This is a genomic window from Bradyrhizobium sp. USDA3010 (genome assembly GCF_056429065.1).
In genome coordinates this window covers 56,473-171,815 of record NZ_JBWJZD010000016.1, presented here as the reverse complement: position 1 = coordinate 171,815, position 115,343 = coordinate 56,473, and the positions used below count along the sequence as shown (strand labels likewise).

Below are 115,343 nucleotides of genomic sequence, written 5' to 3'. Positions count from 1 at the left end.
ACCATTCTCGCGGTTCTCGGAAGCGATCCGCTCGATCAAGGTCAATGCCGACCTCAACGTCACCAAGCCGTCGAAGATCCTTGGCCTGACCTCGGCGCTGCCCAACGAGGGCAAGTCGACGCTCGCCTTCGTGTTCGCGCAGCTGGTCGCCCAGAGTGGGGCGCGCGTGCTCCTGATCGATTGCGACCTACGCAATCCCTCGCTCAGCCGCAAGGTCGCCGCGAACGCCGAGCGCGGCATTCTGGACGTATTGTCGAACAATGCGACATTGCAGGACACGCTGTGGCGCGATCCCGAGACCGGTCTTGCCTTCCTGCCGGGCGCTACACGGTCGCGCATCGCACATTCGCACGAGGTGCTGGCCTCCGACCAGATGAAGGATTTCATCGCCGGGGTCCGCGGCCGTTATGATTACGTGATCGTCGACTTCCCGCCGCTGACGCCGGTGGTCGATGTCCGTATCACCGCGCACTTCGTCGATTCCTTCGTCTTCATCGTGGAATGGGGCAAGACCCAGGTGCCGGTGGTCGAGCGGGCGCTGCGCAGCGCGCGTGCGGTCAACGAGAACCTGCTCGGCGTCGTGCTCAACAAGGCCGATATCGCCGCGATGAGCCGCTATAGCGGCTATGGCGGCAAGAACTACTATTACAACTCGCATTATGGGCGATATGGCTACACCGAGTGAGACCCGGGGTGGAATGCCCCGGCGTGCCGCCGCCTGGCACGAGCTTGCCCGAATGCCGCCCGCAGAGATGGCCAGACCATGACGATGGAATTCAGCATCGGACAGCATAACGCGCATTATGAGGGCGTCTATTCGGCGCAGGAGCGCGACTGGCGCCGCGTCTGCGCGGTCGACAAGGCCGGTCATATTGCCGGCTTGCTCGGTGCTTCCGCCGCCGGTGTCGGCAACGTGCTCGAGGTCGGCTGCGGCACCGGCGCCGTGCTGGCGCGGCTGTCCGCGATCGGCATCGGCCGCGACTTCACCGGCATCGACGTCATCGACCCCGCAACCAATCTGGAGACCGACGGCGCCGCTTCAGCCCCGTTCCGCTGGTCGAGCTATGACGGTGCAACGATCCCGTTCGCCGACGGATCGTTCGACCTCGTCTATGCCAGCCATGTGCTTGAGCACGTACCCGAACCGCGCGCGTTTCTGCACGAGCTTGCCCGGGTGGCGCGGAATTTCATCTATGTCGAGGTGCCGTGCGAGCTGCATGCGCGAACCAATCGCCGGGCGCTGCAATCGACGCTCGACATCGGCCACATCAATTTCTACACGCCGGACACGTTTCGCCTGGTGCTGGAGACCGCGGGGCTGCACGTTGTCGGCTTCGGTACCTATGATCACAGCCTGCCGGTGCACGCCTTTCATTCATCGCGGGTGAAGGGGCTTGCCAAGAGCCTTGTGCGGAAGGCGCTGTTGTCGGTCAGCCCCGAGCTTGCGACCCGGCTTGCGACCTATCATTGCGGGGCGCTCTGCCGACGCGACGAGCCGCCGCCGCGGGACCTATAAGCCATGGCGCCGCGCGTGGTCGTCTTCAACAACATGATCACACCCTACACCAACCGGCTCTACAACGAGCTGGTTGACCGTGGGCTCAATCTCGCGGTGCTGTCCTGTACCGCGCAGGAGGCCGATCGCTCCTGGGCGGGATCGTTCACGCCGCGCTACACGACGCGCACGGTGCCCGGTGTCTCGATCCCGCTGTCGCGGTCGCGTCACACCCATCTCAATATCGGGATCGGGCGCGCCTTGAACGCGCTCGCGCCCGACCTGCTGTTCGTCAATGGCCTTTATCCCTCGATGCTGGCCGGCGCGGCATGGGCGCGCGCCAACGGCAGGGCGCTTGCGTTGACGATCGACGGCTGGCGCGAGACGATGCCCAACACGGCCTATCATCGCCTGGCGCGGCCATGGCTGCTGCGCCAGTGCGACGCCGTCGTGTGCTGCAGCGACAAGGGCAGGGCGTATTTCCGCGGCGAGGGTGTCGGCGACGACGACCTGTTCGTGGTGCCGCTGGTGCCGGCATGGGATCCGCCGGACACCGTCCCGGGTTGCCACGACCGTCCATTTCACCTGCTCTGGTGCGCCCGCATCAACGACGACGCCAAGAACGCGATCTTCTTCGAGAACGTCGCCATCGCGCTCGGCCGGGTCTTGCCCGGCTTGAGGGTTCGCGTGGTCGGGTCCGGCGCTGCCGAGCAGCGCATGCTGGCGCGGCTCGGTAGCGCCGGCATCGATGTCAGCCACGACAGCTATGTGCCGTGGCAGGCGATATCGGAGGTCTATCTGCAATCGCGGCTGCTGCTGCTGCCCTCGTTGCTGGAACCGTGGGGTCTGGTGTGCAACGAGGCCTTGCAGTGCGGGGTTCCTTGCCTGGTGTCGCCCCATGTCGGAGCGGGCGGCGAGTTGGTCCGCGACCACGACAATGGTCATGTTTGCGCGCTCGATCAGCAGGCCTGGGTCGACGCGGCGCGCGGCCTGCTCGAACATCCCGCGCGCTGGGAGGCGATGTCGCAGCGGGCCCGGCAGAGTGTGCGAAAGGACGCGCTTGCCAGCGCCGCGGCGCGCTTTGCGGCCGCGGTCGATCATCTCTTGAGGGCACCGGCCCGGCAGGAAGCCGTTCAATGATCGGCAGATGGTGGTTTCGAACCGAGGTCTTTCTGCACGCCTATCTGGTGATGGTGCTCGGCTGCATCTACTTCCTGTTCAATTTCGTCGAGGGCATCTCGTTCGCGGAACGGGCCGGGGAGTCCACGCTGTTCCGCGGCGCGTGGCTGCTGCTTTACATCCTGCTGATGCTGCACATTGCGGTCGATCGCAAGCGCTTCGGCCTGCTGATGCTGCAATCGCATCTCTATCTGACATTCATTGCCTTCGCGCTGGTGTCGCTGGCGCTGAGCGCCGACCCCGCGGGCGCGTCGATCAAGTTCGCGATGTATCTCCTGACCACGCTGTTTTCGGCATGGGTCGTGATCAGCTGCCCCGTCGATCGGCTCGTCGACACCCTGTTCCGGATCGGGATCGTGGTGCTGATCGTTCACGTCCTGCTGTTTCCGGTGATCGGCTCGCAATGGGACTACGACCCGCTGCATCGGCCGACCGTGCTCGGGACCCAGGCCTATGCCGGCGTGTTCGGCCACAAGAATCTCGCGGGCGCCTTCTTCGGTCTCATGGTGCTGATCTGTTTCGTCCGCATGCTGGCGGGGCCGCGGCGGCAGTTCGGCTGGTCGCTGTTGCTGATGGGGTGTCATCTCTTTGCGCTCGCCGCTGCCGGCGCCGCAGGACCGCTGATCAGCATGTTGACGGCACTCGCCGTGACTTTCGGGCTGCTGTTGGTGGTGCTTGGGCACAGGGGAGCTGCCTCGATCTACTGGCTCGGCCTCGCCTTTGTTGCGCTTGTCACGTTCGCCGTGCCGAGCGACGAATTGTACGGGCTGGTCGGCCGCAGCGGAAACCTGACCGGCCGCTCGTTCCTCTGGGCGGTCTGGCCGCATTTCTTCTGGCAACACCCCTGGCTGGGCTACGGCTTCTCCGGGTTCTTCAACGAACTCCCGAACTCGCCCGTGAACGAGCTGACGAGCATGGCGCCATGGAACACCGAGTTCGGCTCGTTCGAGAATTCCTATCTCGATGCCTTCCTCCAGTTCGGCCTGCTCGGCGGCGCGTTCTATATGCTGCTGCTGGCGCGGGCGTTGTGGAACACCATCGTCTTCACGTTCGAGCGGCGCGGGATGTACTGGCTGGCGCCGTTCGCGATGCTGCTGTTCGTCGTGATCGCGTCAGCCAACGATTCCAGTCAGTTGCTGCATAATTATTTCGGCTGCGTGCTGGTGTTCTGGTGCTATTTCGGGCCGGAAGCCAGGCTGCAAATGGCGCCGCGGCGGGCGTTTGCCAGACTGCGTGTGAGTGAGGCGTGAGTGCGTTGACCGAAAGGCTGGATCGAATGGCGGCCCAGACCCGGGTGGCCGGTGCTGCGCGCGGAGCGCTCGGCCGACTGCGGCGCGCCGGGGGCAATGTCGCGCTCGGCTTGATCGATCAGGCGCTGCTTAGCGGCTCGGCCTTCGTGCTGACGATCGTGCTGGCCAATGTGCTCGATATCAATTCATTCGGCCGATTCAGCGTCGCCTGGTCGTTCTCGATCCTGATCGAGGCGGTATTTCTGCGCGGGTTGTTCGACGACGGGCTGCCGGCGGCCGCGCATCGCATCCCGAAATCGCTATGGCCGCAGCTGCGGCTCGGCCTCTATCTGTCGTCGCTGCTGGTCTCGGCCGCGCTTGGCCTTTCGCTGGTGATTGCCGGCCTCGTGATCGGTGCGGTCGGCGGCGTCGCGGGCGGGCTCGTGATCGCAACCGGGCTGGCGATCCCTGCGGTTCGGCTGCAAAGCATGTTCCGCCGCATCTGCTATCTCGATGGGCGGCTGCCGCGCGCGGTCGTGTCGTCGTTGACCTATTGCGCGGCGCTTGTCGTCTCGGCCGGGCTGATGATCACGCTCAAAATGACCGGCGCTGCGGCTGGGATGGCCTGCATCGCGATCTCGGCGGCGCTCGCCGGCAGCTTGCTGCTCGCTCACACCAGCGACCTGGCCTGGCCGCAGACCAGGATCTTCCGCGGTTCGCTGCAGCGGCTGTTTCGCAACGGTCGCTGGTTCGTCGCGACCTCGCTCACCTACTGGATCGGCAGCATCGGGCTGATCCCGGTCTGCGGCTTCCTGATCGGGCTGGACGCGAGCGCGTCGCTGCGGATCCTGCTCCTGGTGTTCGCACCGCTCAGCCAGTTCTGCGCGACGATGTTCTCGGTCCGGTTGCCGGAGATCGCAGCCGAGCTGCGCGCCGGCCGGCGTAGCGCGGTCGCCGCTGCTGCGCGCGAAAATGCCGTGCTGCTCGGCTCGATCGCGCTCGCCTATGGCGCGATGGTCGTGCTGCTCGGCCAGCGCATGCTCGCCCTCATCATCCACGGCCAGAGTTACGAGATCGGTACCGGCAGCATCGCCTTGATGGGGACCGCGATGGCGCTCGACGCGGTGTGGCTCGGCCTCGCGCTGCCGCTGTTTGCGACCGGCAGGCCGCAGCGGTTCATGCTGAGCCGGATCGCTGGCCTCCTCGCGCTGTGCTGCGTTCTGCCGCTTGCGGCGGAGGCGTGGGGGGTGATGGGTGCGGTTGCGGCGATGGTGGCCTCCAGCGCGGCATCGGTGATCGTGGTCGTGCTGACCAATTCGGTGCGGGAGCAGATATGACCGACGACGCACCCGGCCACGCGCTCTCGAAGCTGCATATCGGCGCCTTCAATTGCGGCATCGCGGGCTGGATCAACACCGACATCACGATGCATCTGTGGATCGCGCGCCTGCCGCTCGCGGCGAAAGCGTTGCATCTCGCCGGCCTGCTGAGCGACGCCCGCTATGCCGAGCATCGCCAGGGGAAGTTTGCCGGGCTTCGCTACATGGACCTGACCAAGCCGTTGCCGTTCGCGGATGGCAGCCTCTCGGCGGTGTTCAGCGCGCATGTCTTCGAGCATCTGTTTCCCGACGAGGTCGAGCGGCTGGCGCGTGAGATCGCGCGAGTGCTGGCGCCGGGCGGGGTGTGCCGCATCGTCGTCCCCGACATGGAAAGGATCGTCGCGCTCTACGATCCGGCCGCACCGCAGGCCTTCCTCAAGGGGGTGTTCGAGATCGAGCGCCGCAAGGAGGCCGCCTTCGCGCATCACTGGGGCTTTACGCGCGCCTCCCTCGCGGCGCTGTTTCGCGACGCGGGCTGTTCCGAGACCCACACCCGGGCCTATCGCGAGGGCATCTGCCCCGACATCGATCGGCTCGACAACCGGCCGGACGAGTCGATCTTCTTCGAGGCGATCAAGTGAACGAGATCGGCAAATCGATGCACGGCCGCGTGAAGAATTGCGCGTGCCGTGCTAGACCGACGCGACCGGTAGCAGGAGACTGACATTGCTGGGCGCAATTCAAGCTCGATTTTCCGGTGCAGCGCGCAAGCGGCGCGGCGAGTTCCTCGTCCGCACCGTGAACCTGCCGCTCGACGCAAAGATCCTCGATCTCGGCGGCGGCACCGGCCGGCACATTCGCGCGATCCTGCCACGCCATACCGACATCACGGTTTGCGATATATCGGCCGACGATTTGAAGGCCGCGCGCGAACGCTTCGGGTTCAAGACCGTTCTGCTGCAGGAGACCGAGCGGCTGCCGTTCGAGGATCAGGCGTTCGACTTCTGCTTCTGCTCGTCGGTGATCGAACATGTCACCGGGCCGAAGCAAGACGTCGTGACGATCGAGGACGACACGGCATTCCGGAATATCGCGCGCGAGCACCAGAACCGCTTTGCCGGTGAGATCTCCCGGGTCGCGAAGTCGTTTTACGTGCAGACGCCGCACCGGTACTTTCCGATCGAGAGCCATACCTGGCTGCCCGGAATCATCGTCCTGTTGCCGAGGCGACAGCAAATCGCACTGATCGAAAGGTTCAACCGTTTCTGGTTCAAGCGGACCGCGCCCGACTGGCATCTATTTGACTGGCGCGAGATGACCGAAACGTTTCCGGACGCGAAGATCTATCGCGAACGATATCTCGGCATGACCAAGTCGCTGATGGCGATCAAGGCCTGAGGCGGGCATCTGCCCGCTGCATCAATTGTCGCGGCGGGCGAGGATATTGATCAGCGTGCCGACCGCGGGCCGGCGATCGAGCGCTGGCGGCAGCGGCGAGCCGCCAAAGCTGACGCCGAGCATGGTGAGGCCATGTTGGCGCAGCAGGCCCTGCATGACGGCCGGCGTGGTGTCGAACTTGGAAAAGGCGAGGTAGCGGAACAGCGGCCGTGCCGACGCGCGCGACGAAGCCGCATGTGCGAGCTTGTAGCCCTGGCGCAGCAGCGATCCGCGATTGGGGATCGAGACCAGCAACAATCCGCCGGGCCTGAGCACGCGATGGATCTGGGCGAGGCACTGCGCCACATCGGGGACATATTCCAGCACGCTTGCGCAGAGCACGCCGTCGAAGGATCGATCCGCAAACGGCAGGTTTGCGATGGTCGGAATCTGCCGGAATGTGAGCCGGTCGGCCGGCGGGCCGTCGGCGGGGCGGCCGCGTGCCGCCGCAATCATCTCCGACGACGCGTCGACGCCGGTGACATCGCAGCCGCGCGCGGCGAGCAGGCGGGAGAGCGTTCCGGTGCCGCAACCTGCATCGAGCCAGCGCTGACCATTGAGGTTCGCGTTCCCGAGCAGATCGAACATCGCGGCCGTGCGCGCCTTGAAGGTGCGGCTCCGATGCAGCCTCTCCCACTCCGACGAGATCTCGTCGTGAAAGCGGATTTCAGGTCGGTCGCGGGTCTTGGCCATGGTAGCCATGGTGTTCCCTACCAGTGGAAGCCTTTGGCGCGCACCTCTCGGGGCAGTCCAATGTCCGACAGTTCGAGCACCACCTGGTCGGGCCGGGTTGCCTTCAGCGCCGCAACGAAGCGCGGATCGGCCGTCGTCAGCACGATGATGTCGGCCCATTCGATCGTCGCCGTCACATCGTCATGCAGCAGGCCGACCAGCTCAGGGTTGCGCATCAAGAATTCCCGGTTGGCGCCGATCAGTTGCGACAGCTGCACGTTGGGGTCGTAGATCCGGATATCGCGCTGCTCGCCGCGCAAGCTTTTGACCAGCTCGACGAAAGGGCTGTCGCGGACATCGTCGGTGCCGGCCTTGAAGCTGATGCCGAGGAACGCGATGCGGCGGCCGTCATGCGACAGGATCCAGTCGGCGCCGCGCGACATGATCATGTCGTTGCTCGGCAGGATGCTTTCGAGCACCGGCGTCGACAGTCCACGGCTGTGCGCAAGGTGCTTTAGCGCCTTGACGTCCTTGGGCAGGCAGGAGCCGCCGAAGGCAAAACCCGGCCGCAGATAGGCCGGCGAGATGTTGAGCCTTGTATCCTGCAGGAAGATGTTCATGACGTCGCGCCCGTCGATGCAGAGCGTCTTCGCGATGGTGCCGATCTCGTTGGCGAAGCTGACCTTCAGCGCGTGCCAGCTGTTGTCGACATATTTGACCAGCTCGGCGGTCTCGACCGGCGGGGTGATCTTGGCGCCCGGCAGATCCTTGTAGAGCGCCATGACGCGGTCGGCGGTTTCCTGGTTGAAGGCGCCGACCACGGTCTTGGACGGCGCGTTGAAGTCCGCAATCGCGCTGCCTTCGCGCAGGAACTCCGGATTGAAGGCGAGGTCGAAATCGCGTCCGATCTTGTTGCCGGAGGCTTCCTCGATCAGCGGCCCGACGGTGGCGCGGGTGGTGCCGGGTAGCACCGTGGAGCGGATCGTCACGGTATGCGGCGCATTCTTTGCCCGTAGCCCGCGGCCGATCTCGATCGCGACCTGCCGGATCGCGGTCAGGTCGAGATTGCCGTTGGCGGACGACGGCGTGCCGACGCAGACCATCGATATGTCGCTGTTGACGATCGCCTCGGTGGCGTCGGTGGTTGCGGTCAACTGACCCGTTGCAACCGCGTGCGCCACCTTGTCCGAGATGCCCGGCTCGATGACCGGCGATCGGCCCTCGCGGATCAGGTCGACCTTCGCGATGCTCTTGTCGACGCCGATAATCTGGTGGCCGAGCTCGGTGAAGCAGGCCGCGCAGACCGTTCCGACATAGCCGAGGCCGAAAATGCTGACGTTCATGCTTCGACCTTCGACAATTCAGCGACCTGCGCGTGGCCGCGTCGTGTTTCGCGTGAGTGAGGCGGCGGGGCGTTCAACGCGATGCCCGCCCGGCGGCTGCATTGGCGTTGACACCAGACGCCTGCGCGGTCGGCCGCTCCGCGGTGGCGGTCGCGCGTGGGGCGCGGCTCTGCCAGGGAAGCTTTCTGGCGAACAACGCCTCATAGGCGGCGAGCAGCTTCGGCTCCTCGTGCGTCCAGGACAATTCGCGCTCGACGCGGCTGCGGCCAAATGCCCCCATCGCCTGCCGCAGCGACGGATCATCGATCAGCGTGATGATCTTGCTGGCAAAATCCTGCGGGTCGTTCTGCGCCGCATAGAGCGAGGCGTCGAGCGCTGAGCGGCGGCCTTCGCGAACCTCGAACTGAACGATCGGCCGTCCGAGCGCCATGTACTCCATGATCTTGTTCATGGTGGAGATGTCGTTCATCGGTGTGACGCGATCCGGATTGACGCAGACGTCAGCGGTCGAGAGCATCGTGAACAGCGCTTCGTCGGCGATGGCGCCGGTGAAATTCACGTAGCCGGAGAGCTGCATCTCTTCGCAGAGTTTGACCACCGCATTCCACTCCGGCCCGGTGCCGGCGATGTTGAACTGGATGTCGGTGCGGCCGAGATCGTGCACGATGTGGCCGATCGACTGCAGCAGGAGATCGATGCCTTCCGACTGGCCGATCACGCCGACATAGCCGACGCTGTAGCGCCGGCCATGGCGCCAGGCCGGATCGGCGGGGCGGGAGCGTACCCGGTCGAGATTGGGGCCGGAGCGCACCACGAAAATCCGGTTGGCCGGCACGCGGCCACGGGTGATCGCGATCTCGCGATAGGATTCGTTGGTCGCGATCGAGATGCTTGCGGTCTTGAAGGTGAGATATTCGACCAGCCGCAGCAGATGCCAGAAAAAATCCCTGCGGCCGAATTTTGCTTCGTAGAGCTCGGGATTGACGTCGTGATGGTCGAACACGAAGCGCTTGCCGCCGAGCTTGAACAGCAGGCCGATCAGGAAGATCAGGTCGGGCGGATTGCAGCCATGGATCACGTCGAAGCCGTGCTTCCACGCCACCTTGATCGCAAGCCACGTCTCCCAGAACAGCGCGACCGGATATTCGATGAGATAGGCGGCGATCCCGCGCGCTTCCAGCGGCATCGGATGACGGTAAATGTGAATGCCGTCGAGGCACTCGTAGGATTCGTGATGGCCGCGGCCCTTCGGGCAGATCACCGAAACTTCATAGCCGGCCTGGCGCAGCGACGTTGCCTCGCACCACACCCTGCGATCGAAAGGAACCGGAAGGTTCTCGACGATGATCAGGATCCGCCGCGGTGATGGTTCAGCTCTCGACATCTGCGATGATCTATACCATTGACCTAACAACATCACAATCGACTAACATCGGCATTAACATGCGCGGCTTCCATTTTGCAATCCCGCCGCGGATGTGACGGCGACGAGACACGGACATGGCAGGCAAAGTGAGGGATTGGGCACATAGGGCGTTGATCGCACTGGTTTTGAGTGCGCTGGCGCCGCTGGCTCACAAATGGCCGCTGCAGTGGGCCGGTGCGGCGGCAAACGATGTGCTCAATGTGAGCCATGTGAACGTGGTGATCCCGCCGACGCTTTTCGGCATGACGATCAATGCGATCGGGCAGTCACAGCCATGGCCGGCGCTCAAATTTGACGGCGTCCGCCTGTGGGGCGCGATCTACTGGGCGCAGATCAACCCGGCGCCCGGCATGTACAATTGGGCGCGCTTCGACGCCATCCTTGCGGCGGCGGAGCGCGAGCACGTCGAGATCGTCCTCAATCTCGCCTTCACGCCGCGCTGGGCCGCGTCGGTGAAGGATGCGCCGCCGGCATTCACGCCCGGCGCAAGCTCGCCGCCTGCCGATCTGGCGTCATGGGATGAATGGGTGCGCGCGGCTGTTACGCGCGCTGCCGGCCGCATCAAATACTGGGAAATCTGGAACGAGCCCGAGGATCCCAAATATTACTCGGGCGATATCGCGACCATGGTCCAGATGCAGAAACGGGCCTACGAGATCATCAAGGCCAGCGATCCCGCGCTAACTGTGCTGACGCCGTCGTCCAACGGCACGCCGGATGGCTATCGCTGGCAACAGGCCTTCATGGCGCAAGGCGGCGGACAATATGCCGATGTCTTCGCCTTCCACGGCTATACGAGCGAACCCGAAGCGGTGATCGGAATCATCGCCCGCTTCAAGCAGATCCTCGCCGCGCACGATCTCTCCACAAGGCCGATCTGGGACACCGAGGCCGGCTGGCCGTCCCACGAAGACAACCCGGATGGCTTTCTGGCGCGCGCCTATATCCTGAAATGGATCAGCGGTGTCGACCGGTTCTATTGGTACGAGTTCGCCGGCGGGGGCAGCGACTTCGGCAAACTGTGGGACCGGGCGCGCGGGCTGCTTCCGAGCGGAATTGCCTATCGCACGGTCCAGTCATGGTTGGTCGGCGCCAGTGTCGTGGCGGCGGACAGGACGTCGCCGTCGACCTGGCGCGTCGAACTCCGCATGCCGGATGGCCGCAACGGCTTGATCCTCTGGACCACCAAGGGGCGGTCCCTACATCGGGTCGACCAGCGCTTTAGCCGTTACCAGGGCCTGGACGGCGGCGAAGGAACTGTCGCCAACGGTGAGGTCGAGATCTCGCCCAAACCGGTCCTGTTGCTGGAATGATAACGATGTTAAACGTCTGCGCCATGGGATAACAATCACGATGTTCTTATCTTCATTGCGGGCGGCGGGCGCGATACAACGGGCACTGTTAACTCGAGGCGTTGACCGACTGTGAAGCAGATCGCGCAGAACTATAAGAGCGGCGAACTCAAGCTGATCGATGTGCCGGCGCCGCGCTGCCGCCCGGGCGGAGTCCTGGTGCGCACGGCATTTTCGGCGGTGTCGACCGGCACCGAGATGATGAAATTCACCGAGGGCCGGCTGTCGCTGCTCGGCAAGGCGCGTGCGCGCCCCGACCAGGTTGCCAAGGTGGCGCGCTCGGTCCGCCAGCAGGGATTGCTTGCGACCTATCAGAAGGTGATCAACCGGCTCGATTCCTACACGCCGCTCGGTTACTCGCTGTCGGGCACCGTCGTGGAAGTGGGCGAGGGCGTCGGCGGCTTCTCGCTAGGACAGCGGGTCTGCTGCGGCGGCAATCAATATGCAACCCACGCTGAATACAATTGGGTGCCGGTGAACCTCTGCGTGCCGCTGCCGGCCGGTGCAGCGCTCGACCAGGCCGCGTTCGCGACGATCGCCTCGATCGCGCTGCAGGCGATGCGCCAGTCGGAGATCGGTTTCGGTGAAACCGCCTGCGTGATCGGCCTCGGCCTGATCGGGCAGATCATGGTGCGCCTGCTGCGCAGCGCCGGTGTCGTGGTCGTCGGGCTCGACAGGCTGGAGCCGCGCTGTCGTCAGGCGGAGGCGGCGGGCGCCGCGCTCTGTGCGGTCGCATCTGACGATGCTGCGGCCGGGTTTCTCGCCCGGATCGACCAGCTGACCGCAGGCAACGGTGTCGATTGCGTGTTCATCACGGCGGGCAGCGACGATCCGGATCTCGCGTCGCGTTCGGCCGCGTTGCTGCGCGACCGTGGCCGTATCGTCGACATCGGCAAATGCACGCTGAACCTGCCGTGGAACGAATTCTACGACAAGGAGCTCGACGTTCGCTTCTCGCGCTCCTACGGCCCCGGCCGCTACGATCCGCTCTACGAGGAGGGCGGCATCGACTATCCGATCGGCCATGTGCGCTGGACCGAGAAGCGCAACATGGAGGCGATCGTCGCGCTGCTCGCCGACGGACGGCTCGATTTTTCGTCGCTGATTTCCGAAGTGGTGCCGCTGGAGCAGGCGGCATCGGCATTCGAGCGCATGAGCCGGGGCGAGGTCGGTCTCGGCATGGTGTTCGCCTATCCGGACGCCGCTCCCCGCGCGATGCAGATGGTCTATCGTCCGGCCGTTGCGCTGCGCAGCGGCCGGGTCCGGCTCGGCGTCATCGGCGCGGGCAATTATGCCTCCAGCATGCTGTTGCCGCAGCTTGCAAGTCACGCGCGCGTCGATCTCGTCGAGGTCGCCACCAATACGGGCCTGAGCGGCGCCACCGCGGTGCGCAAGTTCGGCTTCGCGCGTGCCTCGACGGATGCGGCCTCGGTGCTCGAGGCCGACGACATCGATGCTGTGCTGATCGCGACGCGCCACGCCTCCCACGCCGATCTCGCGGCGCAGGCGCTGCGCGCCGGCAAGGCGGTGTTTGTCGAGAAGCCGCTCGCGATCGACACAGATGCGCTCGATCAATTGGAGCAGGCGATCCGCGAAACCGGCAACAACAGGCTGATGGTCGGCTTCAATCGCCGCTTCTCGCCGCTGCTGCAAGCCATGCGCGCGGCGTTCGCGCCGGCGGGACCGCAGACGCTGCAATATCGCGTCATCGCCGGCCCGCTGGAGAAATCATCCTGGTATCTGCAGGCCGAAAGCGAAGGCAGCCGCTTCGTCGGCGAGGGCGGCCATTTCATCGATGTGTTGTCCTGGTGGCTCGGCGCCGAGCCGGTGCGCGTCTCGGCGCGTACCGCGGGCAAGGATGTCGACAATCTCATCGCCACGTTCGACTTTGCCGACGGCTCGGTTGCGAGCCTCAGCTATCTCACCGGGGGCGATCCGCGTGTGCCGAAGGAGGCGCTCGAAATATCGGCGAGCACCGGCTTTGCCGCCTTCGATAATTTCGCGGGCTTCGAGGTCTGGCACGCCGGACGGCGGACGGCGAAGAAAGCGCGGCTCGACAAGGGGCAGCGGCCGATGCTGGATGGCTTCATCGCCGCGGTCGCATCGGGGGCCGCGATGCCGATCGGGCTCGAATCGCTGCTTGCGACCACCCGCGCAACGCTCGCGGTGCAGGAGAGCGCAGCCGCCGGAATGCCGGTCGATCTGACGATCGGCGCAGCAGAGCAGGGCGTCGCACGCGCCTTGACTGCGTTGAGATGAATCCGGCCTGGTATCTGCGCAGGCTGCAGCGCATGGAGCCGTCCGAGCTTGCGGGCCGGGCGAACGATCAGCTGCTGCGCCTGCTCTGGCGCATCACGCCGCCCGATATCGCACGACACGCCAGCGCCAGGCTTGCCCCGGGCCCGCGGCAGCCGCGGCTGAAGCCGCTGCCTTTGCCGGCGCACGCTCCACAGCAGGCCGCCGGGCGACTTATCCAGAGCGCCGACGGGATTCTGGCCGGACATTGGCAGGTCTTCGCCAGAGTTCATGATGCCTTGGGTGAGCGGCCGGACTGGTTCGTCGATGTTCGCAGCGGCAAGCGGGCGCCTGCGGACATGTACGCGTTTGCGGTTCCCTATCGCGACGAAGCCGCGGTCGGGAACATCAAATACATCTGGGAGCCGTCGCGTCACCACCATCTCACGGTGCTCGCGGCCGCGTATTACCTGACCTCGGACGAACGCTACGCCAGGCGCGTGGCCGCGCATCTCACAAGCTGGTGGCGCGAGAATCCGTTTCCGCGCGGCCCGCACTGGATCAGCGGCATCGAGCTCGGCGTGCGGCTGATCTCGTGGGCCTGGGTGCGCCAGCTGCTGCAGAACTGGCCCGGCGCGCCGGCATTGTTCGAGGACAATGAGCGGTTCCTGACGCAGCTTTACGCGCATCAATACTGGCTGTCGCAGTTCCCGAGCCGAGGCTCCTCCGCCAACAACCACATTATCGCGGAGGCTGCCGGGCAGTTCGTGGCGACCTGCGTGTTTCCGTTCTTTCGCGACAGCGCGCTGTGGCGCCAGAATGCCGCCAGGACGCTGGCAGACGAGGCTGTTGCGCAAACCTTCGCCTGCGGCAGCAATCGTGAGCTCGCGACCGATTACCACGGCTTTGTCCTCGAACTGCTGCTGGCCGCGGCGGTGCAGGGCGAAGCGTCCGGGCACCAGCTGGGCGACGTGGTCTGGACCACGATGTGCCGCATGAGCGACGTCATCGCCGCGATGCTCGACGATCGCGGTTATCCTCCCCGTCAGGGCGATGGCGACGAGGGCGTTGGCCTGTTGCTCGACGATCACACCGGCAATCGCTGGCTCGGTCTGCTCGCCACCGGCGCGCATCTGTTCGGCGAGCTGCCATGGTGGCCCAAGCTGCCGGAGCCCGATCTGCGCACGTTTCTTCTGACCGACGGCATCAAGGCGCGTGCGATCGCTGCGCGGCCCGCGCGCCGCCCGCATTTGCTTGATGAGGCGGGGCAGACTTTTCTCGTCGATGCCGGCCGAGCGGTATGGTGCCGCTGCGATCACGGCCCGCATGGGCTCGGCCGCATTGCGGGGCATGCCCATGCGGATGCGCTGTCGCTCGAATGCCGGATCGGCGGCGTCGATATCCTCGCCGACCCCGGCACCTATTGCTATCACGGCGATCCGCGATGGCGTGCCTATTTCCGTTCCACGCTGGCGCACAACACGCTCTGCCTGTTCGGGCGCGACCAGTCGGTGTCGGGGGGGCCGTTTCTCTGGACGCGGCATGCGCAGAGCCGGCTGATCGCATCAAGCGGCCTGGACGATCGTGATGCGGACGCGCGCTGGGTCGCGGAGCATTCGGGATATCAGGACGCAGCAGGTCGTCTCCTGCATCGCCGTTCAGTGCAATTGCAGCGTCAGGCGGCGCGGCTCGTCGTCACCGATATTGTGCTTGCCGATGAGGGGCTTGCGGTGCCGGCGAGCCTCAGCTGGCATCTCGGTCCCGACGTCGAATGCAAGCTCGAAGGGCGTATCGCACGCCTGTCATGGCCCGGTGGACGCGGCGAGCTCGAACTGCCGGCGGCGCTCAGCTGGACAGTGTATCGTGGTGACGAAACCGTGCCGGCCGGCTGGTATTCGCCGTCGTTCGATCTCAAGGTGCCGGCGACGACGCTGATCGGCTGCGGAACGCTGGCCGCCGGCCAAAGCCTGCTGACGGAGCTGCGCTGGTTTCCCGAGCCGGCACGCCGATCATGAAGATCCTGGTCGCTCACAACAGGTATCAGGGACGCGGCGGCGAAGACGTCGTGTTCGAAGCGGAAGTCGACCTGTTGCGCGACGCTGGACACAGTGTTGAGAGGCTCACGGTCAGCAACGTAGCGATCAATTCGCTTGCCGCGCGGATCGCGACGACGCTGTCGATCGCCGATAATGCGGAGGGAAAACGGGCCATGGCGGAGGCGATCGACCGCTTTCGCCCCGACGTCGTCCACGTCCACAATTTTTTCCCGCTGCTCTCGCCCGCCGTGTTCGATGTCTGCCGGCAGAAGCGCGTGCCTGCGGTGGTGACGCTGCACAATTATCGCAGCATCTGCACCGGCGGCATGCTGCTGCGCGACGGCCGCATCTGCCACAAATGCCTGGACCGCGGCCATCTCTGGGGCGCTGCCCATCGTTGCTACCGCGGATCGCTGCCGGGTTCGCTGGCCTCGGCCTACATGATTGCGCGGCACCAGCGCCGTGGCACCTGGACGCGTCCCGGTCTGCGCCTGATCGCGCTGACGCAGTTTGCCCGAACGTTGTTCACGCAGGCAGGCTTCGATGCCGGCCGGATCGACGTGAAGCCGAACTTCATGGCCGATCCGGGTGCACCCGATCCGGCCATCCCGCGCACCGGGCTGCTCTATGTCGGACGGCTGAGCCGCGAAAAGGGCGTCGGCGTGTTGCTCGACGCTGTTGCGGGGACCGGCATGCCCTTGCGGATCGTCGGTGAAGGACCGGAGCGCGCTGCACTCGAAGCTCGGGCGCCCGCCAATGTCAGGTTCCTCGGCGCGCTCTCGCGTGCAGGCGTGCTTCGGGAAATGGCGAGCGCCCGGGCGCTGGTCGTGCCGTCGCTATGGTACGAGGGATTTCCGATGGTCGTGGTCGAAGCCTTCGCACAGGGGACGCCGGTAATCGCATCCGAGATCGGCGGCCTTGCCGAGGTGGTGAGCGCCGGCAAGACCGGCGCATTGGTGCCGCCGGGCGATGCGGCAGGGCTCAGACAGCGCATTGTTGAGCTTCTGGGCGCCCCCGATCTCGCAACGGCATGGGGGCAGGCTGCCCGGACCGCCTATCTCGAGCGCTACGCGCCGGATGAGAATCTGCGGCTGCTCGAGGCCATCTACGCGCGCGCCGCCGCTGGATGATCGCCGCAGACGGTTGCTTCGCGTGTGATCATCGGGCGCCGTCTTGCCGTTGCCGCGCGCTTGTCCCTAACGGATTGCGGCGAATCTGATGTTAATTTGTTATGTCGGGCGCTTGATCTGGGTCCGCTCCGGCGTCAGCCGGACGGCGGAATTGCCCGATTCTGTGATCGATTCTCCCGTTTTCGCCCGCTTGGCGCTCGCAGCCTGCAACCAGAACCCGCATAACGCCGTTCGCGTGCCGGCCGGTTGTGACGTTTGACGCTTTTCTGAAAAAGCTCTCACGCGGCGCAGAAATATTTTTTCAGATCGGAAAATCGCGTCGAAGCGCGCGCAAAGGCTGCGAAATTCCGCGCCCTGGCGCCATCCTGGGACCGGATGAAACCCCGTATAATCACTACTCTTTTTTGCATCGCGGCTAACATTTGTGAGCTGCCTGCGCTGAATGTTACTCTGCGACCGAGATGGTGCTAAGTCTCACATAAGTCTCATGGAACCGGACGTTAATGGCGCATTGCTGATTGACACTCCGGTATTGCGGACTTAACAATGGACTTAACAAGTTCGTAACCTGTGTCCACATTTGAGCTGCGTCGCAACAAACCAGTTGTGATTCAACAGCCTAAGTGCGGGCGAGCGGCTTGAATCCTCGTATCCCAAGCAGGGGCTACATCGATGGCGACTTACAATCTCGACCAGACCGACCTCAAACACGCGATCAACTCCACGATCGATCACGCGACCCAGCAACAGATTCTTGACTATCTGATCAACGCGGGGGTCGGGTACACCAGCCCGGACGACGGAACGCAGATTCCGGTGCAGGTGGGTGCTGGGATCTCCAACCCGGATCCGGCTGCCAACGTTCTCATCGAAACCAACGCCAATAACACTGTTAACACTGACGCCAACCTGAAGGCGATCATCGAGGCCACCAACAGCGACGTGACGCTGTCGGTCAACGGCAGCACCCCGGTGCTGGTCGCGACCGGCTCCGGCAACGATCAGGTCTTCATCAACAACACCGGCGATACGACGGTCCTCGCCGGCGGCGGCAATGACACGATCTTCGGTGGCGCGGGTCATGACTCGCTCAGCGGCGGTGCCGGCAATGACGTGCTTGTCGACAACGCCTCCGGTCACAGCACGCTGGATGGCGGCACCGGCAACGATCTGCTGGTCGGCACTGGAGCCGACACGCTGCTCGGCGGCTCCGGCAACGACACGCTCTACGGCGGTACGTCGTCTGATCTGGTGGGCGGTCGCGGCGACGACGTGCTGGTTGGCGGTACGGGCAACAATCTGCTCAGCGGCGGCACCGGCAACGACGCGCTCTACTCGAACTCGGATGCGTCGCACGGCTCGCGGCTCGACGGCGGTGCGGGCAACGACTCGCTCTATGGTGGTGCGGGCGCCGATACGCTGTATGGCGGCGCCGGCAACGATCTCTTGGTCGGCGGTACCGGCACTGTTGCCGAGTACGGCGGCGCCGGCAAGGACGTGCTCTACTCGGGCAGCGATGCCTCGCACGCGACCTCGCTCTACGGCGGTGACGGCAACGACTCGCTCTATGGCGGTGCCGGCAACGACACGCTGTATGGCGGCTCCGGCAGCGACACGCTGGTCGCCGGCTCGGGCAACCAGACGCTGATCGGCGGCGGCGGCAACGACTCGTTCGTTGGCTCCGCCTCCGGCACGGCCTCGATGGTCGGCGGCTCGGGTCAGGACTACTTCTACCTGTCCAACCTCCACAGCAGCGACACCATTGACGGTGGTGCCGGCAACAAGGACTCGCTGACCTTCCTGGATCACGCCTCGACCGATGTGACCGGAATCACCGCGGGCAAGGATGGCTCCCTGGACGTCAACTTCAGCAATGGCCAGGTGACCCAGATCAGCAACATCGAATACCTGATCTTCAACGATGGTCACTCGACCAAGCTGTAAGATCCCAGGTCTGCACTAGACTAGGTCTGCACTAAGCGAAGGCGCCGCCTCAACCCTGGTTGAGGCGGCGCTTTCTTGAGACGGCATGTGGCGCTCTGATATGTCGTCTGATCACCTTGAGTAGTGCGACGAGCTGCTCTCACGATGAGTCATCGAGAGAATTAACGGCGGCTTGAATCCTCGTATTCCAACCAGGGACTACGTCGATGGCGACTTCCAATCTGAACCAGACCGACCTCGAAACGGCGATCAACGCCACGATCGATCAAGCGACCCGGCAGCAGATTCTCGGCTATCTGATCGACGCGGGGATCGGGTACAGCAGCCCGGATGACGGCGCCATGATCCCGGTCCAGCAGGGGGCTGCTATCAGCAACCCGGATCCGGACGCCAATGTTCTGATCGAAATCAATCCCAACAATACGATTTACCTCGACGCCAACCTGAAGGCGATCATCGAAGCCACCAACAGCGACGTGACGCTGTCGGTGATCGGCAGCGGTCCGGTGCTGGTCGCGACCGGCGCCGGAAACGACTATGTCTCCTTCATCAGCAGCAGGGATACGGATTTTATCGGCGATACGACGGTTTTTGCCGGCGCCGGCAACGACACGGTGTTCGGTGGTGGCCCGTCGGAACTGTATGGCGATAGCGGCGACGACGTGCTGGTGTCGGGCAGCACGGACGTCGGCAAACCCAGCACACTTTGCGGCGGTACCGGAAACGACACGCTGATCGGTGGTTGGGGCGAAGATAGCCTGTATGGCGGCGCCGGTGACGACTGGTTGAGCGCGGGTCCGGGTTATAGCCACGAGGTTCTCGACGGCGGCCCGGGGAATGACACCCTCGTCGGAGGCCAATACTTCCTCGGCGTCGGCGGCTTCGGCGGCGAGCTCTATGGCGGCGCCGGCGACGACGTGCTCTACGCGGGCGTGCAACTGCGTCCAGGCTTGATGATGATGCTGTCGGGCGGCGACGGCAACGACACGCTGTATGGCGCTGCGAGTGCCGCTGCCAACACGATGGATGGCGGCGACGGCAACGACCTGCTGGTTGGCAGCGCCGGCACTGTTGCGGAGTACGGTGGCAGCGGGAACGACATTCTCTATTCAAACGCGCGTGACTTGTTCGGGGTCGTGCTCGAAGGCGGTGCGGGCGACGACACGCTGGTTGGTGGTGTCATCGCTGGTTCCGAAACGCTGCATGGCGATGCCGGCAACGACCTGCTGGTTGGCGCCGACGAGACCGTTTCCGAGTACGGCGGCAGCGACAACGACGTGCTCTACTCGGGCAGCGCTGTGGGGCACGGCTCGTTCCTCTCTGGCGATGACGGCAACGACTCGCTCTATGGCGGAGCGGGTGCCGACCTGCTGGTTGGCGGCGCCGGCGACGACCTGCTGGTTGGTGGCGCTGGTAACGACACACTGTACGGCGGCGCCGGCAACGACGTGCTCTACTCGGGCAGCGATTCGTTGCACGGGACCTTGCTTGATGGCGGTGACGGCAACGACGTGCTCTATGGCTCGTCGCTCTCTGGCGGCCCCGGCGCCAACAGCGACACGCTGCAAGGCGGCGCCGGCAACGACACGCTGATTGGCGGCACGGGGACCTCTTCCGAGCACGGCGGCAGCGGCAACGACGTGCTCTACGCGGGCAGCGATGCGTTGCGCGCGACCGTGCTTTTTGGCGATGACGGCAACGACGTGCTCTATGGCAGCGCCCGCAACGACACGCTGTATGGCGGCGCCGGCAACGATACGCTGATCGCCGGTTCGGGCCACCAGTGGCTGATCAGCGACGGCAATGACGGGTCGTCGTTCGTCGGTTCCGCCACCGGTACGGCCTCGATGGTTGGCGGCTCCGGTCAGGACTATTTCTACCTGTCCAATGCCACCAGCCGCGACACGATCAACGGCGGCGGTAGCAACAACGACTCGCTGACTTTCCTGGATCACGCCTCGGCCGATCTGACCGGCATCAGCGCCGGCAACAATGGTTTTCTGGACGTCAGCTTCAGCAACGGCCAGGTGACCCAGATCACCAACATCGAGTACCTGATCTTCAACGATGGTCGGTCGATCAGGCTGTAGGATCCCGGATCTGCATCAAACGAAGGCGCGGTCTCAACCCAGGGGCGGCGCTTTTCGTTGCGTGCGAGCGTAATGATCGGAACTTTGCGCCGATCTGCGTTATAAGTTCCGCCCGGCGATGTTAGAAGTTAGTTCGTCACATTCGGACCACGTAGCGTTTGTAAAGGCGTGTGGCTCGCTCGATTGAGTGGTGCCGTGGCCGATGGTTTCCCGCGGCGCCGGCAACTTTGGTCGAGACGAGCGATCGCTGCAGATACTAGCCGCTTAATGCGCGAACCGCGGAGCTCTCGAATTGGCCAAGAAGAAAATGCTGAACGCCGGTGCTGGATCGACGGTTGCCAAGCGGATCCAGCCGCTCCTGACGTCGCATGAGTGGGAGGAGGTTCGCCTCGATGTCGACGGCAGCGTCAGTCCGGATATCGTCGGCTCGATTACCGATCTCGCCAAACTGTGCCGGCCGGCCTCGTTCGACGCGATCTGGTGCTCCCATCTGATGGAGCATCTCTATGCCCATGAGATACATCCCACATTCGTCCAGTTCCGCGAGGTTCTCAAGCCGGACGGATTCGCGCTGATCATGTCGCCCGACCTGGAGGCGGTGGCTCAGCACATGCTGACCCAGGGTCTCGGTGCGGTCGCCTATGTCTCGCCGGCCGGTCCGATACGGCCACTTGATATGATCTACGGCCATTCCGGCGCGATCGAGCAGGGACGCCACCACATGGCGCACAAGACCGGGTTTTCGTGCGACCGGATGGGAAACCTGCTGCTGAGCGCCGGGTTTCCGACGGTGTCCGTTCGCAGCGGGAACTTCGAGATCTGCGCCTTGGCGCTCATGCCGGAGGCCGAGGAGAGGCGGATCCGGCCGCAGCTCGAGGCCTGCGGCTTCGACTTCCGGGAGACGGCGACCGCCGCCCCGTGATTGTCGATGTTAAATAATGTTATAATGGTTCCATGGTTAAACCACCGGTGGCAATGGCCCGGAACTCGCTTCTGTGCTTGTTGCGACACATATCTTTTCGAAGCGATGCGCTGAAAATGCTGCGTTAGCGAACTAACAGTGATAAGTTATATCTCGCTAGGGACCGGATCTTGCGCAGTCGAAACCTCGAGGCTTCCATGACCAAACACCTCTCGCTCGTCGGCGCACCTTCGGTGGAGGCGCTGCCGCCCTCGGGTCTCGCCTGTCTCGTCATCGTGGCAAGACAGCATGGTTTGCACCTGACCCCGTCCCAGCTCATCCATGACAATCTGCTGGGCGACCAGGAAGTCACGCTTGCCGAGCTTTTGAAGTGCGCGAATTCCTCGGGCATGACGGCAAAGGCCGTCACGCTGGACTGGAAGGGGCTGAGCCATCTCAAGCGGGCGCTGCCGGCAATCGTTCGCCTGCGCGATGGCAGCCACATGGTCTTGCTGCGCCTCGAAGGCGATGAAAACAGCACCCGGGTGGTCTTGCAGGATCCGAACGCGAGCGAGGATGCGCTGCTCGTCATCGATCAACCGCGCTTCGAGGACATCTGGTCGGGCGACGTCGTCATGGCCAAGCGCGATTACGAGATCTCCGACGAGACCCAGCCGTTCAGCTTCGGCTTTGTCACCGCATTGCTGTTCCGCGAACGGCGCATCCTGCGCGACGTCGCAATCGCGGCGCTGATCCTGGGCTTCATGGGCCTGGCACCGATCATGTTCTGGCGGCTGCTCTCGGACAAGGTCATTTTCTACAAGGCCTACAACACGTTCTACGTGCTGTGCATCGCCATGTTCGTGGTCATCATGTTCGAGGCGGCGTTCACCTTCCTGCGGCAATACCTGGTCCAGCGCCTGACGGCACGCCTGGACGTCAAATTGTCGACCTACGTGTTCGAGAAGGTGCTCAATCTGCCGATCGACTACTTCGAACAGAACGCGGTCGGCCTGATTTCTCGGGACATCCGCGAGGTGTTTCGGATTCGCGGCTTTCTGACCGGGCAGTTGTTCGGAACCGTTCTCGATTCGACGACGCTGTTCTTCTTCCTGCCGGTCATGTTCTTCTTCAGTCCCATCATGACGCTGATGGTTCTGGCCTTTGCCGGGGTGATCGTAACCTGGCTGATCCTGATGCTGCCGACCTACCGGAAGAAGTCCTCGGCCACCCTGGCGGCCGAAGGCGCCCAGGGCGCGTTCCTGATCCAGAGCCTGAACGGCATGCGGACCATCAAGTCGCTGGCGCTCGATACGCGGCAGCGCCACATGTGGGATGTGTTGGTGGCGCGCGTCGCCAAGGCCCGCCTTGCGGAAGGCTTGACCGGAACCGCGATCCAGACGGTGGTGCGTCCGTTGGAGCGGCTGGCGGTGAGCGCTCCCTATGCGTTCGGCGTCTACCTGGCGGTGTCAAGCGGCGATCCGGTCTATGTCGGCGCGCTGTTTGCCTTCCTGATGCTGTCGCAACGCGTTGCCGGCCCGCTGATGCAGATGGCCCAGCTCATCAACCAGTATGACGAGGCGCGCACCGCGGTGACGATCGTCGGCAGGCTGGTCAATCAGCCGCCCGAGGAGGGGCGTTCCGGCCATGGCGTGCGGGTCCCGCTGAAGGGCCATATCGAGTTCTCCGGCGTCACCTTCAAGTACAAGGGCGCGGTGTCGCCGGCGCTCAACAACATCTCCTTCGAGATTCCGCTCGGCACGACGCTGGGCGTGATGGGCAAGAGCGGCTCGGGCAAGACCACGATCACGCGGCTGTTGCAGCGCCTGCACTCCGACTACGGCGGGTTGATCAAGGTCGACGGTATCGATGTTCGCGAGTACGATGTCGACCATCTCCGCCGCAACGTCGGCGTCGTGCTGCAGGAGAACTTCCTGTTCAGTGGCACGATCCGCGAGAATATTACCGCCGCCAAGCCCGATGCGACCTTCGACGACGTCGTCCGGGCGGCCCGACTGGCCGGCGCCGAAGAGTTCATCGACAAGCTGCCGCGCGGCTACGAGACCTACATCTACGAGGGGTCCACCAACCTCTCGGGCGGTCAGCGTCAGCGCCTCGCGATCGCGCGGGCGCTGATCGTCAACCCGCCGATCCTGATCCTCGACGAAGCGACCAGTGCGCTCGATGCGGAGAGCGAGACGATCGTGAACGCGAACATTTCTCGGATTGCCCAGGGGCGCACGCTGATCATCATCTCGCACCGGCTGTCGTCGCTCACGAAGGCCGATGCGATCCTCGTGCTCAATCGCGGCGTGGTCAACGATATCGGCCGCCACGAGGAGCTTCTGGAACGAAACGACATCTATAGCTCGCTCTGGTACCAGCAGAATACGCATCTCGTGCCGGCGGGCCGCAACGAAAAGAACTTCAGGAGTCCGACCCTTGTCTCCTAATCAGGCTTCGCTCGCGACCGTTCGCCAGTTCCAGTCCGAAACCGACGCCATCCGCGAAGCCGCCGAGCCGTTGCTGGCTCGTGCGACGCTGTTCGTGCTGTCGGCATTCATGGTCGCTGTCGTGGCGATCATGTGCTTCACGCGCGTCGATCGGGTCATCACGAGCGTGGGCGGCAGGATCGTTCCGGTCGATCAGATCAACGTGCTGCAGGCCCTGGACGCGTCGATCATCAAGACGATCGATGTTCGGGAAGGTGAGCAGGTCGAGACGGGTCAGCTGCTCGCGACCCTCGACTCGACCTTCACCGCGGCCGACGTCACGCAGTACAAGCTGCAGGTTGCGAGCCTTGAGGCGCAGGCCGCTCGCGACGAGGCCGAATTGTCCGGAAAGCCGTTATCCTTCGGCCCGTCCAAGGATCCGGATGTCACCCGGTACAACGCCCTGCAAAAGGCGCTCTACGACCAGCGCGTCGCCCAGTACAACGCGCAGGTGACCAGCTACGACTCCAAGATCAGCCAGACCGAGGCGACGATCCAGAAGTCGAAGAAGGACGACGAGCGCTATAGTCAGCGCGCGGAGATCGCCGGCAAGATCGAGGACATGCGCTCGACGCTCGCCGAAAGCGGCAGCGGGTCCAAGCTGAACCTGTATCTGTCGCAGGACAATCGCCTGGAGCTGTTGCGCCAGATCGACAACACGCACAACACGCTGCTGGAAGCGCAGCACCAGCTGGATTCGCTGAAAGCGGATCGCAAGGCCTTTACCGAGCAATGGTTCGCGCAGCTCAGTCAGGATCTGGTTACGACGCGCAACAACCTGGACACGGCGCGCTCGCAATATGACAAGGCGATCAAGCATCAGGACCTGGTGCGGTGGACGGCGGCCGAGCCCTCGGTCGTCCTGACCCTCGCCAAGCTCTCGGTCGGATCGGTGCTGAAGCCGGGCGATCCCTTCATCACGCTGATGCCGCTCAAGACCCGGCTCGAGGCCGAGATCCAGATCCTGTCGCGCGACGTCGGCTTCGTCCGGCCGAACGACCCCTGCACGATGAAGGTCGATGCCTTCAACGCGGCGGAGCACGGGACGGCGCAGGGCAAGATTCGCTGGATCAGCGAAGGCGCCTTCACGACCGATGACGACGGAAAGCCGGTCGATGCCTACTACAAGGCGCGATGCTCGGTCGACGAGACCAACTTCAAGGATGTTCCGAAGAACTTCCGCCTCATCCCCGGCATGACGCTGCAGGGCGATGTCAATGTCGGCACCCGATCGGTGGCGATGTATCTGCTCGGCGGCATGCTGCGCAGTGCAAAAGAAGCAATGCGCGAGCCATGACGGTATCGACGCGATCCCTTCTCGACCTGCTCCGGCCCGGTTCGTCCCGTTCAGACTCATCGCAGTTTGAACGGGGGCTGGAGGCTTACGAGAACCGGCAATATCTCGAGGCGTTGCGCTTGTGGCGGCTTGCGTCGCGGGCGGGCAACCCGGAGGCGGATTACCGGATCGGGCTGCTCTATGCGCGGAACGAGGGCGTCATCGGCAACATTCCGGACGCGGTGGCGTGGTACGAGCGCGCCGCCCTGAACGGACACACCGAAGCGCAATTCCAGCTTGGCTTGATCTACTTCCACGGGTTTCAGGCCGCGCTCGGACCGAACAGGCCAGAGATGTGGCGGCAATCCACGGCGGCGCGGCTGGGTGACAAGGCGACCAACCTCCACGATCTGGTGTTCCCGAACGGGATCGGCGTGCCCAGGGACCTCGACGCCGCCTTCCTCTGGATGTCGGTGGCGGCGGAGGCCGGCAAGGCGGACGCTCAGGCGCTCCTGGGCGACATGTACGCCAACGGGCAAGGCTGCACCAAGGATCACGCTGCTGCCCTGCGCTGGTATGAGGCCGCGGCCGAGCAGAAGGCGGCGGCTGGCGAATTCGCGCTCGGCGACGTTTACTATCAGGGGCGCGGCGTTCCCGTCGATTTTGCGCAGGCCGCGATCTGGTATCAAAAAGCCGCGGAGCGGGGCCATGTCCGCGCGCAGGTGGCGCTCGCTTTCATGTGCCTCAAGGGCACCGGGCTTCCCGAAAACGTCGAAGAAGCCGCGCGGCTGTTCCAGAGCGCCGCTGCCCATGACGATACCATCGCGCTCTACAACATCGCGCTGTTGCGGCTGAGCGGCAAAGGGGTGGCCAAGGACCTCGACAAGGCCGAGACCGCGCTGCGCAAGGCGGCGCGGAAGGATTACCTGCCGGCGATCCAGGCGCTGGCCGAGTTCTATGCGCTAGGCACCGCCGCCGAGCCGGATCTGCGCGAGGCGGCGTACTGGTACGAGAAGGCGGCCGAGCGCGGCGACGTGCAGGCGCAGTTCTTTACCGGGCGCTTCTACGCCACCGGCACCGGCGTTCCGCCGAGCATCCGCCAGGCTGCGAAATGGTTCGAACGCGCGGCCGAGAGCGGCCATGCCACGGCGGCCCACAACATCGCGGTGTTCTATCTCAACGGCAACGGCGTGACGCGCGATGTCGCGGCCGCGATCAAGTGGTTCGAGCGCGCGTGCGAGGGAGGCATCAGCGCCGCAGGCGTGCAACTCGGCCGGCTCTACTCGGCGGGCAACGGCGTGCCGCGCGACCAGGTGCGCGCTGCCGAGTGGCTCAGCAAGGCGGCCAAGGGCGGCGACGCCGATGCAAAGACGGCCTATGCCGTGTTTCTCATCCAGCAAGAGCCGTCCGAAGCGGGTCTTGCGCAAGCACGCACGCTGCTCACCGATGCTGCCGAGGTCGGGCATTCCGCCGCGGCATTCCAGCTGGGCGGGCTCCACATGGGAAGGTCCGGTGGCGTCGTCGATCTTGCGGCCGCGGCGCAATGGTTCAAGCGCGCGGCAAGTGCCGGCCATGTCGAGGCCCAGCACACATTGGCGTTGCTGTATTCCGATCCCAAGAGCGCCCTCAAGGATCCGCAGGCGGCCGCCGGTTGGATCGTCAAGGCTGCCGAAGGCGGCAGCGCGGCAGCGCAGTTCAAGCTCGCGGTGATGTATTGCACCGGGCAGGGCATCGAGCAGGATCTTGCCCAGGGCGTGAAATGGTACGAGGCGGCGGCGCGCCAGGGCCACACCACCGCGCGATACAACCTTGCCGTGATGCTCGGGCGAGGTCAGGGCTGCGACGCCGATCCGGCGAAGGCGGCCGAGTGGTTCGCGGCGGCTGCGGAGCAGGGCATGGCCGAAGCCCAACTAGCCATCGGTGATGCACTGCGTGCCGGCAACGGCGTCGCGCAGGATCGCGATCAGGCGCTGCGCTGGTATCGACAGGCGGCGCAGCAGAACAACGAAGGTGCGCTGCGTCGTCTGCAGGCGATGGGCGAGAGCGTCGGCTGAGATTGTTGGAGGCGGACATCACGTCGCGCGCAAGCATTGGCAGAGACGGTGACACGGCTTTGTTTTTGGGCGCGAAGGCACGGAAGCGGGCATGTCCGCGTGACAATCTAGGCAGAACTAACAATGGCTTTCATATCGACGATAGAGAGATTGCGTTAATGTGGGTTCGCGGAATAAATGCTCATTGCACCTCTGGTTGTGTGAAGATGATCGATAAGAACCGAGAGGTCACGATCCGGAGCGTGTCAGGCAATGTGATCCCGGGATCGAGCGTCCGCGTGACCGGGAAAGAAACCGGAGCCGGCGTTAAACGTTGGCAGGAGATTGAGTGGCAATGAACAAGATGGTCGAACGGAGCGTCAGGGATACGAAGGATATGTTGCCCGTTGCCAGTCCGGTTCAGCAGGAAGACCATCCGCAGAGCCTGTTCCTGGATCCCGATATCAGCGATCTTCAGTCGGGATCGCGGTTGCGTGGCGCGATACTCGAATATTCGGGGCGGGGAATCTCAGGCTGGATTGTCGATGCCCAGTCGCCTGCTTCAACGGTTTCGATAGCGCTCTTTGTCGCTTCCCACTGTGTCGAAGAGGGACGCACCGGCCGATCCATGCCGGCCCGCATCGGTCCGCGGAGCGTGATCGGACGTCCCGGATTCCGGATCGATCTATCCACGCCGGGCGTGCGCCGTCGGCTGGCGCGCGCCCTCCGAAACACGCTCGTGGAGCCCAAGCATGCGCAGATCTATCTGCGCATCAGCCTGAACGACGGCGAATACTACGAGATACCGCTGTTCGAGAACTTTACGCCGAGCGAAGTGGTCGTGGCGCTGGGCTTCTCGATCGAGGACTACGATGACCTGCTGTTTCCGAACACCGACAACAGGACAATTGCCGGACCGGCGGCCGCCGCGACCAAAGAGGTGCGCTACATTTGCTTCTACCTGCCGCAATTTCATTCATTTGAAGAAAATGACAGGTGGTGGGGCCCGGGGTTCTCCGAGTGGACCAACGTCGCGCGCATGCGTGCTCAGTTTCCGGCTCACGAGTCGCCATGGTTGCCGGCCGATCTCGGATTCTATGACGTCCGGCTGCCGGAAACGCGCCGCCAGCAGGGCGACCTCGCGCGCAAGTACGGCATCGATGGATTTTGCTACTACGTCTACTGGTTTCAGGGGCGGCGGCTGCTGGAAAAGCCGCTTCAGCTCCTGCTCGAGGACGGTGAGCCGAACCTGCCATTCTGCATCTGCTGGGCCAACGAGAACTGGTCCCGCCGGTGGGACGGCTCCGATGCCGAGCTCCTGTTGGGGCAAAATCACTCGCTCGACGACGATGTCCGCTTCATCGACGACATGGCCGACCTGCTGCTCGACGAGCGTTACATCACGGTCGATGGTCGAAAGATCATCGTCGTCTACCGGCCGTCATTGTTGCCGGACAAGCAGCGTCTGTTCGAGATTTGGCGCGAGAGGGCCAGAGAGCTTGGAATCGGCGAGCTGCTGATCTGCAACGCGATGACCTTCGGGGAGTTCGATCCGCGTGACGTCAATTGTGATGCTGCGATCGAGTTTCCGCCGCACACGGTCTCGACGCGGGAGGTGCCGCCGGCCGACGTCGATGCGCCGCCGACCTTCGCCGGAAAGGTGTACGACTATGTCGATGCGATGCGATCGTCGATCGGCAAGACCTACGATTTCCCGTTCTTTCCTGCCGTGATGCCGCGCTGGGACAATACGCCTCGCAAGGGCGCGCGCGGTCATGTGTTCACCAGGTCCAGCCCGGAGGCGTTCGAGGTCTGGCTTCGCGACGCGACGCTGCGGGCCAAGGGCAACAGCTTCTCCGAGTCGTTGGTGTTCATCAATTCCTGGAACGAGTGGGCGGAAGGTGCTCATCTCGAGCCGGATTCGCGTCATGGACGGGCGTTTCTCGACGTCGTGCGAAGGGTGGCTTCGGCTGAGCCGATTTCGGCGCAGATCCGGAATAGCCCGGATCTGCTGGATTGCCTGAGCAGGCAGGAGCTCGAGTGGGCGGTGAAGGAGGCCTCGACGCATGTCGAAGTGCTGGCAAACCTGCACCGGTCGGGTCTCACTCATTCGGGCGTGCAGCGCGTCAGGAACGGCACGCCGGTCGAGGCAGAAGGCGCGTCCGATAATCCGGCAGGTTCATTGCTGGTCATCGAGAACATCAATTCTCAGACCGGCGAGCGGGTGATCGTCGATCCGCGCTTCGAGATTTTGGTGCGGGGTTGGATCTGCGCGGGCAATACGTTCGAGGCAAGCCGGCAAAGAACCGGATTCCTGGTGCTGTCGGCGTTTGCGCCGGATCGCGCGGTGAATAGCGGGTACTGCCTGATCGTTGATTGGCACGAGCGCGTGGACGTGAAGGAGTATATGAAGGCCGAAAGCAAGGACTGCTATTTCGGCTTCCAGCTGTCGTTCTCGATTCGAGACTTGCCGGATGGCGAATATCAGCTCGCGGTGCTGGAGGTCGGCGACGGCGCCAGCGCGCTGGTGCGATCCCGCCACTCGATCATTGTGAGACGTTGAGGTCGCCGCCGATGCTCGCAAGTGTCGTCATCGCGTGCTACAAGCACGAGCAGTATCTCGAGGAATGCCTCGAGACTGTCTATCAGCAGACTTTTGCCGACATCGAGATCGTCATCGTCGACGACCATTCGCCGGACAAGAGTTTTGAAGTCGCGCAGAAGGTGATCAAGAAGCGGTCGTTTGGAAAGCGCTTTGTCTCCTGCAAGCTGCTCAAGAACCCGCAAAACCTCGGCGCCCACTACACCTGGAACAGGGCATTGTCGCTGACGAGCGGCGACATGATCTTCCTTTTGAACTCGGACGATGCCTTTTCGAAGGAGCGGGTCCGGCTGTTCGCGGATCAATATGCCAATGAGCGGCTGTTCTTCGGCTTCTCGGCCGTTGAGCCGATCGACGAGCACGGCAGGTCGATCAGCAACTACCAGTTTCCGACACGCCTGCGCTACGCAATCGATCGGGCCCAGATTGCGGGTGCGCCGCTGTCCTGGACATTCCTGGATTCCCAGATCGCCGCGTCGACCGGAAATTTCGTCTTCAGCCGTGAATTGCTGCGGCAGGTGGGCTGGCTCGCCGACCTCAAATACTGTCACGATTGGGACTTCGCCCTGCGCGCCGTCACCAAGGTCGAGCCGACCTATCTCGAGTCCGACCGCTATCTGTATCGGCTTCACTCAACCAACAGCTTCCGAAGTCTGAGCAAGGTGGCGGAGAGTGAGACCAAGGCTTGCATGGAGTCGTATTGCCTGAACGCAATCTCGTCGCGGCCGCAAAACAAGACCTGTCTCAGCCCGTCCAATTTCGGCGATTCGTTCTATGACTTCGTGAAGCTGCACCCGAACTTCAATTATTGGGTCAAGCAGATCTATGCGCCCTATCATCCGGAGCATCGGACGGTGGAGTCGAACGATCGGACCAGGCCGCTGCGCTGGCGCTGATCGGGAGAGAGCCGCCTTGTCCGTTCCGATGCAATCGGAACGGCGCCTTGATTGAGAGTGCGACGCGGCTTCACGCAAGCCGCGACACACGTCTTTAGAACCGACCTAGCAGAGGTTTTTCGACGCCGTCTTTGCGGTCGCCTTGAGAACTTCGCGCAGCGCTTCCAGGCGATCGGTTTGGCAGGGCACGGTGGGGACCAGCCAGCCACCTTCGTCATTTTCGTTCCAGGCATAGATCAGCACCGCGGGAGCCCGGCGATCGGGCGCACGGCTGTTCACCCAGCTGATCGATTGCGCCAGATGGCTGGCCAATTCCTTCTTCGTCGGCGCGGCATAGAAATTGGTGACGCCATCGCCGGGACGCTGCGACTTTTCCCAGGGCACGGGACGTTCGATGCGCGGGCGCCTGTCCCATCCGGTCATCACCGTGGGCACGACCGGGACCTGGCTCGCGGAAAGATCGTTCCAGCCCTTTTCGGCATACTTCGCGAGATCCGCAAAGCTTCCCCGGCCGTTGCCGGTTGTGATCGCATATGACCCGACCGCGTCGGCGCCCAGATTGGCGGCTTCCTGGCTCAGGAATTTCGTGTCTCCCGCCAGCACGACGTAGGGATCGGCAAGCCCGGCGCCGTTGGCGTCGGATTTGAACTTGCCGAGCTGGGCGCGGAGACCTTGCACACCGCCCCAGCTTCGCTGCACGTCCGCACCCTTGATGAAGCCCAGGAAGTACAGCGGCCGGTCGTTCTCCACCCTCAGATAGTTCTTGTCCGCCATGAGGCCGATGTGCTCCTGGGGCAGTGAGGATAGCTTGGCTGCCGATCCCCATCGCCCGAGCTCGGTAAACATGCAGTATCTCAGTCCGGCTGCCTTCGGCCGGGCTCGGAACGCGTACAGGGCTTTCGACATCGGGTGGTTTGCGCCGTAGGCGGCAAACGCCCAATAGTCCAGTCCTGCGAAGATGGCCTGGTCGATCTCCTTGTCCATCTCGGCCTCGATCGAAGCCGAAAAATCGAGCGCGTTGGGGTCGCGGTTCATTTGCGTTCCGAAGAACGGCGTTCGCCAGCGATATTTTTCGGGACCGAGCGATTGCTTCATGGCTTCCGTCGGCTGCGAGCCCGGCGAATACCAGGCGTCCCATCGGATCGCCCCGACCAGCGGCCGGGAGGGTGCCGCGGCCGCAGCAGGATGGCTGGAACCCAGCACGCTGAGCGAGCCGGGCAGCAGGCTTGCGGATAACGATGTCAAAAACATCCGTCTCGTAAGCGCGAACGGCTTACGGCCTGCTGCATTCTCATTGTTCATTGGCGACCTCCGATCGTTCCCGCCCCATGCGACGGTTTCGTGCAAATGACAGCGAGCCCTCTGCTTCTATTGTATTGATTTTCCTCGAAATAACCTTACAACAGTTAAATGTGAGCGCTACGTGTTATAGCCTTATTCTTGTAGGATAAGTGCGCTAATAGGGAATTCGTGGTGCGAACCAATGGTAATTGCTTGTTGATCTCGTGGGGAGCGGCTCAGGTTGGACATGGAAATTCCTGCATTGTCTAGTTTCAGCTCAGGCGTGAATCTCGATACGCTTCCAGCAAGTGAGATCGAGACAAGGCTTCGAGATTTCTTTTCCGGGCGGATCGCAAATCCGAAGCCCGACGACCTCATCCAATCGGTCGAGCAGTTGGAGCGGCAATACGGCCACTACAAGGAATTCCAGTTTGCAAAGGCGGCGGCGCTTGTGCAGGCATGTGATTTCGCCGGAGCCCGCGCAATCCTTCTCGACCTCGTCAAGCAGATGCCATCCGACTCGCGGGTGCTGCATCGCCTTGCGATCGCGGATCTCAACATGGGATCAGCGCAGGAAGCGCAGGACGTTTATCTCTCCGCGCTCGCTGCGGCCCCGAAAAGCGAAAATCTGCGGCGCGAGTTTGCCGGCCTGCTGCGCGTGATGGAGGCGAAGAAGCTCTATGTCGGGGTCGATCGGAAGAAGCACGGCCTGGCCGTCGTGTGCGCCATCAAGAACGAGGGCGACGACCTCTTGGAATGGCTGCACTTTCACAGACTGGTCGGAGTCGATCATTTCTACCTCTACGACAACGGCAGCACCGACAACACGCGCGACGTGATCGAGTCCTTCCCGTGGCCCGAAATGATCACCTATCATTTCGTGGAGGGCGAATTTGGCCAGATGCGCGCGTTCTCTCATGCGATCGACAGCTATCGCAATTGCTCGGAATGGTGCGCCTTCATCGATGCCGATGAGTACCTGTTTCCGACCAAGGCCGGCAACATCAAGGACGTCCTGGCGGAGGTTGGATCAGCGCCGGCGGTGGCGGTGCATTGGTTGAACTTCGGATCGAACGGTCACGATGCGAAGCCGGCCGGCTTGTGCATCGAGTCCTTCACGCGTCGCGCTCCGGACGACTTCCCGGATCATTTCATCATGAAGTCAATCATTCGGCCGGACACTATCGTGTCGTACCTGCATCCCCATCAATCGCTCGTTCTGGGCTGCTACGTCCAGGAAGACGGCACGCCGGTTTTCCCGATCGGCGGCCGCTGCACGGCTCCCAAGCGGGACAAGCTCGTCATCAATCACTACTACACCAAGTCGCGGCAACAATTGCTGAAGAAGCGTGAGCGCGGCAGGCCGCTCGCCGATGGCGATCCCGAGAAGATCCGCGCGATGGAGTTCTTCACATTGCGGGATCGCAACGATATCGAAGACGCGACGATCCAGCGGTTCCTGCCGGAGCTGAAGAAGCTGGTCCACAGCTGAACCCGGAGAAAACAAGAAGGGCGCGCCAATCGGCGCGCCCTTTTGTTTTGTGCATTGAACTGATCGTCGACCGTAGCGGCCGGCCACAGCGGCTCTGGTCGGCTATAGCGGCTCCAGGCGGTATTTCGCGAGCAGGGCTTGTGCCGCATCGACGTCGATCCTTGGCGGCCTTTGGAAGACGGACATGTTGTTGGCACGCGCGATTTCGCGCGCGACCGTCCGCACGGAATGGTAGTGGGGACGGTTCTCGAAGTCGTGGATTGCGATGAACGCTCCCGGTGCGGCGTGCAGCACGCACTGCACGAAGCAGGCCACGCGAAACCGGCCGTCGACGAAATACAGGTCGGCTGTCTTGGCTTCCGGACGCTCCCAGATGCGTTCGTGATAGTCGGGCCAGGAGCTCTCCTTCTCCTTCTCCACCGGGTAACCCCACTCGCGCAGCTTGCCGATATCGACGTGCAGCAGTTGCGGCTGGGTGCTCGCACCGCGCGTGGCGTCGGCGACCTTGGAGAGCCATTCCGAGGAGGAATCGATGGAAATGACCCACTCCTTCTTGGTTTGACAGGCGAGCCAGGTGCTGCCGCCCGACCCGAATTCCAGATAGCGCGTCGAGAGATCCACGAAGCTTTTGAACAATGTCTGTTCCTGACCGTCCATTGCGATGTTCATGGCGGGATCCCTTGGTTTCTGGATTTGTTGCCTGGCGGGCGGTTGCCAATCCACCGTCGGAAGGCGGTCGCGGCTCGTCAAGCCGTGATGAGATCCGGTTGAATCGTCATCGCGCTTCCCGGCTTGCTGTTGGCTATCCACGCCGACGGCTTGGAGAGGCCGGCGATTACTGGTTCAGCCCGACGCGCTCCACCTTGTAGCCGCGCTCAAGGATCGCGCGCCACCAGGGTTGCTCGTCGACATACCAGCGCACTGTCTTGGCGATACCGGTCTCGAAATTCTCCTCGGCGCGCCAGCCGAGCTCGGTCTCGAGCTTGGTGGCGTCGATGGCGTAGCGGCGGTCGTGGCCGGGCCGGTCGGCGACGAAGTTGATCAGCTGGCGCCGCGGGCCTGCCGCAGCCGGCACGACCTCGTCGAGCAGATCGCAGATGCTTTCCACGACGTGCAGGTTGGTGCGCTCGTTGCGGCCGCCGACATTGTAGGTCTCGCCGACCTCGCCGCGCTCTAGCACCAGGGTCAGCGCCTTGGCGTGGTCCTCGACGAACAGCCAGTCGCGGACGTTCTGGCCGTCGCCATAGACCGGCAGCGGCTCGCCGGCGAGCCCCTTGATGATCATGTGCGGGATCAGCTTCTCCGGGAAGTGATAGGGACCGTAATTGTTGGAGCAGTTGGTCACCAGGGTCGGCAGCTCGTAGGTCTCGCGCCAGGCGCGCACCAGATGATCGGATGATGCCTTGCTGGCCGAATAGGGCGAGTTCGGCGCATAGGCCGTGGTCTCGGTGAACAGGCCTTCGTCGCCGAGCGACCCGAACACCTCGTCGGTCGAGATGTGCAGGAAGCGGAACTGGTCGCGTTTCTCGGGCGAGAGCGTGCGCCAGTGGCGCAGCGTCTCCTGCAGGATCGTGAAAGTGCCGACGATGTTGGTCTGGATGAATTCGCCGGGGCCGTCGATCGAACGGTCGACATGGCTCTCCGCCGCAAGATTCATCACCGCATCGGGCTGATACTTCTCGAACAGCCGGCGCAGGACTTGTCCCTCGCAGATGCAGGCCTTTTCGAAGGTGTAGTTCAGGCTCTCGGTCGAGCCGGGCAGGGAGGCCAGGTTCGCCGCATAGGTCAGCTTGTCGATGTTGACGACGCGGGCGTGGGTGTCTCGCAGCAGGTGACGGACCACGGCGGAGCCGATGAAGCCGGCGCCGCCGGTGACGAAGATCGTCGATCCCTTAAACCGCATGTTTGAATACCTCGGCAGTGCGGGGCTGACCCTGGAACGAGCGGTAGACCGACAGCAGATACTCGCCGTAGCTGCTCTTGGCGGTCTTCTGTGCCACCCTCGCGAAGGCTTCCAGCGAGATGTAACCCTGGCGCAGGGCGATCTCCTCGGGGCAGGCGATGCGCAGGCCCTGGCGCTGCTCGAGGATCTGGACGAAATGGCTGGCCTCGACCAGCGAGGAATGGGTGCCGGTGTCGAGCCAGGCGAAGCCGCGGCCGAGCACCTCGACATAGAGGTCGCCGCGCTCGAGATAGGCCTTGTTGACGTCGGTGATCTCGATCTCGCCGCGCGGCGACGGCTTGATGCCGGCGGCGATATCGACCACGTCATTGTCGTAGAAGTAGAGGCCGGTGACGGCGACGTTGGACTTCGGCCGCTTCGGCTTCTCCTCGATCGACAGCGCCCGTCCGGTGCCGTCCAGCTCGATCACGCCGTACTGTTCCGGCGCGTTGACGACGTAGCCGAATACGGTGGCGCCCTTCTTGCGGACCGAGGCGGCCGACAGCATGCTCGGCAGGCCGTGGCCGTAGAAAATGTTATCACCTAACACAAGGGCGACCGAGTCATCGCCGATGAAGTCGCGTCCGACGATGAAGGCGTCGGCGAGGCCCCGCGGGGTCTCCTGGGTGGCATAGGCGAACCGGACGCCCATCTCGCTGCCGTCGCCGAGCAGGCGCTGGAACAGCGGCTTGTCCTGCGGCGTGGAGATGATCAGGATATCGCGGATTCCGCCCAGCATCAGCGTCGACAGCGGATAATAGATCATCGGCTTGTCGAAGACGGGCAGCAGCTGCTTGGAGACGACGGTCGTCACGGGGTAGAGACGCGAGCCGGTGCCACCGGCAAGGATAATGCCTTTCATGGTCCCTCACAGTTTGATTATCAAAACATAACATATAGCGTGCGCCGCACAAGTTTGTTATGAGGTGGAAATTAACATTTCAGGCGCGTCAAACTGGAACAAATGTTAAATGAACGTCATCAAGACCGAGCTTCCTGAAGTTCTGATCGTCGAGCCGAAGCTGTTCGGCGACCAGCGCGGCTTCTTCCTCGAGACCTACCAGTCGCCCCGTTATGCCGAGCACGGCATCACGCGTCCCTTCGTGCAGGACAACATGTCCCGCTCGGCCTATGGGGTGCTGCGCGGGCTGCATCTGCAAAACCCGGTCACTCAGGGCAAGCTCGTCTCGGTGCTGCGCGGCAAGGTGCTGGACGTTGCCGTCGACGTGCGTGTCGGCAGCCCGAACTTCGGCAGGCATGTCGCGGTTGAGTTGAGCGAGGACAACCGCCGTCAGCTATGGGTGCCGCGCGGTTTTGCCCACGGCTTCGTGGTGCTCTCGGAGACCGCCGACTTCTTCTACAAATGCGATGATTTCTACAGCCCCAAGGACGAGCTCTCGATCCGGTGGAACGATCCGGCGATCGGGATCAAATGGGGCGTCGATAAGCCGCAACTGTCGGCCAAGGACGCGGATGCGCCGCTGCTCGCCGACGCCAGCAATCTCCCGACCTATGGACAAATCTGATGCGGATTCTTTTGACGGGAACGCGCGGCCAGGTTGGCAGTGCGCTCAAGCCTCTGCTGGAAGGTCACGGCACCATCATCGCGCCGCCGACCGCGGAGTTCGATCTGTCGAAGCCGGAGACGTTGACGGGCGAGCTCGAGAGACTGAAGCCCGATCTCATCATCAATCCCGCTGCCTACACAGCCGTTGATCGCGCCGAGGACGAGCGCGAGCTCGCGTTCCTGGTCAACGCCAGGGGACCCGAAGCGCTCGCGAAATGGGCCGCAGCGAACCGCGTGCCGCTGGTGCATTTCTCCACGGACTACGTTTTCAACGGTTCAGGCGACCGGTCGTGGCGCGAGGACAGCCCGACCGAACCGTTGTCAGCTTATGGCGCAAGCAAGCTTGCCGGCGATCTCGCGATCCAGGCGGCCGGCGGGGCGCATCTGATCGCGCGCACCTCGTGGGTCTATGCCGCAAAGGGCACGAATTTCCTGCGCACCATCGCGCGGCTCGCCGGCGAGCGTAAGGAGCTGCGGATCGTGGCCGATCAAATCGGCGCGCCGACGACGGCACAAGCGATTGCGAGCGCGGTCGCCGGGATCGTGCTGCCGAACATCGCCACGCTGCACGATCAGCTCGCGCGCAGGGGCGGTGTCGTCAATCTCGTTTGCGCCGGCGAAACCAGCTGGCACGGCTTTGCAACCGCCATTGTCGGCGGGCTGAGGTCGCGCGGCGTCACGCTGGCGGTCGACAACATCGTTCCGATTGCGACGGCCGATTTCCCGACCAAAGCGGTCCGTCCGGGCAATTCACGGTTGGATCTGACGCGGCTCAAGACGCAGTTCGGGGTCGCGATGCCGACGTGGCAGGAAGCGCTCGCACGCGAGCTGGACGTATTCGTCCAGCTCGGCGCGCCCGCCCACGCCTAGAGCCCAAAGTGCGGTGCGGGTTTCCTGCGGCAAATGCCAGGCGTTTGCGCTGAGTTGATCGTGAGACAACAAGCAAAAGCGCGATGAGGATTCAACCTCATCGCGCTTCGGAATTACACGGCGCCGGCACCGCCGCTTAGCGCGGCCGGCCGATGCTGTCGTAGGTGAAGCCGTGCGCGGCCATCTCGTCCGGTCGGTAGATGTTGCGCAGGTCGACGACGACCGGATGCTTCATTTCCTGCTTGATGCGCTTCAGATCGAGCGCGCGGAACTGGCGCCACTCGGTCACGATCACCAGCGCATCCGCCTGGCGGGCGCATTCATAGGCGTCCTTGCAGTACTCGATCTCGGGCAATTCCTTGCGCGCCTGCTCCATGCCGACCGGATCGTAGGCGCGAACCTTGGCACCGAAGTCGATCAGGCCGTTGATCAGCGGGATCGACGGTGCCTCGCGCATGTCGTCGGTATCGGGCTTGAAGGTCAGGCCGAGCACGCCGATCGTCTTGCCGCGCAGCTCGCCGCCGAGCACGTTGGCGACCTTGCGCGCCATCGCGCGCTTGCGGTTATCGTTCGCGGTCAGCGTGGCTTCGACGATCTTCAGCTGGACGTCGTGATCGAGCGCCGTCTTGAACAAGGCGCGGGTATCCTTCGGGAAGCACGAGCCGCCATAGCCTGCGCCGGCATGCAGGAACTTGGTTCCGATCCGGTTGTCGAGCCCGATGCCGCGCGCGACTTCCTGCACATTCGCCCCGACCTTTTCGGAGAGATCGGCGATTTCGTTGATGAACGTGATCTTGGTGGCGAGGAAGGCATTTGCGGCGTATTTGATCAATTCCGCCGTGCGTCGTGCGGTATAGAGGATCGGCGCCTGGTTCAGGTAGAGCGGGCGATAGACTTCGCCCATCACCCTCTTGGCCCGATCGTCCTCGGTGCCGACGACGATCCGGTCGGGATGGCGAAAATCCTGGATCGCGGCGCCTTCGCGCAGGAATTCGGGGTTCGAAGCAACCGCGAAATCCGCGTCGGGACGGGTCTCGCGGATCAGGCGTTCCACCTCGTCGCCGGTGCCGACGGGCACGGTCGACTTTGTCACCACCACGGTGAACTTCTTCAGTGCTGCGCCGATCTCCTTGGCGGCAGCATAGACGTAGCTCAGGTCCGCGTGGCCGTCGCCGCGCCGCGAGGGTGTTCCCACCGCGATGAAGACGGCATCGGCGTCGCCGACGGCGCCCGCGAGCTCCGTCGTGAAGGTCAGCCGGCCGGCGGCGGCATTGGTCTCGACGAGCTTATCGAGGTCGGTTTCGTAGATCGGGATCTTGCCCCGCTTCAGGGCTTCGATCTTGCCGGCGTCCTTGTCGACACAAACGACCTGATGGCCGAAATCGGCAAAACACGCCCCGGATACGAGACCTACATATCCCGTTCCAACCATTGCAATCTTCATGAATCCGCTCGTCGATCAGTGTGGAGAGGAGGAGTTAGCACTAGCACAATTGGCGCCGATAACGCCAAGTTTTATAACGTATCGTTTGTGTTGGAGCTCGGCGGCTTTTTGTGCAAACGGTGATCGCCTCAGTGCAGGTGAGTGCTCGCTAATCACCTTGGGCGCGCCATGGACACATTCTCAACTTGAAATCGACCGACAATCGAGCCGCCGTTTGAGGGGTGGACATGAGCACGAAGACGATAGGCAAGCAGAGGCCCTCAGGAGCTGAATACGCGTCGTTGCAGACGCAATTCTCCAGATACGATCGCACCACGTTTTCTGGATTTGTTTATGACCGCGCCGATCCGACCCGACGCTACGCCGTCGAACTGCTGGTCGACGGCGAGCCATACATGTCATCATTGTGTGACGAGTTTGTAACAGAGCTTGCCGATGCCGGAATCGGCGACGGTCGATTTGGCTTTACGTTCAACGTGCAGGATGAGGTCAGCTCGAACGCTGCGATCATCGAGGCAAGACTGGCAAATATCGGAAGTCCCGTCGGTGCTCCGATTCGCTGCGATGTCGCTGCACCGGAAGCGCAGTGGCACCGAATCGGCGATATCAAATGGGCCGGAGGCTTGCGCTTCGAGGGTTGGCTCTCGCAGGACGTCGATGAGGACATCGAGATCCTGATCGCGCAACGGCCGGTGATGACCGTGAAGCCGACCGGGTGGACCAACGTGGCGCGGGGCAGCGAGTTCGGGGTCGGCCGCCGGATCGATTTTCATCTGCCCGAGCATTTTGCCGATGGTCGCGTGCGTGGGCTGTCGGCGCGGACAATTTCGGGACGGAGCCTGAACTCGGAGCCGGTCGCATTCGTCGCTTTCGAGCGCGGCCTGGAGCAGACCATCGCGGATCTCGGACGCTGGGATAGCGAGCGGCTGCGCGGGCAATTGTTCGATCAGCTTTTGCCTGCCTCGGTGCCGTTCCACACCTATCGCAGCTGGAAAGAGCGCTTCTCGCCGACAACACCGTCTGACGTTCCATCCGAGGCAGCGGTCGTCCTGATCGGGGATGCCAGGGTGGACGAGAGCATCGAGAGCTTGGAGGCCCAGCGGCACGCGGCCTGGTCGGCGGTGTCTCTGCCGGCGCGGGGGTTCAGTCGGTTCGATTCCGGTGCTGCGCGCGAGTTCGTCGACGGCGATGCCGCCAATAGCGCGTTCTTCGTCTTCTGCCTGAGCGGGACGATCCTGGCGGAAGATGCCTTGCAGCGCTTCGCCGATGTGTTCGCGTCCGAGCCCGGCTGCGATCTCGTCTATGGCGACGTCGAGGTCGCGGCCGGCGCCGGCGCGGTCTGGCCGCTGGCGTTCTCGGCGTTCGATCGCGAACGTACGCTCGAGCAGGGCTATGGCGCGTATTGCTTTGCGGTGCGCCGGGAACGTGCGGTGGAAGCGCTGCGATCGGCGACGTCGCTCTACGACATCTTCATTGGCTGCGTGGATGCCGAGCGTACCTATCATCTCCCGGGATCGGTTGCGGCGTTGCCGCGAATTGATGCGTCCGTCGCAACCGCGGAGCTGGTCGCTGCAAGCCAAGCGTATTTTGCCAGGACTGGCGTCGAGGCGAATGTCGAGCCGCGGAAAGCGGGGCTTCTTCCAGCTGTGCGGGTCAAGCGCGCGGTCGATTGGAACGAGCGCACCACCATCATCATCCCGACCAGAAACCGCGCCGAACTCCTCAAGCGCTGTGTCGAGACGGTCCTGCCGGCCGCACATGAGACCAACGCCCGGATTCTCGTCGTCGACAACAGCTCGAGCGAGCCGGAAGCGCTGGACTATCTCGAGGGTCTTTCGGCGGACGACATCGACGTCATTTCGGTCGAGGGTCCCTTCAACTTCGCAGCCATCAATAACGCCGCCGTCGATTGCGTCGACACGGAGAACATCTGTTTCCTCAACAACGACGTCCAGGCGCTCGACGACGGCTGGCTGGCGGAGATGCTGTGGCGGCTGTCCGCTCCCGACGTCGGAGCCGTCGGCGCAAAGCTGCTCTGGCCGAGCAGCGTCGTGCAGCATGGCGGGGTGGTGCTGGGCGCCAATTTCTCGGCTGCGCATGCCTTCAACGACCGGATGGATGGTGATCCCGGCTACGGCGATCTGCTCCAGGTGGCGCACGAATGTTCGGCGGTGACGGCCGCGTGCCTCTTGATGCGCAAGCGCGATTTCGTGGCCGTCGGCGGCATGGATGAGGTCCGCTTTCCGATCAGTTTCAACGATATCGATCTCTGCCTGAAGCTGCGTCAGATCGGAAAGCGGATCGTATTCACGCCGGACGCGAAGCTCGTTCACCTGGAGTCGGCAAGCCGGGGCCGCGATTCCGCGCCGGACCGCAAGGCACGCTTCGGGCGCGAGCTGGCGATGCTGCGCGCGAAGTGGGGCGAGGTGCTGCTCGACGATCCCTATTACAGCCCGCTGCTCGGGCTGGACTCGACGCCGTTCTCCTCGCTCGGATGGCCGCCGCGGTCATGGAAGCCGCGCGCCAACCTCCCGCCTGTGCCGACTGCTCCTCCGATCGGGATGTAGCTGCACATCCTCGACCACCCAGTCGAGGACAGCGGCAACCGTTTCATCGGCGTCAAAGCCGGGCTGCAGCTTCAGGTCGGTCTTTCGGCTACGTCCCGACGGTGTCGGAAGCCATTCCGTCGCGGCGGCCGGCAATCCGGTCGCCAGCAGCGCGTCGACCAGCGGATGCCCGAATGCCGGTTCGCCGATGTCGAGCACCAGTTTCGTGATGCCGTGACCTGCGATGAGTGTCGCGACGTCGTCGACGGCGATTTCGCCGGTGACCATCACATTCGTCCGCTGCATCAGCTTGAGGTCGTCGAGGGTGGTGCCGAGCACGATGATCTCGGCGTCTGCATGGGCGTTGGCGATTTGATCGCTGAGCGCTCTCACGAAGCGAGATTCCGCCGCGCTGCCGCGCAGCGCGAGCAGGCCAACACGCGCCGGGCCGCTCGCCGCAGGATGCCGCGCCGGCCGCACCAGTGGGTCACTCGGCCTGACCACTTGCAGGCCGAGAACCGAGACCGAAAAGGCCGCGCCGTCTTCGCCGATCGCAATCACGCCTCGGGCCCTTTCGACGAGACCCGTCCAGTCCGGATGGAGGCCGGATCCAATCGCGGCGCGCTCGGCAAGTCTGGTGTCGGTGATCAGGAGCTCGTAGGCGAAATGTTGCGTGAGCTGCACGAGACATGCGCCGGGGATGCGGTTCGGTTCCGAAATTTCGAGCGAGCGGATTCGGAGATCGGTGAGAAGCCTCAGAAAGGCCTCGCGGCCCTCGGGCGTCGCAACGTCGAGTGCGATCGACTGCGGGGCTCCGCCATCCGGAGCAAAGATCGCAGCCAGCTGGCGTCGTCCCTCGGTGCGGAAGTGAACGATCAGCCCGCGCTTGTCGTCCGCCGCGAGCTGCCGGCACCGCCTGATGGCAATCTCGCGGCCAACGGCGGAGCCGCAGAGGATGACATGCGGGCTGGCGGCGCGCTGATCGTTGGACAGCAGCTTGAGCTCAAGCGCCGCGCGGCAATCGCGGAGCGGATCGGCAAGCAGGAACGCCGCGCACTCCGTCGCATAGCGCCGGTAGCGGTGCTCGAGCACGCGAAGATTGCGCAGCACCAGCGAACGCTTCTCGCCGAGAAACGAGCGCGAACCTTCGTGTCCGACAAAGACCGACGGGATGCACACATTGCGGAAACCGGCCTCAGCGGCGCGCAGACAGAAGTCGACGTCTTCAAGATAGCCGCGATAGAAGTCGTCGGAGAGCTCATGCACGGCGTCGAGGCATTCGCGGGTGATGTAGAGGCAGAACCCGATGCCGTTGGGAATGTCGATGGCGATCCCGGAATTTGCCGTGCCGGCAAGCTCGTCCAGCAATTCCAGCTCGTCGGGCGAGGGCAGGGGGTTCGACCGGTTCGGGATTGGAAAGCTGGTATATTCGCCGTTGTTCGAGAGCGGGGTCGCCGTGCCCACGCCCGGCGTCGATTGCACGGCGCTCCGCAGGCGTTGCAGCGCGTATTTCGGCACCGTCGTATCGGAGTTCAACAGCACGACGTCGCCGGTATCCGTCTCGGCGAGCGCCCGGTTGACCGCGCCGACAAAGCCCAGATTGTGCGCGTTGGTCAGGAGCCGGATGCGCTGCTCGGAAGCCAGTTCGCCGAGCAGGCGCTTGATGTCGGGCTCGGGCGACGCGTCGTCGACGGCAACGATGGTCGCGCCCGGCGTGCAGCCCACGGCCGTCAATGCGCTCTCGATGCAGGCGCGCGTCGCGGCCAGATCCCGGTACACCGGGATGATGATGGTGAGCGGCGGAGTTTCGCCGCTTCCGGCGCGAGGCGCCCGTTGTGGCGCGTCGCGGCGATCCGGCGCGCGGTTGGCCGGGAGCTGAATGCTCGCGATGACGCGGCCAGCTTGAGCGATCTCGAGGCGTTGCGAGGTCGCGGACGCCGGCCGCATCAGGCGGAAGCTCGCAGCACGTCGCCCATTGAGCGCAAACCTGTGACGAGGATCGGCGGGAAGCTGGACGGTGCTGGATTGATCCGCTTGCGCCAGTGAAAGGTGTGGATCGTCAGCGCCTCGCCACGTCACCCATCCCTTCACCTCTTCATCGAGGAAGTCGATACGGGCGCAGCTGTCCTGACCGTTCTGCTCGAGCAGCAGGAGCGCGCTCCGGACTGAATCCGGATCGTCATCGCGCCGCGCGACGCTTCGCGCGGCTTCGATCTGCGCAAGGCCGTCGCCCCAAGCCATCATTCGCCGCGCGGCGGCAAGATCGTCCGGCTCGAGCTCGAGCGCCTTGGTTACGCTGGCGACCGCCGCTTCCTTGAGATCGAGGCGAAACAGCGCTTCTGCGCGCAGCAAATAGGCGCGGGCGCCCGGATGCGGCAGGATCCGGCAGCGGCGGTCGGCGAGCGCGAACGCGCGACGGAAATCACGTGCCTCGAGCGCGCTGACAGCGGCCCGCTCGAGATCGACGTGGTGGAGTGTTCTGGACGTAAAGGCGATCCTGCGCGCGTCGGCGGTCAAATGACGCCCTTGTCTGCCCGCATGGTTAGCCCGCCGTCTTGACGGCGCTCTGCCGGCTCCGGAATACGCGTACTCGTCCCTCGAGGCGCGGTGCCTCCTGGCGCGGCATCGGGGGGGCGGGCTCGACGCGCATCGGCTGCCGGGGCGCGAGGGGCGCTGCCTGCGCCCGGTGCTCTTCGAGACTGAGCTTGAGGCCCACCAGGGGTTCCCGGCCTGAGGGGCCCGATACCACGATCCGGTTCCCGGTTACGCGCAAGGCGGGAGCCCCGAGAAAGATGGTTTCGGCGGCGATGGCGTAGCGATCCGCGCCGGGGCCGGTGGCTTCCAGCGAGAACCCGGTGATGGCCAGCGCGCGTCCCCGGGTTCCGGCAAAGGTTCCGAGCGGAACGAACTGGTTGTCGCCGCGCTGCGGCCGGGCGAACTTGACCGCATATTGCAGGTTGAGATCGTACGGCTTGTTCGGCCATTCGAGCGAAATTCCCTCGATTCGGGCCGGCGCGGCCGGTCCGGCGATCCATGTATTCGGGCCGACCGTCACGTCACCCAGACCCGCGACATGCGCGAGCAGCTTGAGGTCGCTCAGTTCCTCAGCGTCGGCCTCGTAGGCGTCGAACGGCCGGCCGGCCGGCTGACCGATCGGCTGCACGGCCGGTTGGCCGACCGGTTGTCCTTGGCTCAGCGGTTCGATCTTGATATTGGCGGCGGTCGAGCCCCCGGCGCGCCCCGCCGTGACCTCGACGATCAGGCGGCTGGGCCGGGCCACCGACACGACCAGCGCGGTCTCGGGCGCAAACAGGGTTCCATTGGCCGCATCGGGCCCGGTAATGATGTTACAATTGTTAAGGCTTGTGCGATCCGCATAGACGCGCACCACCGGAGGTGATGTCCTGTCCTCCGCGCCATTGTAGCGAACCAGGAAAAGACCCCGTGCCAGGTCAATGGTTTTCTGCTGAATCTGTTCGTTCATGGTCGCCTGCGAGCCTAACGGAATGGGTCGATATGTTTCCAACAGTGTGCCCCAAAAATTGGTGTGATAGAAGGGGGCTTAATGTTAATCCGGTGAGATAGTTCGCACGTGCATATCGAAGACACCCTGCCGGTCATGATATCGAGCATGACCCCAACCGAAGACCGCGCGGCCGGGGGGCGCGCCCGCCCGCCAATGAACGTCCTCTTCGTCCACAACAACTTTCCAGCCCAGTACCGCCATATTGCGCGTGCGCTCGCGGAGCAGCCCGGAAACAAGGTCGTTGCGGTCGGTTCATCGACCGCGAGCACGACGCGGGATATCCGGCTGCTGAAATATTCGACGACCAAGTCGGATTCCGCGATGGTCCATCCCTTTGCCCGCCGTTTCGATGTCGAGGCGCGGCGTGCCGAAGAGGTCCTGTATGCGCTGTCGTCGCTGTCGGGGCAGGGCTTCGTGCCCGACCTGATCTTCGCGCATCCCGGTTGGGGGGAGACGCTGCCGCTGCGCACGATGTTTCCGAAAGCGCGGATCATCCTCTATTGCGAATTCTACTACGGCGCCGAGGGCAGGGACGTCGGCTTCGATCCCGAGTTTCCGATGACGGGGCTCGACGGCAATGTCGCACTCCATCTGAAGAATGCGACGACGCTGCTGGCGCTCACGGAATGCGATTCCGGCGTTTCGCCGACGCCGTGGCAGAGGTCGACCTTTCCCCGCGAGTTTCAGAGCAAGATCGAGGTCATCCACGAGGGCGTCGACACCGACGAGGTGAAGCCCAATCCGGTCGCTAGGTTTCAGCTTCCGAACGGCGCGACGCTGTCGGCGGACGACGAGGTGATCACCTACGTCTCGCGCAATCTGGAGCCGGTGCGCGGATTCCATGTCTTCATGCGATCGCTGCCGAGGATATTGGCCGCACGGCCGAATGCGCAGGTGGTGATCGTCGGCGGCAGCGGGACATCCTACGGCGCGAATCCGCCCAAGGGTTCGAGCTGGAAGTCGATGTTCCTCGACGAAATCAGGTCGGACATCGATCTGCGCCGCGTGCATTTCCTTGGCCGGATTCCCCGGGAGCAGTATCTCGCGTTGCTGCAGATCTCATCGGTGCACGTCTATCTGACCTATCCCTTCGTGCTGTCATGGTCGCTGCTGGAGGCCATGAGTGCGGGATGCGCGGTGGTGGCATCCGACACGGCTCCGCTTCGCGATATCATCTCGGACGGCAACGGCCTGCTGGCGCCGTTTTTTGATACTGATGCGTTGTCGGATCAGGTCGTCTCGGTGCTGTCACGGCCGAAAGCCTTCAAGAAGATGCGGATGAAGGCGAGGAGCTTTGTGCGAGACAATTACGACGCAAAGCGGGTCTGTCTGCCCCGGATGCTGACTCTCGTCGATGAAGGTGTCCTCCCGCGCACGCACGGGGGATAACGCCAGGAGCTAGCGATGCCGCTTGTCATCTCGGTTGCCCAGCGCAAGGGCGGGGTCGGAAAGACGACTCTTGCGGTCTTGCTGGCTGCAGAACTGGATCGGCGTACGGGCTTGGTCGGACTGGTCGACGCCGACTCCCAGGCGTCCGCCTGTCACTGGGCCGAGCCCGGCAATTTGTCGTTCCCCGTCTACCAGCTTGATCCGGAAACCCGGCCAGTTGCCGAATGGGCCAGGCTGATGCGCCAGATTCCGCATCAGATCATCGTCGTGGATTCCGCGCCCAACGACCGGGTGCTGGGCGCCGTGCTCGCGGTCGCCAATATCGTGCTGATGCCCTGTACGCCGTCGGGCCTCGACATCGAGGCCACCGCGCGGACCATCGACATCGTGCGGGAGGTGCGTGCAGCGCGGCGAACCGCGCTCCGTGCCATGATCGTGCCGAACCGCGTCGACCAGCGCACGCTCGAGGGTCAGCAGCTGATCGAGGAGCTGGATACGCTCGACGAGGAGATCGGGCCGATGATCGGAAGCCGCTCGGCCTATGTTCGCGCCGTCGCGCTGGGACAATCGGTTGCCGATTTCGCCAGCGGTACGCCCGCGGATATCGAGATCAAGACGCTCGCCGATCTCGTCATGAGCTGGTGCGGGATCGCACCCCGACAGCGCGTGACGGTCTAGATTCAACTGAGCGCTCCGGCTGCTCCACATCAGGCTAACCATGCCTGCATGGCAACAAGAAATCCTGCGCCGCAGCTTCCGCTTCATCTGACGGCGGCGTCCTCCGAAACTGCAGGAGAACTGGCCCGGAAGCGCGATGGAGTCGCGATTCGTCGACCGGCACGTGCGTTATCGTTCGGCAACCGAAAGGCTTGCCGGCGCGGACCTTGTTTGGTTAACGGACTGCTCGCGCGCCTCTCGGCATTTGAGGCAAATGCCGCTGCGCGCCTGAGCCTAAGCTCAAGATATTTCGCGTACATGCTTCCCCTCACTGTGGGGAGTGAAGAATGTACAACGTCAAGAGAGTGATGGCCCTGCTTCTGGCCATCGTCGCACTCGGGACCAGCGCGCAGCAAACGCAGGCTGCAATGATCGGCTCGCCGCTGCCGCTGCGCGGCATGGTCGAGAAGATCCGCTTCAGCGAGCCGATGCTGGCGCCGATGGCCTACGTCATGTTCTGCATGCGCTATGCCGACGAATGCAAGCCGAAGCCGCGCGCCCGCATGGTGTTCCGCGGCGGCGCCACACGTCTGACCAAGCAGCGCATGGCCGACCTGATCGAGGTCAATGCCTCGGTCAATCGCAGCATCGCGCCACAGCGCAACGAGCGCGGCCTCGCCGGCGAGGAATGGCTGATCAATCCGGCACGCGGCGATTGCAACGACTATGCCGTCAGCAAGCGCCACGAGCTGCTGGCGCGCGGCTGGCCGATGCGCAACCTGTTGCTGAGCGAGGTGGTGACCTCCTGGGGCGAGCATCATCTGGTGCTGGTGGTCCGCGCCCAGGGCGGCGATGTCGTGCTCGACAATCTGAACGCGCAGATCCGCAACTGGTCGCAGGCGCGCTATCGCTGGGTCAGGATGCAGACCCCGGCGAGCCCCGATCGCTGGGCCGCCCTCGCACAGGCCGGCGCCTGACATCTGAGTTAGCCGACGCGCCGCCGGGGGCGCGTTAGCCGTCGCTGCGGCGGTAAATCCGTTCGGTCTTAACGCTATTCCCATCGTCATTTTGCCGCGCCGGACGGAATGTCGTACCCATCATTGCGTTTGTTGAGGCGCGGGATTGGTCCGCGCAGGGACGGCATTTTCAATGGCGAGCAGGGGTTCGATCCTCATCACGGGCGGCGCGGGATACATCGGATCCCATTGCGCCAAGGCGGTCGCCGAGGCCGGGTTTCTCCCGGTCGTCTATGACAACCTCTCCACCGGCCACCGCAACTTCGTGCAATGGGGACCGCTCGTGACCGGCGACGTCGCCGATCACGACAAGATCGCCGCCACCGTCCGCGAGCACGATGCGCTGGCCGTGATGCACTTCGCCGCGTTCAGCGCGGTCGGCGAGTCGGTCGCGGATCCGCAGAAATACTTTGGCAATAACGTTGCCGGCACGCTCGGCCTGCTGCGCGGCATGCGCGAGGCAGGCTGCGATCGCCTGGTGTTTTCCAGCACCGGCGCCGTCTATGGCAATGCCGGGCGCGATCCCATTCCCGAGAGCGCCGCGGGGCCGACCGTCAATCCCTATGGCCGCTCCAAATTCATGATCGAGCAGATGCTCGATGATTATCGCGCCGCCTATCAGTTCAAATCGGTCTGCCTGCGCTACTTCAACGCCTGCGGCGCCGATGCATCCGGCACTATCGGCGAGCTCCGCGATCCCGAGACGCATTTGATTCCGCGCGCGCTGATGGCGCTGCTCGGGCACGTGCCGGACTTTGCGATCTTCGGCGAAGATTATGAGACGCCTGACGGCACCGCGGTGCGCGACTACATCCATGTCGACGATCTCGCCGCCGCCCATATTGCAGCACTCGAGCTGCTGTTGAAGGGGAGCGCCGGCGGTGTGTTCAACCTCGGCACCGGCACTGGCTATTCGGTGCGCGAGGTGCTCGACGCGATCCGCGCCGAGACCGGTGAAGCGGTGCCGAGCGTGGTGCGCGAACGCAGGTCCGGCGATCCGCCGATCCTGGTCGCCGATCCCGCCAGGTCGCAAAGCGGCCTCGGATTCAAGGCGAGCCGGTCGGATCTCGGCTACATCATTCGCTCGGCCTGGGCGTGGCACCAGAAGGCGCATCCGCGCCGGCGATAGGGCATGATCCGGAAACGTGCGAAGCGGCTTTCCGCTGCGACAAACGCGGAACGCGCTTGCGCGGAGATCATGCTCAAAAATGGCGGAAGACTAAGCCGCGTCCGTGCGCGAACTCAACCGCCCGAACTGGCTGCGCAGCACCAGCAGGATGAGGTGACCTGTGCCGATGCCGGCAAGACCTCCCGCCACCTTGACGATCGCGTCAAGCAGGCGGCCGTGACGGTCCGGTGTCAGCAGTTGCATCGCTTCGAGTGTGAACGAGCTGAAGACGACAAAGAGCACGATCAGCGCGGTGCGCCGCGGGTAACCCAACACAAAGGCCGTTGCCATCACTGCATATGCGGCGAAGCGCTCGGTCTGAGGGGGGAAAAACGACGGACGGTCCTGGATCGGCGACAGCGTCACGAAGGCGATAAAGGCAAGCGCAAGCCAGCCCGCAATCACGCCGAACCTCCGCATCTTTGAAACATCCAACAAAGTATTCCCGGTCCTGTGCCGCAGACGGCCCCCGGCTGGATTAGCGCATCACTCGTGCCAGCGACATGGAAATGGTCGCCGAAGGTTAACTTGCCGGCCGACTGTGACCGACACGACGCGTCGTCCTGTGCCAATGATAGGGTATTTTAATACCTCGAGCTGAAACTCAGTCCCACCTGGTGCGCATCTCTCTGCGGGAACCCGTTGCGCTTGCGCGGGTTCCCGTGATGGTGCACCTGACGAAAAAATAAGATTTCGCTTGCGGCTCCATTCATAGGCCGTTCACGGCCGGGAGCCTCATTTGATGCCGGAATATCGCAATGCTCACTCTCGGAGGCTAAAGTGCGTCTGCTCGTCGTTGAGGATGACCCGGATCTGAACCGCCAGCTCACCACCGCCCTGACGGACGCCGGCTATGTGGTCGATCGCGCGTTCGACGGCGAGGAGGGGCATTTCCTGGGCGATAGCGAGCCCTACGACGCGGTCGTGCTGGATATCGGCTTGCCTAAGATGGACGGTATCTCGGTGTTGGAGGCCTGGCGCCGCAACAAGCGGGTGATGCCGGTGCTGATTCTCACCGCGCGCGACCGCTGGAGCGACAAGGTTCAGGGCTTCGATGCCGGCGCCGATGACTATGTCGCCAAGCCGTTCCATCTCGAGGAGGTGCTGGCGCGGATCCGCGCGCTGCTGCGCCGCGCCACCGGGCATGCCCAGGTCGAGCTGATCTGCGGGCCGGTGGCGCTGAATACCCGCACCAAGCGGGTCACCGTCAACGGCAACCCGATCAAGCTGACCTCGCACGAGTACAATTTGCTCGACTATCTGATGCACCACACCGGGCGTGTGGTCTCGCGCACCGAGCTGGTCGAGCATCTCTACGACCAGGACTTCGATCGCGACTCCAACACCATCGAGGTGTTCGTCGGCCGCATCCGCAAGAAGCTGGAAGTCGATATTATCCAGACTGTTCGGGGCCTCGGCTACATGCTGTCGCCGCCGACTTAGAGCGTTTGTTGAACGGACCGGTCGGGTGAAGTAACCGCGACCAAACAACAGGATGAGAGCATGTCCTACTCCATCGGATCATGCTCTTAGAGCGCTTGATCGGCGTACACGGGCATTGGCATGATCCGCGCCGGGAGAACTGGATTCGCCAATGTTTGAATCCCTGACGTCGGTTGCCGCTGACACGCCGTTCGAGCCCGTGCTCTGATGGGCGGCAGCTCGCTTGCGACCCGCCTGTTCGTCTCGGCGACCGCCTGGGTGGTGGTGATCCTGGCGATCACGGGCGTCATCCTGTCGTCGGTCTATCGCGACGCGACCGAGCGCGCCTTCGACCGGCGCCTCAACCTTTACCTGCGCACCCTGATCGCCGAAGTGGCGACGCCGGACGAGCCGGCGGATCGCCAGTTCCAGTCGCTCGGCGAGCCGCTGTTCGACCTGCCGCTATCAGGCTGGTACTGGCAGATCACCCGCACCGATACTGAAAAGGGCGAGACCCGCGCCTCGCGCTCGCTGTGGGACAAGAAGCTGCCGAAGCTCGAGGAGCACGGTGCCGAGCTGACCGCCGCCGGCGTTCGCCTCGGCTATGTCGACGGACCCGAGGGCCAGAGCCTGCGCGTGGTGGAGCGGCCGGTCGATCTCGGCGCCGACGGCAAGTTCCTGGTCAGCGTCGCCGGCGACGCCACCGAGATCTTCGATGAGACCCGCAGCTTCGACTATTATCTCGGCGGCACCTTCGCCGCCCTCGGCATCGTGCTGCTGCTGACCACGATCTTCCAGGTACGCTATGGCCTCGCGCCGCTCAAGCGCATATCGGATTCGATTGCCGATATCCGCTCCGGCCGCGCCGAGCGCCTCGAAGGCCGGTTTCCGGTCGAGATCGCGCCGCTCGCGCGCGAGACCAACGCGCTGATCGACGCCAACCGGGAGATCGTCGAGCGCTCGCGCACCCATGTCGGCAACCTCGCCCATGCGATCAAGACGCCGCTGTCGGTAATCGTGAACGAAGCGGGCGCGCATGCCGGCGATCCCTTTGCCAGCAAGGTGCTGGAACAGGCCGACCTGATGCGCGACCAGGTTGCGCATCACCTCGAGCGTGCGCGGATCGCCGCTCGGGCCACCATCGTCAGCACCATCACCGACGTCGCGCCTGTCATCGAGGCGCTGCGCCGGACCATGGAGAAGATCCACAGGGATCGCGACCTCGCGATCGAGGCGAAGGCCGACCCGGCGGCGCGGTTTCGCGGCGAGCGGCAGGACCTCGAGGAGATGGTCGGCAACCTCGTCGACAACGCCTGCAAATGGGCGGCTTCTCAGGTGTTCATCGAGGTCAGCGTGGTCCCGCCGGAGGCGTCGGGCGCGGGTCCCAGGCTGCGCATTGTGGTCGACGACGACGGGCGCGGCCTGTCGGAGGCCGAGCGCGCCCAGGTGGCGCGGCGCGGCCAGCGGCTCGACGAATCGAAACCCGGCTCGGGGCTCGGCCTGTCGATCGTGACCGATCTCGCCGGCCTCTATGGCGGCAAGCTCGCCCTGAACGACGCGCCGATCGGCGGTTTGCGGGCCGAGCTCATGCTGCCGGCGGTGTAGACCGGGATGAAATTGGATTGAAGCACAACGGCCACGAACACTTTCACCTCTCCCCGACGGGGAGAGGTCGATTTGCGCAGCAAATCGGGTGAGGGCCCGCGGTGCTAACGAGAGACCGAAATCCCTCACCCGGCGCTACGCGTCGACCTCTCCCAAGGGAAAGGTGAGCCTCCGTTGCCGCTCCAGTTCAACCTAATGGTAGGCTCGACGCCGCTATTATTCCTAAACGCGTTCTTAACGCGCCGACCTCTATCATCGCGGGCGGACGGGCTGCGGCGGTTGCCGGGCACCTAGCTTTCACGACCGGGCATGAGCCAGAAATCGACCGAGCGGCTGAGGGATTATCTCGCGCAGCTTCCGCCGCAATCGCAGGCGCTGCTGATGCGGGAGCTGGAGCGTGCCGTCGAACGCGGCGATGATGTCGCGATCGCCAATCTGGTCCTGGAGCAGCTGCGCAAGATCGTGCGCGGGGTCGAGCAGGACGAGCAGATCCAGCCGCGCAGCGACGATCCGGCGCGGCTGTTGTTCCGGCCGCTCGAGCCGTTCCTTGCCGAGACCAATTTCCCGACCCGAGCCGGCCAGCTCCGGCGTGCCTCGCTGCTGCCGATCTGGCAGTGGCTGGCCCGCGAGGGCGCGCCCGAGGCCGCCCGCGAATTCGAGACGGCACTGGCGGCTGCCTCGGAGAGCGGCCCGATGGAGATCGCCGCGCGCAAGTTCCAGCTTGCGGCTGCGGAAGCCATCCTCAAGGTCGCGGGGCCGACCCAGGACGACCGTCAGCGCGCGCTGTCACGCGTGGGCCCGCCGAGCGTTGTCGAGGACCTGCTGCCGATCGGCCTCGTCCTGCAGGCCCGCGAGGCCCTGGAAACCCTGGGCAGCCGGCTGCCGAGCCAGATCAGGGTGTTTTCCGATTCCCAGATCGCCTCGGCGATGGAGGCGCTCAAGCTGCCGTCGCTGCAGACGCCGCAGCTGCTGCCGTTCGCATTGTCATTGATCGCGCAGCGGCTCGCCGCGCCATGGCAGATCATCCGCCTCGCGATCAAGATGGCGGCCTCCGACGACGAGCTGCGGGTCGCGGCAACGCCGTACGGCATCGCCGTCACCATCGCGCTGCATGACCTGTCGTTCGTCGCGGCCTGCCTGCGCACCGACATCAGGCGCGGGCATTTCGATTATGTCGGCGAGCAGCTCAAGACCCTGCATGACGGCGTCCGTGGCCTGCGCACCGAGCTCGACCTGCGCAACGATTCCACCTGGGGCCGCCAGCTCACCTCGGTGCGTGCCGATACCTCCAACGCGCTGCAATCGGAGATCGACAGCGTGCCGGGGCGGGTCCGCCGCATCCTTCGCCAGCGTGCCGACAAGGACATTACGGCCGGCGCCAAGATCGATGCATCCGAGGTCGAGGACGCCGCCGCCCTGATCGATTTTGTCGCGGTGTGCCGCACCTATGCCAGCGAGCTCGCCATCAACGAGGTGACGCTGCGGACCTTCTCGGACCTGCAACATTATGTCGAGCAGTCGACCGAGGGGCTGGTGGCGTCGCTGCGCGGCGGCGACGCTCGGGTCCGCGCGTTCCGGCAGCAGCAGGTCAAGGCCGCGATCCGCTTCTGCGAGGTGCTGTTCGGCCACGACTACGCCTCGCTGATGAACCGGGCGGCGGAGAATGCCGTAACCGGCGAGCGGAAATCGTCGCGGGCGGGGTAGCGGGATAGCGGACGATAACAATGGCCGACGAACTGGGAATTGCGGTGACGGCACAGAGCCGCCATCGCCAAGGGCGGTCTGCGCGCGGCGATTGCCACGCTGCATGACATGGTGGGGAGACCGGGGATCACGACACGGGCGAGGCGAGCCATGCCGTGTGATGCACGCCGCGGGCGTGGTCAGTCAATTGAGTGCACTGTCACCGGAATTCTTCCGAGATAAGATTTAGACGCACGGTGCCACAATGAAACAACCTCAATTCTACGTAGACTTCAACGAATTGATTGAGGATGATCTTGTCGCTCTATCGGCAAGCGACGAGAAGCTCTCTTCAACGGGTGAGACCGTACTGCTCCACGATGGTTTAGCAATCGATATTTACTCTGACGATTTGGATGACAAGGGCGAGCGCGACAACTTGATTGCTTCGGGAATAGTTGAGCGCAACTCATTCGGAGGGTGGGCAGCCGGGATAAAATGGCTTTGCCGAATTGATGGACAAGGCATTCGTCACGAATCGGAAATTGAAAAATAGCATAGGCTCTGCACCGCGTTGCCGTTGCCAGTGACGGTGCATTAAAACTAACAACCAGGAGCTAAGCGTAGTGTGACGCAATTCCATTGCCATTGTGATTCGCTTGTGCTCACGCTTCTCTTCATCGGTCCCAATCAATGGTTTCATCGATTGCGGATCGGAACCACGACCAAACATCATCAAATTCAGCTTCGCCCTCCCAGCCGGGAGAAGCAAAATCGTGGATCACTAGCACTTTCTCGCCCATACCTTTCGCCCAACAAGCTACATCGTCGTTGTCTTGCCGATAGGCAAAAGGGAACAGATCCCGCGTCGGGTACCGGTCATTCAGCCCCCGAGCAAGCACTAACGCTCGCTGCCCCTCCATTAGATGCCAAGGAGTAAGATTAAAAAGCTCCTGCTCCACTAGGCGATAGTACGAACGGGGATATTCAACCCACGCAGGTAGCTGATCTTTAGGAAGAATAAACTTGTTCGTCATGGCGAAGCCCGGTGTTGATGAGTGCACTCCTGTAAAAGGAGAGCCATTAGGGATTACGGGATTACGATGACAGTGCATTTAATTGCAAAGTCGCGCCCTGATAGGAAGCACTGCCGGACAATCTAATAGGTCACCGGGCATATTCGACGGCGAACCCAGCCCGAAGGATGGGACGACAAGCTTTTGCACAATTTCGGAATAATGGAAGTGTGGCGCTGAGTTGCCCGACGTGTCAAGTCGTCATTCCGGCGCCGGCGGCCGCCGGGCTCCTTTGCATGGGGTTGTTTTTCGGTATTTTGATCGCGCGCCTTCGCGACGGGGCTTGGCGGCTCCGAAACGGCGCCGCTTCGCCCGGAAACGCGGTTACAATACCGCCGAAAAGGCACCGGAAACCGGCTGATTTCGACCTTCGGTCGATCCAGCAATTGTCAATTGCCGGGCTCGCCGCCGGTAGTGTAAAGCGATTCCAAGGCGGCTTGCCGGAAGCCGCCGGTCCATCCGGGAACCGCTTGATGACGCTGTGGTTTGTGTTCGCGCTGATGACGGTCGCGGCGATCTTTGCCGTGCTGTGGCCGCTCAGCCGCCGCGGACGGGCGGACAGTGGCGGCAGCGAGGTCGTGGTCTACCGCGACCAGCTCGCCGAAATCGACCGCGACATGGCCGCCGGCATCATCGGCGCCGCCGAGGCCGATGCGGCAAGGATCGAGATCAGCCGACGCCTGCTGGCCGCCGCCGACCAAAGCGGACGTGACGCCCCGGTGACAGGCAGCCTCAGCCTGCGGCGTGCCGCTGCTGTCGTGGCGCTGATCGGATTGCCGGTCATTGCCTCCGGCTTCTATCTCGCGCTCGGCTCGCCGCGGCTTGGCGACTTCCCGCTCGCCGAGCGCAGCAAGGTCGCCGATGCCAACCAGCCGCTCACCAATCTGGTCGCGCAGGTCGAGGCCCATCTGGAGAAGAACCCGACCGACGGCCGCGGCTGGACGGTGCTGGCGCCGGTGCTGTCGCGGCTGGGCCGCTACGATGACGCGGTCCGCGCCTATCGCAACGCCATCACCTATGCCGGCGACAGCGCCGATCGCCGCGCCGATCTCGGCGAGGCGTTGATGGGGAGCGCCGGCGGCGTCGTCACCGCGGAGGCCAAGGCGGAGTTCGAGCGCGCGGTGGCGCTGAACGGCGACGATGCCAAGGCGAACTATTTCCTCGGCCTCGCCGCCGAGCAGGACGGCCGCAAGGCCGACGCTGCGGCGCGCTGGCAGAAGATGCTGGCGAAGGCACCGTCGGATGTGCCATGGCGGCCGCTGGTGCAGGCCGCGCTGGTACGGGTCGGCGGCGTTAGCGCACCCGGTGGCGCCAGCGCGCCGGCATTGCCGGACAGCGCGGTGGCTGCGGCCAAGGATATGAGCGAGGCCGATCGCGGCGCCATGATCAAGGGTATGGTCGATCGGCTGGCGACGCGGCTGAAGACCAACGGCGACGATGTCGAGGGCTGGCTGCGGCTGGTCCGCGCCTATCTCGTGATGGGCGAGCGCGGCAAGGCGATGAGCGCGCTCGCGGATGCCCGCCAGGCGGTGGCCAATGATGCGGACCGGTTGCGCCAGCTCAATGAGGGGCTGAAGAGTCTCGGATTGGATGGATAACGCATGATGCCGAAACATATGCGGCGGTTTTCGGCGCATGTCATGCGCAAGGATGAACCATGACCAGGAAGCAACGGCGTTTGACACTGATCGGCTGCGCGCTCGTCGTGCTCGCGATCGCCGCGGGCCTGGTGCTGAACGCACTGCGCGATTCCATCGTGTTCTTCTCGACGCCCTCGATGGTCGCCGAAAAGCATCTCGGGCCAGGCAAGCGGTTCCGCCTCGGCGGGCTGGTGGAGCAGGGCTCGCTCAAGCGCGGCGACAATCTCGCGGTGACCTTCACCGTCGGCGACGGCGGCGCGACGCTGCCGGTCGCCTACAAGGGCATCCTGCCGGATCTGTTCCGCGAGGGGCAGGGCGTGGTGGCCGAAGGCGCGCTCGATGATGATGGCGTGTTCCGCGCCGACACCGTGCTCGCCAAGCACGACGAGACCTACATGCCGAAGGACGTCGCCGACGCCTTGAAGAAGCAGGGGCATTGGAAGGACGATTACGGCGCCAAACCAAACAGCATGCCGAGCGCCTCCGCGGCGCCGACCCAGGGAGCCATACGGTGATCGCCGAAAGCGGACATTATGCCCTGGTGCTCGCGCTCGCGCTCGCGCTGATCCAGTCGATCGTGCCGATCGTCGGGGCGCGCTGGCGCGATGCGGCGCTGATGAACGTCGCGCGCTCGACCGCGCTCGCCCAATTGCTGTTCGTCGCGGCGTCGTTCGCGGCGCTGGTGACGCTGCACGTCACCTCGGATTTCTCGGTCGCCAATGTCTACGAGAATTCGCACTCGCTGAAGCCGCTGCTCTACAAGATCACCGGCGTGTGGGGAAATCATGAAGGATCGATGCTGCTGTGGGTGTCGATCCTGGCGCTGTTCGGCGGCCTCGTCGCGGCCTTCGGTAACAACCTGCCGCTGTCGCTGCGCGCGCATGTGCTGGCGGTGCAGGCCTGGGTCGCGAGCGCCTTCTATCTGTTCATCCTGATCACCTCGAATCCGTTCCTGCGTATCGCCAATCCGCCGATCGAGGGACGCGACCTCAATCCGGTGCTGCAGGATATCGGCCTCGCGGTGCATCCGCCGATGCTCTATCTCGGCTATGTCGGCTTCTCGATCTCGTTCTCGTTCGCGGTGGCGGCGCTGCTGGAGGGGCGGATCGACGCCGCCTGGGCGCGCTGGGTGCGGCCGTGGACGCTGATGGCGTGGATCTTCCTGACGCTCGGCATCGCGATGGGCTCCTACTGGGCCTATTACGAGCTCGGCTGGGGCGGCTGGTGGTTCTGGGACCCGGTCGAGAACGCCTCGCTGATGCCCTGGCTTGCTGGCACCGCGCTGTTGCATTCGGCGCTGGTGATGGAGAAGCGCAACGCGCTCAAGGTCTGGACCGTCCTGCTGTCGATCCTGACCTTCTCGTTGTCGTTGCTCGGCACCTTCCTGGTGCGCTCGGGCGTGCTGACGTCGGTTCATGCCTTCGCCACCGATCCGACGCGCGGCGTCTTCATCCTGCTGATCCTGTTCGTCTTCATCGGCGGCAGCCTGTCGCTCTATGCCTGGCGGGCGCCGGCGCTGAAGCAGGGCGGGCTGTTCGCGCCGATCTCGCGTGAAGGCGCGCTGGTGCTCAACAATCTGCTGCTCACCACCGCCTGCGCGACGGTGTTCATCGGCACGCTGTATCCGCTCGCGCTCGAGGTCCTGACCGGCGAGAAGATCTCGGTCGGCGCGCCGTTCTTCAATTTCACCTTCGCACCGCTGTTCGTGCCGCTGCTGCTCGCCGTGCCGTTCGGGCCGCTGCTGGCCTGGAAACGCGGCGACCTGCTCGGCGCGGCGCAACGCCTGATGGTCGCCGGCATCGCAGCGCTGGTTGCGATCGCGCTGGTGTGGGCGTGGACCTATGGCGGCGCGACGCTGGCGCCGCTCGCGATCGGGCTTGCGGCCTTCGTGATCATGGGCGCGCTGTGCGACCTCGCCGAACGCATCGCGCTGTTCCGGATTCCGCTGTCGCTCTCGCTGCGCCGCGCGCGTGGCCTGCCGCGCGCGACCTGGGGCACGGTCTTCGCGCATGCCGGCCTCGGCATAGCCCTGATCGGGATCGTCTGCGAGACCACCTGGAACAGCGAATATATCGGCTCCATGAAGCCGGACGACGTCGCGCGGGTCGCCGGCTACGAGCTGCGGCTCGACGGCCTGAACCCACGGCAGGGGCCGAACTTCCGCGAGCTGGTCGCGCAATTCACCGTGACGCGGGACGGCGAGAAGGTCAGCGAGATGACGCCGTCGAAGCGCAACTTCACCACCCGCGGCGCCTCGACGACCGAGGCCGCGCTGCTGACGCGCGGCGCGAGCCAGCTCTATATCTCGCTCGGCGATACCTCGGCCGACGGCGCGATCGCGGTGCGCATCTATCACAAGCCGCTGGTGCTGATGATCTGGTGGGGCCCGGTGCTGATGGCCTTCGGCGGCTTGCTGTCGCTGTCCGACCGCCGCTTGCGTGTCGGCGCGCCCAAACCGGCGGCGAAAGCGGCGCGCGCATTGCAGGCGGCCGAGTGATGCGGTCGCGCGCCCTTGCAGCGGCGGTGCTTGCGGCGACCCTGGTGCTCGGCGCGACGCCCGTCCGGGCCGTGCTGCCCGACGAGATCATGGCGGACCCGGCGAAGGAGGCGAGGGCGCGCGAGCTCTCCAGGGAACTGCGCTGCATGGTTTGCCAGAACCAGTCGATCGACGATTCGGAGGCGCCATTGGCACGCGACCTCCGCCTCCTAGTGCGTGAACGCATCTCGGCCGGCGACAGCGACCGCCAGGTGATCGATTTCCTGGTGGCCCGGTATGGCGAATTCGTGCTGCTGAAGCCGCGCCTCAGCGAGCATACGCTGGTGCTGTGGCTGACCCCGCCGCTGGCGCTTCTGCTGGGCGGTTTCGCTCTCTGGCGGCTCGGCCGGCGCAAGGCAAATCCGGCCGCCGGCGGGGACGATTCCAGCCCGGGATTGACGTCCGACGAGCAGGCGCGCCTTGAGCGCCTGCTGGCGGCCGAATCTGCGCCGGACAAGCCGCTTTAGTTCCTTTCTAAGCCCTTAATTTGCATGCGTTATTCTGCCGCAGCGCCGGCCGGCTCAATTACCAAAGTTTAATTCCGCAGCCAGCGCGCCGTAAGGCTGATGACCCCATGTTCAGACGCATCAGGTGCTCGCCCCGCACCGAATGATTCTGGCCCTGGAGATCTCAAGACATGACCGACCGTCCCGACCTCTCGACCCTTCCGTCCTACAAGGCGCCGAAGCGCTCGCTGTTCTCTGCCCGCAAACTCGCGCTGATGGCGTCGGTCCTAGCCGGCCTCGGCGCCGCCACCTACGGCTTCAGCCCCACCCACAACCCGGCCGACCTGTTCACGACGCCTGCGCATGCGCAGGTCAATAACGAGGTCAAGAAGGTTCAGCAGCCGGTCGGGTTTGCCGACATTGTCGAGCGGGTGAAGCCGTCGGTGATCTCGGTCAAGGTCAACATTCGCGAGAAGGTCGCGAAGGATGACAGCAACAATAATGACGATTCGCCGTTCCAGCCGGGTTCGCCGATGGAGCGCTTCTTCCGCCGCTTCGGCGGTCCGGATGGCTTGCCGCCGGGTCTGCGCGGTGGACCGCGTGGCGGTGGCGTGGTGACGGGCCAGGGCTCCGGCTTCTTCATCTCGGCTGACGGCTATGCCGTGACCAACAATCACGTCGTCGACGGCGCCGACAAGGTCGAGGTCACGACCGATGACGGCAAGACCTATTCCGCCAAGGTGATCGGCACTGATCCGCGCACCGATCTCGCGCTGATCAAGGTCGAGGGCGGCTCCAACTTCCAGTTCGCCAAGCTCTCCGACACCAAGCCGCGCATCGGCGACTGGGTGCTGGCGGTCGGCAATCCCTTCGGTCTCGGCGGCACCGTGACCGCGGGCATCGTCTCCGCCTCCGGCCGCGACATCGGCAACGGCCCGTATGACGATTTCATCCAGATCGATGCGCCCGTGAACAAGGGCAATTCGGGCGGCCCGGCGTTCGACGTGTCCGGTGAGGTGATGGGCGTCAACACCGCGATCTACTCGCCGTCCGGCGGCAGCGTCGGCATCGCGTTCTCGATCCCGGCCCAGACCGTCAAGAGCGTCGTTGCCCAGCTGAAGGACAAGGGCTCGGTCAGCCGCGGCTGGATCGGCGTCCAGATCCAGCCGGTGACCTCCGACATCGCCGACAGCCTCGGCATGAAGAAGGCCGAAGGCGCGCTGGTGGCCGAACCGCAGGCCAACGGCCCCGCGGCCAAGGCCGGCATCGAGTCCGGCGACGTCATTACCGCCGTCAATGGCGAGCCGGTGAAGGATGCTCGCGAACTCGCCCGCACCATCGGCGGCCTCGCGCCCGGCAATGCCGTGAAGCTGAACGTGCTGCACAAGGGCCAGGACAAGACCGTCAACCTCACGCTCGGTCAGTTGCCGAACAACCTGGAAGCCAAGGCTGACACCGACAACAACGGCGACAAGGGCAACTCATCCCGCGGCACCGACGTGCCGAAACTGGGCCTCACTGTGGCGCCTGCCAACAGCGTGGCCGGCGCCGGCAAGGAAGGCGTGGTCGTGACCGAAGTCGATCCCAAGAGTGCTGCCGCTGAGCGGGGCTTCAAGGAAGGCGACGTGATTCTCGAGGTCGCCGGCAAGTCCGTCGGCACCGCCGGTGAGGTGCGTGATGCGATCACCGCGGCGCGCAATGACAACAAGAACAGCGTTCTCATGCGCGTGAAGAGCGGCGGTTCGTCGCGCTTTGTGGCAGTGCCGCTGGCCAAGGGATAACTATCTATGAGTTGGAACGCGTCGCCGGCATTCGTCGCCCCCGCCGACGGCGCGTTCCGGGGGGCGGGCCCCTTGCTCGCTCCCTATGTTGCCTTTCGATGGAATATGCCCCCCTCTGTCGGAAGGTCTCAGGGCGGTGAGGTCCCCCAGCTTCACCGCCCACTTTTTTCAGACAATCCGGAATATTCGCGGTCGTCTTGCATGTGCAGGCCGGCCGCGCCATGCTGACAGAGGGCCCATTCCCGTGACTGCAACCGCTCCGCAAATGCGCATCCTGATCATCGAAGACGACCGCGAGTCAGCCGACTATCTGGTCAAGGCATTCCGTGAAGTCGGCTATATCGCCGATCTCGCCTCCGACGGTGAGGAAGGCCTGTCGATGGCGGAGACCGGCGATTACGACGTGCTGGTTGTGGATCGCATGCTGCCGAAGCGTGACGGCCTGTCGCTGATCGGCCTCCTCCGCGACAAGGGCAACCGGACACCGGTCCTGATCCTCTCGGCGCTCGGCCAGGTCGACGACCGCATCAAGGGTCTGCGCGCCGGCGGCGACGACTATCTGCCAAAACCCTATTCCTTCGCCGAGCTGCTCGCGCGCGTCGAGGTGCTGTCGCGGCGCAATGTCGGGCCGGCCGAGGAGACCACCTACCGCGTCGGCGACCTCGAGCTCGATCGCCTGTCGCATCGCGTCGCCCGCGGCAAGGATGAGCTGACCTTGCAGCCGCGCGAATTCCGCCTGCTCGAATATCTGATGAAGCATGCAGGCCAGGTGGTGACGCGCACGATGCTGCTCGAGAACGTCTGGGATTATCATTTCGATCCGCAGACCAACGTCATCGACGTCCATATCTCGCGGCTGCGCTCCAAGATCGACAAAGGCTTCGAGCGGCCGCTGCTGCATACCATCCGCGGCGCGGGGTATATGATCAGAGATGGCATTAGGTAGATCGTGACGGCCTTCGGCAAACTGATCCGGACCACGGCGTTTCGGCTGACGCTGGTCTATCTGTTTCTGTTCGCGCTGTTTGCCGCCTCGCTGCTGGCTTACTTCGCCTGGAACACGCGGCGGCTGATCACCGAGCAGATCACGACCACCGTCAACGTCGAGATCGGCGAGATCACCGCGATCTATAACCGTCGCGGCCTGCACGGCCTGCTGACCACCATGGGCAATCGTGCGCTGCGGCCGGGCGCCAACCTCTATCTCCTGACGGCGCCGAACGGGCAGGCGCTGGCCGGCAATGTCGGCTCGCTGGCGCCTGGCGTGATGAGCGTCCAGGGCTGGAGCGAGACCGCCTATCGTCGGTTCGACGACCAGGACAAGACCGATCACCGCGCGCTGGTGCGGGTCACCGAGATGGATAACGGTTTCCGCCTCCTGGTCGGACGCGACCTCGAGGAGCGGCGGCGGCTGTTCGGCATCGTCGCCAAGGCCGCGCAATGGTCGATTCTCGTCGTCGTCGTGCTCGGGATCGGCGGCGGCATCTTCGTCGCGCGCCGCGTGCTGCGCCGGATCGACGCCATGACCGGCACCACCAAACGCATCATGGCGGGCGATCTGTCCGGCCGGCTGCCGGTCGGCCGCAGCGGCGACGAGCTCGATCGTCTTGCGGAAAATCTCAATGTCATGCTGGAGCGCATCGAGGCGCTGATGACGGGGCTGAAGGAGGTCTCCGACAACATAGCCCATGACCTCAAGACCCCGCTGACGCGGCTGCGCAACCGCGCCGAGGAGGCGCTGGCGCGGTCGGGCAGCGAGGCCGATTATCGCGCGGCGCTGGAGCGGACGATCGAGGAGTCCGATGGGTTGATCCGCACCTTCAACGCGCTGCTGATGATCGCGCGTGCCGAGTCCGGCCAGGCGCGCGGCAACATGGACGATTTCGACGGTGCCGACGTCGCCAACGGCATCCACGAATTGTACGAGCCGCTCGCCGAGGACGACGGCATGACGCTGCAGGTGAAGACCGCGCCGGCGCCGATTCACGGCAACCGTGAATTGATCAGTCAGGCGGTCGCCAACCTGGTCGAGAACGCCATCAAATATGGCAAGCCCGAACCCGGCGTGGAGCCGATGAAGGCCGATGCGCGGGAGATCCTGATTGAGGCCCGGCGCGAGGGCGATCAGGTCCTGCTCAGCGTCACCGACCACGGTCCGGGCATCCCCGAGGGCGACCGCAAGCATGCGGTGGAGCGCTTCGTGCGGCTCGAAGCCAGCCGCACCTTACCCGGGTCCGGTCTCGGCCTCAGCCTGGCCTCGGCGGTTGCCACGCTCCACGGCGGCGAGCTGCGGCTCGGCGATGCCCATCCGGGGCTGGTGGCCACCCTGGTGCTGCCGGCGCGGGCGGGCGGCAGTGACAGGCTTGCGGCTCAAACGCAGGATGTGCCACAGAAGGCGGCATGAATGCCGCCGCGCCGGGAAACGCGGATCGACACCGTCTGGCCGCGCGGTTCGCGGACGGACCGCGTGTCGCCGCTCCCGTATCCGCCGATCAGCGCCTGACCGACTGGTTCGCCGAGCTCGAGCCGGCGCAATCGGCTGCGCTCGCGACGCTGCTGGAGCACCCGTTCGCACGGGACATCCTGCGCGGCATTGCCGAGTTCTCGCCCTATTTGTTCGAGCTGGCGCGGGCTGATGCCGCGCGGCTGATCCGGATCCTGTCATGCGACCCGGAGTCGCATCTTGCGAACCTGATCGAGACCACCTCGCGCGACGTGCTCGCCGCCGGCAGCGAGGCCGACGTGATGGTTCTGCTTCGCCGCATGAAGGCGGAGGCGGCGCTGATGATCGCGCTGTGCGATATCGGCGGCGTCTGGCCGGTGATGCGGGTGACGGCGGCGCTGACCGACATTGCGGTGAATTCGGTGCAGTCGGCGCTGCGATATCTGTTCCTGCAGGAGGTCGCCCGCGGCCGCATGACTGCCGTCGATCCCGAGCGTCCGGAAGCGGGTTCGGGCCTGATCGTGCTTGCGATGGGCAAGATGGGCGCGGGCGAGCTGAACTATTCCAGCGACATCGACCTGATCGTGTTCTTTGATCGCGCGGCCACCTCGCTCGCCGAGGATATCGAGCCGCAGCCGTTCTTCGTCCGCGTCACCCAGGCGATGGCGCGGATGCTGCAGCAGCGCTCGGGCGAGGGCTATGTGTTCCGGGTCGATCTCAGGTTGCGTCCGGATCCGGCCTCGACCCAGGTCGCGATCTCGACCGACGCCGCCTTGCATTATTACGAGCGCGAGGGACGCACCTGGGAACGCGCCGCCATGATCAAGGCGCGGCCCTTCGCCGGCGATCCCAAGGCCGGCGAGGCGCTGATCGCCGAGCTCGCGCCGTTCGTCTGGCGCAAGCATCTGGATTTTGCGGCGCTGGCCGACGTCCACGACATGAAGCGGCAGATGCAGACCTATCGCGGCCAGAGCGAGATCTCGGTCGAGGGCCACAACGTCAAGGTCGGCCGCGGCGGCATCCGCGAGATCGAGTTCTTCGCCCAGACCCAGCAGCTGATCGCCGGTGGCCGCCATCCTGAGTTGCGGGTGCGGCCGACGCTGGAGGCGCTCAACGTGCTCGCCGAGAGCAACTGGATCACCTTCGAGGCGCGCGACGAACTGACCACGGCCTACGAATTCCTGCGCCGGGTCGAGCACCGGCTGCAGATGATCGCCGACGAGCAGACCCACTCGCTGCCCGAAGCGCTCGAGGACGTCGAGCGCTTCGCGCACTTCTTCGGCTACGAGAATCGCGAGGCCTTCGCCAGGGACCTGCTTGGCCAGCTCAAGATCGTGCAGAACCATTACGGCAAGCTGTTCGAGGGCGACGATCCGACCGGGAGCGCGAAGTTGCCGGAGGTCGACTACGGGGCAGGCCCCGAAGACGGTCGCCTGATCGAGCATCTCGCCAGTCTCGGCTTCAAGAAGCCGGTCATGGTCGCCGGCACCGTGCAGCAATGGATCAAGGGTGATTATCGCGCGTTGCGCGTGGAAGCGACGCGGGCGGCGTTCCTCGAATTCATTCCCGGCCTGATCGATGGGCTCGCGGATGCCGAGGAGCCGGACGATGCGGTCGCGGCATTCGACCGTTTCCTGGGCGCGTTGCAGCGGGGCGGGCGGCTGATCTCGCTGCTCAGCCAAAACCGCGATTTCGTCGCGTTGGTGGCGTTGATCCTTGGTGCGGCGCCGCGGCTCGGCGACATGCTGGCGCGGCAGCCGCAGATCATGGACGGCCTGGTCGATCCACGCTTCTTCGGCGCGATGCCGGATAAGAAGGAGCTGTCGGCGCGGCTTGCCGCCACGCTGCAGGATGCCTCGTCGTATGAGGACTTCCTCGATCGTCTGAGGCTGTTCGGCCAGGAGAGCCTGTTCCTGATCGGCACGCGGATCCTGTCCGGCACGGTGTCGGCGCAGCACGCCAGCACGGCCTTTGCCGATGTCGCCGAAGGCATCGTGCACACCGTACACGGTCTCGTCACCGACCAGTTCGCCGCGCAATATGGCCGGATCAAGGGGCAGGAGACCGCGATCGTCGCGATGGGCCGGCTCGGCAGCCGCGAGATGACGGCGTCCTCCGACCTCGATTTGATCCTGCTCTATGATTTCGACAGCGAGGCGCCCGACTCGGATGGCGAGCGCTCGCTGCACGGCGCGCAGTATTTCGCCCGCTTCACCCAGCGCCTGATCAGCGCCTTCACGACCCGGACCAATTACGGCGTGCTCTACGAGGTCGACATGCGGCTGCGGCCGTCAGGGCGTGCCGGCCCGGTCGCCTCGCGGATCGACTCGTTTTCCGATTACCAGGAACGCGAGGCGTGGACCTGGGAGCACATGGCGCTGACGCGTGCCCGCGTGATCTCGTCGTCGCCGGAGTTCCGCGAGAAGATCGAGGCGATCATCCGCAGCGTGCTGACCCGGCCGCGCGATGCGGCGTCGACCGCGGCCGACGTTGCCGACATGCGGCGCGCGATCGCGCTGGAGAAGGGCGAGGACGATGTCTGGGATCTCAAGCTTGCCGCCGGCGGGCTCGTCGACATCGATTTCATCGCGCAATATCTGCAGCTCGCGCACGCCTCAGCGAAGCCGGAGATTCTCAGCGTCTCGACGCTGCAGGTGCTGGAGCATGCCGCCAAGCTCGGCCTGCTCGGCCAGTCGGAAGCCGAGATCCTGCGCTCGGCGGCGCGGCTCTATCATGATCTCACACAGATCCTGCGGCTGTGCGTCACCGGCAAGTTCAATCCGGAGACCGCGGGCGAGGATCTGCGGCGCGTGATGGCGCGGGCCGGCGACGCACCGGACTTCTCCGCGCTTGAAGCCCGCCTGCGCGAGACGCAAAGCGAAGTGCGTCGCGTCTTCAACGCGATCGTGGGCGGGGGGTAGAGAGAAGGAAGCTCGACCCGTCATCCTGAGGAGCGCGCTCTTGCGCGCGTCTCGAAGGGTCGACGGCCACCAGCCGGGCCGTGCATCCTTCGAGACGCCGCTTCGCGGCTCCTCGGGGTGACGGTGATAGAGCAGGGCGGCTGGCTACGCCATCTGCTTCAGCTTCTGCAGGGCATCGCGGACGTCGGGGTCGAGACCGGCGCCGCCGGTGTCGAGATGGGCGAAGATCTGCTTGCGCATCCGCGGATCCCAGAACTTCCAAATGTGCTCGGAAATGCCCTGCACGGCGCGGTCGTGCCCTTGGCTGTGGAAGAATTTCCCGATCTGGTTCGCCATATAGACCAGCTTGTCAGGCGACGACGACATAAGTGGACTCCTTGCCGGGCACTGCGCCTGTGACGCGTTCCGGATGCGTAAAGATTTCAAATCCATCGGCGCGGGCGATCGCGGCGAGCGTGATGCCGGCGGCATCCGCCATCCGTACCGCAAGCGCGGTCGGGGCCGACACGGCAGCAATCAGCGGCGCGCAGATCGCGGCGGTCTTCTGCACCATTTCGACCGAGACGCGGCTGGTCAATAGCACCACGCCATCACTTGTGACGACCTTGTCGCGGGCCAGCGCACCGGCGAGCTTGTCGAGCGCATTGTGGCGGCCGACATCCTCGCGCAGCGCGACGATGCCGCGCGTGGCCGTCCAGAACGCCGCGGCGTGCACCGCGCGGGTCTGGTGGTTGATCTCCTGCAGCGGCGCGACCGCCGCCACCGCGGTCATGATCTCGCGCGGCGAGAAGACGCGGCCCCCGGGCACCACCGCGGCCGGCCGGACCGCCTCGCTGATGGAATCAAGACCGCACAGGCCGCAGCCGGTCGGGCCGGCGATGTTGCGCCGCCGCTCGGCGATCCGCTCGGCCTTGTCAGGCTTCAGCCACATCCGAAGCTCGATGCCGTCGTCGAGCTCGACGATGTCGAGGGTCTCGATCTCGTCGGCCGACTGCACGATGCGTTCGCTCAGGCTGAATCCGACCGCGAAGTCGCCGAGGTCCTCGGGCGAGCCCATCATCACGGCGTAGGTGCCGCCATTATAGGTCAGAGCAAGCGGCGTCTCTTCCGGGATCAGGCGCGCGCCCTCGCTGAAGACGCCGTCGCGCCAGACCTTCCGTATCGCCTTGTGGACCGGTTCGCGCATCGCTACTCCGCGGCTTCCACCACCGGCGCGATGCGCCGGGAGTTGCGGGCCTGCTCGTCATAGGCCTTCTGCCAGTCGGACGGACCATTCGAGGGCGAGATCTGCACGGCGGTGACCTTGTACTCCGGACAGTTGGTCGCCCAGTCCGAGAAGTCAGTCGTGATGACGTTGGCCTGGGTGTCCGGGTGGTGGAACGTGGTGTAGACCACGCCCGGCGCCACGCGGTCGGTGATCTCGGCGCGCAGCGTCGTCTCGCCGGCGCGGCTCGCCAGCCGTACCCAGTCGCCGTCGCGTACGCCGCGCTGCTCGGCGTCGTGCGGATGGATCTCGAGACGATCCTCGGCGTGCCACACCACGTTCTCGGTGCGGCGGGTCTGCGCGCCGACATTGTACTGGCTGAGGATGCGGCCGGTGGTGAGCAGTAGCGGATAGCGCGGGCCGGTGCGTTCGTCGGTCGCGACATATTCGGTGAGGATGAACTTGCCCTTGCCGCGCACGAAGCCGCCGATATGCATCACCGGCGTGCCCGCCGGCGCCGTCTCGTTGCAGGGCCACTGCACCGAGCCGAGTTCGTCGAGCTTGGCATAGGAGACGCCGGTGAAGGTCGGCGTCAGCGCGGCGATCTCGTCCATGATCTCGGACGGATGGCTGTAGTTCATCTCGTAGCCCATCGCCTTGCCAAGCATGATCGTCACTTCCCAGTCGGCATAGCCGTTGAGCGGCGTCATCACCTTGCGGACGCGCTGGATGCGGCGTTCGGCGTTGGTGAAGGTACCGTCTTTCTCGAGGAAGGTCGAGCCGGGCAGGAAGACGTGGGCGTAGTTCGCGGTCTCGTTCAGGAAGAGGTCATGGACGATGACGCATTCCATCGCCGACAGCGCCGCCACCACATGCTTGGTGTTCGGGTCGGACTGCAGGATGTCCTCGCCCTGCACGTAGAGCCCCATGAAGCTGCCCTCGATCGCGGCGTCGAACATGTTGGGGATGCGCAGGCCCGGCTCGTTGTTGAGCTTGACGTTCCACATCGCCTCGAACTGCTCGCGCACCGCGTCGCCGGAGATATGACGATAGCCAGGCAACTCGTGCGGGAACGAGCCCATGTCGCAGGAGCCCTGCACGTTGTTCTGGCCGCGCAGCGGGTTCACGCCGACGCCGGGCCGGCCGATATTGCCGGTGGCCATCGCGAGGTTGGCGATCGCGATCACCGTGGTCGAGCCCTGGCTGTGCTCGGTGACGCCGAGCCCGTAATAGATCGCGCCGTTGCCCCCGGTGGCATAGATCCGCGCCGCCTCGCGCAGATCCTTCGGATCGACGCCGGTCATGATCGCAGTGGCTTCCGGGCTGTGCTTGGGATCGGCGACGAAAGCCGCCCAATCCTCGAACTCGCTCCAGTCGCAGCGCTCGCGCACGAAAGCCTCGTCGGCCAGCCCTTCGGTGACGATGACATGGGCGAGCGCGGTAAGCACCGCGACATTGGTGCCGGGCAACAGCGGCAGATGCAGCGCCTTCACATGCGGTGAGTCAACCATCTCGGTGCGGCGCGGATCGATCACGATCAGCTTGGCGCCCTGGCGCAACCGCTTCTTCAGCCGCGAGGCGAACACCGGATGGGCCGAGGCCGGGTTGGCGCCGATGATCAGCACGACGTCGGTGTCCTCTACCGAATCGAAATCCTGCGTGCCGGCCGAGGTGCCGAAGGTCTGCGACAGGCCGTAGCCGGTCGGTGAGTGGCAGACGCGGGCGCAGGTGTCGACATTGTTGTTGCCGAAGCCGGCGCGGATCAGCTTCTGCACCAGATAGGTCTCTTCGTTGGTGCAGCGCGACGAGGTGATGCCGCCGACCGCGTCGCGGCCGTATTTCTGCTGAATGCCCTTGAATTTCGCGGCGGCGAAATTCAGCGCCTCGTCCCACGACACTTCCTGCCAGGAATCCTCGATCCGCTCGCGGATCATCGGCTTCAGGATGCGCTCCTTGTGGGTGGTGTAGCCCCAGGCGAAGCGGCCCTTGACGCAGGAATGGCCGCGATTGGCCTTGCCGTCCTTCCACGGCACCATGCGCACCACCTCCTCGCCGCGCATCTCGGCCTTGAAGGCGCAGCCGACGCCGCAATAGGCGCAGGTCGTGACCACCGAATGCTCGGGCTGGCCGATCTCGATCACGGATTTTTCGGTCAGCGTCGCGGTCGGGCAGGCCTGCACGCAGGCGCCGCAGGACACGCATTCGGAGCCGAGGAAGCTCTCGCTCATGCCGGGCGAGACGCGGCTGTCGAAGCCGCGGCCGGAGATCGTCAGCGCGAAAGTGCCTTGCACTTCCTCGCAGGCGCGGACGCAGCGCGAGCAGACGATGCACTTCGAGGGGTCGTAGGTGAAGTACGGATTGGATTCGTCCTTCGGCATCCAGTTGTCGTTTTCGCAGCCGTGCGATTTGGCGAAGACGTGGTTGTCGCCTTCATAGCCGTAGCGCACGTCGCGGAGGCCGACCGCGCCCGCCATGTCCTGCAATTCGCAGTCGCCGTTCGCCGCACAGGTCAGGCAGTCCAGCGGATGGTCGGAGATGTAGAGCTCCATCACGCCCTTGCGCAGCTTCTTCAGCCGCTCGCTCTGGGTGTGCACGACGAGCCCCGGCATCACCGGCGTGGTGCAGGAGGCAGGCGTGCCGGCGCGGCCCTCGATCTCGACCAGGCAGAGCCGGCACGAGCCGAAGGCGTCGACCATGTCGGTCGCGCAGAGCTTTGGAATCTGGGTGCCGGCCTCCATCGCCGCGCGCATGATCGAGGTGCCCTCGGGCACCGTGATCTGATTGCCGTCGATGGTCAGCGTGACCATCGCCTCGGATTTGGATTTTGGCGTGCCGAAATCGATTTCCTGGATCAGCGACATCGTGATCTCCTGTTATTCCGCGGCCTGCAGCCGGGCCGGTGCGGGACCTAAATCTCCGCCAAAGTCTTCCCGGAAGTGCTTCAGTGCGCTCATCACGGGGTAGGGCGTGAAGCCGCCGAGCGCGCAGAGCGAGCCGAATTTCATGGTGTTGCAGAGGTCTTCGATCACGGCGAGGTTTTCCGCCACGCGCTCGCCGTTGATGATCTTGTTGATGGTCTCGACGCCGCGGGTCGAGCCGATCCGGCACGGCGTGCACTTGCCGCAGGATTCGACCGCGCAGAACTCCATCGCGAAGCGCGCCTGCTTGACCATGTCGACGCTGTCGTCGAACACCACGATGCCGCCATGGCCGATCAGGCCGTCGCGCGCGGCGAATGCCTCGTAGTCGAACGGCGTATCGAACAGCGCGCGGGGGAAGTAGGCGCCGAGCGGACCGCCGACCTGCACCGCGCGCACCGCCCGTCCGGTGAAGGTGCCGCCGCCGATCTCGTCGACGAGCTCGCCGAGCGTGACGCCGAACGCGGTCTCGAACAGCCCGCCATATCTGATGTTGCCGGCGAGCTGGATCGGCATCGTGCCGCGCGAGCGGCCCATGCCGAAATCGGCGTACGCCTTGGCGCCGTTGTCGAGGATGAAGGGGATCGCCGCGAACGACAGCACGTTGTTGATCACGCTCGGACGGCCGAACAGGCCCTTATGCGCGGGCAGCGGCGGCTTGGCCCGCACGATGCCGCGGCGGCCCTCGAGGCTCTCGAGCAGCGAGGTCTCTTCGCCGCAGACATAGGCGCCGGCGCCGACGCGGACCTCGAGATCGAACTCATGCTTGGTGCCGCCGATGCGCTTGCCAAGGAAGCCGGCGCGGCGGGCGGCGACGATCGCCGCGTTCATCGCCTCGACCGCATGCGGATATTCCGAGCGGATGTAGATGTAGCCCTTGGTGGCGCCCACCGTGATGCCCGCGATCGTCATGCCCTCGATCACGACGAAGGGGTCGCCTTCCATGATCATGCGGTCGGCGAAGGTGCCGCTGTCGCCTTCGTCGGCGTTGCAGACGATGTATTTGCGGTCGGCGCTGGCCTGCGCCACCGTCTTCCACTTGATGCCGGTCGGGAATCCGGCGCCGCCGCGGCCACGCAGGCCCGAGGTCGTGACGTCGGCAAGGATCTGGTCGGAGCTCAGCATCAGCGCCCGCTCCAGGCCCCTGTAGCCGCCATGGGCGCGGTAGTCGTCGACCGAGCGCGGATCGACCACGCCGCAGCGGACGAAGGTCAGCCGGGTCTGGCGCTTCAGCCAGGGAATCTCATCCGTGACACCAAGCCGCAGGGCGTGCTGGCCGTTGCCCGCCATCGCATCGAGCAGGGATGGCACGTCCTTAGGCGTCACCGGGCCGAACGCGATACGGCCCTCGGTGGTCGAAAGCTCGACCATCGGCTCCAGCCAGCACAGCCCGCGCGAGCCGTTCCTGACGATCTCGATCGCTGCGCCACGCGCTGCTGCGGCCTGCGCGAAGGCGAGGGCGACCTCGTCGGCGCCGACGGCGACGGCCGCGGCATCGCGGGGGACGTAAATTCGCATCGTCATCGCTGTGCCTCCGCGACCAGCGCGTCGATGCGCGCTTCATCGAGCCGGCCAATCAGCCGGCCGTCCAGCATCGCCGAGGGTGCGGTGGCGCAGAGCCCGAGGCAGTAGATCGGCTCAAGCGTCACCCGCTCGTCCGCCGTGGTATTCCCCAGGGATACGCCGAGCTTGGCCTCCGCGCGCGCCGCAAGCCGATCGCCGCCGGCAGCCTGGCAGGCCTCGGCGCGGCAGAGCTTGAGGACATGGCGTCCGGCCGGTTGTTTGCGGAAGTCATGGTAGAAGGTGAACACGCCGTGGACCTCGGCGCGGGACAGATTGAGCGCCTCCGCAACCATCGGGATCGCGGGCTCCGGCACGTAGCCGAAGGCTTCCTGCAGCGCATGCAGGATCACCAGCGTGGCGCCTTCAAGCCCGGCATGCTCGGCGATGATCTCCGTGCCGCGCGCCTTGTCCCAAGGTTCGTATCCCACCGTCATCAGCGCTTCTCACGATCCAGTTTTTTGCTTTGCACATGAGAATTGGATTCCTTCGAAACATCAATAAAGCTGTCTCATGCGGCGATTGCGAAACGCGATTAATAGCGTTGCCGAATGGACCGATCCGGGATCGCAATAATGTTCTGGAATCACGGACTTCCAGGGCGCTTTGGATTTCGGGATCGCACCCCGATCGTGCTACCTATGGGCACGTCGGGCCGCCATTGGGGGCGCCGTTTTCCGAAGGAGTTTGAACCTTGATCGACAAGCTGGAACTTCTGCTGGCGCTGGCCAAGGAACGGCATTTCGGCCGCGCTGCGGAGGCCTGCGGGGTCACCCAGCCGACCATGTCGACCAGTCTCAAGCAGCTTGAGGAGATCCTCGGCGTCATGCTGGTGCAGCGCGGATCGCGCTTCCAGGGTTTCACGCCGGAGGGCGAACGGACGCTGGACTGGGCGCGGCGCATTGTCGGCGACACGCGGGCGATGAAGCAGGAGATCAACAGCCTCAAGGACAAGCTGTCGGGCGAGATCCGGATCGCCGCGATCCCGACCGCGCTCGGCATGGTGGCCTCGCTCACCACGCCGTACCGGGCGCGCCATCCCGATGTGCGGTTTCGCATCCAGTCGTGCACGTCCGCCGACGTGCTCGGCCTGCTCGAGAATCTCGAGGTCGATGCCGGGCTGACCTACATCGAGAACGAGCCGATCGGCAAGGTCCGCACCATCCCGCTCTACAACGAGAGCTATCGCCTGCTGACGGCGCCGGATGCGATGTTCGGCGACCGCAAGCAGGTGACGTGGAAGGAAGTCGGCACCGTGCCGCTGTGCCTGCTCACGCCCGACATGCAGAACCGCCGCATCATCGATCGCGCGCTGACCTCGGTCGGCGCGGAAGCGACGCCGACGCTGACGTCGAATTCACTGCTCGTGCTTTACACCCATGTGAAGACCGGACGCTGGGCCAGCGTGATGCCGGCCAAGCTCGCCGAGACGCTTGGCCTCGCCGATGCCGTGCGCAGCATTCCGATCGTCGATCCGGTGGTGGACTACAGCATTGGCCTCGTGATCCCGCAGCGTGATCCGATGACGCCGCTGATCGCAGCCCTGGTGCAGGTCGCACGCGAGGTCGCCCCGAAGCTGGAGAGCGCGTAGCGCGCGGCCAGCGGCCGAGACGCTCCCATCGCAGTTCCCACTTGAGCCAATCGCGGCGCACGGCCGCCGCGAAGCGATTCCTGCTTCGTCTCGGTTTCGTGGAGAAGCCGCGCGTTCCCGCGCGCGCCAACATGGAACTCAGCGGCTGCTTGGCGGTTTCATTGCGGCGTCCCGGTCAACGAGCAGGAGCCGCTTTGAATCGTCGCCAGTTACTCCACGGATCGGCCGTGTTGCCGACACTATTGCTCCTGCCGCAGCGAGAGGCCGCAGCCGCCGGGAACACGTCGGACGCCGCCTTCAACCCGTCGATGGTGAGGGAGATGGCCCGCAACCTCGCGAGCAAGTCGTTCGAGGCACCGGACGAGAAGTTGCCAAATGGCCTGACGGACCTGAACTACGATCAGTACCGCTCGATCCGCTTCGTGCCCGACCGCGCGTTGTGGCGGGCCGCGAAGCTGCCGTTCGAGGCGCAGTTCTTTCATCGCGGCTTCTTCTACAAGAACAAGGTCAAGATTTTCGAGGTCGCGGATGGCAAGGTCAGCGAGGTCAAATACAGCAAGGACATGTTTTCGTTCGGTGAGACCGTGCCTGCGTTCACCGAGACCGACCTCGGCTTTGCCGGATTTCGCATCCACGCGCCGATCAACAAGCCGGACTATTACGACGAGGTCTGCGTCTTCCTTGGAGCGAGCTATTTCCGCGCTGTCGCCAAGGATGAGACCTATGGCCTGTCGGCGCGTGGCCTGTCGATCGATACCGGCGAGGCCAAGGGTGAGGAGTTTCCGTTCTTCAAGGCCTTCTGGCTCGAGCGTCCGGTGCCCAACGCCACCTCGCTGGTGATTCATGCCTTGCTCGACAGCAAGAGCTGCGCGGCGAGCTATCGCTTCACGATCAGGCCGGGCAAGACCACCGTCTTCGATGTCGAGGCATCGCTTTATCCGCGTGCCGATCTCGAGCATGCCGGCGTTGCGCCGATGACCAGCATGTTCTTCTTCGGGCCCAATGATCGCAACGAGGTCGATGACTTCCGGCCGTCGGTGCATGATTCCGACGGGCTTGCGATCTACAACGGCAAGGGCGAATCCCTGTGGCGTCCGCTGAGCAATCCGCGCGACCTCCAGATCAGCACGTTCCAGGACATCAATCCGCACGGCTTCGGGCTGATGCAGCGGGAGAAGAATTTCTTCGCCTATCAGGACATCGAATCGAGCTTCGAGAAGCGTCCGAGCCTGTGGGTCGAGCCGATCGGCGACTGGGGCGAGGGCGCGGTGATTCTGTTCGAGATTCCGACCAAGGAAGAGATCCACGACAACATCGCCGCGTTCTGGCGGCCGAAGGCGCCGCTCAAGGCCAGGAGCGAGACCAACCTGACCTATCGCCTGCATTGGGGACCTGACGCGCCGAAGCCGCATTCGCTGGCGCGCTTCACGCGCAGCGGCATCGGTGCACATGGCGAGAACAGCAAGCTGTTCGTGCTCGACCTGTTCGGCGACAATCTGAAGGGGATCGATCCCGCCAGCATCAAGGGCGTCGTGACGGCCGAGAAGGCCGAGATCACGAACATCGTCACGCAGCCGAACCCGAATACCGGCGGGTGGCGGCTCAGCTTCCAGTGCGCCGTCAAGAAGGACCCGATCGAGCTGCGCGCCTATCTGGCGCAAGATGACAAGCCGCTTTCGGAGATCTGGGTCTATCGATGGGCGCCATAGTCACGTCGCCTCGTCCCGACGTCGCGGCAACGGCCAGCGGCTTCGTGCCGCACGAGAGCCCGCTTGCGATGTCGGCGGCCGATCTCGGCCAGCCGCCGCGCGCGGTGAGCAAGCCGGTGTCGGTCGGTGCGGGCATGTTGATGCGCCGCGCCTTCATCCTGGTGCTGACGGCGGCGCTGACCGGCGCGGGCGCCTACGAGATGTACATGGTGGTCCAGGTCGGCGGCGTGACGATCATGGAATGGATGGTGCTGGCGCTGTTCGTCGCGCTGCTCGCCTGGATCGCGTTCTCGTTCGCCTCGGGGCTGGCCGGCTTCTTCGTGCTGCTCCGGCGCAAGGGCAATGCGTTGCCGATCCGCGATGATGGTCCGTTGCCGCGGCTCGCGAGCCGGACCGCGGTGCTGCTCCCCACCTACAACGAGAATCCGCACCAATTGATGGCGCGCCTGCGCGCGATATACGAATCCATCGAAGCGACCGGGCGGGGCGGAAGCTTCGACTGGTTCGTGCTCAGCGACACGCGCGATCCCGATATCTGGATCGCCGAGGAACAGGCGTTCCTGGCGCTCAGCGATGCCTGCGGCGGGAGGCTCTACTACCGGCATCGCGCCGATAATACGGCGCGGAAGGCCGGCAATCTCGGCGAGTGGATCACGCGCTTTGGCGGCACCTACCTGTTCATGATCGTGCTCGACGCCGACAGCCTGATGTCGGGTGATACCATGGTGCGGATGGTTCACGCCATGGAGACCAATCCGCAGGCGGCGCTGCTGCAGACGCTGCCGGTCATCGTCAACGCGCGCAGCCTGTTCAGCCGGCTGCAGCAATTTGCCGGCCGGCTGTACGGACCGATGGTCGCCGCCGGTGTCGCGTGGTGGCACGGCTCCGAGGGCAATTACTGGGGACACAATGCGATCATCCGGATCAAGGCCTTTGCCGAGCAGGCGGGCCTGCCCGAACTGTCCGGACGCAAGCCGTTCGGCGGACATATCCTGAGCCACGATTTCGTCGAGGCAGCGCTGATGCGGCGCGCCGGCTGGGGCATCTACATGGCCCCGATGCTCGGCGGCAGCTACGAGGAGGTCCCGCCGTCGCTGCTGGATTTTGCCGCCCGCGACCGCCGTTGGTGCCAGGGCAATCTGCAGCATCTCGCGGTGCTGACCACGCGCCGCCTGCACTGGATTTCGCGGCTGCATTTCATGGCGGGGATCGGCTCCTACATCACCGCGCCGATGTGGCTTGCCTTCCTGCTGCTCGGAATCCTGATCTCGTTGCAGGCGCGCTTCATTCGCCCCGAATATTTTCCGAAGGGCTTTTCCCTGTTTCCGAATTGGCCGGCGCAGGATCCCGTGCTCGCCGCGTGGGTCTTCGGCCTCACGATGGCGCTCCTGATCGTGCCGAAGCTGCTCGGCTTCATCCTGTTGCTGGCGCGCTCGGATGTCCGTCGGCAATTCGGCGGCGGCTTCCGGGCGCTGGCAGGTGTCATCGCCGAGGTGCTGATATCTGCGATGATCGCACCGGTCATGATGGTATTCCAGTCGATCGCCGTCATCGAGATCCTGCTCGGGCGGGATGCGGGCTGGCAGACGCAGCGGCGCGACGACGGCGAGGTCGAGCGGCGGGAGCTCTATCGGAAATACGGCGTCCCGACCGCCTGCGGTGTGGCGATGGCGGCGAGCGCCTATGCGGTGTCGTTGCCGCTGCTGCTGTGGATGTCGCCGGTGATCGTTGGCCTCCTGTTTGCGATCCCGATCGGGGCCTGGACGGCGAAGCCTGCGATGCGCGCGCTGTTCGTGACGCCGGAGGAGAGCGGACCGCCGGGCGTGCTGGTCCGCGCCAACGAGCTGGCGTCGCAGCCTGCCCAGGCATCAGCCCCTGCGCTCGCAATGCTCCGGCAGGATTCCGACTTGCTGCATCGTCATCTCGCGTCGCTAACGCCGACGAGGCGCCGCGGTCCAGGCGAGATCGATCCTGACCTCGCGATGGCACGCGCGCGGATCGAGGCGAGCGGGAGCTTCGACGAGGCGGTCGAGCATCTCACGCCGCGCGAGACGCTGGCCGTCCTCGGCGATTCTGTCCTGCTGGAAGGCGTGCTTGCGAAGTAGGGTGGGCTTAAGCCGCCTCTTGCAGCTTCGCCCGCAAGCTACGCGGATCGCGGGGCAGGGTGATGCGGACGACGGTGCCGACGCCGAGCTTGGAGCGCAGCTTCATTGAGCCGCCATGCAGGTTGGTGAGCGAGCGCGCGATCGCAAGTCCGAGGCCCGAGCCCTGGTAGCTCTTGGTGAGCTGGCTCTCGACCTGCTCGAACGGCTTGCCGAGCCGCCGCAGCGATTCCGGCGCGATGCCGATGCCGCTGTCGGCGATCAGGAGCACGATCGAGTCATCCAGCATCTGACCGCGCACCAGCACGCGGCCATTGTCGGGCGTGAACTTCACCGCGTTGGAGAGCAGGTTGACGATGATCTGCTTGACCGCGCGGCGGTCGGCGACGACTGAGATCGTGCTTTCGATATCCGATTCCAGCGACAGCCCTTTGTGCTCGGCGCGGCCGGAGACCACCCGCAGCGACTCGGCGAGGATGCCGGAGAGGTCGAGCGGCTCCATGTCGAACTTCATGCGGCCGGCCTCGATCTTCGACATGTCGAGAATGTCGTTGATGACCTCGAGCAGGTATTTCCCCGAGGTCAGGATGTCGTGGCAGTACTCCGCGTATTTGTCCGAGCCGAGCGTCCCGAACAGGCCAGAGCCCATGATCTCGGAGAAGCCGATGATGGCGTTGAGCGGCGTGCGCAGCTCATGGCTCATATTGGCGAGGAATTTCGACTTCGCGGCGTTGGCGTCTTGGGCGCGGGTCCTTTCCTGCGAGTACTTCTCGGCGAGGTCGGCGAGCTCGACGGCCTGCCGCTCCAGCTCGGATTGCGAGCGCTGCAGGTCGATCACGGTGGCGCGCAGGCGGAGGTCATTGTCGACCAGCTTCTGCTCGTGCGCCTTGATGCGGGTGATGTCGGTGCCGACCGAGACGTAGCCGCCGTCCTTGGTGCGGCGTTCGCTGATGTGCAGCCAGCTGCCGTCGTCGAGCTGCGCTTCGAAGGTGCGGGCGCCCGGCGCCGGCGCGCCGCTCTCGTGCAGGCGGGTGCGCACCTCGGGCATGCTGCCGACCTCGATCACGGTCTCATAGGAGGTCCCGGGGCTGACGGCGGAATCAGGCAGCTTGTGTAGCCGCTGGAAGTGCGAGTTGCAGAGCACGAGGCGGTCCTCGGCGTCCCAGAGCACGAAGGCTTCCGGGATGGTCTCGATCGCGTCGCGCAGCCGGAGGTCGGCTTCCACCGACTTCTCGGCGAGGCTCTTCTGTTCGGTGATGTCGACCGCGATCCCGATCAAATGCAGCCCGCTGTCGGCGGCGGCGTGGCTGAGCTCGCAGCGGACCCGCAGCCAGATCCAGTGGCCGCCGACATGGCGCATGCGGAAGCTCTGGTCGATGTGATCGATCTTGCCCGAGATCAGCTGCTCGGCGATGTCGAACAGGTTGATGTCGTCGGAGTTTACCAGCGCGTTGACCTCGCCGAAGGTGAGGAGGTCGTTGCGGGTATCGAGGCCGAGCAGGGTGAACATCGACTGCGACCAGAAGATCCGGCCGCGCGACAGGTCCCAGTCCCACAATCCGCAGCGGCCGCGATTGAGCGCGGTGTCGATCCGGCCGCGCACGGCGTCGTTGATCAGGTCGCCCTCGCGGGCGCGGGTCGATTGCCAGTGGAAGGCGAAGCCGAGGATCAGCACCACGAAGCTCGTGGTCGCCGACAGCGTCACCGAGAGCGCCGCGTCCGATCCCCAGATCGGCTCGTTCATCTCCTGGATGACGACGACCTGGCCGGGTAGCGACTTGACGAGCTGCGAGATCGCCAGCGCGCCGGTGCCGCCCGGCAACGTCATATCACCGACCGCGCCCTGCTGGCCCGGTGCGACCAGGAGCTGCGCGGTGGAGACGATGTCGAGGACGCGGTCGCTCTCGCCGGCGCCGTCGATCGGCACGCGGGCCAGCACGCGGTGATCGGCGCTGGTGATGATGACATGGCGGCCATTGGCGATGCCCCAGGACGGAATGAGATCCGGCAGCAGCTCCTGCATCCGCTCGATATTGGCGAGCCGGTCGCGCCGCACCGAGGTCAGGCGGTCGAGGCGCTCGGCGAGAATGTCGGAGAGCGCGGCCAGGTCGCGCTTCATCGCGCCGCGCTTCTGCCGGTTCTGGTCGATCACCTGGACGAAGGCGCCGAGGCAGATCGTGATGAGGAAGGCGATGATCAGCGTAGGAACAGCGCGGCGCAGTGCAGGCTCGGCCGTCAAGAGCCGGTGATAGGCCGGTTTCGCGATCGACTGCGCCAATCCCTTGATCGAATCGGATTGGACACAAGCGTTCGCTGCATGCGCGCGCGCCATGCCTTAGACCCCCATCTAAGCTGATTTTTTACCCGGATCGGATGCTCCCACGTCGCATCCGAATCATGATGATTTGAATCCAGATTTCCCGGGCTGTCGAGAGTCAACGATTCGTTAATGCGAAAAAATTCTTGTCCAGGAGAGAATCAGTGCGCGCAAAGTGAGTCCGAAACAGGAACGGCTCCGTAGAATTACGCGCGCGTCGGTTCTGCGTGACTGATCACACGCTTCACGGTGGGGAACGCGCGGCGCAGCTTGCGTTCGATCTCGTCGACGCTTTCGTGCACCTTGATCACACTCATCGACGGCTCAGCGCGGCAATGGAAGTTGACGACCTCGCCGGCGTCGGTGTTGCGGACCCGCACATTATGGATGTCATGGATCGCGCCGCCATCGGCAAATCCGGTCAGCGCGGTCTTGATGGCTTCGACGCGGCCGGGCGCGGCGTCGGTTCCCCACGGCAGTTCCGGCTCGAGCGGCTCGATATGGGTGTCGACCTCGACGTCCTCGCCAAAATCCTCGCGGATCGCGCGCTCGAGCTCGTGGGCGATGTCGTGGGCGGCGTCCAGCGCCATGTTGCTGTCGACCTCGAGGTCGATGCCGACGATCAGCTTGCCGCCGATGTCGTGCACGGTGACGTGGTGGATGGCGAGGCCCGAATTGCGCGCGATCACCATGATGCGCTCGCGCACGCTCTCATTGTCGCGCGCCACCGGCACCGCGGTGAAGGTGAGATCGGCGTCGCCGAACGTCTTGGTCATCGCCTGCTGGGCCCTGCGCTTGATGTCCTCGACGCGGTCGATCGGATAGGTGCGCGGCACTTTTGCGATGGCATCGATGAAATGGGTAGCGCCGACCATGCGCACCCGCAGGCGGTCGACGTCGACGACCCCGGGCACGGCCTTGATGGCCGCGGTAGCGTTCTCCAGCGCGCCCTCGGGCGCGCGGTCGAGCAGGGTCTCGACCGTCTCCCGCGCCATGCGCAGGCCGAGCAGGGCGATCATCACGGCGACCGCGATGGCGGCCGCGGCATCGCCCCACCAGAAGCCGAAGCCCGCCAGCACCAGGCCGACGATGACCGCCGCCGAGCCCATCACGTCGGAGGCGAAATGCAGCGCGTCGGCGGCCAGCGCCTGGCTCTTGGTGTCGCGCGCGGCACGGTGCAGCGCGCGGGCGCGCCACAGATTGACGCCGATATCGAGGACGAGGACGACGAAGGGAATGGCTGAGATCGACGGCGGCGGGGCGCCGTCGCGCAGATGGCTGTAGGCCTGCACCAGGATGCCGCCGGCCAGCACATAGAGCAGGGCGATGATGAAGAGCGCCGAGACGCTCTCGAACTTGCCGTGGCCGTAATGATGCTCGGCGTCGGCCGGCTGGTCCGACACCCGCACCACCGCCCAGGTGATGATGGTGGCGACGAGGTCGATCGCAGAGTGCAGCGCCTCTGATATCAGCGCCAGCGATCCGATGGCGATGCCGACGACGAACTTCGCTGCGGCCATGCTGCCACTGGCGAGGATCGAGATCGCGGCGACGGATGTCTTGGTCGAGGATGTGCTCATGGGCGGCGGTGTAGCAGGGAGTCCGTGAACATCAAGTGTCGGTCGTCGTTCGACATGCGCAATCGCAACTCACTTGCAAGTGCGCGTCTCGGTACTGGAGTTGTTGCGAACTATTCCGAATCTCAAAACGTGCACTGCGCAAGTTCATCGGTCGCCTGTGTTTGGGCCAATCAAGCCGTCGTCCTGGCGAGAGCCAGGACCCATAACCACAGGGTTGTGTTGTTGAGGTGAGCTGTAGCAGCTGCATCGCGTCATGACCCGTATTCGGGGTAATGGGTCCTGGCTTTCGCCAGGACGACACGGGAAGTGTTGCGCGATACATCCGCGTTCTCGCGGCTTGACGCGTTTTGCTGAGTTGCCCGTCGTGTCCAACGGGCAACAGTTATCGTCACCACAAGAAGGCGATCCTGCTTATCACGAGACGTCAAGCAAGCTATCATACCATCGCTTGGACAAGACTGAACGGGAGGCTGAGGGCTGGTCGACCCTGATGGATAACCGAGACGGCAGTCTTGGGTGACATTGGACGGAAGAGGGACACGCCAATGAACTCCACACCTACTCCGAATGCGGCTGAACCTGGTGAGGGCCCGGCCGCGAGCGCCGATGAACGGCTCGCGGAAGCCCACAAGCAGATCGTCCGCGCTGATGAAGAGCTGACGCGCTTGAGTGAGCAGCTTGCAAAGATGGAGCGCGACGCTGCGCCCCCACCGCCTCCTCCGTCGGCTGAACCTGACCCACCCTCGGTCGGACTTGCTGCTTCGTCCGAACCTGCTGCTTTGTCCGGACCCGGTTCGCAATCATCTCCCGGAAGGCCAGCTTTCCGAGCCCTCGCCGCCTTGTCGCTGGCGGCGTGTGTCGTTGTCGCCGTGCTGGCCTCGCAGTCGTCTTACGGTGCAAGAGCCAAGCTGGTCGTCGCCCGCTGGGTGCCGCAGTTCGCGTCAGCGCCATCATTGCCGCCGGATGATCCGCCGCTTGCCGCGCAACGCGCTCCATCTGCCGTTCAGATTGCCGCGGCGGAGCCCGCACCACCGCAACCGACGCCCGCGCCGGCGCCTTCGACCGCAATGCAGGGCGCCGCACCGAAAGCAACGCAGGACACTCCGCCGCCAACTCCTGCAGCTCCTCCGGATCGCACCGATCTGCTGCAAACCATTGCCCGCGATCTCGCGAACGTGCAGCGAAACATCGAACAGCTCAAGGCGGACCAGCAGCAAACGGCCCGCGAGAACTCCAAAGCCATTGAGGAGCTCAAGGCAAGCCAGGAGGAATTGAAACGGGCGCTCGCGAAGGTTTCCGAGCAGAAGACTACATCAGCGCCTCCGACACAGCCGGCTCCGACCCCGCGCAAGCCCCAGCGGACATATGAGCCGCCCTACGCGAGAGCGCCGCCTCGAATGCCGCCAAGGGAGTGGCTCTACGACGACTGGTAACCGTCGATGCGGTGATCATCGAGTCTCACCGCAGCAACCGTGACGATCGCGAAGCGCCCCTCGATCGGGTGGTGCGACCAGGAAAATCATGAGCGTTGCGACGGCGATGCCGGGTCCGGTGCTCGGAATGCGGCATCGGATCGTTCGGCTGAACAGCGGACGCGAAAGAGCCGGGGCATAGCCTTCCTGGAAGTGGAAATGCTCGGCGAACTCTCATGATCGAGCCATCGAAACTAACCAACAAGTTCCGGCATTGGCCGGCTCTTGCCCCAAAGCGATCACTTGCAATATATAGACCGATCGGTCTATATATCGGCAATGAGCCGCCAAGCCCCAGTGAAATCGCTCCGTGGCCGCCCGCGAAGCTTCGACATGGAAGCCGCCGTCGAACGTGCGATGGATGTGTTCTGGTCGCGCGGCTATCACGCCACGGCGCTGCCGGACCTGCTGCGTGCGACGAAGCTCTCGCGTGGCAGTCTTTACGCCGCTTTCGGCGACAAGCACTCGCTGTTCCTGCGCGCGCTCGATCGCTACATTGCCGATGCCCAGACGCGGATGGATGTTGAACTCGCCCCTCGCGGAGAGCCGGTCGCCGGCCTGCGGGCCTACCTTGCCGGTTACGTCGAGCGCGCCAGCGGCGCCAATGGCCGGCGCGGATGCCTGCTGGTGGCGACAGCCATGGAACTGGCCGGCCATGATGCCGAGGTTGGCCGTCGCGTCGCAATCTTTTTCAAGACCATGGAAGCCAGGTTGGCGGACGCGCTGTCCCGCGCGCAGGCGGCGGGCAGATTGGCCGATGGCGCCGAGCCTGCAAGTGCCGCTCGAATTCTCGTCTGTTTCGTTTGGGGGTTACGAGTGATCGCCAAAACGGCACAGACACGGATCACATGGCAAGCCACCGCTGACGCGCTTCTCGATCGCTTCATCAGATAAACAGTAACGCATGGACGCCTTCGCTATTGGTGCGCCCATATTTGGACTGATCGGTCTAGAAAGGAATGACGCCATGACTGCCATCCAGATCGTCTGCGCAGTGGCCGTTCCCTTGCTCTGGGGCTTTCAGTTCGTGGCCATCAAGGTGGGCGTCACGGAGTTTCCGCCGCTGTTCTTCCTCGCACTGCGGTTCCTGGCGATCGCACTGCTGCTTGTTCCGTTCGTCAAAAAACCCACGCGTCAACAGTTCGGCCCTATCGCAGCTATTTCGATCTTCCTTGGTGGACTGAACTTCGGGCTGTTCTATGTTGGTCTTGGGCTCGGCTCGGGAAGCATATCGGCTGTCGCATATCAACTCGCGCCGCCTTTCACCGTCCTGCTGGCCTGGCCGTTGCTCGCGGAGAGGCCGTCGCTCGTCACATCCGCGGGCGTGGTGCTTGCATTCGCCGGCGTAATGGTGTTGGCAGCGGGGCCGGGGCTGTCGACCAACGCGCTTCCGCTGCTGCTTGTGGTCGGGGCGGCGTTCGCGTTTGCAGTGTCCAACGTCCTGACGAAACGCTACGGCCCGTTTGATCCTCTGATGTTGATGGGCTGGTCGTCGCTGCTCACCGTGCCGCAGGTGATGTTGATGTCGCTGCTGCTCGAATATGGACAGCTGGCGAGCCTTGGCACGGCGGATGAACGCGGTTGGCTGGCGCTCGCCTACACCATCTTCATCGGAGGCATCGTCGGGTTTGGCCTGTGGTTCTGGCTGATCGGGCGTTGCTCGATGGGCCGCGTCGCCCCGTTCGGTCTGCTGCTTCCGGTGTTCGCCCTGATCTCGAGCGTGATGTTCCTTGGCGAGCGCGTGACCCCGAAGCTGGTTGTCGGCGGGTTGCTCGCAATCTCCGGCGTCGCCATCACGCAGGTACGACCGGCGCAACTGCGTAGGGCGGATTAGCCGACCGGGTCCGCGCGAAGCACGGCCCGATGACGGGCTCCGGTGCAATCCCCCGTTGCAGCCGAAGAAAGAACGCCGATTACGTTTCGCTAATTCGCCCTACGCGCTTCGGCGCTACAGCGTCACCACGATCTTGCCGAGGTGCTTGTTGGCATGTGTTCAAACACCTTGCCGATATCGGCGAATTTGTAGACTTGGTCGACCGGCAGCTGCAGCTTGCGCGCCTCGACCGGGGGCCAGATGTCCTTGCGCACCTCGTCGAAGATTTCTCTGACCTCCTCGATCGAGCGGGTGCGGAAGGTGTCGCCGAGATGCTCTTCACGTGCTGTCGAAGACCGCTCCACTCAGTCATTTTGCTGACGCATTCTCTGTCTTAGACGGGCGCGAAACTGAAGACACGGCGTGAGGACCGCCCCGGTTCTCATAATGGTTCCGTCGCCGGAACTGGCGCGACTCCGCAAAGAATTGGCACGCGTTAACGCCACCGCGTTCGCTTGACGATGTTTTGCGGCATCGGGAACCGGACGATCGAGAAAATCAATCAAGGAGTTATGATGCTGTTCGGCTCGAGCGCCGCAGTTTGCGGCGCCGTAGTTGCGTTCGCCATTTTTGGCCGCGCTGCTGGAAGTGAAATCGGTGCGGTTCATTCAAGCGCCGTCGTCAACGCCGCGTGTCGGGATGCAATCGTTGGCGCGGCATCCATGTACAATCCATTCAAGCCCGGCAAGGAGGAGGGCGGTCCGAGCACAGCCTCCGGCGAGCGATATGATCGCTCGGTCTGGGCGGCTGCCATCAAAACGAGTTTGCGTCGGAAGTTTGGTGGGGTCCAATTTGGCGCGAGGCCGAAATATGCCCTCGTCGAGGCTGTCGGCAAGAAGGTCATCGTGAAGATAAATGACGTGGGGCCACTACGGCCTGGCCGCATCATTGACCTCAATGAGCGGACGATGCGCTATTTCGATCCAAGCCTGGAGCTCGGAGTCATTGGTGACGTAAAGGTCAGCCCGCTTGCGGGGGATTATTGGATTCCCGGACCGGTCGGCTGAACACCGCACGCGAAAGAGCCAGGGCATCGCACGCAGCAGGCGCGGACTAGCCCACTGGGTCCGCGCGAAGCGCGGCCCGATGACAGGCTCCGGCGTAATCCGCCGGTGCACCCGGAAAAAGAACGGCGGATTACGCTTCGCTACTCCGCCCTACGCACCTCGTCGCTACAGCGTCACCACAATCTTGCCGAGGTGCTTGTTGGCTTCCATGTGTTCGAATGCCTTGCCGATGTCGGCGAATTTGTAGACCTGGTCGATCGGCAGCTGCAGCTTGCGCGCCTCGACCGCGGGCCAGATGTCCTTGCGCACCTCGTCGAAGATTTCTCTGATCTCCTCGATCGAGCGGGTGCGGAAGGTGACGCCGATGTACTGGATGCGCCGCGCCGCATGCAGGTCGAAGTTGAAGTCGGCGTGGGTGCCGCCGAGCCGGCCGACATTGACGATGCGGCCCTTGACCTTGGTCGCCTTGAGGTTCTGGTTTGCGACCGGTCCCGAGATCTGATCGACGATCAGATCGACGCCGTCGCCATTGGTCGCCTGCAACACCTGATCGACCCAGCCGGGATCTTTGGAATCCACCGCGAGATCGGCGCCGAATTCCTTTAAGCGGCCGCGGCGCATCGCATCGGTCGAGGACCCCACCACGAGCTTGGCGCCCTTCAGCTTGGCGATCTGCATCGCCATCAGGCCGACGCCGGAGCTCGCGCCCTGGATCAGCACGGTCTGGCCCGCCTGCAGCGCGCCATTGGTGACGACGGCATTGTGCATGGTGGTGAGCGCGACGGGCAGGGTGGCGGCCTCGTCGAAGTTCATGTTCGATGGGCTGCGGAACAGCCTGCCGTGATCGGCGAGCGTGTACTCGGCGAACGCCGCGCCGCCGGAGCCCATGATCTTGTCGCCGACCTTGACACCCCTGGCATCGGGGCCGAGCTCGGCGACTTCGCCGGCCCATTCCATGCCGAGGACGGTGCCGACGCCGCCGGCCGCGCCGTGGGCGTGGCCCTTGGTCATGCCGAGATCGGCGCGGTTCAGCCCGCAGGCGTGAACCTTGACCAGCACCTGCGTGCCCTTTGGCACGGGCTTGGCAACGTCGGTGATTTCAGGGCCGTTGGCTCCGTACACATAGGCTTTCATGGGCTTCTTCTCGTTGTGTCGTCGAATTCGAGATGACTCTTCCGTCATCCTGAGGAGCGCGCAGCGCGTCTCGAAGGATGAACGGCCCGGCCAGTGGCCGTCGACCCTTCGAGGGCCGCTGAAGAAGCGGCCACCTCAGGGTGACGGATCGCTACGCGATGCTTACTCCGCGGCCTGGCGCTTGCCCACCGACGTCATGCGGTCCAGACGCTCGCGGATGATCGCTTCCGCCTCGCTCACGATGCGCGAGATCAGCTCCGCGCAGGACGGAATGTCGTGGATCAGGCCCTGCACCTGGCCGGCCGACCAGATGCCTTCGTCGGCATCGCCGGTGGCGTAGACCATCTTGCCGCGGGCGCCGGCGACCAGCTCGCGGACGTCCTCGAACTTGGCGCCTTCCTTCTCCATCTGCACGACCTTGGTCGAGATCGCATTCCTGGCGACGCGCGAGGTGTTGCGCATGGTGCGGAAGATCAGCTCGGTCTCGCGCTCGTCGTTGGCGACGATGCGTTCCTTCACCAGCTGATGGATCGGGCTTTCCTTGGTGCACATGAAGCGCGTGCCCATGTTGATGCCTTCGGCGCCGAGCGCCAGCGCTGCGACGAGGCCGCGGGCATCGCCGAAGCCGCCCGAGGCGATCATCGGGATCTTCACCTTGTCGGCCGCGGCCGGAATCAGGATCAGGCCGGGGGTGTCGTCCTCGCCGGGATGGCCGGCGCATTCAAAGCCGTCGATCGAGATCGCGTCGGCGCCCATCCGCTCGGCGGACAGCGCGTGGCGGACGCTGGTGCATTTGTGCAGCACCTTGATGCCGTGTCTCTTGAACTCGTCGACATGCTCCTGCGGCTTGTTGCCGGCGGTCTCGACGATCTTGATGCCGCTCTCGATGATGACCTGGCGGTACTCGGCATAGGGCGGCGGCTTGATCGCGGGCAGGATGGTCAGGTTCACGCCGAACGGCTTGTCGGTCATCTCGCGGCAGCGCGCGATTTCCTTGCGCAGATCGTCAGGCGTCGGCTGCGTCAGCGCGGTGATCATGCCGAGCGCGCCGGCGTTCGCGACCGCGGCAACCAGCTCCGCGCGCCCGACCCATTGCATGCCGCCCTGCACGATCGGGTGGTCGACGCCGAACATTTCGGTGAAGCGTGTCTTGATCATTCTGCCCTCGTTTCCATCTGAATTTTCCGCGACGCGGACGGTCGCGCACGCTGTTGTTTTTGGATGTCGAGGGAAGGATGCAGTCCTGTCCGGCAAATGTCTACCGGCGACCTGCGGCGGGCCCATGCGGAAATGACGGGGCGCGGCGTTCCGGCGAGGGCGGAGTCTTTGGTTATTGCGGCAGGCGCTGATGATCGGCACGCAGCGCCTGGCCGAGAGCAATGAAAAACGAGATGCTGTTACGCCGGCACCGCGTCCTTCTTTGACGCGGAGGTTTCCTCGTCGAACGCGGCCGCGATGTCGCGCATGCTGACGACGCCGATCAGGCTGTAATTGTCGATCACGGGCACGTGGCGAATGTGGTGCTTGGTCATGAGATGACGGATGTGTTCGAGCGTATCGCTCGAGGTGCACGACACCAGCTGCTGCACCGAGACGAACTGCGAGACCTTCATGCCGGCGCCGGCCGCGCCGTGCTCGGCGATCGCACGCACCACGTCGCGCTCGGTGAACATGCCGACGGCGGTGTTGCCCTCGGTGCGAACGACATCCTTGACCACGAGCGCGCTGATATTGCTGGCGCGCATCAATTGCGCGGCGATCGCCACCGTCTCGTTCATGCGAACCGTGGCAACGCGAGGGGTCTTCTTGCGCAGGATATCTCCGACTTGCATGGCAACCTCCTTGGTTTATCGTTGACAGGATTCTGGTATACAAAATGCCAATTGTCAACGCGGCCGTTATGGAAATCTACCACCAGGAAACAGCCGAAATAGGCAGAGTCGCTGACGTTTCAGACGATTGTGAGCCGATGTGAGTGGGCAAGGGGCGGCCGCTCCTCGGCGATCCTGGTATCTGGCATCCCTGTTCGCTCCAAACGAAAGAGGCGCACCGAAGTGCGCCTCCATCAGTTCACCAGGAAGTCCCGAAATCAGGCCGGCATTTCAAGCCGCCATTGCAGGCCGACATTTCAGGCCGCCATTTCAGGCCGTCTTGGCACTCGTCGTGGTCTCGGCTGCGGCAGCAGCAGCCTCGTTGCCGTTGATGAAGGCGCGGCGCATCGGCTTGATCACGAACAGCGCCATCAGTGCCGCGGTGGCATTGAGCGCGACCGCGATCACGAACACCGCCTGCCAGCCATAGCTGGCGGCAACGATGCTGGCGGCCGGCACCAACAGCGCGGCGGTGCCCTTCGCGGTGTAGAGCATGCCGTTGTTGGTGGTCGCGAACTTCGAGCCGAAGGTGTCACCGGAGGTCGCCGGGAACAAAGAGTAGATCTCGCCGAACACGCCGAAATAGACCGCGGTCGCCAGCACGAACACCAGCGGGTTGTGGCCCCAGGTGGACAGCGTCAGCAGCATCAGCGCGCCGGTGCCGAACGCGATGAACATGGTGTGCTCGCGGCCGATATTGTCGGAGACCCAGCCGAAGAACGGCCGTCCGAAGCCGTCGAAGATGCGGTCGAGCGAGATCGCGAAGGTCAGCGCGGCCATCTGGAAGCCGGCGAGCGAGACCGGCGTATTGGCGATCTTGTAGTCGTGCGCGATCGGCGCGATCTGCGCCGCCGCCATCAGGCCGCCGGAGGCGACCATCACAAACACCAGATACATCACCCAGAAGATCGGGCTGCGCAGCACCTGCGGCGGCGTGAAGTCGATCTTGGTCTGCGGCAGATTGAGCTGCTTCTTCTTCGGCGCGATCGTGACCGCAGGCTTCTGGATGAAGAAGGCGAGCAGGAACACGATCAGGCCTTGCCCGATGCCGAAATCGAAGAACGCGGTCTGATAGCCGCTCGAGGCGATCATGTTGGCGATTGGCACCACGGTCAGCGCCGCGCCGGCGCCGAAGCCTGCGGCGGTTGCGCCGGCGGCGAGGCCGCGGCGATCGGGAAACCATTTCAGCGCATTGCCGACGCAGGTGCCGTACACCGAGCCGGCGCCGATGCCGCCGATGACCGCGGCGGCGTAGAGCAATGTGAGTGAATCCGCGTAGGAGTTCAGCACCCAGGACAGCGTGATCATGACGCCGCCGAACATGATGACGATCCGCGGGCCGTATTTGTCGACGAACCAGGCCTCGACCGGCACCAGCCAGGTCTCCGTCACCACGAAGATCGTGAAGGCGAACTGGATCGCCGCGCGGCCCCAGTGATGCGCGCCGTCGATCGGATCGACGAACAGCGTCCAGCCATATTGCAGGTTCGCGATCATCGCCATGCAGACGATGCCCATGACGAGCTGCAGCCAGCGGAAGCCACTCGACGAAGGTTGTGCTTGTGTTGCGGCAGCATTGCTGGAAACCATCAAATCCTCCCGAGTGCGCCTGGCCTTGTTGTGACCCAGTGTCGCAATTCTTGTGGCGTATCGTCGCAAGAGCTTAATGGAAGGTTGGTATACTATATCCCAGAAAGCAAGTCCATCTTTCTGCTGCATTGCAGCAAAACTGGCGTACGACGCGCCCATTCAGGCTGCTCGTGAACGCCGAAAATGAAGCGCCCGGCGTTGGCCGGGCGCTCTCGTCAGCGGAAGATTGGCGCGTTGCTTAGGCCATCGCCGCCGATTTCGCGACCACGATTTTCCGCCACGGCTTGAGCACGGCGATCGCGAGCAGCGAGGCAAGGATATTGGCGCCGGCTGCGATGATGAACACGTTGTCCCAATGGCCCGACGACTGCTGCATGTAGTTGGCGATCGGCACCAGCAGCGCGGCGGTGCCTTTCGCGGTGTAGAGCAGGCCCGCATTCGTCGTCGCGAACTTGGCGCCGAACGTGTCGGTGCAGGTCGAGGGGAACAGCGAATAGATCTCGCCCCAGGCGAAGAACACGAAGCCCGAGAGCAGCACGAACCAGACCGGGTCGTGGCCCCACAGGTAGAGCATCCAGATGCCGATGCCTTCCATGCCGAAGGCGATGAACATCGTGTTCTCGCGGCCGATCATGTCGGAGATCCAGCCGAAGAACGGACGCGTCAGACCGTTGAGGACCCGGTCGATGGTGGCCGCGAAGGTCACCGCCGTCATCGTCACCGCCATCAGCGTGACCGGCACGCTGTCGACCTTCCAGTCGACCGCGATCGGCTTCAGGTTCGCCGTCACCATCAGGCCGCCGGCGCCGACGATCACGAACATGAAGTACATCAGCCAGAAGATCGGCTGCCGCAGCACTTCGGTCGGCTGATAGTTGCGCCGGGTCTGGATGATGTTGGCGTTCGCCACGACGGCCGGCACCTGTCCTGCCTTCGGCGCGAGGAGGAAGAAGGCGAGCAGCACGATGATGATGCCCTGGCCGAGACCGAAATAGAGGAAGGTGGTCTGGAAGCCGGAGTCCTTGATCATCGCCTGGATCGGCGCCACCGTGAGTGCGGAGCCCGCGCCGAAGCCGGCTGCGGTGATGCCCGCCGCAAGCCCGCGCTTGTCGGGAAACCATTTCAGCGCGTTGCCGACGCAGGTGCCGTAGACGCCGCCGGCGCCGATGCCGGCGATGATCATGCCGAGATAGTAGCCGTTCAGCGAGGTCGCCTGCGCGTTGATCGACCACCCGATCGCGCAGAGAATGCCGCCGATCAGCACGACGAGGCGCGGGCCGTATTTATCGACGAACCAGCCCTCGACCGGCACCAGCCAGGTCTCGAACAGCACAAAGAGCGTGAAGGCCCACTGGATCGATGCGCGATCCCATCCGAACTTCTTCTGGATGTCGGGGACGAAGAACGTCCACCCGTATTGATAGTTTGCGATCATCACCATCGCGGCGACGCCGATCGCAAGTTGCGTCCAGCGATAGGTATCGCTGACCCGCGCGGCCGCGGGGGCCGCAGTTGCCTGAACCATGTCCGACATTGATCCTCCCAGTGCGCGTTTTGTCATTCTGCTTGTGGCGCGGCTGGGTCATCTTGGTATTTGATATGCCAAGGTTCAAGCTGTCGCGGAGGTTGCGTGCGCTTATGCCGCAGAGGACTGAAGGCGGTCACCGCAGCGAGAGTAATTCAGCGCGCAAAAAAATGGCCCCGAAAATCGGGGCCATTGGTCGAAGGTTCAATGTCGCAACTTGCGACGAAACAATCGCCGTGCAGCGCGCGGAATCCTCTGGCCTCAGAGGCCGAAGTGCGGCAGGTCGCCATTGCGGTTGGAGATCTCCGCGCTCTTCATCAGCAGGCGGTCGATCGAGGCCATCAGGCGGCCGAACAGCGTGGAGGAGGGCGCGAGCGTGAGGGCGGTGGTCTTGGACATTGGTGTCCCCTTTGGCTGGAGGGCCAGCAACGGGCCGGCTCATCATCTGCGGCCAAATTATGTATACCAGATGCCACAGACAATGGGCTTGTTTGCATGGCAGCATGCGCGACTGTGCATTGCAGCAAAATGGGCTGATTGGCATCCCGGATCGGAGGGGAACGGGCGGAGCCCGGAGGCTCCGCCGGGTCAGAATCTCCAGCTAAAACTGGCCTTTACCGAGTGATCCTGCACCCGATCGGCAAGCTGTCCGACATAGGCGATGCCGACGCTGGCCTGCGGCGTGATCCGCAGGTCGAGCCCGCCTTCGACCAGCGCCGCGTTGCGCGCCAGCGGCCGGCCGGCCACGCTGAAACTGGTTCCCAGGCTCTGGAACGCGAGCGCCGCCGTCGGGGTGACATCGCCGAAGGCATACTGCCAGGCCACCGAGGCACGCGGCGTCACCTGCATGCCGCCGGTCAGGGCGAAGCTCGTGGCGATGCGGGCGCCGAGCGTGGAGTAGCCGACATCCTCGCTGCTGCCGGAGCCGCGCAGTGCCGCGGCACCGGTGCCGCCGGTTTCGCTGAAACTGTCGATGTCGAGATGGGCCCAGGCGAGGCCGGCGAACGGCTCGAGCGCGGTGCGGCCGAGCGACAGCTCGTAGCCGATCTCGCCGAATACCTGTGCCGTGGTCGCGTTGTAGCGCGCACGCGCCGTGTCGAAGAAGCCCGGGAAGACGATCGAACGGCTGGTGTCGAGCGTGCTGAAGCTCGCCGCTGCGCCACCGCGCAGATTGAACGCGCCATAGCTTGCGCCAACATAGCCGGCGAGGTGCGCGGTCTCGATGTCGGCCGAGCTGTTGCGATCGCCGACATGAACGGTCGAGCTGGTGTAGCCGCCGGCGATGCCGGCGATCCAGTTCGGTGCGAAACGGCGATCGACGCCGCTGAAGAAGCCGGCGAGATCGCGCGTCATATCCGCCGCATTGCCGTCGCCACCGAAGCGGCCCCAGGCGCCGACGCCCTGGGCCCAGAACGTGGTGTCGGGAATCCGCGCAGGCGCCGCGAGCGGCGGCGCCTTGAGCGGGAAGCCGGGACGGCTGCCGCCGGCATAGGCGAGGGCCGAGGAGGGTGCCATCGAATCCATCGTCGCGAGCTGCGGACCGCCACTGCTGAGGGCGGCCATCGGCCCGCCACTTCCGGCGAACGAGGACTGCCGCAACCGGCCCAGCACCGCATCGCGCAGATAGCGTGAATCGTCGAGCATCGCGGTCTGCGTGCTCGCATGCAATTCGCCCGACAGCGCATCGAAGGCCTGCCGCGCGCCGGCGACGTTTTGGTTGAGGATGCTGACCACGAGCGGGCTGGTCTGCGCGCTCGCCTCGAGCGCGTTGGACACCGCGAGCTGGTTCGGCGTCTGCGCGACATCGGGGAATGTCGTGCTGTTGCGCGCCAGCGTCAGGTAGACATTGCCCGGATCATAGGTCAGCGACGGGTTCAGGAAGGTGAGGCTGCTGGTGACGTCGGCAAAGGTGCCGGTGACGCCGCTGTTTGCGGTGAGGATGGTGTAGGTGGTTTGCGGTGCATAGGTGCCGTTCTGCGCCAGCGCCAGCACGCTGCCGCCACCGAGTGTCGCCTTGCCGGTGGCAATGATCCGGTCGGACTGGCCGGCGGCGTTGGCCTCGACCTGGTAGATCGAGCCGGCCGCGAAGCTGACATTGCCCGAGACGTTCAGCGTGCCGATCGAATTGCCTGGCGCCACCGTGCCGCCGCTCGCGATGGCGAGGTTGCCGACGGTGCCGTTGCCGCCGAGCGTGCCGCCGGCGTTGACCGATGTGAGCGACGAGGACGCGATCGAGCCGTTGACGCTGAGCGTGCCGCCGTCGACGGTCGTTGTGCCGGTGTAGGTGCTGTTGGCGGTGAGGATGGTCCTGCCGGCCTCCACCAGCAACGATCCTGCGCCTGTGATGACGGGATCGAAGGTGTAGTTCGCAGAGGTGTGATTGAAGACGATGCTGCCGTTGCCCGAGCCGAATGTGACAGTCGGCGTGTTCAGCGTGCCCGGCGCCGCGGCGGCCTGGCCGAGCCCGGCGCCGATGTTGACCGTGCCGGTCGAGCCGGTCTGATTGGCAACAGCGAAAAGCGGCGTCGAAACGCTGCCGCCATTCTGGATTGTCAGCGAGCCGGTGCCGGCATCACCGACAAGCAGAACGAAGCTGTTGCTCCAGGACGAGCCGTAGCCAGTGACCGTGACCGCGCCATTCGACCCGGCAGCAAAGCCGACGGCGCTGCCAAGCATGCTGGCCGTTGCACCGTTCTGGATTGTCAGAGTACCGGTGCCACCACCTCCGACATCGAGAACGCCGCCATGGGTCCAGGACGAGCCAGCGCCATCGATCGTCACCGTGCCGTTCGATCCTGCATTGTAGCCGATACCGGCGATGCCACGGGTGACGCCGGGCGCGGTATTGACCGTGCCGCCGTTCTGGATGTCGAGTGTGCCGGTGCCGGAGTAGCCGACATAGATGAAGGCGGCGCTGCTCAGCGACGAACCCGCGCCGTTCACGGTGACGCTGCCGTTGGAGCCGACATTGGAGCCGATAAAGGTCGATACGTTGCTGACCGCGCCGCCGTTCTGCACATTGAGCGCGCCGCGGCCGGCATATCCCACGTTCAGATCCTTGCCGACGACAAGCGATGAACCCGCGCCATCGACCGTCACGCCGCCGCTGGATCCGAAGAAATAGCCAACATAGGCATTGGAGCCGCTGCCGTTGCGCACGACGCCGCCGTCCGCGATCGTCAGCGTGCCGGTACCCGCCGTGCCGACATAGAGTTCGGCAGCGTTGGTCCAGGACGAGCCGGGACCGGTGACCGTGACGGACCCGCTCGAACCGGGGATAAAGCCGATGCGGCCGTTGAGATCGTCCACGGCGCCGCCAGCCTTGATTGTCAGCGCTCCGGTGCCGTTTGCGCCGACATAGAGGTCGTCACTCATGCTCCAGGACGAGCCGGAGCCAGTGACGGTGACCGCGCCATTCGACCCGACAGCAAAGCCGACGTCGCTGCCAAGCATGCTGGCCGTTGCGCCGTTCTGGATTGTCAGAGTACCGGTGCCACCACCTCCGACATCGAGAAAGCCGCCATGGGTCCAGGACGAGCCAGCGCCATCGATCGTCACCGTGCCGTTCGAGCCAGGATTGTAGCCGATACTGGCGATGCTGCGGGTAACGCCCGGGGCGGTGGTGACCGTGCCGCCGTTCTGGATGTCGAGTGTGCCGGTGCCGGAGTAGCCGACGTTGACGCCGACGCTGAACCACACCGAGCCGAAGCCATCGACCGTGACGGTGCCGTTCGAGCCTGCATTGTTGCCAACAAAGCCATTGACGGAGTTCATCGTCCCGCCGCCGGAAATCGTCAGCTGGCCGCTGGCGTTTTGGCCGATATAGATGTTACTGGCTTGGCCCGCGAGCGCTGGGAGCGCCACGGGATGGGGCGAGGTGGTATCGATCACCACGTTGTTCGGGAGCGCCGGAAGCGTGTTCGGGAGCCAGTTGCCGGTGTCGGTCCAAAGGGTCGAATTGGCGCCGGTCCAGACAATGTCTGCCGCATGGGACGGTATCGTCGTTACCGCGAGCAGCCCCAGCGCAGCCAGCGATGTCGTGCACAACACATGCCTGAAGATGGTATGCCCGTGGCGCGCGAGCGATCGCGCTTCAATGCAGCCGGAGCGTGTATTGTCGCATTTTCCTGCAGCGGGACGTTCCGCTGCGTCTTCCAATGGGGTCACCGCGTTCAGTCCCGGTAGTAACTCGAATTGTTGCAACTTTCGCCGGGGCATGCGCGCTGCTGCCCGAGACGACGTCGCGCGATGTGTCGGACTCGACACAGCGGAGAGATTCCGCAATCGAACGCGATCTGGCCATTACCCTAAGGGGTATACCAACGCGCGCACGAGCGATAAGACGGCGAGCGAGGCTTTGCTGCAACATGTGGGCTCGTCGCGACGTTGCAGCGATCGCCAAAAAATCAAATCAAACCTGGTCGATCAGAATCCCATGGAACGGGACCGCAACTTCAACGACGAAATCATTCGTCTCTACGAATCCGAACCCAATCTGCATACGCTGCCGGGCATCTTGTTCGCCGGCGTCGGACGTCTGGTCGATGCCGAGGTGGTGAGCTTTACCGAGTTCCATCGTCCGAGTTGGGATTTCCGATCGCTGATTTCGGTCGGAGACGATCCGGAGGCCCGTGCCCGCGGCATGCAGGCGTTTGCCAAGCACATGCACTCGCATCCGTTCTGGCAGCACGATCCGGCGTTCTACGGCGAACGCGCGCTACGCGAGTCGGATTTCTTCAGCGACGAGGAATTCGTCGAACTGCCGATCGCCAAGGAGGTGTTCCTGCCGTCGGGTGCGCGCCGCATGCTGGGGATCGTGTTCGAGCACGCCGGCTATGTGGTTACGGTCGTCGGTCACCGCGTGGTGGGGCGGCCGGCCTATAGCGATGAGGAGCGCGACCGCATGCAGGGATTTCGGCCGCACATCCTGCGCAGCTACCGCCAGGCGCAGGAACGAACGCTGGCCGCGCTGACGCCGGGCGATCGATTGCGGCTGGCATTCCCTGCACTGACGCCGCGTCAGATCGAGGTGGCGTCATGGATCGCGCAGGGCAAGTCGAACGAGGAGATCGCGAGTATCCTCGGCGTCGGGCTCGATGCGGTGAAGGCGCACGTCAAGGCGATCAACAGCAAGATCGATTCCGACAGCCGGCGCGCCGCGATCGTGATCGCCCACACCACGCCGCCATTCGCCGACCTGCCGCCGCTGTGGAAGCTCGGCCTCGACGCCGAGGCGCCGGAGTAACGCGGCCAGCTGCGCAGGTCGCGCTGCACCGGAGTCGTCAGCACGGTTGCATAAAGAAGGCCGCCCAAACCGGGGCGGCCTCGAGTGAAAGGGTTTGCTTTTCTTCTTGGCCGATGAAGGGTCGGGGCCAGATCCCTTCACCGCGTCCAGTCTTCGCCCGCGCACAGCGTTCCCATACAGCCGCGAACGTTCAGCGTGCCCGAAGACACCAGCGTCACCGAGCTCTCATAGGTCTTGCCGTCATCGGCGTTGTAGATCCTGCCGGCCCATTTGTTCGGGCCTGCGGGCTGCATGTTGATGAAGAGCGAGATGCCTATGACCGGCCGGGTCCGCTGCGCGGGATCGGCATTCTTGTCGTCGCGCTGCGGCTTGCCGGTGGCCTTGTCGGTCGGCTCCTTCAGCCAGACGACGCGGCCGCACAGCGCGCTGCCGCAGCGCTGGACCTTGATCCTGGCGTCGCCGGACTGGGTCAGCCAGACGCCGGCCGGATCGTTGGCCTTGTCGGCGGCTTTGGCGGCATCGGCGGCGCTGCCAAGCAGCGGAATGTGGAATGCCGCCACGATCAGGCGGCGCGTGAGGTGCGCATGGATCAGCTGTTTCAGGGCGCTGCGGAGGCCGTCAATATCTGCGGGTAACGTCATCATCCACCTTCTTCATGAAAAATTTCATGATAAACATGAAATAAATCGCGTTTAAGGTTGAGTCAACAACATTACCGCAGCATGATGCGGCCCGGCCGTAGCGGCCGGTACGGGCAAAAAATTATCGGATGGATGCGATGAGGAAATCGGTTCGCGAGCAGCGCCAGCTTTGGTTTCGCCGGCTCGATCGGGCGTTCTGGGTGATCTGGGCCGCGCTGCCGGTGGTGCTGTGGCTGGCCTATTACCGCACCACGACGGCTCCGGTCACGATTGCGGAAAGCCTGAGCGGCGAGCAGGCGAAGTGCGCCAGCATCGTCGCCAACCCGCTCACCATGTCGACCATGGGCCAGCTGCTGTTCTGGTCGCTGTTTGCGCTTGGGGTATCGTTTTACGCCGTGCTGATCGGCATGCTTCATCGCATGGTGAACCGATTCGCGAACGGCCGGATTTTTGTGTCCGAGACACTGCAGGGCGTCTGGTGGATGGGGATCTTTCTGGTCGTCTGGCCGTTCGTCGATACGATCACGACCAACGCGGTGATCTATGTCCTGTATCGGATCGGAGACATCAAGTTCCTGCTGCTGAACTACAACCTCGATGTCGGCACCATCGCCGGCGGTGTGTTCCTGATGGCGCTGAAGTTCGTGCTCGAGCATGCCATCCTGTTGCAGTCCGAAAACGATCTGACGATCTGAGGGTGATGCTCGTGCCCATCGTGGTGAACCTCGATGTCATGCTCGCAAAGCGCAAGCGCCGCCTCGGAGACCTCGCGGACGCGATCGGCATCTCGATCCAGAACCTGTCGATCCTGAAGACCGGCAAGGCCAAGGCGATGCGCTTCTCGACGCTGTCGGCGATCTGCCGCGAGCTCGACTGCCGGCCGGGGGACATTCTGGAATATGTGCCGGGCGATGAGGGTGAGGCGGAAGGCGGCGAGGGGGGTTAATGGCTTGCTGATTGCGCGAGCCCCGAGGTTAGACCGGCCGCCAAAATCGCGCTGATGTGTGCTCGCCGAGCAGCGGCGAATGGGCGACCTCGCTCGGCGAATCCGGCGGCATGCGATGCCCGGCTGCGAAGCGGATTTGGCTTCTCGGATGCCTTCAAGTCCGCTTGTGACCTAACGGACATGCCGACCTTGCCTTACTTGCTTCGACCGAGCGTGGTAAAATGCCCGGGGATTGCGGTGCTCGACCGACCCTATCAACCCTTCTCTTGGGAGAGAATAGTGCATTTGCGAGTGGCTCTTGCCGCATGCGCCATTGCGGCTTTTGGATCGTTCACAATGACATTCGACGCGCTGGGCCAGACATCGTTCAAAGAGCAATTGGTGGGCACTTGGACGCTGCTTTCGTGGGAGCAGAAGAAAGGCGACGGCACCAAGGTCGAGCGTTATGGGACCAGCCCGAGGGGCATCGCCTTCTTTGATGCGGGTGGGCGGTACATCATCACGGTGATGCGACCAGATCGAGCCAAATACGCGAGCAATGCCTTGTGGCAAGGCACCCCTGAGGAAAACAAAGAAACGGCCGACGGCACGATAACCTACTTCGGAACGTATTCAATAAACGAGGCAGATAGCAGCATCGCAATCAAGGTCGAAGGCAGTTCCTTTCCAAACTGGAATGGCACTGATCAGAAGCGCTTCGTTGCGATTGCGGGAGACCGACTGACGCTGACCGTTCGTCCTCCGGCTGGAGACGTAGTCGACGTGATTTGGAAGCGAGCGGAGTAATTGAGCCTCACGTCAGCTCTTAACCCGAAGCGGTCATCTGGGCGACAGCGAGAGTTCTTGCGCCAACAGGGAAAATGATTGCTGATGATCTCACCGACACGTGGCGGGATCGGACCGATTCGTATTCCGGATGCTGCCGCGCGTAGTGTACCATCGCTGTTAGGTCAATGGTGCTGCCTGATGGCCCCTCGTTCCGAAGTTGGCTAGCGCCTCTCTACTCACGATCGTGTGGCCATGTTTTGGTCAAAACTGCGTCCGCATTGTTGAGATGCCCACTGCAAAGGCTCGCGATGGAAAGGGCAAGGTTCGGCAAGGCCAGGATTTTCGCGTTTGGCGACGCTCGGAGCGTTGCGACCTACGCGGTCGAAATCCTGATAATTGCCGCAATTTATGCTGGTCTTGCCGAATCCGCGCGATTGCTTCCCGCAATAAATCCAGCCGCGACACCGCTATGGCCACCAACCGGGCTTGCGCTCGCGCTGGTCCTGCTGCGCGGCTACCGGATCTGGCCCGCGATCCTGGTAGGGGCTTTCTCACCTTACCTCATGGCCGACCGATCGCTCCTGGAGGTCGGCGCCGCCGGGATCGGCAGCCTCCTAGCCGCATGTGCCGGGACATGGCTGATCGGCCGCTGGTCGAACGGTCGCCAGACGTTTGCCACACCATCCGGTGTCGCAAAGTTTGCAATCATTTGCTTTGCGCCGACCACGATGATCAGTTCAGCCATCGCCTTGGCCGGCTTCACGCTCATCAACGAAGCAAGCTTCTCCGATTCCGTCGTCGCCGGGTTGACCTGGTGGCTTGCGGACGCTGCTGAGGCCCTGGTGATTGCTCCGGTCATCGTGCTCTGGGCGACGATGCCCTTACGCATTGCTTCCAAATGGGCTCTGTTGGAATCGCTCACGGTCGCTGCTCTCGCTGGTATCATCGGGCTCGCTGCTTACAGCCCGCTGATCGGTAGCGATCTCGTCGGCAACGGCCTCGACGTGTCGCTGCCGCATCGCAGCCTTCTGGGCTTTCTGGTTCTGCTGCCCTTGATCTGGGCCGGCCTGCGCGGCGATCGATGCACCGTGGCGACGGCCGCCTTGATTTTCATCGGAACTGCCGTGTGGGGGTTCTCGGTGGGGAATGATCCATTTCCCAAAATCGATCCGAACGGAGCGCTGTTATCCTTGTTCGTGCTTTCGATCATCGTGTCGGCGCCTCCGCTTGCCCTGGCCGCGGCAAGCGCGACGCGCCAGGCCAGGGAAGCCCATTTGCTTTCCGTCCAGGACCAGCTGAACAGTCAGCTTGAACGGAAAGCTTTGGCGCTCGACAGCATCAGACGGCACTTCCAGACCCTCATCGAAGGCGTTGTCGACTATGCAATCTTTGCGCTTGATCGGGAAGGACACGTCACGAGCTGGAATAGCACCGCTCAAAAGATCATCGGCTACACCTCGGAAGAAATCATAGGCAAGCACTTCGGGATATTCTATCGGCCGGATGAACGCCGCGCGGGTTCACCGACACACGCGCTGGAGTCGGCAATCGAAGGCGGAAAGTACGACGTAGAGGGTTGGCGTATCAGAAAGAATGGTACGCCGTTTTTCATCACGGGCTCAGTCTCTTCGAGCCGTGACGACGCGGGAAATCTGATCGGCTTCATCAGTATCCTGCGCGACGCGACGGAGCGGCGCGACGCGGAGGAGAAGCTGGTCCAGGCGCGCGAACAGCTCGCGATGTCTCAGAAGATGGAGGCAATCGGCAAGCTGACCGGGGGGATTGCACACGACTTCAACAATCTATTGATGATCATCGGAGGAAGTGCCCAGATATTTCAACGCCTGCTTGATCCAAAACTGCCAAAGGCCATCGAAGCCATACAAACCGCGGCCAAACGCGGCGAGAGTCTCACGCGCCAATTGTTGACGTTCTCTCGTCACCAGCATCTCAGCCCGACGGTCGTTGATCTGAATGCGTCCATCAAGAACATGCGGACCATGATCGAGAGCTCGCTGCGCGGGAACATCGTGTACAACGAGAACGTCGGCGACGGTGTTGCGCCGGTCAAGGTTGACCTAGCCGAACTTGAACTTGCGATCGTCAACATCGCCGTCAATGCGCGAGATGCAATGACAAGCGGCGGCACATTCACGTTGTCCGTCCACGCGGTCACCGCCAATCAGGAAGCCGGCGGCGATCGCCGTGGGAAGGCCTTCTTTGCGATCACACTTGGCGATACGGGCACCGGTATTCCGCCAAATCTGCTGTCCAAGATGTTCGATCCGTTTTTCACGACCAAGGAGGTCGGCAAGGGGACCGGGCTCGGCTTGTCCCAGGTTTATGGTTTCGCGCACCAGGCGGGCGGAACCGTGACGGCAGACAGCAAGGTCGGACAGGGAACAACGATTACAATCTATCTGCCGTCCTGTGCGGACGAGCAGATCACCAGCAAGGAGCTCGCCGCTGCCCGGGCAAGGCCAAGGCAGCCGCCGCGGCAGACGGTTCTCGTTGTCGACGACAGCCCCGAAGTGGCGGATGTGACATCCTCGCTGTTCGAGCATCTGGGTTATGAAACCATCTACCGAGACTCGGCCGAAGCGGCATTGAAGTTGCTCGATACCGGTACGAAGATCGATCTCGTCTTCAGCGATATCGTCATGCCAGGGACCATCGATGGCGTCGGGCTCGCGAGAGAAGTTCGGTCGCGATACCCCGGTTTGCCCATAGCCCTCACAACCGGTTACAGCGACGCCGCAAAAGCAGCTCCGCCAAGCCTCAAAATACTCCGCAAGCCGTTCGATACCGAGGCGCTCAGAGACTTTATCCAGGATCTTGCGCCGCCGAGATCAGCGCGATCATCCGGCGTACCCTTGGCGTCAAGCGCGACTGAGGCTGTACGCAGAAGTTGACCGGTCGCACCATCATGAGGGCCCTGATCTCATCAATGTCCGATATTGATTGCGGAGCGCAGACGACCAGCCGGAACAAAAATGGCCGCAGTTGCCTGCGGCCATTTGTGTTTTGATTGAGCGCAGCCGTTACTCGGCCGCCTGCTTGCGCGGCGGGTCGAGTGCGCCGGAGTCGTGGATCTCGGCGACCTGGTGATCGCTGAAGCCGAGCACCTCGCGCAGGATCTCGTCGGTGTGCTCGCCGAGCAGCGGCGAGCGGGCGACTTCGCTCGGCGAATCCGACAGCTTGATCGGGTTGCCGACCGAGATGTACTTGCCGCGGGTCGGGTGATCGACCTCGACCACGGTGCCGGTCGCGCGCAGCGACTGGTCTTCGGCGATCTCCTTCATCGACAGGATCGGGCCGCAGGGGATGTCGTCCTTGTTGAGGATCTCCATCGCCTCGAATTTTGTTTTCGTCATCGTCCACTGCTCGATGCGGGCGAAGATCTCGTTCAGGCGCGGCAGGCGGGCCGGCGGCTTCGCGTAGTTCGGATCGGTCTTCCAGGTCGGCTCGCCGATCACGTCGCAGATCTTCTCCCAGACCGGCGCCTGGGTGATGAAGTAGATGTAGGCGTTCGGGTCGGTCTCCCAGCCCTTGCACTTCAGGATGCGGCCGGGCTGGCCGCCGCCGGAATCGTTGCCGGCGCGCGGCACGGCATCGCCGAACGGGATGCCTTCGCCGAACTGGCTGTATTCCTTCAGCGGACCGTGGGCGAGGCGCTGCTGGTCGCGCAGCTTGACGCGGGCGAGGTTGAGCACGCCGTCCTGCATCGCCGCGGTGACGCGCTGCCCCTTGCCGGAGTGGGTGCGGTGATAGAGCGCGGTGACGATGCCGAGCGCGAGGTGCAACCCGGTGCCGCTGTCGCCGATCTGCGCGCCGGTGACGAGCGGCAAGCCGTCGCGGAAGCCGGTGGTCGAAGCGGCGCCGCCGGTGCACTGCGCGACGTTCTCGTAGACCTTGCAATCCTCATACGGGCCGGGGCCGAAACCCTTGATCGAGGCGACGATCATCTTCGGGTTGATGCTGTGGATCTTCTCCCAGGGGAAGCCCATGCGATCGAGCACGCCGGGACCGAAATTCTCGACCAGCACGTCGCACTGCTTGATCAGCGCGGTCAGCACTTCCTTGCCCTTCGGGTTCTTGGTGTCGAGCGTGATCGAGCGCTTGTTGTGGTTCAGCATGGTGAAATACAGGCTGTCCACGTTCGGGATGTCCTGCAGCTGGCCGCGCGTAATGTCGCCGACGCCGGGACGCTCGACCTTGATCACGTCGGCGCCGAACCAGGCCAGCAATTGCGTGCAGGTCGGACCCGACTGGACGTGGGTGAAATCGAGAATGCGAACGCCCTTGAGCGCCTTGGTCATAATATTATGCTCCGTACTCTGGTCTGCCCCTGCACCCGCAGGGAGTGATTGGGGTTAGGGGTTACTTCTTCTTCAGAACGCTCTGAGGATTGAGGTTGCCGATGCGGCCGCTCTCCGAGCCCGCCGCCGGGTCGATCACGGCGTTGATCAAGGTCGGCTTGCCGGAATCCAGCGCCGCATTGACCGCGCGCTTCAGCTCGTCGGGGGAGGTGGCGTTGACGCCGACGCCGCCGAAGGCTTCCATCATCTTGTCGTAGCGCGAGCCCTTGACGAACACGGTGGTCGCCGGATCCTCGCCCGCGCTGTTGACATCGGTGCCGCGATAGATGCCGTCATTGTTGAAGATCACGACGCAGATCGGCAGCTTGTAGCGGCAGATGGTCTCGACCTCCATGCCGGAGAAGCCGAACGCGCTGTCGCCTTCGACCGCGAGCACGGGCAGGCCGGTCTCGACCGCGGCCGCGATCGAATAGCCCATGCCGATGCCCATCACGCCCCAGGTGCCGACGTCGAGCCGCTTGCGCGGCTTGTGCATGTCGACGACGCCGCGGGCGAGGTCGAGCGTGTTGGCGCCTTCGTTGACGAAGATGGTTTCTGGACGTTCCGCGATGATCGTGCGCAGCGCGCCGAGCGCACCGTGATAATCCATCGGCGAGGCGTTGCTCATCAGCTTCGGCGCCATCTTGGCGACGTTGTCGTCGCGCTTCTTCGCCACGGTGGCGAGCCAGTCGCTCGGCGCGGCCGACCAGTTGGCGCCCATGGCGTCGAGGAACGCGGACACGCAGGAGCCGATATCGCCGACCACGGGCGCGACGATCTCGACGTTGGAATCCATTTCCTTCGGCTCGATGTCGACCTGGATGAACTTCTTGGGAGCTTCACCCCAGGTCTTGCCCTTGCCGTGCGAGAGCAGCCAGTTGAGGCGGGCACCGATCAGCATGACGACGTCGGCCTCCTTCAGCACGGTCGAGCGCGCCGCACCCGCGCATTGCGGATGCAGATCGGGCAAGAGGCCCTTGGCCATGCTCATCGGCAGGAACGGCACGCCGCTCTTCTCGACGAAATTCTTGATCGCCTCGTCGGCCTGCGCATAGGCTGCGCCCTTGCCGAGGATGATCAGCGGACGCTTCGCGTTCTTCAGCACGTCGAGCGCGCGCTTGACCGCCGACGGGGCAGGGAGCTGCGCCGGCGCAGCATCGATCACCTTGACCAGCGACTTCTCGCCGGCCGCCGCGTCCATGACCTGGCCGAACAGCTTTGCGGGCAGGTCGAGATAGACGCCGCCCGGACGGCCCGACACCGCGGCGCGGATCGCGCGGGCCAGGCCGATGCCGATGTCCTGGGCGTGCAGCACGCGGAACGCTGCCTTGCACAGCGGCTTGGCGATCGCGAGCTGGTCCATTTCCTCATAGTCGCCCTGCTGCAGGTCGACGATCTCGCGCTCGGACGAGCCCGAGATCAGGATCATCGGGAAGCAGTTGGTGGTGGCGTGGGCAAGAGCCGTGAGGCCGTTGAGGAAGCCGGGCGCCGACACCGTGAGGCAGACGCCGGGACGCTTGGTCAGGAAGCCGGCGATCGAGGCCGCATAGCCGGCATTCTGCTCGTGGCGGAACGAGAGCACGCGAATGCCCGCCGCCTGGGCCATGCGGCCCAGGTCCGTGATCGGGATACCCGGCACGCCATAGACGGTGTCGATGCCGTTGAGCTTGAGCGCATCGATGACGAGGTGGAAGCCATCGGTTAGTTCCTGCTCGGTGCCCGGTGCCTCGGACTTCGTAGCGGTATTCAGCATCGGCATCGTCTCCCTGATCGTTCTTGGTTCGGACGATCTGATCGTCGTCTGAAGCGGGTGTGGACTCTCAAACTTACGTGAACGGCTCTCTACCTGAATAATTCCTGGCCGTGCGCCTCGACATAGGCGGCGAGGCCGAGCGTGTGATCGCGGGCGCGCTTTTCGGCGAGCTCGGTGTCGCGCGCTTCCAGTGCCTCGATGATCCCGAGATGCTCGGGCAGCGAGGTCGCGGTGCGGTCCTTGCGGCCGATCGTGAGCTGGCGATAGCCGCGCACATGCAGCAACAGGTCATTGGTGAGGTCGACCAGCACAGGCGATTCCGACAGCGAGATCAGCGCCTGGTGGAAGGCGATGTTGGCCTTGGAATATTCCTCGACGTGATCCTGCGGTAGACGATCGTCGCTGAAGTCCTTGAAGAAGTCGCGAAGCGCCGAGATGTCCTTCTTGCGCGCGGTGGTTGTGATCAGGCGCGCCGCCATGCTCTCCAGCGCCGCCCAGGCGCGGATCATGTCGACGATCTCCGCCTTGGTGCGGCGGACCACGACGATGCCGCGGCGCGGCACGGTCTTCACGAATCCGTCCTGCTCGAGCATCGCGATCGCTTCGCGGATCGGCGTGCGGCTGACGCCGAGACGCTCCGACAATGCGCGCTCGTCGAGCATCACCGGCTCCGGCGTCGCGTAGATGTCCATCTTCAGGATCGCTTCTTTCAAGGCCTCATAGGCCTTGTTCTTGAAGCTCGTCTCCGGCGCGATCCGGACGATGGCGATATCTGTGTCAGCCATGGTGGGCGACGCCTTGGTCTGTTTCGGTTCTGGCACGACTCGTCTCCTCCTCTTGGAGACGTCTTCTTAGCAGAAGAAAGTACCTTAGATTTTTGGCATGCCAAATACCAGAATGTCAAGCTACCCATATTTTTCGGTATTTTTGGGCATCGACCGACCTTGACAATTACGTTTTTGGCATACCAAATGCCACGAAATCTGTCCCAGGAGGAAGCCAATGTCAAATTCGAAGGATGCGGTCCGCAAAATTCTCGATGCGGTCAGGGCCGACAAGCGCACGAGCCTCACCGCGCCCGAAGGCAAGGTGGTCTGCGACGCCTACGGCATTCCGGTGCCGAAGGAAGGCGTCGCCAAGTCGGCCGCCGAGGCCGCCCGGATCGCCACCGACATGGGCTTCCCGGTGGTGATGAAGATTGTCTCGCCCGACATCCTCCATAAGACCGAGGCCGGCGGCGTCGTGGTCGGCGTCAAGAGCGCCGCGGACGCCGAGAGGAGCTACGAGACGATTCTGGCCAACGCCAAGAAATACAAGGCCGATGCCAAGATCGAGGGCATCCAGGTCCAGCAGATGCTGGGCGGCGGCACCGAGGTGATCGTCGGTTCAATCACCGACGGTTCGTTCGGCAAGCTGGTCGCCTTCGGCCTCGGCGGCGTGCTGGTTGAAATCCTCAAGGACATCACCTTCCGTCTCGCGCCCGCGACCAAGGACGATGCGCTGTCGATGCTCGACGGCATCCAGGCGCATGAGATGCTGAAGGGCGTGCGCGGCGGCGAGCCGGTCAACCGCGAAGCGCTCGCCGAAATCATCGTCAAGGTCTCGCAGCTGGTCAGCGATTTCCCCGAGATCGTCGAGCTCGACCTCAATCCGGTGTTCGCCACCAGCAAGAACGCGATTGCCGCCGACGTCCGCATCGTCGTCGACTTCGACTACAAGCCGCGCCCGGCGCCGCGCCCGACCGAAGAGATCGTCGCCGCGATGAGCCGCATCATGCAGCCGAAGGGCGTTGCGGTGATCGGCGCCTCCGCCGAGGACGGCAAGATCGGCAACTCCGTGATGAAGAACCTCATCAACGGCGGCTACAAGGGCGAGATCTATCCGATCCACCCGAAGGCCGAGGAGATCCTCGGCTACAAGGCCTACAAGAGCGTCAAGGACGTGCCCGGCGTGATCGACACGGCGGTGTTTGCGATCCCGGCGAAATTCGTCGCCGGCGCGCTCGTCGAGTGCGGCGAGAAGAAAATCCCCGGTGCGGTGCTGATTCCCTCGGGCTTTGCCGAAGCCGGCGCGCCCGAGTTGCAGGCCGAGATCGTCGAGGTCGGCAAGAAGTACAACATCCGCCTGATGGGGCCGAACATCTACGGCTTCTACTATACCCCGGCCAATCTCTGCGCCACGTTTTGCACTGCCTATGACGTCAAGGGCCACGCGGCGCTGTCGTCGCAGTCGGGCGGCATCGGCATGGCGATCATCGGCTTCTCGCGCTCGGCCAAGATGGGCGTGTCGGCGATCGTCGGCCTCGGCAACAAGTCCGACATCGACGAGGACGATCTGCTCGCCTTCTTCGAGCAGGATCCGAACACCAATTTGATCGCGCAGCACTGCGAAGACCTGAAGGACGGCCGTGCCTTCGCGGAGGCCGCCAAGCGCGTCTCCAAGAAGAAGCCGGTGGTCGTGCTGAAGGCCGGCCGCACGTCTGCGGGTGCGAAGGCGGCGTCGTCGCACACCGGCGCGCTCGCCGGCAACGACAAGATCTATGAGGACGTGTTCAAGCAGTCCGGCGTGATCCGCGCTCGCTCGCTCCGGCAGCTGCTCGAGTTCGCCCGCGGCGTGCCGGTGCTGCCGACGCCGAAGGGCGAGAACGTCCTGATCATCACCGGCGCCGGCGGCTCCGGCGTGCTGCTCTCGGACTCCGTCGTCGACAACGGCCTGTCGCTGATGCAGATGCCGCCGGATCTCGATGCGGCGTTCCGCAAGTTCATCCCGCCGTTCGGCGCGGCTGGAAATCCTGTGGATATCACCGGCGGCGAGCCCCCGATCACCTACGTCAACACGGTGAAGCTCGGTCTCTCCGATGAGCGCATCCACGCGCTGATCCTCGGCTACTGGCACACCATCGTGACGCCGCCGATGGTGTTCGCGCGCAACATGGTCGAAGTGAAGAAGGAGATGGAGGCCAAGGGCTTCGTGAAGCCGATCGTCGCCTCGCTCGCCGGCGACGTCGAAGTCGAGGAAGCCGCCGAATATCTCTATCAGAACGGCATTCCGGCCTATGCCTATTCGACCGAGCTGCCGGTCGAGGTGCTGGGCGCCAAGTACAAATGGGCCCGCGGCGCGGGACTGCTCTGATCGTCTGATCTGCCGAACACCAGAGGCCGCCTCGGACACCGTCCGGGGCGGCTTTTTACTGGGGCGCTCCCATCTCGGCCTTTGCCGGTGATGGAGGGGGAAGGGCGGCATCAGCTCGAGCGTTCGAGATCCAGCCCAGGCTCCTGCTCCGTCTTGCGCGGGTTCCGCGCGTCGTTTCCCTTTTTCCGATCGCGTCGGCTCACCAAGGCAGCTTGCCTTTCGCATCTGATGTGCTACTGATATGTCAGATAAGAATGGTGGAGGACGCCGCGATGGAGTTGGCTGCAACAGGGATGACCGACCGCCAGCGCAAATATCGCGCGACCTACCGCGAGCGGGTGGTGGGCTGGTACAATGGCTGGCTGCACGTCGTGCTGATCTACACGATCGGTTTCACGGCGCTGTACGTCTATCTGGCCAATGTGCACGATTTGAAGTGGTGGGAATATCTCACCGTTCCGGCGGTGTTCCTGATCGCGAATTTCTTCGAATGGGCGGTGCATCGCTTCGTCATGCATAGGCCCTCGAACGTGCCGCTGCTGCGCGCGATCTACAGCCGCCACACGCTGATGCACCATCAGTTCTTCACCGAGGAGGAAATGCGCTTCGCCGACCATCACGACTGGCGCGTCACCTTCTTTCCGCCCTATGCGCTCGTGGTGTTCACCCTGATGTCGATCCCGCCGGCGATCGTCGCCGGCCTCGTGATCTCGGCCAATACCGGCTGGCTGCTGATCACCACGACGACGTCGATGTACCTGATCTACGAATTCATGCACTTCTGCTGCCACGTCGAGGAAAACGCCTTCGTGCGCAATATGCCGTTCGTCAACACCATCCGCCGGCATCATACCGCCCATCACAACCAGTCGATCATGATGGAGCGGAACATGAACCTGACCTTCCCGGTGATGGACTATGTGTTCGGCACGTCCGATCTCAATCGCGGCCTGCTTGGCCACATCTTCAACGGCTACAGCACGCGCTACGTGAAGACCGACATGCGGCGCACGGCGCGGACGCCGCGGGTCGTGGTGAAGGAGCAATCGGTGCCGCATGCCGCAGCTTGAACCGAATCTCGCGGGCCTCGCCTGGTTCGGCCTGCTATGGAGCGTGTGCTGCATCGGCTTCCTGCAACTGGCCGGGATGTATCCGCTGCGCGGACGCGCCGTTCTGCCGGTGACGATGACGACCGCATTGTGGGCGATGTTGCTCGTCGGCACGCTGGCATTCGCCTTGGTCGAACTGCGCTGGACCACGGTCGTTGTGGTGGGCGGTGTGCTATTCCTGTTCCTGCCCGGGCTGTTTCAGGCGCTGCCGGACTGGTGGCGCGACGGACGCGCGGGATTGCGCCTGTCCTGCGGCGCCATGATCGCGGCGCTTGCGCTGCTCGTCGGCGTGGCCGCGCCATCGTTCCACATGTGGACCTAGAGGGAGGTCTCGATGCCAAGCCACATCAAGCTCATGCTGTCGCTGGCGTGCCTCGCCACGGCGGTCTGCGGATATTTCTTCATGGTCTATCTCGGACAGCAGGGACCGAGCTACGCGGTCGCCTTCCTTGGCGTATTCGCCACGGTCGCGATGTGGATCTTCCCCGAGGTCGTCAAGAAGGACCTCAAGGTGCGTCCACCGGGATCCTGATATGATGCTGCAGCACAGGGAGACTCCGATGGCGAGCTATGCCGGGGACCGTACCATCGACGGCATTTCCGTGCTGGTCGACGGCGAGCCGCTGTCACCGCATTACGACCAGCTTCGGCTCACCGAACACGGATTTGAATGGAGCTACGAGGGGCCCGAGCCGGCCCAGTTGGCCTTCGCGCTGCTCTATGATCATCTGCACGACGCCACCGCGGCGAAGGCGCTGCACGAGAGCTTCATGCGGCGCATCGTCGCGAATTTCGGCAATGAATGGGAGCTCTCCTCGGCCGATCTCGACGAGGCGGTCGCGGCGCTGCGATCCGGACAAGCGGCCTAACCCCACGCGGATTTCTCCGCCGGAGAATTCTTTGAAATGACCCTGACCTGTCGCGCGGCGGTGCTGCATCAAAGCGGAACGCCGCTCTCCATCGAGCGCGTTTCGCTTGCACCGCCCACGCCGACCGACGTCGTGGTGAAGGTGCGTGCCGCGGGGCTCTGCCACACCGATCTGGAGGTGATCGACGGATCGCTGCGCTACCCCTTGCCGATGATCCTCGGGCACGAGGCGGCCGGCGTGGTCGAGGAGGTCGGCAGCGCGGTGCATGACGTGCGTGCCGGCGATCACGTGATCCTGTCCTGGAATCCGCATTGCGGGCACTGCTTTCACTGCGACCGCGCGCAGCCGATCCTGTGCGAGACCTATCTCGCCAGGGGCGCGGAAGGCGTGCATTTCGACGGTGCGTTGAAGGCGCGTCTCGCGGGCGGCGGCAGCCTGGCGCATCTGATGTTCCTCGGCGCATTCTCGGAATACCTCGTGCTGCCGGCGCAGCAGGCGATCGTCGTGCCGAAAGACATTCCGTTCGACCGTGCGTGCCTGATCGGCTGCGGCGTGATGACCGGCGTTGGCGCTGCGTTGAACGTCGCCGCCATCGGCCATGGCGATACCGTGATGGTCACCGGCTGCGGCGCGGTCGGGCTGGCAGCGGTGCAGGGCGCCCGGCTCGCCGGCGCCGGTGCGATCATCGCGGTCGACCTCGACGATGCAAAGCTTGCGCTGGCGCGGCAACTCGGCGCGACGCAAGCCGTTAACGCGGCGCGCGAAGACCCGGTCCAGTTCGCAAAAGAGGCGACGCAGGGGCGGGGTGCCGACGTCATCCTCGAGGCGGCGGGCCATCCCAAGGCGTTTCGGCAGACTGCGGAAGCGGTGCGGCCGGGCGGTGAGGTGATCTGGCTCGGCAAGATCGACGTCACGCAGGACGTGGGTTTTCGCTGGGGCGCGTTGATGGGCGAGAAGCGATTTCGCCGCTCGAGCTATGGCGGCGCGCGGCCAAGGCGCGACTTTCCCTTGCTGGCGCAGGCCTATCTCGACGGCCGGCTCAAGCTCGACGAATTGATCACCGGCCGCTGCACCCTCGACGGCATCAATGACGGCTTCGAGGCGTTGCGACGCGGCCGCTCGATCCGCACGGTCGTCGAGCTCTGAAAGTTCTCACAGCGTCGAACGCGCAAAGCTTTCGATGTAGTCGATCAGGCTGTCGGAGGCGGCGCCCGCGGCATCGACACGGCGCTCGGCGACGGCTTCGGCGACGTCGGCATGCAGCCGCGCCGCGAGCGGCAGGTCGGCCGCTTCCTTGTAATGCTGGTACCAGAATCGGCGCGACAGGCCGTGCATCAGGCCCATGGCGCGGGAAGCGAACTCGTTGCGCGACGCCGCCGAGATCAGGGTGTTGAACTGGTGATCCAGCCGCATGAACAGCAGATCGTCGGATTTTTCCGCCGCGCGCCGCATGCCGGCGGCGATCTCGGAGAACTGTGCACGCTGCTCGCTGGTGGCGCGCTCGGCGGCGCCGCGCGCCATCAGCCGTTCCAGCTCGCGGCGCACCTCGAGCAGCCGGAGCTGGGCCCGCAGGTCGATCTCCGACACCAGCACGCCGCGACGGGCCAGGATGTTGACGAGGCCGTCGCGCGACAGCCGCTGCAGCGCCTCGCGGATCGGGGTGCGGCCGATGTCGAGCCGCTTGGCGAGCACGAGCTCGGACAGCGCGGTGCCGGGCGGCAGTTGCAGCGTCACGATCAGCTCTTCCAGCTCGGCATAGGCGCGATCGGTGAGGGTGACGTCGGCTTGCGGGAGACGGGCCTGCGCGGCAGCGCGCGGCTTGGCGGCGGCGGACGATGGCCGCGCCGGCCGGCGGTTTCCTGCTGCGCGGGCGCGCACCGTGCTGGATCGCTTGTTCGAATCGGCCATCGGGATCTTGCGTGCTGCTGTACAGCAGATATCTCACACGCCCCGGCGGCACTGACAAGGCCGCTCGACTGGCGCTGCACCGAATCCGGCCGCGTGCAGCGAACCGCGGCGCATCATCAGTGCGAAATGCTTTCCAGCGTGCGGCCGCGGGTTTCCTCGCCGAGCAACAGCACCGCCAGCGCCGCCACCACGAACGCGCCGGCGCCCAGCGCGAACACGCCGCTCTGCCCCGCCGCGGGCAGGATCACGCCGATCACATAGGGGCCGATCAGCGAACCGATTCGGCCGATCGCGGAGGCAAAACCGGTTCCGGTGGCACGGACATGGGTCGGATATAGTTCAGGCGTATAGGCGTAAAGCGCCGACCACATGCCGAACAGGAAGAACTGCATGCAGAGGCCTGCAATGATGAGCTGGGTCTGGTCCGCCGCCGAGCCGTAGAAGTGGCAGGCGATCGCGCCGCAGAGCAGGTTCATCACCAGCGTCGCCTTTCGGCCCCAGGATTCGACGAGCCAGGCCGAGACCAGGAAGCCGGGAATGCCCGCGAGCGAGATCAGGATGGTGTAGAACACCGATTTGGTGATCGGGAATCCCTTGGCCTGCAGCAGCGCGCCGAGCCACGTGGTCAGGCCGTAGAAGCCGAGCAGGGCGAAGAACCACAAGGTCCACAACATCGTGGTCCGCTTGGCGTAGATGCCCGAAAACAGCGTCCTCAGGCCGGTCACTTCGGACGCGGGTGCGGCCGCCTGGCGTACGACCGGCGGCAGCTCCTTGCTGCCGAGACGGTCGCGGACCCTGCTTTCGATGTCGCGCACGGTCGCTTCGGCCCGCTCGGAATAGCCATGGGAAGCGAGCCAGCGCGGCGATTCCGGAACGTAGCGTCGCACGATAAGCACGAACACGGCCGGGATCGCCTGCAGGATGAACACCCAGCGCCAGTCGGCGACCTGCAGCACGAAGTAGGTCAACAGGCCCGACGCGATGAAGCCGAGCGGCCAAAACCCTTCGAGGAACGCGATGTAGCGGCCGCGGTTGCGGGCCGGCATGATCTCCGAAACCATCGACTGCGCGACCGGAAACTCCATGCCCATGCCGAAGCCGAGCAGCAGGCGGGATGCGCCGAGCGCGGTCGCCGTCGTCGAGAGACCACAGCACAGGCTGCCCAATCCCCAGAAGATCATGCTGACCTGGAAGACGCGGGCGCGGCCGAAACGGTCGGCCAGCAGGCCGGCGGACGCGGCGCCCATGAACATGCCGAGGAAGCTCATGCTGGACAGCAGCCCGGCTTCCGCCGTCGACAAGCCGAAGGTCTGGCGGATCGAGCCGAGCACGAAAGTCAGCGCGGCCAGGTCCATGCTGTCGAAGAACCACGCGGTCGCGATGATTCCGAAGATCCAGCGCTGATAGGAGGTCAGTGGCAGCCGTTCGAGCCGTGCCGCGATGTCCGCGACCTGCTGCGCTTGCGCGGTGCGCGCGACGGCGGCCGGAGCCCGGCTTCCGGCCGCTGCGGTGACGTCGGAAATGGTCATTGCTGTCCTCCCCAGGTGGACGTTGCCGGGCTCTTGTCGGCCCGTTCCATAAAATGTCACACGGATAGCAGTGATATGTCAATTGGTGATCACG

Annotated in this window: 89 protein-coding genes and 1 pseudogene (1 of these 90 running past the window's edge); 57 read left to right on the top strand and 33 right to left on the bottom strand. The window is 64.2% G+C overall.

Translation table 11 applies throughout. The features are described from left to right. The 7 genes from AC066Y_RS23950 to AC066Y_RS23920 form a co-directional block, all read left to right on the top strand. On the top strand, positions 1-685 hold the end of the coding sequence (locus tag AC066Y_RS23950; protein ID WP_478276013.1) for a polysaccharide biosynthesis tyrosine autokinase. It extends 1,589 nt beyond the left edge of the window; the window shows 685 of its 2,274 coding nt (coding positions 1,590-2,274); its start codon lies beyond the left edge, outside the window; it ends in the stop codon at positions 683-685. Positions 686-763: 78 nt separating this feature from the next. Continuing rightward, positions 764-1,516 carry a class I SAM-dependent methyltransferase gene (locus AC066Y_RS23945; RefSeq protein ID WP_478276012.1) on the top strand — a complete coding sequence of 251 codons (753 nt, stop codon included), beginning with the start codon at positions 764-766 and terminating at the stop codon, positions 1,514-1,516. 3 nt (positions 1,517-1,519) lie between these two features. Further along, entirely contained in the window at positions 1,520-2,635 is a 1,116-nt protein-coding gene (locus AC066Y_RS23940) for a glycosyltransferase family 4 protein (RefSeq protein WP_478276011.1), read from the top strand. Beyond that, a complete protein-coding gene (locus tag AC066Y_RS23935; protein WP_478276010.1) occupies positions 2,632-3,924 on the top strand; it encodes an O-antigen ligase family protein in 1,293 nt (430 codons plus the stop codon). Before AC066Y_RS23940 ends, AC066Y_RS23935 begins: the two co-directional genes overlap by 4 nt. Positions 3,925-3,950: 26 nt before the next feature. Further along, complete coding sequence (locus AC066Y_RS23930) at positions 3,951-5,240, top strand: MATE family efflux transporter (RefSeq protein WP_478276009.1); 1,290 nt, start codon at positions 3,951-3,953, stop codon at positions 5,238-5,240. Beyond that, complete coding sequence (locus AC066Y_RS23925; protein ID WP_478276008.1) at positions 5,237-5,863, top strand: class I SAM-dependent methyltransferase; 627 nt, start codon at positions 5,237-5,239, stop codon at positions 5,861-5,863. Before AC066Y_RS23930 ends, AC066Y_RS23925 begins: the two co-directional genes overlap by 4 nt. Positions 5,864-5,948: 85 nt before the next feature. After that, the gene (locus AC066Y_RS23920; RefSeq protein ID WP_478276007.1) at positions 5,949-6,620 is read left to right on the top strand and encodes a class I SAM-dependent methyltransferase; all 672 of its coding nucleotides are present in this window, start codon (positions 5,949-5,951) and stop codon (positions 6,618-6,620) included. A gap of 21 nt (positions 6,621-6,641) precedes the next feature. Here the strand turns inward: AC066Y_RS23920 and AC066Y_RS23915 are convergent, their stop codons facing one another. The 3 genes from AC066Y_RS23915 to AC066Y_RS23905 all read right to left on the bottom strand — a co-directional run bounded on the left by AC066Y_RS23915 (position 6,642) and on the right by AC066Y_RS23905 (position 10,058). After that, on the bottom strand, positions 6,642-7,361 hold the full coding sequence (locus AC066Y_RS23915) for a class I SAM-dependent methyltransferase (protein ID WP_478276006.1): 720 nt from the start codon (positions 7,359-7,361) through the stop codon (positions 6,642-6,644). An 8-nt stretch (positions 7,362-7,369) separates the two neighbouring features. Next, on the bottom strand, positions 7,370-8,674 hold the full coding sequence (locus tag AC066Y_RS23910) for a nucleotide sugar dehydrogenase (protein ID WP_478276005.1): 1,305 nt from the start codon (positions 8,672-8,674) through the stop codon (positions 7,370-7,372). A gap of 73 nt (positions 8,675-8,747) precedes the next feature. Then, complete coding sequence (locus AC066Y_RS23905; RefSeq protein WP_478276004.1) at positions 8,748-10,058, bottom strand: glycosyltransferase family 4 protein; 1,311 nt, start codon at positions 10,056-10,058, stop codon at positions 8,748-8,750. A gap of 116 nt (positions 10,059-10,174) precedes the next feature. On the opposite strand from AC066Y_RS23905, the gene AC066Y_RS23900 reads away from it, so the two are divergent. The 12 genes from AC066Y_RS23900 (at position 10,175) to AC066Y_RS23845 (ending at position 31,087) form a co-directional block, all read left to right on the top strand. Continuing rightward, entirely contained in the window at positions 10,175-11,413 is a 1,239-nt protein-coding gene (locus tag AC066Y_RS23900) for a glycosyl hydrolase (protein WP_478276003.1), read from the top strand. A gap of 111 nt (positions 11,414-11,524) precedes the next feature. Continuing rightward, positions 11,525-13,711 carry a bi-domain-containing oxidoreductase gene (locus tag AC066Y_RS23895; protein WP_478276002.1) on the top strand — a complete coding sequence of 729 codons (2,187 nt, stop codon included), beginning with the start codon at positions 11,525-11,527 and terminating at the stop codon, positions 13,709-13,711. Then, entirely contained in the window at positions 13,708-15,702 is a 1,995-nt protein-coding gene (locus AC066Y_RS23890; protein WP_478276001.1) for a heparinase II/III family protein, read from the top strand. Before AC066Y_RS23895 ends, AC066Y_RS23890 begins: the two co-directional genes overlap by 4 nt. Further along, on the top strand, positions 15,699-16,853 hold the full coding sequence (locus tag AC066Y_RS23885; protein ID WP_478276000.1) for a glycosyltransferase: 1,155 nt from the start codon (positions 15,699-15,701) through the stop codon (positions 16,851-16,853). Before AC066Y_RS23890 ends, AC066Y_RS23885 begins: the two co-directional genes overlap by 4 nt. Before the next feature lie 672 nt (positions 16,854-17,525). Next, entirely contained in the window at positions 17,526-18,797 is a 1,272-nt protein-coding gene (locus tag AC066Y_RS23880; RefSeq protein ID WP_478275999.1) for a calcium-binding protein, read from the top strand. Positions 18,798-19,138: 341 nt separating this feature from the next. After that, entirely contained in the window at positions 19,139-20,887 is a 1,749-nt protein-coding gene (locus AC066Y_RS23875) for a calcium-binding protein (protein ID WP_478275998.1), read from the top strand. A 307-nt stretch (positions 20,888-21,194) separates the two neighbouring features. Next, positions 21,195-21,809, top strand: a complete 615-nt coding sequence (locus tag AC066Y_RS23870) for a class I SAM-dependent methyltransferase (protein ID WP_478276025.1) — start codon at positions 21,195-21,197, stop codon at positions 21,807-21,809. A 197-nt stretch (positions 21,810-22,006) separates the two neighbouring features. Continuing rightward, a complete protein-coding gene (locus tag AC066Y_RS23865) occupies positions 22,007-24,241 on the top strand; it encodes a peptidase domain-containing ABC transporter (RefSeq protein ID WP_478275997.1) in 2,235 nt (744 codons plus the stop codon). Then, on the top strand, positions 24,231-25,577 hold the full coding sequence (locus AC066Y_RS23860) for an HlyD family type I secretion periplasmic adaptor subunit (RefSeq protein WP_478275996.1): 1,347 nt from the start codon (positions 24,231-24,233) through the stop codon (positions 25,575-25,577). Before AC066Y_RS23865 ends, AC066Y_RS23860 begins: the two co-directional genes overlap by 11 nt. After that, entirely contained in the window at positions 25,574-27,610 is a 2,037-nt protein-coding gene (locus tag AC066Y_RS23855) for a tetratricopeptide repeat protein (protein WP_478275995.1), read from the top strand. The genes AC066Y_RS23860 and AC066Y_RS23855 overlap by 4 nt, the downstream gene beginning before the upstream one ends. 718 nt (positions 27,611-28,328) lie before the next feature. Then, positions 28,329-30,152 (top strand): glycosyltransferase WbsX family protein, encoded by a 1,824-nt coding sequence (locus AC066Y_RS23850; protein WP_478275994.1) that lies wholly within the window; start codon positions 28,329-28,331, stop codon positions 30,150-30,152. Between the two features lie 11 nt (positions 30,153-30,163). Next, the gene (locus AC066Y_RS23845; protein ID WP_478275993.1) at positions 30,164-31,087 is read left to right on the top strand and encodes a glycosyltransferase family 2 protein; all 924 of its coding nucleotides are present in this window, start codon (positions 30,164-30,166) and stop codon (positions 31,085-31,087) included. 105 nt (positions 31,088-31,192) lie between these two features. Here AC066Y_RS23845 and AC066Y_RS23840 read toward each other — a convergent pair whose 3' ends face one another. Then, positions 31,193-32,071: a glycoside hydrolase family 71/99 protein gene (locus AC066Y_RS23840; RefSeq protein ID WP_478275992.1), complete on the bottom strand. Its 879-nt coding sequence runs from the start codon at positions 32,069-32,071 to the stop codon at positions 31,193-31,195. A 559-nt stretch (positions 32,072-32,630) separates the two neighbouring features. On the opposite strand from AC066Y_RS23840, the gene AC066Y_RS23835 reads away from it, so the two are divergent. Continuing rightward, a complete protein-coding gene (locus AC066Y_RS23835) occupies positions 32,631-33,860 on the top strand; it encodes a glycosyltransferase family 92 protein (RefSeq protein WP_478275991.1) in 1,230 nt (409 codons plus the stop codon). A 102-nt stretch (positions 33,861-33,962) separates the two neighbouring features. On the opposite strand, the gene AC066Y_RS23830 is transcribed toward AC066Y_RS23835, so the two are convergent. The 3 genes from AC066Y_RS23830 to rfbA form a co-directional block, all read right to left on the bottom strand. After that, positions 33,963-34,610 (bottom strand): hypothetical protein, encoded by a 648-nt coding sequence (locus tag AC066Y_RS23830; protein ID WP_478275990.1) that lies wholly within the window; start codon positions 34,608-34,610, stop codon positions 33,963-33,965. A gap of 85 nt (positions 34,611-34,695) precedes the next feature. Beyond that, complete coding sequence (gene rfbB, locus AC066Y_RS23825) at positions 34,696-35,763, bottom strand: dTDP-glucose 4,6-dehydratase (protein ID WP_478275989.1); 1,068 nt, start codon at positions 35,761-35,763, stop codon at positions 34,696-34,698. Further along, the gene (gene rfbA / locus AC066Y_RS23820; protein ID WP_207836577.1) at positions 35,753-36,664 is read right to left on the bottom strand and encodes a glucose-1-phosphate thymidylyltransferase RfbA; all 912 of its coding nucleotides are present in this window, start codon (positions 36,662-36,664) and stop codon (positions 35,753-35,755) included. The genes rfbB and rfbA overlap by 11 nt, the downstream gene beginning before the upstream one ends. A 109-nt stretch (positions 36,665-36,773) precedes the next feature. On the opposite strand from rfbA, the gene rfbC reads away from it, so the two are divergent. Both rfbC and rfbD read left to right on the top strand, forming a co-directional pair. Further along, positions 36,774-37,328 carry a dTDP-4-dehydrorhamnose 3,5-epimerase gene (rfbC, locus tag AC066Y_RS23815; RefSeq protein ID WP_478275988.1) on the top strand — a complete coding sequence of 185 codons (555 nt, stop codon included), beginning with the start codon at positions 36,774-36,776 and terminating at the stop codon, positions 37,326-37,328. Further along, complete coding sequence (rfbD, locus tag AC066Y_RS23810) at positions 37,328-38,239, top strand: dTDP-4-dehydrorhamnose reductase (protein ID WP_478275987.1); 912 nt, start codon at positions 37,328-37,330, stop codon at positions 38,237-38,239. Before rfbC ends, rfbD begins: the two co-directional genes overlap by 1 nt. A 136-nt stretch (positions 38,240-38,375) precedes the next feature. On the opposite strand, the gene AC066Y_RS23805 is transcribed toward rfbD, so the two are convergent. Next, positions 38,376-39,683, bottom strand: a complete 1,308-nt coding sequence (locus AC066Y_RS23805; protein ID WP_456757658.1) for a UDP-glucose dehydrogenase family protein — start codon at positions 39,681-39,683, stop codon at positions 38,376-38,378. Positions 39,684-39,910: 227 nt separating this feature from the next. On the opposite strand from AC066Y_RS23805, the gene AC066Y_RS23800 reads away from it, so the two are divergent. Then, positions 39,911-42,250, top strand: coding sequence for a glycosyltransferase family 2 protein (locus AC066Y_RS23800; RefSeq protein ID WP_478275986.1), 2,340 nt, complete (start codon positions 39,911-39,913; stop codon positions 42,248-42,250). Here AC066Y_RS23800 and AC066Y_RS23795 read toward each other — a convergent pair. Together AC066Y_RS23795 and AC066Y_RS23790 are read right to left on the bottom strand one after the other, a co-directional pair. Further along, complete coding sequence (locus AC066Y_RS23795) at positions 42,191-44,746, bottom strand: glycosyltransferase (protein WP_478275985.1); 2,556 nt, start codon at positions 44,744-44,746, stop codon at positions 42,191-42,193. The two genes, AC066Y_RS23800 and AC066Y_RS23795, sit on opposite strands and share 60 nt — an antisense overlap. A 25-nt stretch (positions 44,747-44,771) precedes the next feature. Continuing rightward, complete coding sequence (locus AC066Y_RS23790; protein ID WP_478275984.1) at positions 44,772-45,713, bottom strand: hypothetical protein; 942 nt, start codon at positions 45,711-45,713, stop codon at positions 44,772-44,774. Between the two features lie 195 nt (positions 45,714-45,908). Between AC066Y_RS23790 and AC066Y_RS23785 the strand changes: the two genes are divergently transcribed. From AC066Y_RS23785 to galE, 4 genes are all read left to right on the top strand, one after another. Then, the gene (locus AC066Y_RS23785) at positions 45,909-47,144 is read left to right on the top strand and encodes a glycosyltransferase family 4 protein (protein WP_478276024.1); all 1,236 of its coding nucleotides are present in this window, start codon (positions 45,909-45,911) and stop codon (positions 47,142-47,144) included. 15 nt (positions 47,145-47,159) lie between these two features. Continuing rightward, positions 47,160-47,822, top strand: a complete 663-nt coding sequence (locus AC066Y_RS23780) for a nucleotide-binding protein (protein ID WP_478275983.1) — start codon at positions 47,160-47,162, stop codon at positions 47,820-47,822. 326 nt (positions 47,823-48,148) lie between these two features. Continuing rightward, a complete protein-coding gene (locus tag AC066Y_RS23775) occupies positions 48,149-48,778 on the top strand; it encodes a transglutaminase-like cysteine peptidase (RefSeq protein ID WP_478275982.1) in 630 nt (209 codons plus the stop codon). A gap of 172 nt (positions 48,779-48,950) precedes the next feature. Further along, positions 48,951-49,946: a UDP-glucose 4-epimerase GalE gene (gene galE / locus AC066Y_RS23770; protein WP_478275981.1), complete on the top strand. Its 996-nt coding sequence runs from the start codon at positions 48,951-48,953 to the stop codon at positions 49,944-49,946. A gap of 90 nt (positions 49,947-50,036) precedes the next feature. Here the strand turns inward: galE and AC066Y_RS23765 are convergent, their stop codons facing one another. Beyond that, positions 50,037-50,405: a VanZ family protein gene (locus AC066Y_RS23765; RefSeq protein ID WP_478275980.1), complete on the bottom strand. Its 369-nt coding sequence runs from the start codon at positions 50,403-50,405 to the stop codon at positions 50,037-50,039. A 360-nt stretch (positions 50,406-50,765) separates the two neighbouring features. Between AC066Y_RS23765 and AC066Y_RS23760 the strand changes: the two genes are divergently transcribed. The 4 genes from AC066Y_RS23760 to AC066Y_RS23745 all read left to right on the top strand — a co-directional run bounded on the left by AC066Y_RS23760 (position 50,766) and on the right by AC066Y_RS23745 (position 55,251). Then, entirely contained in the window at positions 50,766-51,428 is a 663-nt protein-coding gene (locus AC066Y_RS23760; protein WP_106319435.1) for a response regulator transcription factor, read from the top strand. A gap of 207 nt (positions 51,429-51,635) precedes the next feature. Continuing rightward, positions 51,636-53,012 carry an ATP-binding protein gene (locus AC066Y_RS23755; RefSeq protein WP_478275979.1) on the top strand — a complete coding sequence of 459 codons (1,377 nt, stop codon included), beginning with the start codon at positions 51,636-51,638 and terminating at the stop codon, positions 53,010-53,012. Between the two features lie 309 nt (positions 53,013-53,321). Next, positions 53,322-54,716, top strand: a complete 1,395-nt coding sequence (locus tag AC066Y_RS23750) for a hypothetical protein (protein WP_478275978.1) — start codon at positions 53,322-53,324, stop codon at positions 54,714-54,716. A gap of 244 nt (positions 54,717-54,960) precedes the next feature. Then, positions 54,961-55,251 carry a hypothetical protein gene (locus tag AC066Y_RS23745; protein ID WP_478275977.1) on the top strand — a complete coding sequence of 97 codons (291 nt, stop codon included), beginning with the start codon at positions 54,961-54,963 and terminating at the stop codon, positions 55,249-55,251. A 121-nt stretch (positions 55,252-55,372) separates the two neighbouring features. Here AC066Y_RS23745 and AC066Y_RS23740 read toward each other — a convergent pair whose 3' ends face one another. After that, a complete protein-coding gene (locus AC066Y_RS23740) occupies positions 55,373-55,732 on the bottom strand; it encodes a hypothetical protein (protein ID WP_478275976.1) in 360 nt (119 codons plus the stop codon). Positions 55,733-56,244: 512 nt separating this feature from the next. Here AC066Y_RS23740 and ccmI point away from each other — a divergent pair. The 8 genes from ccmI to AC066Y_RS23700 all read left to right on the top strand — a co-directional run bounded on the left by ccmI (position 56,245) and on the right by AC066Y_RS23700 (position 67,538). After that, positions 56,245-57,369: a c-type cytochrome biogenesis protein CcmI gene (gene ccmI / locus AC066Y_RS23735; RefSeq protein WP_478275975.1), complete on the top strand. Its 1,125-nt coding sequence runs from the start codon at positions 56,245-56,247 to the stop codon at positions 57,367-57,369. Positions 57,370-57,428: 59 nt separating this feature from the next. Next, the gene (gene ccmE, locus AC066Y_RS23730) at positions 57,429-57,926 is read left to right on the top strand and encodes a cytochrome c maturation protein CcmE (protein ID WP_478275974.1); all 498 of its coding nucleotides are present in this window, start codon (positions 57,429-57,431) and stop codon (positions 57,924-57,926) included. Beyond that, positions 57,923-59,908 (top strand): heme lyase CcmF/NrfE family subunit, encoded by a 1,986-nt coding sequence (locus AC066Y_RS23725; RefSeq protein ID WP_478275973.1) that lies wholly within the window; start codon positions 57,923-57,925, stop codon positions 59,906-59,908. Before ccmE ends, AC066Y_RS23725 begins: the two co-directional genes overlap by 4 nt. Beyond that, positions 59,908-60,414 (top strand): cytochrome c-type biogenesis protein, encoded by a 507-nt coding sequence (locus AC066Y_RS23720; protein ID WP_478275972.1) that lies wholly within the window; start codon positions 59,908-59,910, stop codon positions 60,412-60,414. Before AC066Y_RS23725 ends, AC066Y_RS23720 begins: the two co-directional genes overlap by 1 nt. Positions 60,415-60,584: 170 nt before the next feature. After that, a complete protein-coding gene (locus AC066Y_RS23715) occupies positions 60,585-62,174 on the top strand; it encodes a Do family serine endopeptidase (RefSeq protein ID WP_478275971.1) in 1,590 nt (529 codons plus the stop codon). 265 nt (positions 62,175-62,439) lie between these two features. Continuing rightward, complete coding sequence (locus AC066Y_RS23710) at positions 62,440-63,120, top strand: response regulator transcription factor (RefSeq protein ID WP_173643086.1); 681 nt, start codon at positions 62,440-62,442, stop codon at positions 63,118-63,120. Positions 63,121-63,123: 3 nt separating this feature from the next. Then, positions 63,124-64,578, top strand: coding sequence for a sensor histidine kinase (locus AC066Y_RS23705; protein WP_212310999.1), 1,455 nt, complete (start codon positions 63,124-63,126; stop codon positions 64,576-64,578). Further along, a complete protein-coding gene (locus AC066Y_RS23700; RefSeq protein WP_478275970.1) occupies positions 64,575-67,538 on the top strand; it encodes a bifunctional [glutamine synthetase] adenylyltransferase/[glutamine synthetase]-adenylyl-L-tyrosine phosphorylase in 2,964 nt (987 codons plus the stop codon). The genes AC066Y_RS23705 and AC066Y_RS23700 overlap by 4 nt, the downstream gene beginning before the upstream one ends. A 144-nt stretch (positions 67,539-67,682) precedes the next feature. Here AC066Y_RS23700 and AC066Y_RS23695 read toward each other — a convergent pair whose 3' ends face one another. The 5 genes from AC066Y_RS23695 to AC066Y_RS23675 are packed head-to-tail and all read right to left on the bottom strand — an operon-like array spanning position 67,683 to position 73,657. Next, positions 67,683-67,904, bottom strand: coding sequence for a formate dehydrogenase subunit delta (locus tag AC066Y_RS23695; protein ID WP_478275969.1), 222 nt, complete (start codon positions 67,902-67,904; stop codon positions 67,683-67,685). Further along, positions 67,888-68,724 carry a formate dehydrogenase accessory sulfurtransferase FdhD gene (gene fdhD, locus AC066Y_RS23690; protein WP_478275968.1) on the bottom strand — a complete coding sequence of 279 codons (837 nt, stop codon included), beginning with the start codon at positions 68,722-68,724 and terminating at the stop codon, positions 67,888-67,890. Before fdhD ends, AC066Y_RS23695 begins: the two co-directional genes overlap by 17 nt. A gap of 2 nt (positions 68,725-68,726) precedes the next feature. Continuing rightward, entirely contained in the window at positions 68,727-71,603 is a 2,877-nt protein-coding gene (gene fdhF, locus AC066Y_RS23685) for a formate dehydrogenase subunit alpha (protein WP_478275967.1), read from the bottom strand. A gap of 12 nt (positions 71,604-71,615) precedes the next feature. Further along, positions 71,616-73,184 carry an NADH-ubiquinone oxidoreductase-F iron-sulfur binding region domain-containing protein gene (locus AC066Y_RS23680; protein ID WP_478275966.1) on the bottom strand — a complete coding sequence of 523 codons (1,569 nt, stop codon included), beginning with the start codon at positions 73,182-73,184 and terminating at the stop codon, positions 71,616-71,618. Further along, positions 73,181-73,657 carry a formate dehydrogenase subunit gamma gene (locus AC066Y_RS23675; protein WP_478275965.1) on the bottom strand — a complete coding sequence of 159 codons (477 nt, stop codon included), beginning with the start codon at positions 73,655-73,657 and terminating at the stop codon, positions 73,181-73,183. The genes AC066Y_RS23680 and AC066Y_RS23675 overlap by 4 nt, the downstream gene beginning before the upstream one ends. A 257-nt stretch (positions 73,658-73,914) precedes the next feature. Here AC066Y_RS23675 and AC066Y_RS23670 point away from each other — a divergent pair, with 257 nt between their 5' ends. The 3 genes from AC066Y_RS23670 (at position 73,915) to mdoH (ending at position 78,625) form a co-directional block, all read left to right on the top strand. Continuing rightward, positions 73,915-74,811 (top strand): LysR family transcriptional regulator, encoded by an 897-nt coding sequence (locus AC066Y_RS23670; RefSeq protein WP_173641863.1) that lies wholly within the window; start codon positions 73,915-73,917, stop codon positions 74,809-74,811. Positions 74,812-75,005: 194 nt separating this feature from the next. Next, positions 75,006-76,520, top strand: coding sequence for a glucan biosynthesis protein G (locus AC066Y_RS23665; protein WP_478275964.1), 1,515 nt, complete (start codon positions 75,006-75,008; stop codon positions 76,518-76,520). After that, on the top strand, positions 76,508-78,625 hold the full coding sequence (gene mdoH / locus AC066Y_RS23660; RefSeq protein ID WP_478275963.1) for a glucans biosynthesis glucosyltransferase MdoH: 2,118 nt from the start codon (positions 76,508-76,510) through the stop codon (positions 78,623-78,625). The genes AC066Y_RS23665 and mdoH overlap by 13 nt, the downstream gene beginning before the upstream one ends. Positions 78,626-78,632: 7 nt before the next feature. Here mdoH and AC066Y_RS23655 read toward each other — a convergent pair whose 3' ends face one another. Further along, on the bottom strand, positions 78,633-80,954 hold the full coding sequence (locus AC066Y_RS23655; protein WP_478275962.1) for a sensor histidine kinase: 2,322 nt from the start codon (positions 80,952-80,954) through the stop codon (positions 78,633-78,635). A gap of 191 nt (positions 80,955-81,145) precedes the next feature. Further along, positions 81,146-82,519 (bottom strand): cation diffusion facilitator family transporter, encoded by a 1,374-nt coding sequence (locus tag AC066Y_RS23650; RefSeq protein WP_478275961.1) that lies wholly within the window; start codon positions 82,517-82,519, stop codon positions 81,146-81,148. A 1,067-nt stretch (positions 82,520-83,586) separates the two neighbouring features. Here AC066Y_RS23650 and AC066Y_RS23645 point away from each other — a divergent pair. The 3 genes from AC066Y_RS23645 (at position 83,587) to AC066Y_RS23635 (ending at position 85,825) form a co-directional block, all read left to right on the top strand. After that, positions 83,587-83,952 (top strand): hypothetical protein, encoded by a 366-nt coding sequence (locus tag AC066Y_RS23645; RefSeq protein WP_478275960.1) that lies wholly within the window; start codon positions 83,587-83,589, stop codon positions 83,950-83,952. A gap of 372 nt (positions 83,953-84,324) precedes the next feature. Beyond that, entirely contained in the window at positions 84,325-84,885 is a 561-nt protein-coding gene (locus AC066Y_RS23640; protein ID WP_478275959.1) for a TetR/AcrR family transcriptional regulator, read from the top strand. A gap of 73 nt (positions 84,886-84,958) precedes the next feature. After that, on the top strand, positions 84,959-85,825 hold the full coding sequence (locus tag AC066Y_RS23635; RefSeq protein ID WP_478276023.1) for a DMT family transporter: 867 nt from the start codon (positions 84,959-84,961) through the stop codon (positions 85,823-85,825). Positions 85,826-85,939: 114 nt separating this feature from the next. On the opposite strand, the pseudogene AC066Y_RS23630 reads toward AC066Y_RS23635, so the two are convergent. Next, positions 85,940-86,133: pseudogene (locus AC066Y_RS23630) on the bottom strand (quinone oxidoreductase); the annotation flags it as partial. Positions 86,134-86,376: 243 nt separating this feature from the next. Between AC066Y_RS23630 and AC066Y_RS23625 the strand changes: the two are divergent. Further along, positions 86,377-86,871, top strand: a complete 495-nt coding sequence (locus AC066Y_RS23625) for an RlpA-like double-psi beta-barrel domain-containing protein (protein WP_478276022.1) — start codon at positions 86,377-86,379, stop codon at positions 86,869-86,871. Between the two features lie 165 nt (positions 86,872-87,036). Here AC066Y_RS23625 and AC066Y_RS23620 read toward each other — a convergent pair whose 3' ends face one another. The 7 genes from AC066Y_RS23620 to AC066Y_RS23590 form a co-directional block, all read right to left on the bottom strand. After that, the gene (locus AC066Y_RS23620; RefSeq protein ID WP_478275958.1) at positions 87,037-88,005 is read right to left on the bottom strand and encodes a zinc-binding dehydrogenase; all 969 of its coding nucleotides are present in this window, start codon (positions 88,003-88,005) and stop codon (positions 87,037-87,039) included. A gap of 162 nt (positions 88,006-88,167) precedes the next feature. Beyond that, the gene (locus tag AC066Y_RS23615) at positions 88,168-89,163 is read right to left on the bottom strand and encodes an NAD(P)H-dependent flavin oxidoreductase (protein ID WP_092125271.1); all 996 of its coding nucleotides are present in this window, start codon (positions 89,161-89,163) and stop codon (positions 88,168-88,170) included. Between the two features lie 239 nt (positions 89,164-89,402). Next, positions 89,403-89,837, bottom strand: coding sequence for a CBS domain-containing protein (locus AC066Y_RS23610; protein ID WP_478275957.1), 435 nt, complete (start codon positions 89,835-89,837; stop codon positions 89,403-89,405). 309 nt (positions 89,838-90,146) lie between these two features. After that, positions 90,147-91,466, bottom strand: a complete 1,320-nt coding sequence (oxlT, locus tag AC066Y_RS23605; RefSeq protein WP_478275956.1) for an oxalate/formate MFS antiporter — start codon at positions 91,464-91,466, stop codon at positions 90,147-90,149. 238 nt (positions 91,467-91,704) lie between these two features. After that, entirely contained in the window at positions 91,705-93,000 is a 1,296-nt protein-coding gene (gene oxlT / locus AC066Y_RS23600; protein ID WP_478275955.1) for an oxalate/formate MFS antiporter, read from the bottom strand. A 252-nt stretch (positions 93,001-93,252) separates the two neighbouring features. Further along, the gene (locus AC066Y_RS23595; RefSeq protein WP_173641877.1) at positions 93,253-93,390 is read right to left on the bottom strand and encodes a hypothetical protein; all 138 of its coding nucleotides are present in this window, start codon (positions 93,388-93,390) and stop codon (positions 93,253-93,255) included. Between the two features lie 189 nt (positions 93,391-93,579). Continuing rightward, positions 93,580-97,038 (bottom strand): autotransporter domain-containing protein, encoded by a 3,459-nt coding sequence (locus AC066Y_RS23590; RefSeq protein WP_478275954.1) that lies wholly within the window; start codon positions 97,036-97,038, stop codon positions 93,580-93,582. A 388-nt stretch (positions 97,039-97,426) separates the two neighbouring features. Between AC066Y_RS23590 and AC066Y_RS23585 the strand changes: the two genes are divergently transcribed. Continuing rightward, complete coding sequence (locus AC066Y_RS23585; RefSeq protein ID WP_478275953.1) at positions 97,427-98,236, top strand: helix-turn-helix transcriptional regulator; 810 nt, start codon at positions 97,427-97,429, stop codon at positions 98,234-98,236. Between the two features lie 137 nt (positions 98,237-98,373). Here the strand turns inward: AC066Y_RS23585 and AC066Y_RS23580 are convergent, their stop codons facing one another. Continuing rightward, positions 98,374-98,877: a DUF2147 domain-containing protein gene (locus AC066Y_RS23580; protein WP_478275952.1), complete on the bottom strand. Its 504-nt coding sequence runs from the start codon at positions 98,875-98,877 to the stop codon at positions 98,374-98,376. 137 nt (positions 98,878-99,014) lie between these two features. Here AC066Y_RS23580 and AC066Y_RS23575 point away from each other — a divergent pair, with 137 nt between their 5' ends. The 4 genes from AC066Y_RS23575 to AC066Y_RS23560 all read left to right on the top strand — a co-directional run bounded on the left by AC066Y_RS23575 (position 99,015) and on the right by AC066Y_RS23560 (position 103,503). Continuing rightward, positions 99,015-99,572 (top strand): DUF2975 domain-containing protein, encoded by a 558-nt coding sequence (locus AC066Y_RS23575; protein WP_478275951.1) that lies wholly within the window; start codon positions 99,015-99,017, stop codon positions 99,570-99,572. Positions 99,573-99,583: 11 nt separating this feature from the next. Beyond that, on the top strand, positions 99,584-99,823 hold the full coding sequence (locus AC066Y_RS23570; protein WP_176535116.1) for a helix-turn-helix domain-containing protein: 240 nt from the start codon (positions 99,584-99,586) through the stop codon (positions 99,821-99,823). Positions 99,824-100,159: 336 nt separating this feature from the next. Further along, positions 100,160-100,609 carry a lipocalin-like domain-containing protein gene (locus AC066Y_RS23565; RefSeq protein ID WP_181195835.1) on the top strand — a complete coding sequence of 150 codons (450 nt, stop codon included), beginning with the start codon at positions 100,160-100,162 and terminating at the stop codon, positions 100,607-100,609. A gap of 290 nt (positions 100,610-100,899) precedes the next feature. Then, positions 100,900-103,503, top strand: coding sequence for an MASE1 domain-containing protein (locus AC066Y_RS23560; RefSeq protein WP_478275950.1), 2,604 nt, complete (start codon positions 100,900-100,902; stop codon positions 103,501-103,503). Between the two features lie 129 nt (positions 103,504-103,632). On the opposite strand, the gene frc is transcribed toward AC066Y_RS23560, so the two are convergent. The 3 genes from frc to AC066Y_RS23545 all read right to left on the bottom strand — a co-directional run bounded on the left by frc (position 103,633) and on the right by AC066Y_RS23545 (position 107,487). Further along, on the bottom strand, positions 103,633-104,910 hold the full coding sequence (gene frc, locus AC066Y_RS23555) for a formyl-CoA transferase (RefSeq protein WP_478275949.1): 1,278 nt from the start codon (positions 104,908-104,910) through the stop codon (positions 103,633-103,635). 61 nt (positions 104,911-104,971) lie between these two features. Further along, positions 104,972-106,702: an oxalyl-CoA decarboxylase gene (oxc, locus tag AC066Y_RS23550; RefSeq protein ID WP_478275948.1), complete on the bottom strand. Its 1,731-nt coding sequence runs from the start codon at positions 106,700-106,702 to the stop codon at positions 104,972-104,974. A gap of 89 nt (positions 106,703-106,791) precedes the next feature. Continuing rightward, entirely contained in the window at positions 106,792-107,487 is a 696-nt protein-coding gene (locus AC066Y_RS23545) for a GntR family transcriptional regulator (RefSeq protein WP_478276021.1), read from the bottom strand. Between the two features lie 217 nt (positions 107,488-107,704). Between AC066Y_RS23545 and AC066Y_RS23540 the strand changes: the two genes are divergently transcribed. From AC066Y_RS23540 to AC066Y_RS23515, 6 genes are all read left to right on the top strand, one after another. Then, entirely contained in the window at positions 107,705-109,834 is a 2,130-nt protein-coding gene (locus AC066Y_RS23540; RefSeq protein ID WP_478275947.1) for an acetate--CoA ligase family protein, read from the top strand. Between the two features lie 272 nt (positions 109,835-110,106). Continuing rightward, positions 110,107-110,904 (top strand): sterol desaturase family protein, encoded by a 798-nt coding sequence (locus tag AC066Y_RS23535; RefSeq protein WP_478275946.1) that lies wholly within the window; start codon positions 110,107-110,109, stop codon positions 110,902-110,904. Then, entirely contained in the window at positions 110,891-111,265 is a 375-nt protein-coding gene (locus tag AC066Y_RS23530) for a hypothetical protein (protein ID WP_478275945.1), read from the top strand. Before AC066Y_RS23535 ends, AC066Y_RS23530 begins: the two co-directional genes overlap by 14 nt. 12 nt (positions 111,266-111,277) lie before the next feature. Further along, entirely contained in the window at positions 111,278-111,475 is a 198-nt protein-coding gene (locus AC066Y_RS23525) for a hypothetical protein (RefSeq protein ID WP_478275944.1), read from the top strand. A gap of 28 nt (positions 111,476-111,503) precedes the next feature. Continuing rightward, on the top strand, positions 111,504-111,812 hold the full coding sequence (locus AC066Y_RS23520; RefSeq protein ID WP_478275943.1) for a DUF6166 domain-containing protein: 309 nt from the start codon (positions 111,504-111,506) through the stop codon (positions 111,810-111,812). Between the two features lie 36 nt (positions 111,813-111,848). Next, complete coding sequence (locus AC066Y_RS23515; RefSeq protein ID WP_478275942.1) at positions 111,849-112,958, top strand: Zn-dependent alcohol dehydrogenase; 1,110 nt, start codon at positions 111,849-111,851, stop codon at positions 112,956-112,958. A 6-nt stretch (positions 112,959-112,964) separates the two neighbouring features. Here the strand turns inward: AC066Y_RS23515 and AC066Y_RS23510 are convergent, their stop codons facing one another. Beyond that, entirely contained in the window at positions 112,965-113,720 is a 756-nt protein-coding gene (locus tag AC066Y_RS23510; RefSeq protein ID WP_478275941.1) for a GntR family transcriptional regulator, read from the bottom strand. Between the two features lie 116 nt (positions 113,721-113,836). Next, positions 113,837-115,249 carry an MFS transporter gene (locus AC066Y_RS23505; protein ID WP_478275940.1) on the bottom strand — a complete coding sequence of 471 codons (1,413 nt, stop codon included), beginning with the start codon at positions 115,247-115,249 and terminating at the stop codon, positions 113,837-113,839. Positions 115,250-115,343: the final 94 nt, after the last annotated feature.

Coding starts and splice junctions, on each gene's coding strand:
- AC066Y_RS23585 (WP_478275953.1), top strand. CDS start 97,427: ATGGAACGGGACCGCAACTTCAACGACGAAATCATTCGTCTCTACGAA.
- oxlT (WP_478275955.1), bottom strand. CDS start 93,000: ATGTCGGACATGGTTCAGGCAACTGCGGCCCCCGCGGCCGCGCGGGTC.
- AC066Y_RS23640 (WP_478275959.1), top strand. CDS start 84,325: ATGGAAGCCGCCGTCGAACGTGCGATGGATGTGTTCTGGTCGCGCGGC.
- oxlT (WP_478275956.1), bottom strand. CDS start 91,466: ATGGTTTCCAGCAATGCTGCCGCAACACAAGCACAACCTTCGTCGAGT.
- mdoH (WP_478275963.1), top strand. CDS start 76,508: ATGGGCGCCATAGTCACGTCGCCTCGTCCCGACGTCGCGGCAACGGCC.
- AC066Y_RS23560 (WP_478275950.1), top strand. CDS start 100,900: ATGGAAAGGGCAAGGTTCGGCAAGGCCAGGATTTTCGCGTTTGGCGAC.
- galE (WP_478275981.1), top strand. CDS start 48,951: ATGGCGAGCAGGGGTTCGATCCTCATCACGGGCGGCGCGGGATACATC.
- AC066Y_RS23505 (WP_478275940.1), bottom strand. CDS start 115,249: ATGACCATTTCCGACGTCACCGCAGCGGCCGGAAGCCGGGCTCCGGCC.
- AC066Y_RS23930 (WP_478276009.1), top strand. CDS start 3,951: ATGGCGGCCCAGACCCGGGTGGCCGGTGCTGCGCGCGGAGCGCTCGGC.
- AC066Y_RS23680 (WP_478275966.1), bottom strand. CDS start 73,184: ATGACGATGCGAATTTACGTCCCCCGCGATGCCGCGGCCGTCGCCGTC.
- AC066Y_RS23540 (WP_478275947.1), top strand. CDS start 107,705: ATGTCAAATTCGAAGGATGCGGTCCGCAAAATTCTCGATGCGGTCAGG.
- AC066Y_RS23855 (WP_478275995.1), top strand. CDS start 25,574: ATGACGGTATCGACGCGATCCCTTCTCGACCTGCTCCGGCCCGGTTCG.
- AC066Y_RS23870 (WP_478276025.1), top strand. CDS start 21,195: ATGCTGAACGCCGGTGCTGGATCGACGGTTGCCAAGCGGATCCAGCCG.
- AC066Y_RS23905 (WP_478276004.1), bottom strand. CDS start 10,058: ATGTCGAGAGCTGAACCATCACCGCGGCGGATCCTGATCATCGTCGAG.
- rfbD (WP_478275987.1), top strand. CDS start 37,328: ATGCGGATTCTTTTGACGGGAACGCGCGGCCAGGTTGGCAGTGCGCTC.
- AC066Y_RS23720 (WP_478275972.1), top strand. CDS start 59,908: ATGCGGTCGCGCGCCCTTGCAGCGGCGGTGCTTGCGGCGACCCTGGTG.
- AC066Y_RS23885 (WP_478276000.1), top strand. CDS start 15,699: ATGAAGATCCTGGTCGCTCACAACAGGTATCAGGGACGCGGCGGCGAA.
- AC066Y_RS23595 (WP_173641877.1), bottom strand. CDS start 93,390: ATGTCCAAGACCACCGCCCTCACGCTCGCGCCCTCCTCCACGCTGTTC.
- AC066Y_RS23545 (WP_478276021.1), bottom strand. CDS start 107,487: ATGGCTGACACAGATATCGCCATCGTCCGGATCGCGCCGGAGACGAGC.
- AC066Y_RS23865 (WP_478275997.1), top strand. CDS start 22,007: ATGACCAAACACCTCTCGCTCGTCGGCGCACCTTCGGTGGAGGCGCTG.
- AC066Y_RS23700 (WP_478275970.1), top strand. CDS start 64,575: ATGAATGCCGCCGCGCCGGGAAACGCGGATCGACACCGTCTGGCCGCG.
- AC066Y_RS23840 (WP_478275992.1), bottom strand. CDS start 32,071: ATGGACAAGGAGATCGACCAGGCCATCTTCGCAGGACTGGACTATTGG.
- rfbC (WP_478275988.1), top strand. CDS start 36,774: ATGAACGTCATCAAGACCGAGCTTCCTGAAGTTCTGATCGTCGAGCCG.
- AC066Y_RS23645 (WP_478275960.1), top strand. CDS start 83,587: ATGCAGGGCGCCGCACCGAAAGCAACGCAGGACACTCCGCCGCCAACT.
- AC066Y_RS23710 (WP_173643086.1), top strand. CDS start 62,440: ATGCGCATCCTGATCATCGAAGACGACCGCGAGTCAGCCGACTATCTG.
- AC066Y_RS23625 (WP_478276022.1), top strand. CDS start 86,377: ATGATGCTGTTCGGCTCGAGCGCCGCAGTTTGCGGCGCCGTAGTTGCG.
- AC066Y_RS23750 (WP_478275978.1), top strand. CDS start 53,322: ATGAGCCAGAAATCGACCGAGCGGCTGAGGGATTATCTCGCGCAGCTT.
- AC066Y_RS23520 (WP_478275943.1), top strand. CDS start 111,504: ATGGCGAGCTATGCCGGGGACCGTACCATCGACGGCATTTCCGTGCTG.
- AC066Y_RS23650 (WP_478275961.1), bottom strand. CDS start 82,519: ATGAGCACATCCTCGACCAAGACATCCGTCGCCGCGATCTCGATCCTC.
- AC066Y_RS23890 (WP_478276001.1), top strand. CDS start 13,708: ATGAATCCGGCCTGGTATCTGCGCAGGCTGCAGCGCATGGAGCCGTCC.
- AC066Y_RS23785 (WP_478276024.1), top strand. CDS start 45,909: ATGAACGTCCTCTTCGTCCACAACAACTTTCCAGCCCAGTACCGCCAT.
- AC066Y_RS23675 (WP_478275965.1), bottom strand. CDS start 73,657: ATGACGGTGGGATACGAACCTTGGGACAAGGCGCGCGGCACGGAGATC.
- AC066Y_RS23935 (WP_478276010.1), top strand. CDS start 2,632: ATGATCGGCAGATGGTGGTTTCGAACCGAGGTCTTTCTGCACGCCTAT.
- fdhD (WP_478275968.1), bottom strand. CDS start 68,724: ATGCGCGAACCGGTCCACAAGGCGATACGGAAGGTCTGGCGCGACGGC.
- AC066Y_RS23875 (WP_478275998.1), top strand. CDS start 19,139: ATGATCCCGGTCCAGCAGGGGGCTGCTATCAGCAACCCGGATCCGGAC.
- rfbB (WP_478275989.1), bottom strand. CDS start 35,763: ATGCGGTTTAAGGGATCGACGATCTTCGTCACCGGCGGCGCCGGCTTC.
- AC066Y_RS23900 (WP_478276003.1), top strand. CDS start 10,175: ATGGCAGGCAAAGTGAGGGATTGGGCACATAGGGCGTTGATCGCACTG.
- AC066Y_RS23610 (WP_478275957.1), bottom strand. CDS start 89,837: ATGCAAGTCGGAGATATCCTGCGCAAGAAGACCCCTCGCGTTGCCACG.
- AC066Y_RS23575 (WP_478275951.1), top strand. CDS start 99,015: ATGAGGAAATCGGTTCGCGAGCAGCGCCAGCTTTGGTTTCGCCGGCTC.
- AC066Y_RS23695 (WP_478275969.1), bottom strand. CDS start 67,904: ATGTCGTCGTCGCCTGACAAGCTGGTCTATATGGCGAACCAGATCGGG.
- AC066Y_RS23915 (WP_478276006.1), bottom strand. CDS start 7,361: ATGGCTACCATGGCCAAGACCCGCGACCGACCTGAAATCCGCTTTCAC.
- AC066Y_RS23910 (WP_478276005.1), bottom strand. CDS start 8,674: ATGAACGTCAGCATTTTCGGCCTCGGCTATGTCGGAACGGTCTGCGCG.
- AC066Y_RS23805 (WP_456757658.1), bottom strand. CDS start 39,683: ATGAAGATTGCAATGGTTGGAACGGGATATGTAGGTCTCGTATCCGGG.
- AC066Y_RS23945 (WP_478276012.1), top strand. CDS start 764: ATGACGATGGAATTCAGCATCGGACAGCATAACGCGCATTATGAGGGC.
- AC066Y_RS23800 (WP_478275986.1), top strand. CDS start 39,911: ATGAGCACGAAGACGATAGGCAAGCAGAGGCCCTCAGGAGCTGAATAC.
- AC066Y_RS23565 (WP_181195835.1), top strand. CDS start 100,160: ATGACATTCGACGCGCTGGGCCAGACATCGTTCAAAGAGCAATTGGTG.
- AC066Y_RS23530 (WP_478275945.1), top strand. CDS start 110,891: ATGCCGCAGCTTGAACCGAATCTCGCGGGCCTCGCCTGGTTCGGCCTG.
- AC066Y_RS23615 (WP_092125271.1), bottom strand. CDS start 89,163: ATGATCAAGACACGCTTCACCGAAATGTTCGGCGTCGACCACCCGATC.
- AC066Y_RS23525 (WP_478275944.1), top strand. CDS start 111,278: ATGCCAAGCCACATCAAGCTCATGCTGTCGCTGGCGTGCCTCGCCACG.
- ccmE (WP_478275974.1), top strand. CDS start 57,429: ATGACCAGGAAGCAACGGCGTTTGACACTGATCGGCTGCGCGCTCGTC.
- AC066Y_RS23925 (WP_478276008.1), top strand. CDS start 5,237: ATGACCGACGACGCACCCGGCCACGCGCTCTCGAAGCTGCATATCGGC.
- AC066Y_RS23510 (WP_478275941.1), bottom strand. CDS start 113,720: ATGGCCGATTCGAACAAGCGATCCAGCACGGTGCGCGCCCGCGCAGCA.
- AC066Y_RS23635 (WP_478276023.1), top strand. CDS start 84,959: ATGACTGCCATCCAGATCGTCTGCGCAGTGGCCGTTCCCTTGCTCTGG.
- AC066Y_RS23535 (WP_478275946.1), top strand. CDS start 110,107: ATGGAGTTGGCTGCAACAGGGATGACCGACCGCCAGCGCAAATATCGC.
- AC066Y_RS23740 (WP_478275976.1), bottom strand. CDS start 55,732: ATGACGAACAAGTTTATTCTTCCTAAAGATCAGCTACCTGCGTGGGTT.
- AC066Y_RS23780 (WP_478275983.1), top strand. CDS start 47,160: ATGCCGCTTGTCATCTCGGTTGCCCAGCGCAAGGGCGGGGTCGGAAAG.
- AC066Y_RS23765 (WP_478275980.1), bottom strand. CDS start 50,405: ATGCGGAGGTTCGGCGTGATTGCGGGCTGGCTTGCGCTTGCCTTTATC.
- rfbA (WP_207836577.1), bottom strand. CDS start 36,664: ATGAAAGGCATTATCCTTGCCGGTGGCACCGGCTCGCGTCTCTACCCC.
- AC066Y_RS23655 (WP_478275962.1), bottom strand. CDS start 80,954: ATGGCGCGCGCGCATGCAGCGAACGCTTGTGTCCAATCCGATTCGATC.
- AC066Y_RS23715 (WP_478275971.1), top strand. CDS start 60,585: ATGACCGACCGTCCCGACCTCTCGACCCTTCCGTCCTACAAGGCGCCG.
- AC066Y_RS23580 (WP_478275952.1), bottom strand. CDS start 98,877: ATGACGTTACCCGCAGATATTGACGGCCTCCGCAGCGCCCTGAAACAG.
- AC066Y_RS23845 (WP_478275993.1), top strand. CDS start 30,164: ATGCTCGCAAGTGTCGTCATCGCGTGCTACAAGCACGAGCAGTATCTC.
- AC066Y_RS23940 (WP_478276011.1), top strand. CDS start 1,520: ATGGCGCCGCGCGTGGTCGTCTTCAACAACATGATCACACCCTACACC.
- AC066Y_RS23755 (WP_478275979.1), top strand. CDS start 51,636: ATGGGCGGCAGCTCGCTTGCGACCCGCCTGTTCGTCTCGGCGACCGCC.
- AC066Y_RS23775 (WP_478275982.1), top strand. CDS start 48,149: ATGTACAACGTCAAGAGAGTGATGGCCCTGCTTCTGGCCATCGTCGCA.
- frc (WP_478275949.1), bottom strand. CDS start 104,910: ATGACCAAGGCGCTCAAGGGCGTTCGCATTCTCGATTTCACCCACGTC.
- ccmI (WP_478275975.1), top strand. CDS start 56,245: ATGACGCTGTGGTTTGTGTTCGCGCTGATGACGGTCGCGGCGATCTTT.
- oxc (WP_478275948.1), bottom strand. CDS start 106,702: ATGCTGAATACCGCTACGAAGTCCGAGGCACCGGGCACCGAGCAGGAA.
- AC066Y_RS23880 (WP_478275999.1), top strand. CDS start 17,526: ATGGCGACTTACAATCTCGACCAGACCGACCTCAAACACGCGATCAAC.
- AC066Y_RS23620 (WP_478275958.1), bottom strand. CDS start 88,005: ATGAAAGCCTATGTGTACGGAGCCAACGGCCCTGAAATCACCGACGTT.
- AC066Y_RS23745 (WP_478275977.1), top strand. CDS start 54,961: ATGAAACAACCTCAATTCTACGTAGACTTCAACGAATTGATTGAGGAT.
- AC066Y_RS23515 (WP_478275942.1), top strand. CDS start 111,849: ATGACCCTGACCTGTCGCGCGGCGGTGCTGCATCAAAGCGGAACGCCG.
- AC066Y_RS23790 (WP_478275984.1), bottom strand. CDS start 45,713: ATGAACGAACAGATTCAGCAGAAAACCATTGACCTGGCACGGGGTCTT.
- fdhF (WP_478275967.1), bottom strand. CDS start 71,603: ATGTCGCTGATCCAGGAAATCGATTTCGGCACGCCAAAATCCAAATCC.